The following is a 115,343-nucleotide window of genomic DNA, read 5'->3' on the forward strand; positions in this document are numbered from 1 at the left end:
GGTATGACAGAATTAAAAAATATACTATTTGCATAGATTAGGACTGAAAAAACTAAAATATAAAGAAACTTTACCTTCATTTGATAACCCCTGCTCTGATTAAATATGAGACAATATAGAAAGATATCAATCCCATTAATGCACTTTCGGCAAACATTCCAACTGATACTCCAGTCCAGATATATAATGAAGTTATTATAGGTGCAGGGACTTTCACCATGTAAAGAGCAAGTAAAGTACTTAATATCCCCTCTAGACCTCCCGCAATTGTAGTATAAGTTATTACTGCCTTCAAAGACCTATATCCCATGACTCTTGTTATGCCCTCTACAATTAGTGCTATAATAGTTAAAGGTATTGCAATAAATGGTAAGAAGCTAATTGCATACAATCCAGCGTTAATTAACCCTATAAAAATAGGACCTAACTTTCTATTAATAACTTGTATGCCAATGGAAAGAAGTATTAGAGGAACAGTGAGATTCAATATTGGATCCGCAAATATATTTACAGCAAAAAGACTAGTAGATAGTGCTAATCCCGCAGCAACAACATATGATGCCACTGAGAAAACTGCTGCATAAACTAAGGCCTTCTTAACTGAAATTTGATCTGAAGACTTATCGTTCATATTTTAAACTTCAGAATAAGACAAAATAAAATTTTAGTCTTAATAAGTACTTTACCTTTATATTAAATTCTTGAAACTACAACTGACTCGAAATTAGGATCTATCTTTACATTTACGATTTTCTTATCTGCAGATTTTAAAGCCTCCTCTAACTCAGTTAGCGTTTCAACAGTTACACCACCTAGGGTTCTTTTTACAATCTCATTGAAATTAACGTTGATACTAGTTTGTGATCTAGTAATGGTCGGTAAATCAGAGCTTGAAACTTCAATATAATTTGCACCACCATCGTTTAACACAATTATTTTTCCCTTAATCTTATCCACTTTGTATTCTAGTAATGACAAATATGGTAATATTCCTTCTAGGTCAGTAATTCCATATGCAACGTATTTAGAAGCTATAGCACCACCCACTGCAATACCCCTCTCAAGCAAAGATTCTGCAGTATACCAGCTCTTCTTAGCGTTTATTGGTAATCTAACGAAATCTATTGTGGTAGCTGACATATCTACATACACTTTTTCAAAACCACCTACTGTGCTTAGCATTTTCACTACGTCAATTGGCCATAATCCGCTATAAGATTTAACTGAATGTACTTCACGCTGATTCTTATAAATAATGTCACTAGCTCCTCTATTTACTTTCTCCTTTATCTTAGCTTTCAATTGTGTTAAGAGCTCCCTTAAGAATAGCCCAGTATCAGCTACTACTGGAACATGAGGCATGAAGACCTTGCCTATGTCTTCACCATCAACATTATTATGTGCTAATATGCCCTTGTACTTTAATGACCAGCCAGCCGTACTTAACTGAGTAAACCTAGTGCCTAAAGCTAATATTACGTCAGCATTCTCTATCAAATAATTTGCAGCATCAGTACCAAAGGCGCCTAATCCTTCTCCAGCAAATAATTTATGGTTAGATGGTATTGAACCTTTCGCCTTAAATGTAGTAACCACCGGCGAATCTAATAACTCAGCCAATTCAACTAACATGTCTTCTGCATCGCTTAAAACTATCCCATATCCCGCGATTATAACTGGTAATTTAGCATTAGTCAGAAGTTCAGCCACTTTAGCCACAGTATTTTTATCTGGAGTCCTCTTCTCGGGCTTTTGACCCGCAGTGGATAACGGATAAGCTTTTGCCCTAAATAAGTCTTCAGATATTTCAACATAAGAAGGCCTTGGTCTATTACTAACCGCTTCCTTGTAGGCTTTCTCTATTGTAACAGTTATTTCTTCTATACTGATAACTCTTTCTTTTGTCTTGGTTATTGGAGATAAAATATTTGATAAGTCATCAATCGTTCTAAATTCGCCAATTCTAGCCCTTCCCGTATCCCTATGTGATCTTACGCTAGATATAATAAGAAGAGGAACCGATTCCATATATGCTTGAGCTATGACATTTACCGCATCAGTTAGCTTAGAACCAGGTATCTGAATTATAGTTCCGACTGAGTTATTTTCCATTGCATAAGCGTATGCCAACCAACTTGCGTCTTTTACTGCCATAGAAAATTCTACTTCAATATTATACTTCTTTAGCATTTCCTTAACCATATTCGGTAGGAAGTAAGTCGAAAACACTTTGGTTATCCCAATGTCATTAAGAACATATGCAAGTGCTTCCTCACCTTTCATTTCTACGCCTACAGTCTCCTCTTTCCTTTTGGGCTGACTCATACTAACATTATAATTAAGACTACTTTTTAAATCTTCTAAAAGCCGGGGGCGGGATTTGAACCCGCGAAATAACGGGTGTCAACTAATACCACTGCGGCCCCTAGCGCTACCGATGGGCTGGTAGTGCCGCCTTAGACCGCTCGGCCACCCCGGCAACAATAATAACTTATTAAAAGCTACTTAAAAACTATATGGGTGCATATGCTTGATACCTTTTAGCAAGGTAGGAGAAGTTCTTCATGAATTACAAGATCTTACAAAATTCATAATAATTGGAGATACAATAGTCGATATTTCTCTAAAGAGAAAAGGAACTGAGAGTGATGTGGACTTGTTTGCTCTAGATATAAGCGTCTTAGTAGATGACGATAAAATCAGAAACTTCGCATATGAGAGAGGATGGGATTATGGTAGAACTCCAATTGATACTCCAAGATTATTAGCTCCAGTTGATGATGACCAACTCCAAGTAGATTTGTATGAAAATATACAAGATTTCTTTGTTCCTAAAGAAATTCTAGATAGTGCAGTTAATATAAAAATAGGAGCTTATGAGTTTAAAAGCATAAGATTAGAAGATTACATTTTGCTCAAAGCCAACGCGTTTAGAGAGGAAGACGAAGATGAACTAAAAACACTAGTGTACTTACTTGGAGAAGGTAAGATCAGTATCGATAAGGAATATTTGAAAACGCATGTGAACGCATTTGAGGAAAATAGTGAAAGTATAAAGGAACGTTTATCAGCAATTGGAATAAAAATTTAGTTAAGTAAAAAAATGTTAGCCTTTCTTAGTTGGTAATTCCTTCTTCTTCAATCTTAAGTTTGTACTATGACATCGCCTACATTTGGTTGCCCTTATAGGATTAAGAGCTCCGCATTTTCTGCATACCTTTTTCAAAAATACCCTTTGTTGCACTATCTGTAATTTCGCGGGATCGGTTAGCGGCATTTATTTATCCCGGCTATAATTATTTTATCTCGCATTCATAAGTATTGCGGTAAACGGAGTGAATGAAGATGAAGATCCCCCTAGATTATGTTTGCGTTAGAAGTGGACTTCTGTGCAATAGATGCCAGTCTCTTATAGATAGTGGTGAGGTATTTGAATATGAAGTTGAAATAATAAAAGTACTATTAGATTTAGAGGAAACGCAGTTCAAAGAGCTTAAGGATTCCATATATCATAAGGCCTACAAAGTGGACGATCTACTAATATTATTAGTTACAAGTGGACCCGAGATGACTCAACAGAAGTGGATCAAAATAGCAAGAATCTTGCAAGATAAATTGAACATGAAAGTTAGAGTCTTAGAAAAAACTAATAGCATAAAGAATAGTGCAGTACAATTACTCTCGCCTGCTAGAGTACTTGGTGTAAATACTGTATGGATGCCGGATGGTTCTGTGCAATATGTAATTCGTGTGTCTAGATCAGAAAGAAGATTATTACCAGCTGAAGCACAACTTTTAGAGTCAGCATTAACTAAAATACATTCAACGCCAGTAAGAATAAGGGTCGAGTAAGTTGTTTAGGACACATCTAGTTTCAGAATTAAATCCTAAATTAGATGGAGCAGAAGTAAAAGTAGCTGGATGGGTTCATAATATAAGGAATCTAGGTGGAAAGGTATTTATTTTATTAAGAGATAAGAGTGGAATAGGACAGATAGTAGTTGAGAAAGGTAATAGTGCTTATGATAAAATCATGAATATAGGATTAGAATCAACGCTAGTTGTAAATGGCATAGTGAAGGCTGATCCGAGAGCTCCTAATGGTATTGAAGTACACGCAAAAGACGTAGAAATACTCTCATATGCGAAGTCTCCATTGCCGTTAGACGTAACGGGCAAGGTTAAAGCTGATATAGATACTAGACTTAGAGAAAGATTACTAGATTTAAGAAGATTGGAAATGCAAGCAGTATTGAAAATCCAGTCAGTAGCGGTAAAATCGTTTAGGGAAACATTATATAAATACGGATTTGTAGAAGTCTTTACTCCAAAAATAATTGCTAGTGCGACAGAGGGAGGAGCCCAATTATTTCCAGTATTATACTTTGGAAAAGAAGCATTTCTAGCTCAGAGCCCACAATTATACAAAGAATTATTAGCTGGTGCTATAGAAAGAGTATTTGAGATAGCTCCTGCATGGAGAGCAGAAGAGTCAGATACACCGTATCATCTCTCAGAGTTCATTAGTATGGATGTAGAAATGGCCTTTGCAGATTATAACGATATAATGGCTCTAATCGAACAAATAATCTATAACATGATAAATGATGTAAGGAGAGAATGTGAAAATGAATTAAAAATTTTAAATTATACTCCACCAGATGTTAAAATACCTATGAAGAAAATTTCCTATTCAGAGGCAATAGAGATTCTGAAAAGTAAGGGCGTAAATATTAAATTTGGCGATGATGTAGGAACACCTGAACTGAGAGTATTATATAGTGAATTAAAAGAAGATCTTTACTTCGTAACTGATTGGCCTTGGCTAAGTAGACCATTTTATACAAAGCAGAAAAAGGACAATCCGCAGCTGAGTGAAAGCTTCGATTTAATTTTCAGATGGTTGGAGATTGTTTCTGGAAGTTCGAGAAATCATGTGAAAGAAGTCCTAGAGAATTCACTTAAAGTAAGAGGATTAAATCCAGAAAGTTTTGAGTTCTTCCTAAAATGGTTTGATTATGGGATGCCACCACACGCTGGTTTTGGCATGGGATTAGCAAGAGTAATGTTAATGTTAACTGGACTTCAGAGCGTAAAGGAAGTAGTACCATTCCCTAGAGATAAGAAGAGACTAACACCATAAAAGTTAAGTGAATTTTCTTGGATCTCCTCTTAAAATTTCCCTAAGTAATACTGTAGCGTACATCCCCCTATCTAATACAAAAGATATTGTTCTTGTTTCCTCGTTAATTTTTAAATTTCTTATATTCATAAATGCCTTTCTATTGAGGCTTTTTAGTGAAATTTTAAATTCTGGTAATTTAAAAAAATTCTTTTCTATTTCTTCATTCAGATAAATCTCCTTGCAAATATCATCACAGTCATTAAAATAGATAGGAATTCTTATAAATAAATTATCCTTATCATCTGAGTTCTTATACTTGTCTAACCTTCTGGATAAATACATGTTAAATAAATAACTTTGATATGCATCTAAATATAACGAGATTGGAATGAAACTATTTTTAAGAGCTAGGTAATAAGAATTAAATTTCATGTAGTTTTTCAATAATAGTTTCTCTTGTTTAAACTTAGACGGAATCAATCTAACTGCTTCATTAAAATCACCTTTTATTATTAGCTTTCTAATTTCAATAATCTCTTTTGATTCAGAAAGAAAAGGATACGTCAAAATCAAATAGAATGCTTTTTCCCAGTCTCTTTTCAATAGATATTTACCTATTAAATGTGTGACAGGCCTACGAGTACCAAAACGTTGATAACCTATAAAAGCGGGGAGATATGGATTTTTCTCAATTTGTCTCACTCTTTCTACGACTAAATCGAAATTTGACGTTGACAAAGATATTTCAAATATATTCCCGGTATGATTAAACTTCATTGAAGAATATCCAAGAAACTTTAGAATAAAACTATTAGATTTATACTCATTAATCAATTCTTGTTTTTTGGTTAACGTTATATACACTAACTGAGAGGTTATGGCGCTAGCATCCTTAATACCCATATAATTCACTTTCGAATGTAGTACTTTCTGAATTTCAGATAAAACGGAAAAATGATCTATTCCCCATTTTGTGAGCAAGTAAACTGCATATTTACCTTTTTCCTCACCTTTCCACTCGTGAGCTGGCTTAAAGTCAATCTCTTCTACAACTTTAAATCCATTTGGTCTTTCGATTGTTCCGTCTATCTCGTTCCAATCTTCATAGTAATATCTTTCCATACCTAACGCAATGTCTATTTCATGAGGGATCACAGTAATTTTAGATCACCCGTGATAGGATCTATCAAATTCTCTGGAGCTGGTCCAATACCTAGACAAGTTATGGTTCCAGGCTCTAATTGGGTCTTTCCTGCATCTTCAATAATGGAGAAAGGTAAGTTCATTGTTTCAGCCTTTTTAGATCGTAAAATAATTTCATCTAATGAGTTTGCCTTGACGACTATTTTTGGTTGTCCTTGCTGTAACCACTCATTTAACCACTCCTTCCAACGTGAGTTATTAGAATTAATAATACTTATTACTAAAGTTACGGCAGCGTGTGCAACCTGAGCAGCCATCTTACCTTTACCCATTTTAATATCACTTCTTACAACAATAACCATCTTAACCATAATGTAACTAGGAAAACAACAAATACTTTTAAACTTTTATTGAGGTTAAATAAAGGGGAAGATAGATATGTCAGTTAAGCTAAGTATTAGGGAAGAAGTAGAACCACCAATATGTTCAAGTTGTGGGAAAATAATACATCCAAGAGAGAAGGGAGTGGAATTTTACTGTCCCAACTGCGGTGAAGTGATAATAAGAAGAGATCACATGTGTAGAAAACAAGGAGTAGAATATATTTGTCCGAACTGCGGATTTAAGGGACCTTAAGAGGTAGCTTAAAATGACAGACGTGTTAGTAGTCCTTAAAGTATTTCCGGACAGTGATGAAGTTAATTTAGATAATTTGTACACAGATATAAGCAATAAATTACCTAAAGAATATAGAATTATTAGAAAGGAAACCGAACCTATAGCTTTTGGCCTAAATGCATTGATTCTATATGTTCAAATGCCTGAGCAGACTGAAGGAGGGACAGACAATTTAGAAGAAGTAGTAAATAATATACAAGGAGTTAGTCATGCCGAAGTAGTAGGGATAACAAGATTAGGATTCTAATAAACTCTTTGGTACGTTAGTTCTTATATATCCTTTATACGCTAAAATATTTTGGAGATAAAAATTGAGCGCTAGTTCTGGTGAGGAACAGAAACCGCAAAGAAAGGAGTTAACACTTAGAGTAATGGAAGCTAGACAGAAAGATGTCGGAAGAGGAAAAGTGCGAATTGATATTGATTTACTATCGCAAATTGATGTAAGCCCAGGTGACGTTGTTGAAATTGAAGGAACCAGAAAGACTGCTGCACTTGCATGGCCTTTATCGCCTGAGGATACAACAACTGGAGAAAAGGATATAATAAGAATGGATGGAATAACCAGGAAAAACGCTGGAGTCTCAATTGGAGATAAGGTTATAGTAAGAAAAGCAGTTGTAAAGCCAGCTAGCACAGTAAAATTAGCACCATCTAACTTCTCAATTACTGTAGACCCAGGGTTCATTAGTTATGTTAAGAAACGATTAAAAGAATTCCCCCTAGTTGAAGGAGATACGGTATTGATTCCTGTCCTAGGGCAAGCCATACCGTTTACTGTAGTCCAAGTCAAACCAGCAGGTATAGTTCTAGTGAATGACGATACGATAATAAGCATATCTGATAAGCCAGTAGAACCTTCCAGATATCCTAGAGTCACATATGAGGATATAGGTGGAATGAAAAATATTATAGAAAAAGTCAGAGAGTTAGTTGAATTGCCTTTAAGACATCCAGAACTATTTAAGAGATTAGGAATAGAACCACCTAAGGGTATATTATTATATGGTCCTCCTGGAGTGGGAAAGACGTTACTAGCGAAAGCAATAGCTAATGAAACTGATGCATACTTTACTTCAATTAATGGACCGGAAATAATGAGCAAATTCTACGGAGAGAGTGAGCAAAGATTAAGGGAAATATTTGAAGACGCTAAAAAACATGCTCCTGCAATTATTTTCGTAGATGAAATAGACGCAATAGCACCGAAAAGAGACGAAGTGATAGGAGAAGTAGAAAGAAGAGTTGTCGCACAGTTACTCACTCTAATGGATGGTCTTGAAAATAGAGGAAACGTAATAGTAATAGCTGCAACCAATAGACCAAGTGCTGTTGATCCAGCCCTGAGAAGGCCAGGGAGATTTGATAGAGAGATAGAAATACCGTTACCAGATAAACAAGGAAGATTGGAAATATTACAAATCCATACAAGGAATATGCCTTTATCTAAAGATGTTGACCTAGAGAAGCTTGCAGATATGACACATGGATATACTGGTGCTGACTTATCTGCATTAGTAAGAGAAGCTGCAATGAATTCCTTAAGAAGATACTTGCCAAAGATAGATTTGAATCAAGATAAGATACCTCCAGAAATATTAGAGTCTATGGAAGTTAAGATGGAAGATTTCATAAACGCATTCAAAGAAATAGTACCAAGTGGCTTAAGAGAAATTTACATAGAAGTTCCAGAGGTTAAATGGACAGATATAGGTGGCCTCGAAGAAATAAAAGAGGAGTTAAAAGAAGTAGTTGAATATCCTCTGAAATACTCGGAGCTATACCAAAATTCTGGTATAGAACCACCTAAGGGTATATTATTATTTGGTCCACCAGGAACTGGAAAGACGATGCTTGCAAAGGCTGTTGCAACTGAAAGCGGAGCAAACTTCATAGCAGTGAGAGGACCAGAAATATTATCCAAATGGGTAGGTGAAAGTGAAAAAGCAGTTAGGGAAATATTTAGAAAAGCTAGAATGTACGCGCCGGCTGTAATATTCTTTGACGAAATAGATTCAATAGCTCCAATAAGAGGAATCTCTTACGATTCTGGAGTAACGGAGAGAATAGTAAATCAACTATTAGCGGAAATGGATGGAATTGAAAAATTAGAAAACGTAGTAGTAATAGCTGCAACCAATAGACCAGATATCTTAGATCCAGCACTATTAAGACCAGGAAGGTTTGAGAAATTAATTTACGTACCTCCACCAGACAAGAGAGCAAGAATAGAAATATTAAAGGTTCATACTAGGAACATAGTGTTAGGGGAGGACATCAGCTTAGAGGATGTAGCTGAAAAGACTGAAGGTTATACCGGAGCTGATTTAGCTGCACTGGTAAGAGAAGCTACAATGAGAGCTATAAGGGAGAGTATGAAAATATGTATAGAGAAAACCAACGAGAGTTGTAAATCCACTGACACTGAGTGCAAAGATAAAACTATGAAAGAGTGTATGAAGGTTAACGGGGTTAAGGTTTCCTTGAGACATTTCGAAGAAGCTATGAGGAAAGTTAAGCCATCAGTTACGCAAGATATGCTGCAATTCTATCAAAATTGGGTAGAAAAAGCTAGGCAGCAATTGCCCAAAACTACCGTTAAACCAAGTACATATGCGTGAAATCAATGTGGAGAAGCGTACCATTATATAATATTATTTTGGATAAAATAAGGAATAATAATAATATAAGAGATGATGATCTTTTTAAAGAAGTGAAAAATTCAACAAATTATGAGGTATCTTATGATGATTTCTTAAAAGCGTTAATGGCATTGGAGATTAGAGGTTATATATCGGTTTCACTAATTAAAGAAAATGTAAGAATGATAACATACTTAGGTGATAAGGAATAGGAGTAGATTTAGCAGATCTAGTAAAAGACGTAAAAAGAGAACTTTCATTTTCTGAGCTTAAAGGGAAGAAGGTAAGTATTGACGGATATAATGCATTATATCAATTTTTAGCAGCGATAAGACAACCAGATGGAACTCCCTTAATGGATTCCCATGGAAGGATAACCAGCCACCTAAGTGGATTATTTTATAGAACGATAAATATCCTAGAAGAGGGTGTTATACCGATCTACGTCTTTGACGGCAAACCACCAGAGCAAAAAAGTGAAGAGTTAGAAAGAAGGAGAAAAATAAAAGAAGAAGCTGAGAGAAAGCTAGAGAGAGCTAAGAGTGAAGGGAAAATAGAAGAGCTAAGGAAATATTCGCAAGCTATACTTAGACTATCCAATATGATGGTAGAGGAAAGTAAAAACTTGTTGAGAGCTATGGGAATACCTATAGTTCAAGCACCTTCCGAAGGAGAAGCTGAGGCTGCATATTTAAATATATTAGGATTTAGCTGGGCAGCGGCGAGTCAAGATTACGATTCGATTCTTTTTGGAGCTAAGAGATTAGTAAGAAATTTGACAATCACTGGTAAAAGAAAACTTCCTAACAAGGACGTATATATAGATATAAAACCAGAATTAATAGAAACTGAATTATTACTTAAGAAATTAGGAATAACAAGAGAACAATTAATTGATATAAGTATATTAATTGGGACTGATTATAATCCTGATGGAATTAAGGGAATAGGGCCAGAAAGAGCACTAAAGATAATTAAAAAATACGGCAAGATAGAGAAGGCAATAGAATATGGAGAAATTTCAAAAAGAGATATTACTTTCAATATTGATGAGATAAGAAGTTTATTTTTGAAACCACAAATAGTGAAACCAGAAGAAACCTTGGATTTAAATGAACCCAATGAGAAGGATATAGTTAACATATTAGTAAATGAACATAACTTCAGTGAGGAAAGAGTTAAGAATGGAATTGAAAGATTAATTAAAGCAATAAGAGAAGCTAAAGGAGCTTCTAGACAAACCGGATTAGATAGGTGGTTTTAGAAGTTTAAAGTTAAACTTAAAGTTATCTATTTATATCTATTACCTTGTGGTCAAAAAGGAGTATTATCCAATTTTTATTGATCTTTCTAATTTTCGTGTACTTGTAATCGGTGGAGGCAAAGTAGGTACAAAAAGAGCACTAGCTTTTAAGAAATATGGGGCTAATGTATGCGTCATAAGTTTAGATTTCTCCCAAGATCTTCTCAACTCAGATATAAGACTAATTAAGGAAGATGCAAATAAAATAGATGGTAGTATAATAGAAAAATACGATATAATTTTGACTTGTACGAATAACTTTGAGCTCAATGAGAAACTTTGTAATATAGCTAAAAATTTAAGAAAACTTTGTAATAATCCCACTAATCCTGAAAACTCCAACTTTATAGTGCCAATATTCTATTCTGACGATGATATGGAAATAGCTATAACTACTAAAGGAAAATCTAGTATCGTAGCTAAAGAAATCTTGTCGAAAACAATTAGTATTGCTAATAGTCCAGAAATGAGAAATTTATTGAGTGCAATGTATGATGTAAAAACTCTATTAAAGAAAAAAGTAGCTGATCCATCTGTTAGATATTCCTTTTATCATAAAATATATAATGATGAAAAATTCAAATATTATGCTACTAATGGATTAATAGAAAAAGCCTTACATAGAGCGGAGGAGATAATTAATGACCAGTAATGAGGAGTTACTACAAAACTATTGTTCGATTTTATTTACATACAAAACTATAGGGATAAGTAATCTTCACTTATATTATTTTAGAGAAACGGAAATAAAGTCCTTAAGGCAATTAATCAATGCTGAATTTGCTATTCTACAAACATGTAATAGAGTTGAGATATACTTATATTCAAATACAAATACAATAAGTGAGATAAATAAGATGATCCAATATTTAAATAATGTGCATAATGAACCAATTGGAAATCAAGCTAGAGTGATCTGCGGTAAAGATAGTATAAAACATCTATTTCTAGTAGCCAGTGGCGCTGATTCTCTGTCTATTGGAGAGTATGAAATCTTATCTCAAATTAGATCAACTATTGATATGTTTAAAAAATTAGGATTTAGTGGAAAGTATCTACAAATACTCTTTGAAAGAGCAATTAAAGTAGGTAGAAAAGTTAGAGAAGAGACTAGTATTTCCAAGGGGAAAGTTGGTATATATTCCCTTGCTATTGATGAGGCTAAAAGGCAATTTAATAACTTCTATGATAGAAAAATTGTAATAGTAGGCGCTGGCGAAATGGGACAGAAAATAGCTAATATGTTATACAATGAAGGAGTCAAGAATGTTACCATTATGAATAGAACAGTAGAAAAGGCAAAACAACTTGCCCTAAAATTTGGCTACAATTACGAGAAATTAGATTTAGACAAGTTAGGTAGCTTCGATATTGCTTTTATATCAATTTCTCATGAGAATCTTAGACTGGAAAACAAATGGAACACACTAATTGTTGATATAACTGTCCCTCCCTTATTTACTGGGAATAATGTAATTACCCTAGAAGAATTAGAAAAAATATCAAAACTTAACTTTAAAGCTAGAGAAGAGGAGTTAGTTAAAATTAATAAATTAGTAGAAGATGGAATAGACGAATTGATATATGATTACAAAAAAGAAATTTATAGTGAATTTATGTCAAAGATAATGAAACGTGTAGAAACTATAAGGGAAAATGAAATAGTAAGAGCCTATAAAGAACTTGAAAAACTTGGAATAAACAATCAACAAGTTAAGGAAATATTAGATTTGATGACAAGATCAATAATAAAAAAATCGTTTCAACCCCTTTTTGACAATGTAAGATCTCTAGTATTTGACGGGGAAAATTCAATCAACTACATTAACTTTCTAATCGATATTTTTAAAGATGGTAACATTCCCATTTTTGAGACCAAGAAGATTAAGAAAAAACAAATTAGTAAGAGATCTAGTAGCTGAAACGACTCTTTTTCAAGACGATTTAGTACTTCCAATATTTATAAAGGAAAGTATAAATGAGCCAGAACAAATTACTTCAATGCCAGGAGTGTACAGATATCCACCAAATGATAAGTTAGTCAATTATGTACAAGATAGCTATGAAAATGGTATTCGAAGTATTATATTGTTTGGAATTCCATCTTATAAAGACGAGATAGCATCATCAGCCTACGATAAAAATGGTGTAATACAGAGGGCAGTTAAAATAATAAAAGATAGTTTTAAGGATAAGATTATAGTAATCACAGACGAGTGTACTGATGAGTATACGTCTCATGGTCATTGCGGTCTTGTGAACTATAATAACGGATGTTATGTAATAGATAATGATGAAAGCCTAAAGATTCATGCAAAGATTGCATTAAGCCAAGCTGAAGCTGGAGCAGATATTATAGCCCCATCAAGCATGATGGACGGTGTTGTTAAGGCTATAAGAGATGCGCTAGATGGAGCTGGTTACAATGATACATTGATAATGTCATACAGTGTAAAGTACGCTTCAATAATGTATGGTCCTTTTAGGGATGCGGCTTACTCTAAACCAGCGTTTGGAGATAGGAGAGGGTATCAGATGGATCCTAGGAACGCATTTGAAGCATTAAAAGAAGCTAGATTAGATATAGAGGAAGGAGCTGATATTTTGATGGTCAAACCTGCCCATACATATTTAGATGTAATAAGATTAGTAAAAGATCACTTCCCAGAATATCCCCTAGCGGCATATCATGTCAGTGGTGAATATAGCATGATAAAAGCAGCAGCAATTAATGGATGGATAGATGAAAGGACTGCCGTATTGGAAATTACTACCGCAATAAAAAGAGCAGGGGCTGATTTAATTATTACTTATTATGCTAACGATATTGTAAGATGGATAAAGGAAGGTGTACCATTTTGAATAGCGAGGAACTATGGGCTCAAGCTAGGCAATTATTTGCGGGAGGAGTAAATAGCCCAGTTAGAGCAGCAGTAAAACCATTCCCATTTTATGTAGAAAGGGGAAAAGGAGCTTATATTTACACGGTCGAGGGTAACAAGTTCATTGACTATGTATTGGGTTACGGACCTCTAATTTTAGGTCACTCTCCAGAATCCGTAAAGAGAAAAATAATTGAGCAATTAGAAAAAGGTTGGCTTTTCGGAACTCCTAGCAAATTAGAAATAGAATTAGCTAAAAAAATTAGTTCACATATACCATCAGCCCAGAAAATAAGATTTGTAAATAGTGGAACTGAGGCTACAATGGCTGCTATAAGATTAGCCAGAGGCTATTCAAAAAGGAGTAAAATACTGAAGTTTAGCGGAAATTATCATGGAGCTCACGATTACACACTTGTGGAAGCTGGAAGTGCTGCTACAGAATATAACGTTACAACTTCTGATGGTATCCCAATGGAAATAATGAAAACGGTAGAAATATGCGAATTTAATGATCTTGATTGTGTAGATAAAAAATTAAGAAATGAGGACATCGCTGCAGCACTCTTAGAACCTATTATGGGAAATGCTGGTGTAATCTTACCTGAAAAGGGCTTCTTATCTGGATTAAGGGAACTTACAAAGTCCTACAATTCATTATTAATCTTCGATGAAGTTATAACTGGTTTTAGAATCGATATAGGTGGAGCGCAATCTTACTATCAAATTTATCCAGACATAACAACACTAGGTAAAATCATAGGTGGTGGTTTCCCTATAGGCGCAGTAGCAGGTAAAGCAGAAATTATTGATAACTTTACTCCCGCTGGTAGAGTATTTAATGCTGGCACATTTAACGCTAACCCCATATCTATGATAGCTGGAATTGCTACAATAGAAGAACTTGAAAAAGAATACCCATATAATATTGCAAACAAAGCCTCTAAGACTCTTGTAGAGGAATTAGAAAGGTTGCTAAAAATAAAACATACAATAAATCATATTGGGAGTATGTTCCAAGTATTTTTCGGAATAGACAAGGTTAGAAACTATTCAGATGCCAAAAGGGCTAATAAAGAATATTACATAAAATTTCATGAAAGGCTATTAAAAGAGAGAGTCTTCATTCCGCCAAGTCAATATGAGACAATTTTCACTTCAGCTGCGCATGAAGATGATGTAGTTAACGATACTATAGATAAACTTGCAAAAGTAATAGGCGAATTAAGTTGAAAATCCGAATAGCTGCAAGAGGAAGTAAACTAAGTAGAATACAAGTTGATATGTTAGGAGAAAAATTAAAGAAAATTGGAATAGAGTACGAAATAATAGATATAAAGACAAAAGCTGACTTATTTTCAACTGAACCATTAAGTAAATTAGGAAAAGGAGTTTTTGAAAAAGAAGTTAATGAGGCTGTATTAGAGGGAAAAGCTGATATTGCAGTGCACAGTATGAAAGATATCTTATCAGAAATAAATCCTAGCCTTGAAATATTTGCGGTACTGAAAAGAGATCCTCCCTATGATATATTAATTGCAGAGAAGAATCTAGATAAGTTGGATTCAAATATCACTATAGGTACTAGTAGCATAAGAAGGAAAAACTTTCTTAAATACATCAAGCCAGAAATAAATACGAAAGATATTAGAGGCAACGTAGATACTAGAATAAGAAAATATCTCTCAAAAGAATATCAAGGCTTAATTTTAGCTGAGGCCTCCTTAAAAAGGCTCAATATGACTATGAACTATCATAGACTTAATGTTTATGATTTTACTCCAGAAGCAAATCAAGGTATTATAGTAGCCTTGGGAAGAAAAAAAGATGAGAAGATAAAAGAGATATTCAAAGAAATTAATCATAAAGACACATTAGATGAGGCGTTAGCAGAAAGAGCAGTAATCAGTTTAGTTGGAGGAGGTTGTCATTCTCCAATTGGGGTGTTATTTAAAAAAGAAGGAAAAGAGTTCTATGGTATTGCAAGTTATAGTGATGGAAAGAAAAAAATTACTGTATCCATTAGCAAGCCAGGGGACCCATATACTATAGGATCTGAATTAGGCTTGTTACTAAAGAAGGAGATGAAGAATGAGGATATTATTCCTTAGGCCCGATAACGAAGACACGGAGCTCAATGAAAAGCTTATGCTCCTTCAGAAAAATGGAATTGAGGTTCTAAACATACCCATTTTTAAAATAAAATGTATCCCGTATTCATTACCGAACTATGATTATGAGGCCCTTGCATTTACAAGTAGAAATTCAGTTATTTGTTTTAAAGAACATTTCCTCATTAAAAATCGTAAGATATACGCCATAGGAGAAGAAACTTCAGAGTTACTAATGAGAATGTACAATACAAATCCAATAACTCCAGAGAAATTTACAAGCGTAGAACTAGCTAGAAGAATCTTGGAAGATAAGGTAAATAGTGTGCTCAGCATAAGGAGTAAAAAAGCTTCTGAAGATATGAAAAATCTTCTTAATGGCAAAATTAAATATGATGAGATCTATGTATATGATTCGGAAATAATTGGAGATAATATAAATAAAGTGTCAAAAATCCTAGCTAAATGTGAAGTCGATGCCATAGCATTTACTAGCTCATTGATGGCAAGGCTAATTGGCCCTTATATTAGTAGAAAGTGTAAGATTATAGTATATAGCATAGGTCCGATTACGACGGAAACTTTGAAACGGGTTAATAATGAGGTAAAAATAATAGAAAGTAAGACACATTCTATCAAAGGCATTATAGAAACTATTTTGGTGGAGATGAAACGAAATGGATGAAATTAAAGATTTGACGCTTAAAGTTCTTAAAAAGATTGATAATACAATAGTTGATAGTAGTCTTCAAATTAAGTATTATCAAGGCTTTAAAGATAGATACGATGTGTTCGGTGAATATGAAAATCAAATAGGTATTTATGAATTCGCGATAAGTTTTGATAAAAAGGGTAATTTAAAAAGATCTCATATTAATATGATTTCTCCAAAAAATATAAGAAAAGACCTAGAAAAGAAAATATACAAAGAATAGGTGCGTGATTTGAAGACATTACTAATAGTCATTGATGGGGTTAGTTATTCTGTTTTTAACCAATTTAGATATAATTTAGATACTATGAATAATCTTGTTGAAAATGGGAGCTTTGGTAAACTAGAGAGTGTTTTCCCCACAATAACCCCAGTAGCTTTGGCATCTTTATTCACGGGATACTTACCAGCAAGTCATGGAATAACTTCCACAAAGATCTTCATAAAAGGCTATAGTCTAAGTAAACCTCTATCAGCACATAGTAGTATACCATTAAAGGTTGATCCAATATGGTACCTCTTAGCGAAAAAAGAATATAAAGTAATAGTAACCTCAGCACCGCAAGCCTTACCGGATAAATGGAAACTAAAAAATCTTATCTTGTTTGATCCCTATAAATCCAAAATTAAAGAGTGTAGCGAGGGAGCTTTTCTTAAGATTGGCAATACAACTATAAATGAAGTTAATTTTAGTATCGAGAGTAATAATGAGGAGTATACTATAAAAATAACTGATATCGAGAATAATACGTTGTCATTAAATTTGAAGCAAAATGAATGGACAGCTCCACTTGAGGTAATTATGAGATGTAAAGGAAAGGAAATGAAAGGAACGTTTAGATTAAAGGGCCTAAGTAATGGGATTTATCTCACACCAATATCGTTTCTAATTCCTAGTTGGTCAAATAATCAAGAGTTACAAAACGAAGTATGGGAGAACGTTGTTAAGAAATACGGAATGATACTAGATGGTGATTACGTTTCTCTAAAGTCTAATATAATCGGTTTTAATGAATATTATGAAACTTTAAAATTTGCATATGACTTTTTCTATAACTATTCGTTATTTCTGCTTAAACGTGAAGAATGGGATTTCGCAATAACATACTTACCGATAGTAGATAATATACAACACCTACTTTATGGTATAGACGATTCAAGATCATTAGATTATATTTTCCAAGTATATAGGATGGCAGATAACTTTGTGAAAGCCCATGTCGAATTAGCTGATAATATTATTATTTGTTCAGATCATGGAATAAATAAGGTAAAAAAGAGGCTGTATCTTAATAAATTTTTAGAAAAGCTTAATGTACTAAAAATAGTCGATGATAAGAAAATAGATTGGAAGAGAACTAAGGCGTATTATGGTGGTGGAGGAATTATTAGAATTAACCTAAAAGAGAGGGAGAAATTTGGAATAGTGAGCAAAAAGGAATTTAATAAATTAATTAAATATTTGACTATTAACTTAGAAAGATTAGAAGATCCCGAAACTGGAGAAAGGATATTTACCGTGATTTATTCTAATGAGACACCAGCAAGTGATAGACAAGGCGATATAATAATCAATGGCGTTAATCCAAAATACTCCATCTCAAGCAATATAGAAAAAAATACAATATTTGAAAACGTCATCCCTTATAATACAACTACTGCGGATCATGGGTATTATAGAAATGATGATATTAATGGGATTGTAATATTATATGGCAAAAATTTCACTAAGAAACGAATAGACATGAAAATAGTTGACGTTACGCCTACAATATTGAAATTGTATGGAATAAATTATAAATCTGATGGTAAAATTATAAATGAGGTCCTTAAAAATGGATATGCCGATAATACTAAGCAAAAGGCATAGAAGACCTAGAAGCATGAAAGATTGTGAGCCAGGCTTACCATATAACGAGATAATAGAGAACGGAAAAAGAATTGACTTATGCCATGATACACAGACTAAAAAATATGTGAAGAAAATTGAGATACCAATTGATACCAGTATCCTACATAGCAAATTATTACGAATATTTCCAAGCCTAGTAAAAACTTACTCTAAACACCTCATTAATTTACCAGATTCAATAACAAGCAATAATGACCAAAAAGAGTTGGAATTCCTTGAAGTACAGAATATAATTATAGGAGGAGGGACTTCTGGGTTAGGAGTCTTATCAGAAATAAATAAGGAAGAGAAAACGATCTTAATATCATCTGATATCGAATGGAACACTCATATACCCTATCCATTACCACAAACTAATAAAGATGAGTTCTCTAAGTTATTAAAGGATATCATTAACGAAAATAAGGATAAAATTCTAGAGGGAGTTTTATTAGGTAAATTTGATGAAGGAATAGGATTTCTTACGAAGAGTAAGATATTAATGATAAAGACTAAAAGAATCTTTTTAGCAAGTGGCGGAAGATATATTCCACCAATTTTCGATGGAAATGACGTACCCGGTGTAATATCAAAGAATCTTTACTTAAGATACGGAAATCAACTTACGAACGTAATTGCTTTAGGGAATACTGATGACATAGTAAAAGTGCTATTTAAAGTTGAAAAGAGAATTGTAATCAATAACGGTATACTGTTCCTGTCAAAATATTATAGGGAACTAATAGATGAGCTAGGTGTTGAAATAATAAATAGTAATAACTTGCAAGTAAAAAGGGAAAAAGGTGGGATGTTAAAGATAACAACTGACGAAAGAACATTTAGTTCAAATATTTTAGTTTATGCAATAATTAAGCAACCAAAAATAGATCACTCGTATAATATTGGGATCCCATATGATTTTAATGAGTATTTCCATGTTTATATGCCAATACACTCTATGGATGGAAAGGCTTATGAAAACGTTTACATAGTTGGAGGAATGCGTGGAATTTCAGACGAGTATACCTCATTTCTGAGTGGTAAAACAGCTGTTAATGAGAAATACTTGGATGAATTCATAAATAATTTAAAAGATTATACATATATTTATAATTATTATCAACAAAAAAATCCCAAAAGAAATACCTCTCCATACATTTATGGAAGTAAAGGATATGTGTGTGAATGCGAGGATATTACCCTAAGCGAAGTTAAGATACAAGTAAGTAGAGGATTTAGCAAAGTAGAAGAAATAAAACGAACTACAGGTTTGGGTACAGGAGATTGCCAAGGAAAATTATGTACATATTCCCTAGGAAGTTTTCTAGGCGATAGGCAACTTATAACGTTTAGAACTCCTCTGTATAGAATGGTGATCTGAATGATAATTATTGTTGGAGCTGGTTCTCACGGTTTAAGTTTAGCATACCATCTAGTAAAAAAGGGCTATGATAAAAAAGATCTAACACTAATAGAGTGGAAAAGAATTGGTTATGGATCGAGCAGTAGGAACGCATCTAGATATAGATATCATTTTTACAGTAAGGAAAACGTAGAGTATGCCATTAATGCGATAAATTATTTAAAGAAACAATCAAAGGAACTTGAGTATAATTCGTTACTATTGAGAACTGGATATCTATGGATAATTAACGAAGAAAAAGAGTATAGTTCATTCAAAAAACTAGATAGTTTTTGGAGCTCATATAATATAGGAGGGAAATTTACAGAATGTAAAGATCGGTATTCTTACATAAAATTTGAAGGACAATGTTACTTGGCACCTCAAGATGGCGCGTTTCATCATGATTACATATTGTACAGCTACTATTATTCAATCAAGGATAGGGTTTCAATGATTTATGATAAAGTGGTCTCGCTAATAAAAGATGATAACAAGATAAAAGGCGTAAAACTAAGTAGTGGAAAAGAGTTGTATGGCGATAAGGTTATAGTTACTGCAGGGGCGTGGAGTAGTGAAATACTATCCAGTATCGGAATAAAAATACCTATATTTCCAGAGAAAAAAGAGATATATATAACAGAACCATTAAGATATTTTATCGAACCATTAATTATAAACTCTAAGCTTCAAATCTATTTCTCACAGACATTAAAAGGAGAGATCATAGGTGGAATAGAAGATAAAAGGGAATATAAATTTGAGGAGTTCACAATATCAATATCTAACACCATAAAATTTCTCAAAGGTATAAGACAATTAATAAAGGGAATAGAGGGTATAGGAGTATTGAGAGGATGGTCAGGTTATTATGAGATGACTCCAGACAGTTCTCAAATTATGGGGTATTCTGATGATTGGCCAGAAGGTCTATTTATTGACGCAGGCTATAGTGGCCACGGCATGATGTTCGCTCCTTACTCTGGAAAAATAATGGCTGATCTAATCGCAGATAACTACAAGAATAAATTTATAGATATTTTCTCGCCTTCCAGATTTAAGTTAAATAAGTTAATTAACGAGACACTTGTAATTTGATCTACGGCATACTAACCGCTACTTTACCTAATTTTTTGGAAATGTATTCAGCTAGCTCTTTACCATAGCTTCTCCTTCCGCCATCAGTTATGATATACTTAGCAGAAGTTCTTTCCACGTAATATATGAGATCGTCGAAATCAGCATGGTCGCTAAAGGATACTGCATACGACTTTTCATCAATCTTTTTCACCACATCCTTAAATTCCCACCCACTTAACAAGAAATTAAAATATTTACCATTTCTTCGTTTGAATTCATTATAATGAGAAAAAGAAATATACCAGTCGTCACGCATTATTTCTCTAGCCTCACTTTGACTCTCATCAAAAACTTGGCTTATGTTATAGCCGTACTTTATTGCAATATTGGTCATCTTGGAAATTTTGCCACCTACTATAAAAGGAGCGTCAATACCCATTTTTCTCAAGCTAAGCATTATCTCTTGTAATTTCCCATGATAACCGTAGATTCTCACTGGACTATTCATAAGCGCGTCTCTAACGTAATCTGCAAATAAACTCTCCACATCATCTTTAAATGGCCTTCTGAAATCCGGTTTGCCATATGTAGCTTCAATTATTAAAATATCTGGATGGAGTATAGGAGTACCTTTATCTGGATTCTTAAAATCACCAGTATACCCTATTTCTAAACCGTTTTTAAGTGTAATAAGAACTTGCGCAGAACCTATTACATGATCTGACTTCTTTAGCACAATAGTCTCGTCATCAAAAGTCATTTTTATATCGTAATTTAAACCAAACGCCTTTCTTGGTGGTATGGCATAATCTAGCTTTAATATGTCTAACGTAATGGGTGTTGCAATTATACTATCACAGATGGAAATACTTTTCTCAAGACCCATTATATGATCAGCATGAAAATGCGTCACAACCCTGAATGGACGTTCATAATGTCCATCAATAGTAAATTTTTCACCGATTAAAATAGCCCCATTAGGAAGTATCTTTACAAGATTCTGCACATTAGTACCATATGTAGAGCCCCGATATATTTTAAACGCTCTCGTCTATAGGTGGTGATTCGATCTTCTTCTTAGGCTGCTTGTTGTACATTTCAAGTATCTCATCAGTGGTTGTAGCATCTTCTGGACTTTTATCATCTCTCCATCTTATAAATCGAGGAAATCTTATAGATAAACCAGCATCCTTCTCTACGACGTCTTGACAACAAGTATGTAAAGGAGATATTGTTATCTCCGCTCCAATTATTTCCGCTACATAAACTGGCTCTACCCATATATCTGGTTCCATCTTAGAATTAACTCTAGGATGTTTTATATCCCTCTTTATTTCCATTAACTTCTTCTGTAACTCATCAAGTTGCTCATCTGAGAAGCCACTAGCCACCTTGCAAACAGATTCGAAAGTATCAGTCTTAGGATTATATGCGGCCATTAATAGTGAGCTTATCTTGCCGCCTCTTTTACCCTTCCCATAGAAACCACCAACAACTACTAAGTCTACTGTATCAGCCATCTCGCTTTGATAATCACGTTTAAGCTTTATCCATAACCAACCCCTAGCACCAGCTTGATATATTGCATCTTTTCCAATTGCCTTCACCATTACTCCCTCTCCACCCTCAGATATTGCTCGATAGAAGAACGATTTAAGATCCTCTACATTATTAACTTGAATATGATGAGCTATTTTTACATAGTCGTTTGGTTTTACAATACTTTCTAACAATTTTCTCCTAACTTCTAATGGCTTTGTAGTATAATCTACATCTTCATAATACATTAAATCAAAGAGAAATACGTTTACTGGGTACTCTTTAATTGCTTCGTAAATATCTGACTTCCTCTTTCTGTGCATTAATTCTTGAAATGATCTTATCTCACCGCTTTCTGGATCTACAGCCACTATTTCTCCTTCTATAATGAACTCTTTGCCTTCAGTGTATTTACTAATATACTCTACTACATCTGGATACTGAGAAGTAATGTTCTCTAATCTTCGAGAAAATATAAAAATTTTGTCATCTTTTTTGTGTATTTGGGCCCTCTCTCCATCGTATTTATAATCGACTAATGCACTTCCACCTACTTTCTTTAATATTTCTTCAGGATTTGATAACCTTTCAGCTAGCATCGGTCTAATTGGTATTCCAACTTCAGGTTTTAGAGTCTTTAAGGCTTCAATTCCCTTCTCTACTATAATTTTTGCAATGTTTCCTAGATCCGCCCTAAGATTATAAGCTCTTTCAACTATTTCTGATGCTGATTGCCCCCCGCCAAAAGCTATTGCCATAGCATCTAAAACTGTCGCATCTCCTATACCAACTCTAAGTCGACCTTCAACAAACCTAACTAGGAACTTGGCCTCTAACGGATCTGCCTTTTTTAACAATCCTGCCAGTAATCTTATCTTTAAATCTCTACTACCCTCTCCCGTAGTTAATGCCACCTTAGATAACGTAGAGTAAACTTTATCCACTTTTAAGCTCTCTTTACTTGATGTACCCAAAAAACCTAAAATTCCTGTACTTTGTTGCTTACTTTTCAACCTTCGAGCTACTTCTCCAAGATCACCTATTGACTTATAGAGATTTTCTACTGAATTTTCATCTGTGTTCGTAGCTATACTAATTGCTTTTATTAAGAATTTCTCTCCAATTCCAAGCTCTGGATAACCTAGAAAATCAGGCCATAATTTGCCTTGTATAATATAAACTACCTTATCTATAATTGCCTTATCACTTTTGCTTAAAAGATCAGCCAGTAAAGCTGTAAGCTGGAGCCTTGAAGATATCTTCTCTAATTTATCAAAGTATTCGGCAATAACTTTAAACTCCATAGATTAATTTATATTATCTGCAGTTATTTATAATCATTTCATGGATGATGAATACTCGGCAATTACCGACTTCAGATGAAGAGTCAGAGTTACTCTGAACACCTATGCAATATGAATATAGGAAGGTACTGGTTTTTAACCCTTTATAACTACAATATTTTTAATATGATTCTATCTGATAGGGATTTGAAGTATTATTTAGAGAAGAGCTGGATAAAAATCCAGCCCTTAAGGGAGGATACAGTAAGAGAAAACGGAGTTGACCTAAGAGTAGGTAATGAAATAGCTAGATTCAAAAAAACTGATAAAGTGTTTGATCCAGATAATCCCGATCCTTCATTCTTCCAAACGGAGAAAGGAGAGGAATTTATAATCCAGCCCTACGAACATGTGCTGTTAACAACTGAAGAGTATATAGAATTGAATAATGATGTTATGGCTTTCGTAAATCTAAGGTCAACGTTCGCTAGATTAGGTCTATTTATCCCACCTACAATAGTTGATGCAGGATTTAAAGGACAAGTTACAATAGAAGTTGTAGGCTCATCTTTTCCTGTAAAATTAAAGAGAAGTACAAGATTTATCCACTTGATCTTTGCCAGAACGCTTACGCCAGTGGAATACCCATATCAAGGAAAATACCAAGGACAAAAAGGAGTTACATTACCTAGATTTAACTCACAAATTTCCAGCTTTTACTATCAGCATCAAAGTATATAACACTATATTGTCTAAGTTTTTGGAACAACTTGTATTCTTGTTTTGTCAAATATTTTTGAACTTCTATCTCATCTGAAGTAGAAATACTAGCTATTTTCTTCTTAAATTCCTCATAGAAATTAGAATCTATAGCTATCCTCTCGGGGTCAGTTGTTATTACTATTGCTCCTTGAGTTTCTAATTTATCAAAAAATGCATCTGGGTTATTTAACTTTAATTCAGATTCATATATCACACCTTGGTCTCTTAGTATATCTATTGCAGTCTTCTTATGCTGAGGTTCAGATTTTATGTTAACAGATTTAGATTCAAAACTCTTTTTTGGTTTTTTATTCATATCTTTCGTAGTGTCCTTAATTTCACCTAATTTTTCCTCTAATATCTCTATTCTTTCCGTTAATATTGCTATTTTTTGTTTAAGTTCATCAATCTGAGAAGTAAAAGGATTGATCATGTCTTGCATCTTTTTTTCTATTCTTGATACAACTTGCGTATTATCTACTTGAGAATCATGAGAATAAGATGAAGTAGAGAAAATAAGTGATTTAACGAAATCGCTTAATAAAACGAAACCTTCTTTTCTAGCTCGTTCTTCTAACTCCTTATACTCCTCCTCTGTTAGCTTTATTGAAATCATCCTCATTACTCTCTACTATACTATTTAATAGATACTGTGATAAAAGAGTTTTAGCTTATCTTTTGCTTTTCTAAAATTGCATTGATAAAGTTCTCTTCGTATGGTACTCCTATAAATTCTACAGATTCATTTATAGCTATAGATGGTACTGACATTACTTGATATTTCTCAGCAATATCTTGATTTTCATAAGCTTCTACTACATCAGATACAACATTACACTTCCCTGCTCTGCAAGCCTCAAAAGCAACCATATGTGCCATTAACGCTGCATATGGACAATATGGACAAGATGGCGTGACAACAGTTTCTATCTTTACTTTACCGTTCAGTTTAGATTTTATAGCTTCTACAGTTTCTTGACTTAAACCGCTCTCGCCTTGTGAAAGCCTTACTATAGTCTCAACTAATGCTCTTATTTCCTCACCTAACGGAGCTCCTGTCCATCTAATATATCCATTATAAAATGCCACAGTAGGAACTCTCTCCACGTTGAACTCTTCGAAAATCTTTCTGTCATTTTGATTTACTCTATCAACTATATGAACCTTTAATAAACTACCATTACCATCTTTTGGTGCTGCACTAGCTATAAATTCCAGAAATTTAGTAGTGACACTACAATATTGGCAATTGGAGTCTTCACTGTCTACGAATACATAAACATCTACGGGATTTCTCATATCTTTTAATGCGTCTTGTAATGCGTTTTTAACTTCATCACTAAATAGTTCGGCATATTCTTGTTCCATTCTTTAACACCGTATATACAACATCTCATTACTGGCATAAAAAAGTATTTCTGAGCTTTTTATCTAAATCTCGTTCGTCCTACTTTATAATTATTATATTTTTTAAGTATTTATTCGAGAAGAAAGAGTTTTATTCTCGAGGATTATTGTATAAGTCATAATCGAAGTTCATCTTCTTAGCTTATAATATCCTCAAAAATTATTTAGTAACTCGTTCAATTTACATTTAATATCACTTGGTTTTACTACTATAATATCACTTCCATCTGGTCTAGTCTCTCTAAATATTATTCCATGGAATCTTTTAATTCTGACCGAATTATCTAACCAACAATCTGGTTCTAAAGAAGCTTTAATACAAGTTTCTGCCAAGAATGTTTCTTCATCCCAACAATATTCCATGGGAACCTGAGGTAGTAAAAGGCCACTATGGAGAATACCTTTTTCAACTATTAAACCATCCTCTCCAACTTTTATGATCTTAGGTAAATCCCACCTATCTTTTACCTTTATCTCTTCGGGTTTTGTTAACACTGTAACCTCAATAATAATTTCTGATAATTCATCCTTTTGTAGAGGATTAAATCTTGGATCTGAAAAAGCAGCAGCTTTAGCTGCAGATGCTACTATCTGTTTTAAAGGAGCAACTGCTTCAACATAACCTATGCAACCTCTTAAGGAACTCGTGTTATACGTAATTTTCTCCAAAGTTACAAAGGCTAGGCCTTTTTTGTCTAAAATGGGATTATTATAGTTACTCAAATCTAACTTGTCTAACTTGAATTCTTCTTTAATGGCTTTTCTAGCTATTTCTATTAGAAACCGTCCTATCTCGTTGTTTAACTCTTGTATCTGTACTAGATCCCCTTGAATCATTTTTAGCTTCCAATTTTATTAGCTCAGAATTAGCTTTAATTATTACCTCTTCAATTGTTTTCCAATGCCTACCTTTCCAATACTCTTTCTTACATTTAGGGCAAGTCCACCTACTTTCTGACAACTTACTCAAAACTGAATTGCACTGAGGACATCTAGTGGCGTTTATATTTACAGATAAATCAATTTTAGATCTAAATGCAATAAAAGCCAAATCTTGTATTATATCGGAATCCGGTGAAAGTAGAATACAATTTAATCCCCTTTTGAGAGAACGGTTATAAATACCCCTATCTCTAGTTACAATAATTCTTTTTTGTGTCTCAGCAATTTTCAGAATCTTCCAATCTTCAAGATCATTACTGTATAGTGTATCATAACCCATAATTCTTAGCCATCTTGCAATTTTACCAAGCATACTATCTACAACGAATTTTTGCGTTAGCATGATCCTCATCTCAATGAGAGATTGTAAATTAATAGTAAACTTACAAACCATGAAGAAAGATATATTCCGATACCTTTGCCAAAGACATTTCTTGCCTTTTTTTCCCTAAATAAGAAAAGTGAAAGCATCGCTGAGAAGACATAAAAGGAGATTACTACTACAAGTATATAAATCGATGAATAAAATATTGTTGAGATACCTCCGGCTACGATTCCTAAAATGCCTCGCATAATTAATATTTTATCTTCTATTTCCACATGTCTAATGAATGAGCTCTCAGAATATAAAATTACAGAGAAAAAACAGTATGACATACTTCGATTTAATAGCATGGATTACAGAAAATAGAAAAGCGGTAGAAGGATGTATAATAGATAATGTTTTCTTAGTACAAAATACTGAAAATACATATATTCTGAAATTATATTGTGGTGGAAGAGACCAAGAATTAATTATAGAGCCAAGTAAAAGAATAAACATAACGAAATATAATTATCCAAAAATTTCTTCAACGAAAATAACTACACTAAGAGGATTAATTAGGGGAGATATAATTACAAATATACATATATTAAATCAAGAAAGGATATTAATTCTAGAACTTAAAAGGGGTGAGAAAAAGATAATAGTAGAACTACTACCTAGAGGAGTTTTGGTAATATTAGATAAAAATGATAAAATATTATTTGCAAATGAATATAAAGAATTCAAAGATAGGCTCATAAGAATAGGGGAAACATATAAACCTCCACCTACGGTCGAACCTAATAAAGAGGAATTAGAAAAGTTAATTAAGAAAGGGAGCATAGCAAAAGCCTTAGGAATCCCACAAGAAGTAGTAAACTATCTTAGTTTGCAAAGCACTACACCAGATATTAACTTGATAAGAGAAAAAATAAAAAACTTAGAGATTTCACTCATTAATGGAGAAATAAAACCATGTCTTATAGAAGATACAACTGTAGTTCCTTTTCCTCTTGATGGGTGCAAGGAATACCAAAGATTCAATGATGCAATAGACGATTATTTCTATACCATATCTCAAAAGGAGTTATCTGAAAAATCCTCCAGAAAAATCTTAGAAGAGAAGCAGAAGATCATAACCACAATTAAACAAATAGAGGACAGTATAAAAGAATATGAAAACAAAGAAAAAAGTTATAGACAATTAGGCAATATTATACTTTCCAAAGCATACGAAATAGATCAGTTATTATTAGACAATAGACCAAAAAGTAAAAAGATAAAACTTAATCTAGATGGAGTTGAAATTGAATTAGATACTTTACTTTCAGCTACTAAAAACGCAATGAGATTTTTTGACGAAGCTAAGGAATATAAAAGAAAAATTGAAAGGGCTCTTGAAAGTTTAGATGAATTAAAAGAAAAATTAAAGAAAATCGAGAAGCAAGAAATAGAAAAGCAAAATGAGATAAAACTGGTGCTAAGGAAAAAGGAATGGTATGAAAAATACAGATGGAGCATTTCAAGAAACGGATATTTAATAATTGCAGGAAAAGATGCAAGTCAAAATGAAAGTATAGTTAAAAAATACCTAAGGGATAAGGATATATTTCTCCATGCGGATATCGCAGGTGCTCCAGCGACAATTATCATAGCACAAGAAAATAATACAATCCTTGAAGATGATATCTATGATGCAGCAGTAATTGCTGCAAGTTACTCAAAAGCATGGAAAGTAGGTTTAGCCTCTGTTGATGTATTCTGGGTTCTAGGTAATCAAGTCTCTAAATCACCGCCAAGTGGAGAATATCTGAATAAAGGTTCATTCATGATTTATGGAAAAAAGAATTTCGTAAAGAACGTTAAACTACAATTGGCAATAGGCCTTATACTAAGTGAAAACAGTGTATCAGTGATAGTGGGAAGCGAAGAAACCGTTTCAGCTAAGACTAAATACTATGCTATCATAGCTCCAGGTGATGACGATAAAGAGAGAATAGCACAAAAGATTATAAAAGTATTTAGTAGGGCTTTACCAGACATAAAAGGGCTAAATGCATTAAAAACAGATATTGAAGATAAAATTCCAGGTAAGAGTAAGATAGTTAAGACAAGTATAACATATAATAGTTAAAAACTAATATAAAATAGGAATGAGACTTTCACTGGCGGAGAAAGCATCACTAGTGGGACCCTTTGATTATATATTGTTAAAAACAATATATAGTCTTAGAGATAAAAATGAATTTGTTAGTTTCAATTCCTTAAAAAGGAGATTAGATATTAAAGACGATGAAGAACTTAAAGTATCTTTAATGAAATTATCTGAGCTTAGACTTATTTTCAAAAATCCAACAGACTTATCTTTTAGGTTAACCTTTTCTGGCTTAGATATTTTGGGAATAAAACTGTTATTTGTGGATAAAATCTTGAATAGATTAGCAGAGATAGTAGGAATAGGAAAAGAAAGCGTAGTATATTATGGGTATGATTTTAATGATAATAAAATAATAGTTAAGTTTCATCGAGTTGGTACGGATAGTTATAAGAAAGTTACGTTTAGAAAAAGCCTGAAAAAGAAAAGTTGGCTTTCAATTACCGTGGAAAATGCTAAAAGGGAGTATGAAGCTCTTACATGTTTAAGTAATGAAGGGGGCTATGTCCCTAAGCCATTAGGAGCAGAGTATAACGCAGTGACAATGGAATATATCGATGGAATAGAGCTTTACAAAGTACCTGTTAATAATCTAGATCTAAACTTAGATGAGATCCTTGAAAAGATTTTACAAACCATGAGGATAGCTTACACTATTTGCAACATAACACATGGAGATCTAAGCCCGTATAATGTACTTATAGACAAAAATGGAAATCCGTATCTTATTGATTGGCCACAAGCAACAAAATCTGAGGAAAGATTAGAAAAAGATCTATCAAATCTTATAATATTTTTTAGAAAATATGGAATAAATGTAGATATCCGTAAGATTTTCGATTATGTAAGAGGGGTATCATGAAAATTATGGGAATTGACATAGAGGCGATGGAAAGCCCTTCCTCTAAGTCACAGCCACTATACTCAGTTATTATTGTTAACGAGAACGAGAAAATAGTCTATAAAGCAGAAAACGTAAGTTTAAGTAGAGTTATTAGATTATGTTGGGAATACAACGTTGATATATTAGCGACTGACAATATTTACGAATTAGGAGAAAGTGATAAAGAGATCATTAATATCGTGAAACTATTACCCCAAAATACTAACATCGTTCAGGTCACATATCATAATGGAGAATTTAAACAAATAAAGGAATTAGCTAGGGAAATGGGGTACGAAGTGCAAGGAAAATTATCACCACAAAAAACTGCATATTTAGATGCGTTATTAGCTTTAAAAGGATATGGAACTAGTATAAAAATTGAAGAGAAACGTACTAAAATAGTAGTGTCAAGGGGAAGAGCATTAGGCCCAGGAGGAATGAGCCAAAATAGATATAAAAGATATATAAGAGGAACCCTTCTTCGAGTAGCTAAGGAGATAAAGGAAAAACTTGACATGAAAGGATTTGATTACGATATGATAGTGAGGAGGTCTAGGGCTGGAATTGAGGGAGCAGTATTCATAGTTTATACTCCTAGAGAGAGACTCTATGGAATTATAAGAAAAATGAAAGGCCATGACGTAGTAGTAGATATTAAACCAATATATAAAAATAAGATTGAATTTAAAGACAAAAGAACTGAAAGAAGATTAATTGTTGGAATAGATCCTGGTACAGAAGTTGGCCTATCAATAATTGATATTTATGGCAGACCAATTCTATTAATATCAAGAAGAAACATCGACAGAGATGAAATCGTCTCCTTAATCTCTAAAGAGGGAAAAGCAATAATAGTAGCGACTGATGTCAATCCATTGCCAGACACTGTAAAAAAGATCGCTAGTAAATTTAACGCTAAAATATTTATCCCGGAAAAAAGTCTAAGCATAGATGAAAAACAAAGACTTATTGACGAGTACTCTAAGCTACATAAGCTAAAAATAGATAATCCTCATATTAGGGACTCATTAGCTGCTGCTTTAAAGGCATATAATGAGATAGAAAGCAAATTAAGGCAAATTGAGAGTTTCATCAGTAGATTAGATATTGACGTAATAGACGAAAATCGTATTTATGATTGCGTAATATTTGGTACTACGGTATCTGAATGTATAGAAAAGGAAATTGAAAAAATTATCAGAAAAGATGATAATGGTAAAATAGAGGAGAAACAAAAAGAAAAAGATACTACTCAAAATGTAAATAAATTAACTAAATTAGAAGAGGAAAATAAAAGGCTAAAGTCGGAACTAATGCATTATAAGAGGATAATTTATAATCTCATTAATGAAAGGGATTCATTAATAAGAAAGATTGATGAGATTAAACTGCATATTAATAAAGAAGTAGAGAGGGACAGGAAGATTTACGAGCTAAATCTAAACCTACAGAATGCATACAAGGTGATAAATGAACTTGAGAATAAATTACGTTATGACGAGAAACAAATTGAGAAACTAAAGGAAGTGCTATATAATCTATTAAATGGAAAAGTAATAGTCGTTAAGGGGAATAGTAAAGTTAATGATATAACCTTTGATGGAAATAACATTTACATTGGGAAGGAAAAAGTTAACAATGAGATAGCAGAATATGTAGATAAGGAGATTATAATATTAGATAAACAAGTCTTAAATGATCTGGAAGTATTACGGAAAGAACTACAAATAGAAAGATCTAAGGATATTGATATAAAAAGAATAATTGATGAATATAGAAATAGAAGGTTAAAAGAGAGTAGCTTTTCCTTCTAATATTAGTTCAGTTAACTTATTAAATGAACTTAACATTTCGTCTACAATTCCGCTTATTTCATTTTTAGTCTCATCATTAAGTTTTCCGTCATAAGTAATTACATCAACATTAGCTATTAAAGGATCGTCTATTGGTCTTCCTATTTGTCCAAGAACTTGAACTTGCGAGAATTTCACATCCTTTACTTCTTGAGCTATTTTATTAGCTATAAGATTAGCTAAAACGTTATACAATTTACCAACATGATTAACGGGATTCTTTCCAGCAGTAGCTTCTAATGACATAGGCCTCATTGGTGTTATTAACCCAACACCTCTATTTCCTCTTCCTGTCATTCCGTCGTCACCATGTTCAGCAGAAGTACCAGTCACTGTTAAATAAAGTATATTCTTATCTATCTTATCCCCAGTGTTAACATAAATTCTTACATCATAGTCTGGTGCTATCTTTGATGCTAGATCTAGGATTTTATTCTTTGCTTGTTCTTTTACATTAATATAATGATTAACGTCTTCTATTAGTTCACTAATTGTTGCCATTGCTATCGTAAGGTCAACTTCATTCCCTCTCCTTAACCCCATGACCTTTATGTCCTCTCCTACCTCAGGTAATTTTGCTTTAAATTGTTTTGAGTTCAAATGTCTCTCCGTTTCATAGACTAGTTTTTCTAATTTAGTGAATGGAGCGAAACCTACTCCAAAACTCGTATCATTGGATAGCGGAACTCTCTTGCCAGCTTCAAATATGCCTACTAAATCAGTTGACCCTTTACCTATCTTATAGTCAACTATGAGGTGTTTTTCTGCATCAAGATATCTAAAGTTATTTCTTATCCACTCTTTTACGCTCTCTATAATGATAGTACCTACAGGTATTTGCTCTATCCCACTTTCCGTTTTTACCTCTGTTGTAGCTCTACCTGCTACTACAATATATATTGGCTGTATTACATCCCCACCTTTAAAACGAGGCGTAGCTTGTCCTCCAACTACTAATGTTTTATCCAGATTATGATGTAAAATTACACCATATTTTTTGAGATAATACAATGAAAGCTTTCTGCTAGCCTCTTCAGCAACCGCATCTGCAATATAATCTGGATGTCCTAGTCCTTTTCTCTCTACTAATTCTACTTGAAGTTTCTCTATATCTGAGAGGGGATTTAACTGGACATTTATGTTTCTCATTATAGGTTCCTCAAATAAGTATACTAATTTAAATCTTATTTCTCACTATTCATAACTGTCTCATAGTCAACACTAATGAATAATATATTGCTACCCCTTATAAGTACCCTACCATATTTTGCTACTGGTTCAGAAGTGCCTTCTCTAATTTCAGTACAATCTCTTAATACTAAATTCATAGTTCCGTCAGTTTGTTCTAGTTTTCCAATGTACTCTGAGCCATCTTTAAGTTTTACCAGCACGATCCTATTTATTGCCGTTCTTAAACTCTTCAACGGATTTTCTACTTTTGCTTGCACAATAACATCCCTCTATTTTCTAATTTAAATTTTATCTTGTAAGCTTTAACTTGCTTGCATATATGCATTATTGTTTATTAAAGTTAGCAATTAGAAGCTAATATTTATGGAGCTAGTAATCGATGATCCAGAGAAAATCTACGAAATTTCTAAGGCGTTATCTACAATGACTAGAATAAATATACTGCAACTAGTTTCAATAATGCCAATGAGCATATCAGAGCTCACTGAAAAACTTAATATGAGTAAGGGAAACATAAGCTCACATATTTCTGAACTTGAAAATCTAGGTCTAGTTGAAGTCGAGTATCAGAATGGAATAAAAGGAATAAAAAAGATTATAAAAGCTAAATATGATAAAATTGTAATAGTTTTAAAGACTAGCAACAGCCCTAATGAACCCTAAATATATAGGAGATGGATTTGTTGGTCTGCTCTTGAATTCTGGATGAGCTTGAGTGGCCACAAAGAACTTATTAGAAGGTAGCTCTATAATTTCGACCAAGCCGTTTTCACTAATACCAGAAACTACTAATCCTGCATCTTCTAGTAAATCGACATATTTAGGATTCACTTCATATCTATGTCTATGCCTTTCATATACAACCTTTTTACCATATAATTGATAGGCAATTGTTCCTTCTTTTATTATAATCTTTTGTGATCCTAATCTCATAGTCCCCCCAAGTTGAGTTACATTTTTTTGTTCATCCAGTAAAGTAATAACTGGATCCTTAGTATTTGGATTAATTTCAGTCGAATTAGCATCATTGAGACCTAAAACATTCCTAGCGAATTCTACAATAGATAATTGAAAACCAAAGCATATACCCAAGAACGGTACATTATGTTCTCTAGCATATTTAATAGCCTTAATCTTACCTTCAGCTCCTCTACTTCCAAATCCAGGCAAAACTATGATTCCATTTACATTCCCTAATACCTCATCTAAATTCTTGGAATCCTTTTCCAAATCAGTTGATTCTATCCATATAAGATTAGGCCTTACTCCTAAGTAAGCTGAAGCGTGATAAATCGCTTCCTTGATACTTATGTAACTATCCTTTAGCTTTGTGTACTTTCCAACTAGTGCAATATTAATGGTCTTTTTACTATTTATTCCTTTTATGTTATTAACGAAGCTTATCCAATCTGTCAAATCTACTTGCCTATCCTCTAATTTAAGCCTAGTAAGTATCTTAGAAACTAATTTCTGGTTTTCTAGGATAATGGGTACTTCGTAGGATGTTTCTACATCATAGCTAGAGACTATATGATCTACCTTAACGTTAGTGAACAGAGCAATTTTGCGCCTAGTTTCATCATCTAAGGCTAATGTAGCTCTGCCAACAATAAAATCTGGTTGTATTCCAATTCTTCTTAATTCTTGCACACTATGCTGCAATGGTTTAGTTTTCAGTTCTCCAGTTACAGATAAATATTCTACTAAAGCTATATGCACAAAAACAACATTATCTTCGCCTTCTTCTAGTTTGAGTTGTCTAGCTGCTTCTAGAAATGGTAGACTTTCTATGTCGCCTACAGTGCCACCTATTTCCACTAAGGTAATCTCGGCGTTATTTATCTTACTTGCATATCTTATCATATCCTTTATCTGATCAGTAACGTGGGGGATAATTTGAACGGTTTGACCTAGATATTTGCCTTCTCTTTCCTTCTTTATAACCTCAAAATATACCTTACCTGCTGTTATATTATTATACTTTGTCATATTAATATCCATAAATCTCTCATAATGACCTAAATCTAAATCTGTCTCTGCACCGTCCTCAGTTACAAATACTTCACCATGCATATAAGGATTCATTGTACCCGCATCAACATTAATATATGGATCTACTTTTACTGCAGTTACATTATATCCTCTTCTTTTAAGTAGCATACCAATAGAGGCAACTAACGTACCTTTACCAACACTTGATAAAACTCCACCTGTAACGATTATGTACTTGTTGGACACTAATATCCACAGTAATTTGCATTCACTGCTATAAAATAAAAAGTCACTGTCAATTACTTTAAGTACTTTTAAAGCACATATTTACCTTAAATGAGAGAGGTACTACTTGAAAAACTTCGTACTGAAAAATTTTTACAGATAGCCCTAGATTTTATAGATATCAATAATGCAATAAAAGTAGTTAATGAAGTTAAAGATCTAGAAAATGAAATCATTGAAATAGGAACACCATTACTAAAATCATTCGGGATAGAAGGAATAAGAAAAATAAAATCAATAGTTCCAGATAAAATAATTGTGGCTGATACTAAAACTGCAGATGCAGGAGACGTTGAAGTTGAAATAGCTAAACTAGGCGGAGCTAACATAATGACAGTTTTAGGAATAATGGACGATTCCACTATTCATTCAGCGGTAATAAAGGCTAGAGAATTAGATATACTAGTCCAAGCTGATTTAATCAACGTTAAAAACGTATATGAAAGAGCAAAAGAGCTTAAGCAATTAGGAGTAGATATCATAGGTTTCCATGTAGGTTTGGATGTACAAAAGAGTAGAGGCATAAGTGTAGCAGATTTAAAGAGTGAAATCAGAAAGGTATCTGAGCTAGACTTATTAATATCAATAGCTGGAGGCTTAAATAAAGATAGAATTTTAGAACTCATAGATCTACCGGTAAGCATATATGTAGTAGGAGGAGCCATAACTCGAAGTAAGGAACCTAAGAACGTATCTAAAGAGATAGTTAACATATTAAAGGGGAGATAATAAGTATATATGGGGGTTTAAATTTGTCACAACCAGGACAACAAAAGTCTAAAGACGTAAAGATGGTATCTAAACAAGTTATAAGTACCAATATAATAAATGAGGATAAAAGAAAATTACAGTTATTATATATAATAAGACAAATAGGTAAATTGACTGAAAAATCTATAATAATGTTGCTATATGAATTGAAGCAGAAAGGTGTTGATATAGGATATCAATTCAATGTAATAGGAAACAATGTATTTAGTTTAATGGCAAAAGAGGATTTAACTTCGCTCTTATATCTAGGGCTAATAGAAAATGATCCAGTATCTAAGAAAATAGGTATCTCGAACAATGGTATAGAAATATTAGATAAAACTCAAATAGAAGAGGACTTCAAAAATAAAGTAGCTCAAGCTCTAAACGAAATAAAAACAAAAATACTCGCATATGATGAGGAGTATAACCTAAAGATAAAAAATGAGATGAAATTAAGAAGGAGATAATTAAAAATTTTTAAATCGTAGATAATGGACCTCTTCTTTCTCTTTCTGGATGTTCTTCAGTTATTGGTCTAGTCCATATTAATGGATCCAATTTGCCTTCTTTGCTCATTTTCGAGATCATTTCTCTAAATTGGCTCGTATGTCTAATATCTAACTCTAATAATCTCTGAAGCAACTCCCAACTGGTATTCTTTACATCCTCCAACATTTCTCTAGGCATATGTTTTATAACCATTGGATCTTGTAACCATTGATCAAAGGCCTTTAACGTTCTCATCATATGCTGAAATGCAGTTCTAGACGCTAATATCAAGTCTAATCTATCCATATCCTCAGTTTTCTCCTTTTTCTCCATATCTTTTAAAGTACTCAATAAATTCTTCTGCAATTTTATCCATTCATCTAAATTTCCTATAAATGAACTTTCCATCACTTACACCATATTATACACTCACCAAACAAATTAATAAGCTCATTTTAAACGAAAAGGAACACCGTTACTTAGTATGGTCTTCGGAATCTTGTCTTTATGTTTCTCCAAAAATTTGATATCCTCTTCTTCTTTTCTCAGTTTATCTGGTAACATTCTTGGAATTTCATCAATTATTGGATACCATCTATTACAAGATTCACAATAAAGCACCCCTTCTACTATTTCGTTTCTAATACACTCCTCACAAGGAGGCAGAGAGTTTAAATCCTTAATAAAGGCGGATTTATATGCACAATATAATTCGCACAACGGTTTTTTATCTTCTTGACTTAATTTTCTGTCTATTTCCTTTTCTGAGAAAACAAAAAGTTTTAATGGAAAATGTTTGCACATAGGGCACGCGAGTAAATCCATTAACCTATATTTCACGCTAACTCACTCACCAACTTTTCTAACTCTTTAGCTAATTCTTTTGATTTATTCTCATCTTTTGCCTCGACTAATATTCTTATTATTGGCTCTGTACCACTCTTCCTAACTAGGAGCCAGAAATCGTTGCTAATAATCTTAACACCATCTATTGTAACTATATTCCCGTACTTTCCGTACTTATCTATTATTTCGTCATAAATCTTATTTATATTACTCTTTTCCGTAATTCTTACTTTTGTTTTCACTAAATAATAAACAGGGAGTCTATTAAATAGTTCAGTAGAGTTTTCATTCTCAGATGCCATCATTTCCAGCATTAAAGCGAATGACATTGCACCGTCTCTTACTGCTTGATGAGGAGGATACATAAATCCACCATTTTCCTCAAATCCCGCTACTCCTTTTTCCTTAAATAGCGTATGTGCAATGTCTACACTACCTACCTTAGTCCACTTAACCTCTATATTGTACTGTTTTAGATATTCTTCAACTAAGCTAGAGCTAGAAACTGCAGTAAATATACGCTTAGGTAGATTTGGAGCTTTTATCGAAGCCCAATATGACAATAAAGTACCGCTTCTATCACCCCATTGAACTCTCCCCATGGAGTCTATGAAAATTGCCCTATCCGCGTCACCATCATGAGCTACTGCCAAATCCACGCCTAGTTGTTTAGCAACTTTTGCAGTCTCACTAAGACTCTCAAATGTGGGTTCTGGTGTTCTAGCTGAAAATAGAGGATCTAAATTCCCATTGATAGTAAAAACTTTACATCCCAACTCCCTCGCAACAATTGGTGTTGCCAATGTACCTACACTATTAGCAGGGTCTATGAGAACCTTATACTTTTTACTCCTAATTTTATCAGCATCAACATGAGAGAGTATCCCTTGCACGTAAGTTTCAATAACTTTATCTTCTCTTTTTACATCATTTACTAAACCATTCCATTCCACTACATGAAATTTATTATTAAAGTATATATCTTCTATTTTATCCTCGTCTTCCCTAGCTATCTCAATACCATGTGGAGAAAGGACTTTGATACCATTATATTCAGCTGGATTATGACTAGCGGTTATTATAATACCACCGTCATATCCTAAAGTTTTCACACCGTACTGGAAAGCTGGAGTAGGAGCCATCCCAGCTTCATAGACCAATACGCCACTACTTAACAATCCACTCTCAACGGCTTTAAGTAACATATCTCCTCCAGCTCTTACATCCCTGCCTATTAGAATTCTAGCACCTTTACCGAAATATGTTCCTATAGCTTTTCCTAATTTTAACGCAAATTCTGGTTGCAATTCAGTATTAGTAACTCCTCTTATTCCATCCGTCCCAAATAACTTACCCATATACTACTATATAATTCCATGAAATATAAAAATAAGCCTAGATAAGTCAATATAGTTAATGGAAGGGCTCGGGCCGGGATTTGAACCCGGGACTTCCGGGTCCACAGTACTCAGATATATAACAAAAACGGATGCTAATTGTTATATAACAACGATATCCCGAACTGAATTCAGATAACTAAATTAGAAAATGTTTAAGATGAAGTAACGGCTAGCGTTTCAAAACGTTAAACTCCCCAGTTTACCACCATTCATTATATTCTGAAAACACCTTAATAAGATACATAATCATGACACCTAGTACCGATAATATCAGCCCCCAGACAAACCCATTGATAAAGTTTAACCCAGTTATTAAGCTTATTAAAACCATGCCTATGAAGAAAGAACCTAAGAAGAATTTTGCAGGGCTTTCTATTTCTCCTTTTTCCGTTATAACTATAGTCATGGATAGGAATCCTATAAACCAACCTATGAAGAAAAAGATTCCTATTGAATTTAAGATTGATTCGAACGGATACGGTAGATTTAGGGCACTGTAAGCTGGTTGGAATATGACATACGGTACTCCAAAAAACATATACGCTAACCCTAGTGCTACAATTCCTAAAAAAATTGAGAAAAATTGAACTAAGACCCCATCTATGAGGTCTGAGTCCCATGAGGATAAGTCCAAGTCCATTTTATCACCTACATTAAGTTAAGCTCCTCCAAAATCTTCGTTTTGATACAATATTTCCTATATTTCTTTCCAGCTATATGCCCCCACCCCCTGGAAATCTTGCCTTCTTTCGCTAACTTACTTAAATATACCTTTAACTCTTCCTTCTTTATCTTAGTATACTGCTCTAACTCCTCAATACTACAGCAGTGCTTCTTACTCAAAACTAGTAGGATTTTCGTTTCATTTGTAATTTTACCAACGTAACCCACATGTTAATTTTTCGTAAGTAGGGTTAAAAAGTCTTTAACTACCTTAAAGCGCTAAAAGAATTAGTTTTCTAACTCATACCCCGCAGGGTTAAAATTTCTTTAACCTTATTTTCATTATCGCATTACCTTGCTCTCACAGCTAAAAAATGCGGGATCCAGGCAGGATTAATTACCTTGAATTTTTACTAGGTAAACTGGGGAGTTTTTACAATTTTTCTAACGAGAGTAGAAAGCTTGGATCCAAAGATAAGTGCTTATACTGCTTACTTAACAATTTTCCAAAATTCAATAAGAGAATTAGATTAGCATATCGTTTTAATAACCTCTTTGCGGAGTTTATACATATGAAGACTGGTAAGGATGGAGAATATTATTATGCGGAGTTAAGTAAAGATGAAGTAATTAAGCTTAAGGAGATTGTGGAAAAGAAAGCTAAGGAGAGAACTAACGTCCGTAAACCTTCTTATGAGACCCGATCTCCCAAATGAAAACTATACAATTTTTCGGATCAACGCTATAAAGTATCCTTATATCTCCAGTTACTTCTATGGAGAACATTGAATTGCCATGCTTATCCTTTCCTAACTTTTCCCTGGAATATTTGAAGGGATTATCTAGCAATAATAAAACCTTATCTAAGATAAGCATAACTAACTTATCACTTGCAAAACTATCTAGAAGGTAATCAGCTAACTCATCAAGGTTACTTATCCTCTTACTGAACATTATCCTTAATTTCCATTCCTTACAAACCACATTAAAAGATTTAGGAAACGGATTTAAAAATTTTCTCTTTTCGTATATTAGCTTAAATATAAGCTAAATACTAAGCTAATATATAAGCAAAAATATTAAGCAACCCTAGACCGGAGAGCGTAGAGCTTGGGGTTGAATTTTTTGCGGTAAACTGGGGAGTTAATTCAATAAGAGGTTTTTAAATAAATTTATAATATTATGAGTAAGAAAACTCTTCTCATCATTTCTTTTATTTTAACAAGTATTATGATAACTATTTCTGCAATAATTACGCACACTTATATTTGTGTTATACAAATTTGCCTAATTATAAAGATGCTTAATTCAATTCGAATAAATTATCATATTTCAGTTTATTATAACGAATGCATAGTGTACTTATGTTGCATTATATCACTCCTCAGCTGTATTTATTGTACATTATTAGCTAATAATACAAAATTAGATGAGATTAAGAAATTAGAAGAAAGAATTTTTGTAAAGTAAGCTAGGGAGTTTATTCAGTTTTTGCATGGCGTAAGTTTAACGTTAGGATCCAACCTCATTCTTTGCTCAATTTTTCAAAATTCAATGAGAGTAATCAGCATATCCTTTTTTAATGCCTAGTAGCAAATATACACATATGAGAATTGAAGATAAGGATGAAAAGGGAGAAGGTTACTTAGTAATTGAAAGTAAGGAGGACTTAGAAGAGTTTAGGAAGATGTTGATTGAGGCTTATTATGAGCTTAATCCCGACTGTAAACGTCCTTGTGAGACCCGATCTCCCAAATGAAAACTATACAGTTTTTTGAGTCCACACTGTAAAGTATCCTTATATCTCCAGTTACTTCTATGGAAAACATTGGATTACCGTATACATCTTTTCCTAATTTCTCTCTGGAGTATTTAACAGGATTTTCTTTTAACAATTCAAGTTTATCGACAATTAACATGAGATATTCCAAATTGGAAAATTCTCTGGCAACAAATCTAGCCAAATCTCTAGCTTCCTTAACTTTCTTCATCATGAACTTCAATTCCCACTTCTCACAAACCACATTAAAAGATATAGAAAACTTATTTAAAAATTTTTCTCTTTTCGTATATTATCCCATTAGGAATAATAGTTGTAATAATGATAGTAATGAATGCCGTGAATTGATGCTAAGAGCATGAATATCCCAGCCAGCGTTGCTAGTCCGTTAGCGAAGGGATCGTTATATCTGAAGTGAGCTAATGCATATCTCCTCCACTTCCCTCCTTTTTTCACGTATACCCCTGCCTCAGTGAACATATCTAAGAACATGTGGGAAGGACTAACCAAGACTGAAGTCATAGCCAACCACCACAAGTAGTACCCTAAAAAGTAACCCAACAGCAGAAAAGGTATTGAAGGTAGTAATCCCCATACCACTCGGTAGACCCAAAATCATATTACAAATATAAATTCAACATTAAACCTCATATTTTTTCTTAATAAATAAAAGAATATATTTTATTATACTCATAATCAAGAGCATTAAGAATAATGTATTAAATAATCAATGTAAATAAAACAGATTCTATCATATACATCTTTATCATTTTCTAATATTATAATAATATTCCTCAGTTAATTGTGTGGAAATATAAAAAATCTAATATGGTACTTGGAAATTTATAAAAATTATCATATAATTATCTAACTAATTACATTAAATCGTTACGAACTACTAATAATGAATAAAAATTATTTTTACTAATTAGATTTTGGGTCTACCGACCAGGAAGGACCACATTCTTGGCATAACTGTAAAAAACAACTACCTTATCGTGGCATATGATAACGGAGACACCTCTAAGATCCAGATCCTCTCCTGAAACCCTCCACGTGTTCCGGGAGTATGTAGTAGGTCGCCTTCCTCTTGTCTGGGTCCTTAACTTTCACTACTTTCTTTTCCCTGAACAGCTTGGATAGCGCAAAGCTGAACACAGCTACGGCGTCCTCTTTACTCTCCTCGTAAAACTTCGCCAACCTCTCATCGTAACCAAAAACTAACTCCTGCAACTTGTTCCTCCTTATGGGCTTAACGTAGTTCTTCACGTATTCATCGATTATCTTCGGTACCACTCGTTTTATGTGGATATGTATTGGTTCGTTTTCATCCTCTACCGTAAGGTACAACACGTTCTCATCCTTCTTAATACGCTTCGACTTTTCTCTACTTTTCTTCATGTCACTGGATTTGCTTTCATTATTTCTGTTGTTTATTGATCCGTATGGATTAGTGCTAGTGTTTATCGGGCTGTCTTGATTTATATCATTACTATTTGGAGTATATTGATCTGAAGACATACCTCTTCAAATATATCAGTATTTAAAAACCCCCATCCATACATATGCGTTCTATCAGACAAGAAACAGTAGGTATGTTATAATATCGATACGATTTCATACGATACAGATTTATTATAAGCATAATATTAGCGAAAGATAGGCGTAAAATAAGCGTTAAATAAGTGAAGCCTAAGCGTTGATGCGTACGGATTTCATCTCTATACCCCCTTCTCTAATTTTTTTCAAACTTCTTAAACAAATTTCTATACCCCAAATTTCGGGCCCCTGCCCGCCCCTTTTCTAGCTTTCTTTTACTGCTTTAACTATCAAACTCTTTTTTACTACTCTCTTCTTCTCTTTCTTTGCTTCTTTCTAACTTTTGCAGCTTTGCTATTCTCTCTGCTTTTCTAACTAACACTTCTTTTCTACTTTTGATGCTTTGCTTTCTGCTTTTACTCTTAATCTGCAGCTTTGCTCACTTTACTAATTCTCTCTGCTTCTGCTTTGCTTATAACAAACACTTCTACTACTCTTTTTTGCTCTGCAAATCTTACTATTCTCTCTTCTTCTCTTTTTGCTAAATCTACACTGCTTATTACTTACTCTCTTTCTGCTTCTACTATTCTTCTAAAGCAGCTTTTCATTCTCTTTTTTGCTTCTTACTAAGCAGCTCTCTTCTTTTAGCCCAAGGTACTAATACTAAATATTCTAACTAACTCTTCTAACCATTTTACATAGTCTAGCTATTATAACCTGCCTTCTAACCTAGGATCCTATAGCCTTACTATTCTTTCTCTACATCATAAATAATAGTACATAAACACTACAAAAATACAACTGCGCTAATCCTTATTACTCCTCTCTTTAGTCTCTACTCTTCTCTTTTTTAAGAATTTACATAGAACATTTTTCATTAGAGTTCTACTTTTGACTATAAAATTAGTATAAGGGGTGCTTACGGGGAAAAGGCGGATATAAGCAAGGCTTTGAAAGTATTGATAAGGTCACTTACTGAAGACCAGCTCAAGGTAATTAAAGGGTTGAAGGTAGAGGGTAAGGAAGTTGAGGTAAGCAGTGAAGTTATTGAGGAGATGAAGAAGAAAGGGATAAATGAGGAGGATATTCCGAAAATAGTTAGGGTAGCTATCGATAGTGACCTTCTTCTGGAAAGGCCTCCAGAGTTGTTAGAGCTTCTGGGGCTACTGGGTATAGTTGTGTAAGAAAATATGTAAGCAGAAGGTTAAAAGTCTTCATCAAGACTCACCTGGAACCTTGAAGCGTGGAGTTGTTTGAGATGATATGAGTAATGCCTTATCACCGACATGGGCCTGAACTTCCAACGCGAATTACTTTCATGGATCGAAACGTAGAGATAGACCTCCAAGGAGCGAAGAGAGGGAAAGTAACCTCCGAGCTCCTCCTCGAACCTAGCCAGGGTCGAGTTGAAACTCTCCGACGTGTTATTAGTGTAGAGGTAGTGTCTAATCTCCCTGGGGAAGTTGAGAAAGGAACAATACTTGTCAGCAGCGTCAAGAAGCCTCTTGGCTCGGGCTGGAGAAAAGGGTTGGACAAGTTGGCTGAGGGACAATATAGCCTTCCTTCCCTCCTCCACGTTCCTGGAGGACTTTAGATCCCTAACTCTAATCATTAGTTCCTCCTTCTCCTTGTCTGGGAGGACCCTCATGAGGTTCCTAACCATGTGTGTTATACAGAGCTGGTGTTGAGAGGAGGGAAAGAGCGTGGACACGACGCGATCGAGTCCAGAGAAGTCATCGCTCACGATTACGTCAACCCTGCTGACTCCCCTGCTTACGAGTCCGCTCAAGAAGGACTTCCAACCGTCCAAGTCCTCCCTATCCCTAACTTCGTAGTCCAAGACGAACTTATTCCCTTCTAAGTCAACTCCTATGGCAATGTAAATGGCTCTCTCCATGATCGACTCGCTGATTCTGACCTTTACGATCTTCACATCGATGTAAAGGGCTAGGAGATCGTGAGGTAGTTCGCGGCTCTTGTATTCCTTGAGTTTGTTGGATATTCTCTCGGCAACCCGATTCATTACGATCTCACTATACGGTATTCCCTTGGCTGCTAACACGGCCTTGACTTGACTTGGAGTCATGCCTGATAGAACGAGCTGCTGGAGGAAGTCCTCGTAATCTGGGCTGGTCCTCTCGTACTTCTCCGGAAGGATCTTAGGTCTGAAGCCACCCTTTCTGGTTCTCGGTACTCTGAGTCTTAAGAGAGTGTCCAGAATGCAAATAATTCAATAAATATAATGTGATAGAAAAACAATATTATAACTAGTTGAGAATAGAAGTCAATTATATCTTTCAATATGAGGGAAGATTAATATTTTATTGTAATATAAAATAACTTATAGTTGAGAAAAAATGAATTTCAAACATACCCCATATTATTCTAGTTAACCCTAGCCTAGGGTTAACTAGAGAGTTTGACAAATTCCTCTTGCGGAACTTTTGCTAACACGGAAGTGTAAATCAAGGAATTGTAAATTATTCCAATAACGTAAACAAAAACCTCAACCATATCCTTGTTAATAGCGTAAGGTCTCCAATACCTCTTCAAGAAAATACCAAAGAATTCAACATAACGTCTAAAACTAGAAAAACCAATTATCCAAGTTGAGGGCATTCCCAAGAAACCCCTATCAACAACCTTATAACCACTCATACCAAAACCAACCTTATTATCGGGAAAGTTTGCAAACTCAACTTGAATTGCGTGAAGAATCATGGTTGGGGAAATAGCATATAAAACCTTGAAGCCGAAGAAACTCCTACCCCTCTTCTTCGCAAACTCACCCTTAAATCTACGATGAATCTTAGCCCTCATATAGTAGTAAATTAAGTTTGCTGCTTCCCTAAACTTTCCTTGTCTCAAGTTGAGTTCTAGCTTTTTCTTTAATGTCTCCTTGTTTCTCTTTCCGAAGGGTACTTCGATTATGTTGGAATCTATTGCCCAGAGTTTGTTAACTTTGCCGTATAAGGCACTACTTGGCAAGTAGTTTTCTAGTTTGCTTAGCTTTTCCTCAAGTTCTTTTGCGTATTCCTTGAATGCTTTCTTTATTTCTCCCCTAAGTTTCTTTGCCCTTCTGTGGTTTTCGGATTTTGACTTGCGTTCTCCTAGAAACCATCTTACTACAATGTCCGTGTAATAGTATGCTTCTACATCTCTGTAGGAGCATTGCCATATCATCATGACGATGAGTACTCTAAGTATGTATAGGTCTAGTGATGATAGTGCTTTTGAGGTGATTAGTATGTAGTGCATTTTCAAAAGAGTTTTATGCCTTGATGATAGTTTATCATAGGGGACCGGGAGATTGTAGTATTCTATCCAAGGTTTCATATCTCCCAATCCTTGTACTACGTCTTCCCGGTCCCCTTTAAGTATTACTCAAGATTTTACTCCAAGTGAAAATTCAAAATTTCTCAAGAGTTTATGCTTTCTTTTGAGTTATTATCTATAAACTTATACATAGATTTATTGAATTATTTACACTTGGGATGCTCTCTTAATACTCCGTCTCCGGTTCCCAGATATCTGAAGTAGGTCCCGTTCTTGTGGTCGTCCTCAACTTCTAGGTAGGCTTCCCTCTCTTCCATCATGGCCTCTTGCAAGATTATCTCCTCTATTTCCCTTAGGCTAACTCCTTCTTTGATTGCCTTTCTTATCTTTTCTCTTATTTCTTCCATTACCTTCATGGTATTACTCTCCCTTATGGTATTACCCCTTCCGGGGTTATTTTTACTTTTTGTCATTATTTTTCACCTTTTGCTACCACAACTATAACTGGTAGCCCCGAGCTTCTAAAGAAGAAGATGACCAGGGAGGAAGTTATTGATTTTTATAAGAAATACGGATATACGGAGAAGGCAGTAAATAAGATGGTTGATAAGGCTATAGAGAAGGGTGATGTTGAAGAGGTTATTGAGTTTGTAAAGGATAAAGACGTTGGAGGAAAGGCTGGTGAAATACTTAGGGTAATTAAGGATCACGGAAAAATAGGTAGGAAGGAATTAAGAGAGATGATAGGAGAAGAAGGTTTAAGCGGTTTATTAAATTACCTAAAGAAAGAGGGAACAATTAAGATTTATCTTAACAAGGGGTTCAAAGGGGGCGGAAGACTCCATCCGTAAGGGTGGAGATGGATAGGCTCCACATGCTTTGCCTCTAACATGGCTAGGCGATAGCTTGAAGAGCCGAAGGAGTCCACAAGAGGAAGAAACAGTGACGTTAGGTTAAAATGATAAAAAAAGTAAGTAGCAATTTCTTATTAATAATGAATAGTAGCATTAACTGGAAAAACGTATGCATCAAGACTAGGTAACCACAAGTATTATTGCATATGTAGAGAAAGTAGATCACTCTAATTTATGCACTATATCCTTAACTTATGATTAATATACCTACTGACTTTCGAATATTGTATGTACAAACTCGTTTAATGTGCTTCTATATTTTTCATAAATTTTAGGAAATATTCTATACACCTTAATATTTTCATTATAAGTAATTTTATTCTCTCTAATCAATTTATCTATTTCACTTTTGTTTAATATATAATATTCTGATGTCATAGGATTAGTAATTCGCAAAATTATAAAATAATCAAAACCATCTAGTTCATGTAAGATTGCAGTTTTATTATCTAATACCATTCCTTGAATAACTACTTTTACTTATTACCAGCTTTTGTATTATTATAATATAAGCTATAATACATAGAATAATATAATTTAAAAATAATAAAGTTCTACTCCTTAGAGCTATAATCTTTTTCTTATCCTACGTAAAATAGAGCCTGCGATGAAAGACGACTAGTGAAATAGAATGGCCAATAGTGCTAACTTAAAGTACGCTGACTGCAACAGTAATATTTACCATTTTTCCCATAAATGGACTAATACTTCAAGTAAGTTTTTGTCTCATTATTTCCATTTATACTGTCAAAATGAATAAGAACTTTATGAGACTATTAATATACACTATTTCTAAAAGCTACTAAGTTATAATTCATTTTAGTTTGTGCAACCCATGATGACTTTCTTTCCCTTAAATAATTTTAGGTGGTAAATATAAATAGTCACTCTTAGTTTCTATTAGATTTAGTATCCATTTCAGGTTTACAGGGTAAAATTTTGTTACGTCAACGCCAACATTAATTGTCTTTATTTTAGAGTTAATGAATGGGTACTTTCTCAGTCTGTTATTATGCACATGACCATGGATTAGCCACGCATTATAAGAATTCAAATTAGTTGGATAGTGTGAGAGTATGAATTTATAATTGTTTAGTTGTAGTTCTAATTGCTTTACTCCTATCGCTGGAGGATCATGATTACCTTGTATAAAGATCTTTTTCCCATTTAGGAAATTAACGTAATTTTTAAAATCTCTTCTAGCAAAATCCCCTACTATATAAACTATATCGTCATTAGATATCATCTCATTCCACTTATTTTTTATGTGTTCGTTCATTGTAGTAACGTCTACGAAAGGCCTTGCAGAATATTTAATTATATTTTTATGTCCAAAGTGTGTGTCAGCTATGAACCATATTTTATCTAAACTTTTAGGATTTACTTCTATTTTTAGGTACTTTTCCCTATATTTCTCATATGTTTTCTCTAGTTCAACTAATGATAAGGCCTCTGCTCTATTGAGAATTTTCTTATTTAATATATCGTACTCATAGACTATTTTACCCGTATTTACGAGTGTTATCCTTAATACCTTAGCTTCATACAAAAAACGAGATAAAATTTGGAGCATTTCTTTATTGTTTGAAATATTTTTTACTACTTTACATGATAAATGAAAAGAAATGCCAGCATGAAACCAGAAGTTCTCGTTATAGAATTTAGCGTCAGACCTTTCTTTTATATAATTTTTTAGGCTCTTATAAAGGTCTTCCCTAAATTGAAGAAGTTCATTATTAGGCCTTATACCTAAGGCTATCGTATATCCTTCTTTCCCATTTTTTATCTCGTATTTATCGTAATAAAATTCTAAATTGCCATATCTATTAGATACTTCTTTAATAACTTCCATTATTTTAAGCGGAGCTACTAATGGTCGGAAATTATATACGAGAGTAATATGAGGTACTCTATGTACTTTCAAATAACTTATAGATCTAATCTTTCGCATTATTTGTTTTAATTTATATTTCTCTAGAATTGGTCTTATTTCTATGATATAGCTATTTCTCATTATATTTTTATATTTCTCCTATTATTATAGTCTTTTTCATAATAGCTGCAACGGGGGCTAAAAGGGAGTTAAATCTAGTGTTAGTAATGGGAGCTGTTGGGCTGAGTGTGCTAAGGACCTTAAAAAGGGAGATAAGGAAGCTAATTAGCAAGAAGCCCAAGAACCTAAACGAGACAAAAGCTAGGGCAATACTACTACACTCGGAACGAATGAAAATTAGCGAAATAGCAAAAATACTACAAGTTCACAAGAGCACAGTATATAGATGGATCAACGAATTCGAAAAGGAGGGAGAAAAATGCCTATTCCACAAGCAAAGAGAAGGAAGAAAAAAGAAGGTAAACGAGAGGGAAATAAAGGTAGAAGAAATACAAGGAAAAACCATATGGAAAGCAAAAACATAGAGGAGAAGTTCAACGTAAAAATAAGTTACAGCTTGGAGAATAGCGAGAAAAAGACTGAAAATTCCCTACATAAAACCCTACAAGATCGACAAGCCAATAGATGCCGACTTAGGGAGAGGTTGAAGGGCGTTATTAAGAAGGGCGTAAAAGTGTTTTTCATGGACGAGTCTGGTATTCGTCATGATCCCTCTAGGGTTAGGAGGTTGGGTTTGTATGTTGTTAGGGTTGATTATCCAAGTGTTAAGGTTAATATTCTAGCTTGTATTCCCTTGTTTGATGGTAAGCCTTGTTTTATGCTCACAATGTTGATTCTAGGGTTTTCGCTAATTTTCTTTACTTGCTTAGGGTTAGGAATTCTGGTAATGTCGTGTTGATTCTTGATAATGCTAAGTTTCACAAGTCTTCTTATGTTTTCGCTACTGCTTCTAGGCTTAACATTACTTTGCTTTTCTTGCCTCCCTATTCTCCGGATTTAAACCCAATTGAGTTGGTTTGGAAGGATTTGAAGCGTTGGGTTAATACTTATTATTACTCGTGTTATGCTCTAGAATTGAGGATGAGTTCTATTATTTGGTTTCTAAGGGTAATTATACTAGGTATTGGATTAATAAGTTTCGTGACGTGCTTGGGGATCTTGAGGAAGGTATAAGTATGGGAAAATTTTTCTCATATTTGATTTATTATCTGTTAACAAGTTTTATCAAGTTTTATCTCACAATAATACAAGCTTTTCTCAATGTTTTTCTATATTTTGTATTGAGAGAAGTTAAAAGCCTGTTGCAACTATTATGAAAAAGACTATATAACTCTTACTGTAGGGCTCATTTGGCTAGGTTGGCTAGGGACACTAGGGCTGTCAATAGGAGTCAGAGAATGGTTGATTATAGTCTTGCCTTACTTAATGTCATGTATCCAGTAATTTATTCAAGGGAGAAGACTCCCTTGAACGAGGCTTACTTGAGAGGAGTGCAGAATATTAGAGAAAATCTGATATAATTTTACTATTCAATATCGAATAAGATGACTGCATGAGAACACTCCCCTACCTCTACTCCTTTGTGTAAAGCCTCAAAGAACTTTTCTGAGAATTTCTTATCAGTTCTCTCATTAGGATAAAAACATTTAGCATCGTCTCTCATTACCAATACTAATAACTTAGCGTTGTATCCTTTTTCCTTAAGTTTTATTAATTCTTCTAGATGTCTTCTCCCCCTTTCAGTTGGAGCGTCTGGAAACATTGCCACACCGTTTTCCACAAGACTGCATCCCTTAACTTCAATGAAAGTGTTTCCGTCTTGAAAGTCAATTCTACTGTTCCCTACTTTAACCTCAGCTTTGGCGTTAGGTAGGAATTTCCTTGTAATATCATTATGAATACTTGAATCAACAATTACCCACAAACCGTTCCATGCTGCAGTAACTTGATAAGAAGTTTTCCTCTTATTACCGTCTACTTCTCTAACTAAAATCTTGTTCCCTGGATAAATTAACTCCTTCAATCTGCCTGGATCATGATGATGGCAAAGTTTTCCTGATTGAGTTGAAACCATAAATCTGTTTAATCTTTCTTTAACTGTCTCTTCCTCTAATTTGGGAAATTGATAGACTATCATAGTAGTGTGATGTTTTTATTTTAAAATAAGTCTTTATATTATCCTTTTGATTTTATATTTTTAATGAGTAAAGGATTTTTATGAAATTATTATACTTCCTTACACTCTAGAAGCCAAGGAAACGACTTACTATGATTGATGCAGATTATTAACCAATTATGGAACCATGCACTTTAAGGTCTAAGAAAGTATGACAACTATAAATAGCTCACTCTTTATCTGAGGAATAGTATACTAACAGTAGAAATTATTGCCCTTTACTATTCCTAGATCTAAGATTTTCTATTATTTCTCTTTGATATTCCCTGAATTTTCGTAGAATTTTATCGTCAGTGGTTCCAAGAGACTTTTCCAAGACTAATAAGAATTTTTCACTAATAGTATCTGGTGTATCGTTGGGTTCTATTAACTCCTTAAGAAGACTTAATGCTAACTTTATACTAGCAGTCGAAATATTATATTCATACTGCGATTTTTTCTGCTTATCTGAACAGCCGAACTTCTCTCTTAGGTATTTAACTTCACTGATAATTACCTCCTTAAATGGAATAGTAGAATCGTTCAAGAACATTTTTACATCTTCAGTACCACACGTATAATCTAAATGAAAAATTAGAAATCTTCTCGTTAGAGCCTCACCAATTGGAAATAAATTATTAGAGTCAATTAAATTCATAGTTCCCACGAACCTTATTTTCTTCAGGACTTCGTCTTTTTTATCTCCTAGTCTTTTTAGATTGGCAAGAAATTCCTTGGCTTCATTATCAATTTCGCTAAACTTCTCTATTTCTTTCTCTATCTCCTCTAAGATCTTTTTCCCTACAGAACTACTACCTACGTCGGACATTAAAGTTAGGATTTCACCAAAGGCCTTATCCACGTCTGCTCTATTTATCTCATCTATTATAACGTAATAATTCCCATTATTAATCTTCACAGCGCTATTATATGCTCTTATAAGTAAACCGCTATTCCATATAATACTTCCTTTCTCCATACTTTCACCACCAATTAAGTCCCTTCTGAACCAAAGAGAGTTTGCTGTAGTGACTTCGTAACAATTGGTATTTTCTCCAGTTAGTTTATCTATAACACTTACTGCCAAACTGGTTTTGCCAGTACCTGGAGGGCCTACTAAGAGAACATTATAGATCTTAAGACTAGCTCCTAGCATTTTAAAGAATTCTTCAACGTTGGGAACTTCAACGTAAAATCTATTTGTCAAACTCATTACATCGGAAATATTTCCTTTACCACAATCAATTTCGATGTTGGAAACCTCAACCCTATTACTATCATCTCTTTGTAGAGATCCAGTAAATAAGGAGTCCCATTTCTCTAAGAATTCGTCTTTATCTCTTCCATCTTCATACATGAGATAACCTAGTACTTTTTTACCATTTATCAAGCTATCCTTCTTTTCAATCCAATAGGAAGTTATTCTGCCATTACGTTCTACTATATTATTTTTTACAAATTCTAACGGTAAAACATAAGCTTTAGGAGAATCCGTATCAGCGTACGTTACTGCTATTAAAAAGTCACATAAAACATAGTTAGGAATAGCGCCTATTGGATTTCTGCCCTTGACACCAGAAACACGAATATAGACTTTACTTCCATTCGGCTTCTGTAATACTAAATGAGGTTTACAACTTAATAATTTCTGATCATCTTTAGGTGGTTTAAAATCTTCGGGTATTTGTGATATTTTATACCCTGAATATTTTGAATTTATCAGTTCATTAATTTTACTTAAAGTATATTTCATGGCTCTTTCATGAACTTCTTTCTTTGGATCACTATTTTTCATGTATATTACTAAAGAATCTTAAATTTATATATTCTCTTCATTCTCATCTGGTCGACATTATAATTTAAATTTTCTAAGATATTTGTTATGTTGATATTCTTAGCATAGTTTATTACCATTGTAATCCCAAATAAAGTAAATGAAAGACTATAGACTAACTGTTAGAGACTTACAATTAATTAAAAAGGTAGGAAAATATTACTTACAATATATACGTGTTATAGATATGGATACTCTTTTAAAGAAAATGAAAAGGAATTCAGAGTATGAGAACACAATAGCATTACGAAATGCACTAAACGGAATTTATTATTACGTTCTTTACATACTTACAATAGACGTAGTTAAGTCTGCGAAAGAGGCTTATAAAGATAAACTCGTGAGAAAAGAATTTAGCAATGAATTTGCGTCAGAAATCCATGGAGCATTAGATATCCCTAGATCTTTAATGACTTATCCTTCAAAGATATATTCATATTATACGTATCAAAGAGGAGCAGACTCTTCAACATTCGCAGTTTTAGGGGCACTCCTAAGGGAAATATACAGAAATATATTTAAATTAAAAAACGAATTAGAGAAATATTATGAAGAATCTCACGTTATTAATTACTTTCAATTAAATGATTTTAATGATTACGTTAATTTGCTATATGAATATAAGGATAGATTCAGAAAAGGTAAGATTAGAGCGCCTATAGAAAAAGATCCATCATGGTTAAAGCGTGCTTTTAAGATATATATTACATTGGAAAAAATGATAGGAAATGAAATATCTTTAGGAAACGAAAACTCTATACTCCCTAAAGATAAGGATATAATAAAAATGTTATTATGGAAACTTTATGAACTTTACGTATTTTACTTATTAATTAAGTATTTCGAGAAAAAAGGGTACAAAGTTAAGGTATCTAAAAAAGATAAGTTTGACGTAGTTATGGAAAAAGATGGAAAAAAGAAATTTATAACACTGAATTCATCACTTGATTTTTCCTCACTATTTAGCATAGATAACTCTCAAAAAATAGAGGATTTTATGGGAAGACCAGATATCGCTTTAATTAACGAAAAGAAAATTATATTCGAATGTAAATATTCAACGTCGGCTTCTTACATTTCACAAGGAAGGTTCAAGGTTATGGCCTATATGTATGAATACGATCCTAATATAGCTATTCTTATTTATCCTGGAATTGAGAGGATAAATAAATTGAATTCTGATAATATATTGAGTGAGAAAATAGATGAGAGTATAAGAAACAAAGAGAAAGATAAAAAGTATGTAAAGCTCATATTTAAGTCTAGAAATAATAAACCTAGACAAATGTATATAGTAACTATTGATCCATTAACGGAAGAAAATAAACAGGTCATGGAAAGCATAATGAATGAAATATTCGTTTAATATTTTTAACTATAAGCTAATATGGAATTATCGCTTAATGGCCTCTATACTAATGTCGAGAAAGGCTGGTATGATTTTACAGTTTTTGTTAGTACTCTCAGAAAGTTCTTAGCCAAAGAGTACAAATGAGAGATAATAATTACAAAGACTTAATGGAACTATCAGTACTGAACAATCTTTACAGTTAGCATTAAAGGCGACGCTCCTTGAGAATAAGGGTAATTATCCTTTTACTCATGAAATTGATGAACTAATAAGTTCTTTAAAAAATATGAAACCTGAACTGGTTGAATTAGAAAATAAGAATAAAGAATTGATAGCATTGTTAAAACTATCCTATACAGGGTCAAGATACTTTCCTAGTTCTTACGATAAAGATACTGCTAATAAGTTAATTAGTTTGGTAAAACAATTTTTAGAGGTAATAGACTTATGGCAGAAAGAATAGAGTATTTTAATAATTGGAGAAAATACGCTTATGAGATCTGTGCTTCGCTAAAGAAGGTCTTACAAGATGTAATGGTAGTAGTCTTCGGTAGCGTAGTTAGCGGGAATTATGTGCCTTCTTTAAGTGATATAGATATTCTAATTGTAAGTGATAAGGTTGGCGATATTTTATGGCAGGCTAAGATAAACCTTTACATATTATCTGAACTTAAGAGTGATATAACTCCTTTTGAATTTCATTATTCAAATTGGAAGGATTATGAGGAATTCTATAAGGAATTTTTCAATCCTAGGGTTGAAATTAGATGCTAATTTGTGAAATTCTTCAGTTTTTCTCAATAGAAACGTATAGCTAACTTTTAACTCAACAGAAGATTTAGAATCTATTTTACTTCTAGCTTAAGGCCTAAAAAATTCAATCAACAAGACAGATGTTAATTAAAAAATTACATATGTTCTTGTTTCTTTCTCATAGTCTATATGATCTCGTGGACCTACTCCTTCAATTCTTATATTATAGCCTCCAAATTTAGACGTTGAACGCTTTGTGTTAATCGATATCCGTGCTGCCCGTGCAAATACATATACCGAATATGTAATATAAGGATTCAAATACTCAATTAGCTCATAAGCAGAAATTATCTCCTCTTTATCGTTTTTAGCCTCTATTACTAAAAACTGTTTACCTAATGCTTCAATAGATACTAACCTTATTATAGTGAAGACATGGTGCATTTTAGCACTCAAATCTAGAAAGTATTTATATGCTGGTATTTCCGTAAATTCGTTATTTATGAATTTATTGCGAACTTCTACTACTTTGTCCAAGAAATCATCTTTGTCTGAATTAAGAGTACTAACATATGTGCAATTCGGTGCTAATTTTTCACATGGACACAATGCAATTATAGGCACTCTATACTATGGATAAAAACTGCATATATATTTGTTTCCTAAAAATTTATGCTTAAAATGCTAATATTTTTATGACTATTATCCCAAATCATTTATAGAATTAATTTATATTTTTCATGACTTTAAAGAGCTAGGGAATTTCCTTCAAGAAGTCCACTGTTAATCATCTAATAAGGTAATCCAATCTCTTTACAATCAAATTCTAAAACCTCTTAGCGTTTTTAGATCATTAAAATTAACGTAAAAATGGAGTATTATCTAATCCGCCAACTGCTTGAGTGCTATATCATTAATATAAAAACATCATTTTCTTAGCTACGTTGTGGATCGCTTCAGAATTATACAAAAATTTTTAAGTAATTATGCAGAGTATTACCCATGAAAAAGAAGAACACTAGGGATTGGAGTACGATGAGAACGTGGTAACTAGATACAAGCTAATGTTCCCCTTCTACGTCTTCGAACACTGGTGGGAATTACTCCAGGAAGAGAACAGGTATGCTAAGACCAAGTACAAGGCACCAAAGGAGTTCAACGACTTCCTAGCATTCCTACACTTATTCTTACCTTACAGAGCAATAGAAGGAGTACTAAGCACACTAGCAGAAATGAAGATAATACCGACAAGCCTAGATTATTCAACAATATGGGAAAGGGTAAGAAACATGAATATTAATTTCCCTGAAGCGAGTGACGAACTTGAAGTAATAGCTGATGGTACTGGAATAAGCACAACAAGAGGAGGACAGTAGTAGCAAAGTGGGGCAAAAGGAGGGATTCAAAATTCCTTAAGATTGAAGTAGTTATGGAGAAAGACGAGTTCAAGATAGTAAGCGCTGAGGTGACGAGTAATGAGGCCGAATCTGCTTCAAATACTGTAAAGGACTTGAAGGAAAAGGGTAAGGAAGTTAAGAGGTTCTAGGTAAGGCTTATGATGGCTAGATTTATAATCTTGGTGTTATTGTTGTTGTTACTCCTAGGCAGTTTCCTGAGAAGTTTATTCCAAAGGCCATTATTAGAACTTTGCTCGGTTTGCACGTTCCCGTTTACGGTGACGGGAAGGCAGAGAGAGATTGGATATTCGTAGAAGATACTGCGAGGATAATAGCTGACTTACTAGATAGGGCTGAGTGGAAGGGGGAAGTTTATAATATTCCTGGGAAACAGAGGGTTACCAATCTTGATTTGCTTAAATTGTTAGAGGAAGTCATGGGTAAGGAGATTAAAATAAAGTTTGTTTCCGATAGGCCGGGGCATGATAGGAGGTATTGTATGAATACTAGGCTTTCTTACGAAACGACTCCTCTGAAGGATGGATTGAGGAAGACTTATGAGTGGTACTTGGAGAATGAGTGGTGGTGGAGGCCACTAATTGCAGATAAGTTCTTTAAGGAAGATGAGCCGTGGAAGTGAATTACTTTTTATGAAAGACTAATAATATAATAGATTAACGCCTTTTATAAGATCCTTTTTAAATCCTAAGATCTTCACAATATTAGATCACAAAAAGTATCTACATGTCTGTGTTAATCATATTAGTGAAAATTATATAACACTATGTATTTTAACAAGATACTTTGGCACTGTAGAGATAAGAAATTGGACTTCATAAAGGGCGATGTGAGTATCGCAATATATTCTGCTATAGAAGATCTCATGCGTAATAACAATATTAGCAGGAGTCTAGCAGTATTAACGTACCACTTAATAACTTCTCATCCTTTCGTTGACGGCAATAAGAGAACTGCTTTAGGGTTGTTATTACATATTTTACATGAGTTATTTAATGATAAAATATCAATATTGCCAGATTTACTAGATTTACTTATAAAGACATTGACTGATGTTGCTGACAACCCGCCAGAAGAAGACGAGCATGCAATAAACAAGATAAGAGGAATTATACAACGGATTATTGGAGATTGAGATATTTATCCTCGTTTTCTTTTTCATTCTCATATTTCCTTACATAGAGGACTTTTCCGTGAATTTTCAATACTCCAGTTCTGTCAAATTCAGCTAACGCGTCAAAGTATTCTCTATAGGTCTCGAGAGAGTGTCCCAAGCGCAAATAATTGAATAAATATAGTATGATAGAAAAACAATTTTATAATTAATTAAGAATAAAATATAATTATATCTTTCAGTATAACGAGAGATTAAGCTTATATTGTAATGGAAAATAATCACGTATAGAGAAAAACAGAATTTCCAACATAGTCCACACTACCTTGATCAACTCTCGCGGTATAAGTTAGTGGGCGAGTTGACTCTCCGGAACACGCGATAACACAGAAGTGTAGATGTAGGAGTTGTAAATCAACGCGATAACGTAGACAAAGAGCTCGACCATACCCTTTTCAGTAGCGTAAGGCCTCCAATACCTCCTCAAGAAGATCCCAAAGAACTCCACATACCTCCTGAAACTAGAGAAACCTATCAACCAGGTCGAGGACTTCCCCACGAAGCCCCTATCCACTACCTTATAACCGCTGCGAGAGAAGCCAACCTTATTGTCCAGAAAATTGGCCAGCTCCACCTGAATCTCGTGAACTATCATTGTAGGCGACATGAGGTTGAAGACCTTGAAGCCGAAGTAACTCCTGTTCCTCTTCTTTGTAAACTCTCCCTTGAACCTCCTCCTCACTTTGCACTTAATGTAAAAGAAGAGCGTGTTAGCCGCCTCCCTGTACTTCCTCTGCCTTAGGTCTAGCTCAAACTTCTTCTTCAATGTTTCCTTGTTCCTCTTCCCGAAGGGTACCTCGATTAGGAAGGAATCCACGATCCACAGCTTTCCAACCTTTCCGTATAACGCACTGCTAGGTAAGTAGTCAGCGGGGCTACTCATCTTCTCCTCCAACTCCTTGGCGTACTCCTTGAACAGAGTCTTTACCTCTCCCCTAACTGGGGCTACTGGGTATAGTTGTGTGAGAAAATATGTAAGCAGAAGGTTAAAAGTCTTCATCAAGACTCACCTGGAACCTTGAAGCGTGGAGTTGTTTGAGATGATATGAGTAATGCCTTATCACCGACATGGGCCTGAACTTCCAACGCGAATTACTTTCATGGATCGAAACGTAGAGATAGACCTCCAAGGAGCGAAGAGAGGGAAAGTAACCTCCGAGCTCCTCCTCGAACCTAGCCAGGATCGAGTTGAAACTCTCCGACGTGTTATTAGTGTAGAGGTAGTGTCTAATCTCCCTGGGGAAGTTGAGAAAGGAACAATACTTGTCAGCAGCGTCAAGAAGCCTCTTGGCTCGGGCTGGAGAAAAGGGTTGGACAAGTTGGCTGAGGGACAATATAGCCTTCCTTCCCTCCTCCACCTTCCTGGAGGACTTTAGATCCCTAACTCTAATCATTAGTTCCTCCTTGTCTGGGAGGACCCTCATGAGGTTCCTAACCATGTGTGTTATACAGAGCTGGTGTTGAGAGGAGGGAAAGAGCGTGGACACGACGCGATCGAGTCCAGAGAAGTCATCGCTCACGATTACGTCAACCCTGCTGACTCCCCTGCTTACGAGTCCGCTCAAGAAGGACTTCCAACCGTCCAAGTCCTCCCTATCCCTAACTTCGTAGTCCAAGACGAACTTATTCCCTTCTAAGTCAACTCCTATGGCAATGTAAATGGCTCTCTCCATGATCGACTCGCTGATTCTGACCTTTACGATCTTCACATCGATGTAAAGGGCTAGGAGATCGTGAGGTAGTTCGCGGCTCTTGTATTCCTTGAGTTTGTTGGATATTCTCTCGGCAACCCGATTCATTACGATCTCACTATACGGTATTCCCTTGGCTGCTAACACGGCCTTGACTTGACTTGGAGTCATGCCTGATAGAACGAGCTGCTGGAGGAAGTCCTCGTAATCTGGGCTGGTCCTCTCGTACTTCTCCGGAAGGATCTTGGGTCTGAAGCCACCCTTTCTGGTTCTCGGTACTCTGAGTCTTAATACTCCGTCTCCGGTTCCCAGATATCTGAAGTAGGTCCCGTTCTTGTGGTCGTCCTCAACTTGCAAGTAGGCTTCCCTCTCTTCCATCATGGCCTCTTGCAAGATTATCTCCTCTATTTCCCTTAGGCTAACTCCTTCTTTGATTGCCTTTCTTATCTTTTCTCTTATTTCTTCCATTACCTTCATGGTATTACTCTCCCTTATGGTATTACCCCTTCCGGGGTTATTTTTACTTTTTGTCATTATTTTTCACCTTTTGCTACCACAACTATAACTGGTAGCCCCACTAACTCTTCTAAATTCCTTTGAGTTTGCAGTACCTCACTCATAGTCCTTCACCTCTAAATAATGCTGGATTAAGTACTGGACTAGAGAATTCCTAGCTTACTCCAGCTTATCTAAAATTTCCGAATTAGCCCTCCATAATCTTCATAGCCTCGTTGATGTGGTATAAAGCCTCCAAAAGCTCCAATAACTTATCACCCTGGACTTGCGTGGCTCATCCCCGTGAAGCGATATCTTCTTCTATTTGCATCATTTCCCGCCTTACTTTCTCTATCTCATTCCTTAGTTCAGTACTAGCTAACTGCTTCAGTGTTTCGATATGACAGCACTTTCCTCTGAAAGTAAACCCTTTCACAATCGCAGGAAGCCTTAGTGATTTTTAGGCTGACTGGGTCTAGCGCTAGCATTGTATAATGTACTAGGTTAGCCCTGGACTTTCATCGTATATACGCTGAAACGATTATGCCTTCAGATAATACGTAAAAAACATCTAACCTTTAATCGGATTTTTGGGGATTTGTGTGGAAATCATGTTTGCTCTATATGATATTTCATATCACAAGACCTATAATATAGCATATGTACGTGGTATATATGGCATAAATATATTATAAGTAGTTCAACAGTATAGTTAATAGGGAATTCAAAATGGTGATAACGCATAAATTAACCGATGAGCAGAAAAAGATTTTAGAAAGAATGCATAGCAGAGTAGATTATATTTTCGAGAGAATGTCCCAAGCGGAAATAATTGAATAAATCTATGTATAAGTTTGTGGATAATTATTCAAAAGAAAAATGAATTACTGACAAATTTTGAATTTTCTCTTCAACTTAAAGGTGGAGTAATACTTAAAGGGAACCGGGACGATGTAGTACCGATTCACATGAAGCCTTGGATAGAATACTACAACGGCCCGGTCCCCTATGAACATTTATCAGCAAGGCATAAAACACTTGTGAAAATGAACTACATGCTGATCACATCTGAAGTGCTGTCGCGTCTCTCTGACCTCTTCATACTGAGAGCGTTAATAGTTATGATTGTGTGGACGTGCTCCTACAGGGACGTGCGGAGCTACTACGAGTCAGACGTGGTGGTAAGGTGGTTCCTAGGCGAGTACAAGTCTAAGTCGGAGATCCATAGGAGGGCAAAGAAATTTAGGGGGCTACCAGTTATAGTTGTGGTAGCAAAAGGTGAAAAATAATGACAAAAAGTAAAAATAACCCCGGAAGGGGTAATACCATAAGGGAGAGTAATACCATGAAGGTAATGGAAGAAATAAGAGAAAAGATAAGAAAGGCAATCAAAGAAGGAGTTAGCCTAAGGGAAATAGAGGAGATAATCTTGCAAGAGGCCATGATGGAAGAGAGGGAAGCCTACTTGCAAGTTGAGGACGACCACAAGAACGGGACCTACTTCAGATATCTGGGAACCGGAGACGGAGTATTAAGACTCAGAGTACCGAGAACCAGAAAGGGTGGCTTCAGACCCAAGATCCTTCCGGAGAAGTACGAGAGGACCAGCCCAGATTACGAGGACTTCCTCCAGCAGCTCGTTCTATCAGGCATGACTCCAAGTCAAGTCAAGGCCGTGTTAGCAGCCAAGGGAATACCGTATAGTGAGATCGTAATGAATCGGGTTGCCGAGAGAATATCCAACAAACTCAAGGAATACAAGAGCCGCGAACTACCTCACGATCTCCTAGCCCTTTACATCGATGTGAAGATCGTAAAGGTCAGAATCAGCGAGTCGATCATGGAGAGAGCCATTTACATTGCCATAGGAGTTGACTTAGAAGGGAATAAGTTCGTCTTGGACTACGAAGTTAGGGATAGGGAGGACTTGGACGGTTGGAAGTCCTTCTTGAGCGGACTCGTAAGCAGGGGAGTCAGCAGGGTTGACGTAATCGTGAGCGATGACTTCTCTGGACTCGATCGCGTCGTGTCCACGCTCTTTCCCTCCTCTCAACACCAGCTCTGTATAACACACATGGTTAGGAACCTCATGAGGGTCCTCCCAGACAAGGAGGAACTAATGATTAGAGTTAGGGATCTAAAGTCCTCCAGGAAGGTGGAGGAGGGAAGGAAGGCTATATTGTCCCTCAGCCAACTTGTCCAACCCTTTTCTCCAGCCCGAGCCAAGAGGCTTCTTGACGCTGCTGACAAGTATTGTTCCTTTCTCAACTTCCCCAGGGAGATTAGACACTACCTCTACACTAATAACACGTCGGAGAGTTTCAACTCGATCCTGGCTAGGTTCGAGGAGGAGCTCGGAGGTTACTTTCCCTCTCTTCGCTCCTTGGAGGTCTATCTCTACGTTTCGATCCATGAAAGTAATTCGCGTTGGAAGTTCAGGCCCATGTCGGTGATAAGGCATTACTCATATCATCTCAAACAACTCCACGCTTCAAGGTTCCAGGTGAGTCTTGATGAAGACTTTTAACCTTCTGCTTACATATTTTCTCACACAACTATACCCAGTAGCCCCGAGTTAGTAAAACTGCTGAGGGTATACTTCCAGCTAGATGAAGTGCTTAGCTTCGCTACTTTTGAACTCCAAGATGACGGGATAGTTGCGGAAATTTCTCAATTTAAGGACAGAGTTAGAAAAGTGATTGAGAAGTTGATAAGCTGAATTTTTCTTCAGTAAACTGGGGAGTTTATTCTATCTCAGCAATCACTAAAACTTTCTTGCCTGCTAACTTTTCTCCAATCTCTTTAGGGATGACGGCACTATAGTAAGGAACTTTCTCTTCACCCTTCTTATAATACTCCATAGAAAACAGCTTAACATTATTTAACTCCAATTTATCCTCATCAGTTATTATCATTAAACTCTTCAACTCCTTATTTTCAAAGTCTTTAGAATATTCTATAGGAAAAGTTATAAAATAAAATCCTTAATTCCGTCTATTATACCGTTATCCCCAAAGGAGATAGTTAAGATATACCTCGTTAACGAATGATCTATAAAATCTTAACTTGCCGAAACCTAGGCTAGCTCCCCTTTCCTCGTTTATTCTAAAGTTCACGATTTCCATATCATTTCTCATCTTCATTGAAAGGTAAACGTCTTCATAACCGTTTATGAAAGTCTCGTCGAAAACTTTACCGTTTATCGCCCTTCTATTCAAAACCATGAAGCTTCCTCCGTTAACGAATGAGTCTTTCACCTCTCCAGCAAAGTTCCTCATTAATCCTATCATTGAGTCTATTATAGTAAGAGTTGTAACTCCCAGCTTTGCACCATATTTCATCTGAAGGTAACTGTAAACTTCTGCAGGAGGTATTTTCATAAACTTTCCAATGAAGTTCATTCCCTTCAGAAAGTAGGGTTTCACCTTAATCAAAGAAACCTTATAGGAGTGGTATCTAGAAGGTTTAGCTAGAACCATTCCCTTGCTTGATGTTGAAAGTTCGTCTTTCAACTTCTTTAAGTTGTCTATACCATGAACGTCATCGTTAGAGATCACGACCCAACGAGGTGAACTTTCTAACGCAACAGACAACCCCTTGTTAACGCTCCTAGCGTAATTAAAGAATCTCCCTTTACTTTCAACCATCACGATCTTAGCTCCTGAGAATATTCTCATCACTTCCTTGGCGCGTGCACTTTCCACGTCAGCCGTGGGTATCACCACAGCTATATCATCGTTACCCGTTTGCCACACTTTCATTTGTGCTGTATCTCTTTTTCTCATCCATTCTATTATAGTATTCCTATCCAGAGAGTATATTTTCTCCACAATTGAAGGGTCTTCACTTGAAAACATGTCCTCAATCATGCGGAATTCCATACCTTTACACCTTTTCTATAAAACACAGTATAGAAATTCATCATCGAAAAGGAGTATATTGCGTCCTCAATTGGAATTGTGAATATTCTAACCCCAAGAATTGAATGAGGACCATAAACAACCACCGGCAACGACGTCAGGAAATAGTCAAAGACCAAAAAAGGAATATATGTTAATCCAAGGAATATCCAATAGTTCCTGGATCTGAACATTTCAGGATCGAGGAACTCAACAAGCAGAATTGAGGATGATAAATAAATCAATACTATGAAGGTATATGAGTACTCCGTCAAAAATACATCTATTGCGAGAAGAAACAAAGCTATTAATATCATCAATTCTCTTGTAATCCAATTCACTTCCCTGTCACTTACCTTAGTTCTTACAAAATCGTATATTAAGAGGGTAGCAAAAGGCGTAACAATGAAGAAAAATACCTCCTCTATGGGAAGATCAACAATTCGAATACCTAAGATCCACTTAGGATTGAAACTCCAAGAGTCCTTAAGAGTAGCTAAGAAGTCCCATATTACGTAAAGAGGGGCAACTATCCCTATAGAGAATGCTAATGACTTATAATATCTTCTGACCTTGAAAAGGATTGATATTAGCAAGGTAGGGAAAAATATCATTGAATCAATTTCGACATAGGCTAAATGCGGTGGAAAGATATTAAATTCCAAATAGGTACACCCAAGAAATTATATAAACCTTGAGCTAGCACTCTTCTCCTTTTAGGTTTTACCTTCATTCTATTGACCACACAAGGATCGGCCATTATCCTCCTTGCGGTCCACTTATACATATCGCCAGCAGTTTTTACTGCAATCAAATATCTACTAGGTATCATATGATATCCCCTTTCGGCTTCCTTTTGAAAGAAGAAATACCTTTTGAGGTTAAATCTCATGAATTCCTTGAAAGCTTCGTTGCACTCTAGCAGACTTGAAACCTTGAATTCCTTCATTTCGTTAACAGGCAAATATTGTCTTCCCATTTCCATGTCTTCTCTTACATCTCTAATGAAGTTTAGATATTGCATTGCTCTACCTAACATTCTAGCGTAGTATGCAGCTTCATCCCTTAAGTTAAGTATTTTCATCATCATAAGACCCACTACCTCTGCAGATCCCCACATGTAGCCTAAGGTCTCGTCTATTGTATAGTATACTTTCTTCTTTAAGTCACTCTCCATAGAGTTTAAGAATGCCTCAACCCATTCCTCTTTAAATCCTCTTCTCCTCATCATCTCAACGAAATTTGATAATACTACGTCTCCGCTAGAACCGTTATCAAGTTCCTTATAATATAATTCTCTGAGTGAGTAAAATTCTTTAACCTTTTGCGGAACGGAGTCAACTAGATCATCAAAAACTCGAACGAAAGCATAAAGTTTTGTCACATCTCTCCTAATCTCTCGAGGGAAAAGTAACGTGCTGTTATAGTAAGTTATGCTGCTCTTCTTGAAAATGCTGTTAAGCTGATCCTTCATAACTAAGAGTTTATTAAACATCCAGCAAAAATAATTGTGTAAAAAATTTCTTAACACTTGTTTTAAAGGGAAATTAAAATTCAACTAATAGAAAACCTTTTATGTCGTCTTTCACCTTTTATCCTATGTTAGAAACGTTAGAGCTCACTGCAATCGGAATCCTCTCCTTCTTCGGAATGGAATTCTTAGCCAGATTTCTTCATAAGTATGTAATGCACGGAGCTCTTTGGTTCCTACACGAGGATCATCATAGAAAGAAACAAGCTGAACTTGAAAAGAACGATGCATTTGGAATAATTTTCGCGGGCATTGCAATACTCTTGATTGCTGAGTGGTTAAGAACTGGAAATCCGCTTCCTTTTGCAGTGGCTGTAGGAATGACAGCTTACGGTGCTGCTTACGCTTTTGTGCACGATATGATAATACACGACAGGCATTTACATTTACGTTCTTGGGGTTTAAGACACCAACCCTTTAGGGAGTTAATACTTGTTCATGACGTACATCATCGTGATGGGAGAGGAAATTGGGGTTTCCTTCTGGTAATAAGAGGAATAGATAAGATACCGGAGGAAGCGAGGCAAAAGGCATGAAAGTAGTAATAGTAGGAGCTGGAATAGGGGGACTTTCAACTGCCCTTTATTTAAGAAAGAAGGGAGAGGAAGTAACTGTAATAGAAAAGTTGGATCAGCCAGGTGGAAGGGCTCGAAGCTTCTCACATGAGGAATTCTCATTTGACATGGGACCATCATGGTACTTGATGCCTGAAGTCTTCGAAAAATTCTTCCATGAGGTAGGAGAGGAACCCCCTCAAATAATGAAAGTTAACCCTTTATTTTCCTTATATACGGGAAAGTTAAACGTTCTAGAGAGAAGCGAGGAATTTAATCATGACCTTTCTCAGTTTAAGGACTTTGAAAGCTACTTGGAAGACACTCAATTCATGTATTCTCTGGCTATGGAGAAATTCCTATTTAAAGAGATGAAATTTTCGGATTTCCTCGATCCAGCAATAATAAGGAACTTAAAAAGGTTTCCAATATTTACCAGCTTGGATTCATTTAACAGGAGATATTTCTCCGACGATTTTCTATTGAAGGCTTTAGGTTTCTCCTCAGTTTTTCTTGGAGGTTCTCCTTTCAACACCCCAGCAGTTTATGCAATAGTAAATTATGCAATATACGGAAAGGGAGTTTACTACCCCAAAGGAGGATTTGCAGGATACGTAACTAAACTATTTGAAGCTTGTAAGAAGTCCGGAGTTCAATTCAAGTTCAATCATGAGGTAGATAAGATAGACGTAGATAACGATAAGGTCATTTCTGTTAGATCAGGTGAAGACGTGGAAAGAGGAGACGTGTTCATATTTAACATGGATTATCATTACGCTGATACTCTGCTCCCTATGGAATACACAATGAGGGGAGAATCCTACTGGGAGAGAAGAAAACTTTCTCCATCTGCAGTCTTAGCTTATGTTGGAGTTGAAGGAGAAGTTAATGCTCCACATCACGGAATCTTCATCAACGGAAATTGGAAATTACACTTTGATTCAATTTCTAAGGGAAATGAACCTGACCCTGAAAATATGTCTTACTACGTAAGTTATAGGAAAGCTACTGACAGCTCTTTGAAGGGAAAGGACTTGGTATTTCTTATACCAGTTTCTCCTGGACTTTTACTTCCAAATTATCAAGATTATGTCAGAAAAGTAATTGATGATTTCAAAGCAAAAACTAGAAGTAGCTTCCATATAAAATACGAAAAGATATATAGACCCGTGAACTTCGAAGAGGATTATAACGCATATAAGGGGTCTGCCTTCGGATTATCTCATGCTTTAGATCAGACAGGTCCATTTAGACTTCCTATGAAAAACAGAAAACTATCTAATTTGTTCTATGTTGGTCAATACACCCAGCCTGGAATAGGAGTTCCTATGGTAACTATATCTGCCATGATCGTAGGAGATAAAATATTAAACTGGTCTAAAAAATAGAAAATATAATCTTTTAATTTACTATTAATTTTACATCATTTTCTTTTATGTTTTCCATTAATTATAAAAAATTTTTAGAAGTCACTCTGGAGGTATTTCCTTATATGCTAAGTCTATATCGACTCCTCTTTTCTTATTATAGAACTTAGATGCAAGAAATATCAATGCTCCTATTACGAAGGAAAGGATTACGAAAGCTAAGGTAATGGGATTTGGAGTTCCATTGGAATTTACGAAGCCAAATGTTGGATTCGTTACTGCTTCATATGTTAAGAACAGGAAGTAAGCAATTTCAATAACGGAAGCAACCATCAGAGCTGGGGCTTTATTCTTAGAACCGTATAGGAGTGCAGCTATACTTACCACCATAAAATATACCATTCCAATTACTATTGCACCGTAAAGTGAAGTGGCGCCTGATATTGAAACTACGGGGAACACTAATAATCCCAGGGTGAGAGCAAGATCAAAAGCATGAGTATAAACCGGAGATCCTCCTTTGTTTAACCTTGTAAATATCTCTGGGAACACTCTATCGAAGGCCATTGCAAATATGTATCTGGCGAAGACAACTACACCGTAAGCTAGAATTGAGAACTCCCACATTAACAAGCCTATTCCCATGAAAAGCTGAAGCGGTAAACTGTTTGTGAGCCCCATAGCTACGGTCCAGAAGGTATAGGTGAATCTGTTATTTATGAACTTATAATTTGTGAATGCGTATCCTCCAGCTTGATACATCAAGAAGAAGCCTAGAGTCACTAGAGCACCAGTTATTAAGAGAGGAACGAAGACTCCGTACTTTACAAACTTCACCTTTTTCACTTCGGCGGCGACAGCAGGAGTTGCCTGCATCCATGGATATGTGAATATTGCAATGATGGGAAGAATTCCAATTGTAGCAACTAAGCTAAACGGAGCCACAGAGGATGCATAGTTTGAAGGAGGAGTAATTCCCTCAACTGAGATGAACTTAGATATTGCAGTATGAAAGTCTCCTAAATTCATAGCTAAAACTACCATTGCTACTATTGTAGCTGCCATTGCTATCAAACCACTTACTGTCACTAAAGCATAACCCCACTTTGCCTTCAGTATGTTGAAGCCTATCGCTATTCCAAATATCATTGCACCTAACAAGTAAGAATACACAGGCGCGCTAAGTGTATTTGATATCGATACCAGAGAAGTTATTCCATCCATCATTCCTATAGTGCTTAGAACTGAACCTATTGCCTGAGAGAAAAAGAAGGCTATAAGAGCGAAGTATGCCGTAGATTCAATCATAAGAGCAAATGCCATTGTAGTTCCCAAAAAACCGTTAAAGGTTCTGGAAAACCAAACGTAGTCTCCACCCGTTCTAGCGATCTTACCACTAAGATAGCTGTAAATGTAAGCTTGAGGTAGAGTTAGGATCAAACCTATAATTGCTGCAATCCAAATGATTCCTCCTTGAGGAATATAAGGGCTTATGCTAGTGTATAGTGCAACCCCAGCTGATATATTTCCAAGATTTAGTATAACTGTATCTATACCGTTTACGTCCTTTATGAGACCGGAAGATTCACGCGTGAAAACTGAATTTTCTCCCATGAATTTTCGTGGGTATATATGTTATGTGGTTTTAAGTCTTCTCTTTGATAAGCTGAAAGTCTTTTAGCGAAAAGGGATATCAGATCCCGTGATTAATTTATATTACTTAAAATATTGCCATGATTTTTAAAGAGAAAAATGTTGATACGCCCATTTTTCTTATAATAATACCTTTGTCAACGGTTTAGCGATATTATTAGGAGTTATAATGCTGTTTGCCGCAATGCATTTCATTCACTACTATGATTATCACTATTATCATTATTACAATTATTATTCCTAATGAAATAATATACGAAAAGAGAAAAATTTTTAAATAAGTTTTCTATATCTTTTAATGTGGTTTGCGAGAAGTGGGAATTGAAATTCTTGTTTAGGAAGAGGATAACTAATCTTGAAGAATTATCGGAATTTTTAGCTAAGGAATTTCCTCATGAAGAAGTTATAATGTTAATCTTTGATAAATTGTATTTGCTCAGAGAAGACCCCAAAAAGTATGCCAGGGAGAAATTAAAGAACCAAACTGATAAGGACGGAAGGCCTTTATTCTCTATAGAAGTTACTGGAGATATAAGGATAGTCTATAGTTTTGAGCCAAAAAATTGTACTGTATTCATTTGGAGGATTGGGAACCATAAGAAAGCTTACCGTTTCTAGCCCTAACTTTCTTAAGCGTTAATTCCTTTAACTTCTCTAATTCTTCATCACTTTCAATTGTGACGAAGTAATATTCTCCGTCTTTTCCGCTCCTCATATGTATAAACTCTGCAAAGAGGTTATTAAAATAATGTGCTAATCGAATTCTCTTATTGAATTTTGAAAAATTGTTAAGTAAGTAGTATAAGCGCTTATCTTTGGATCCGGCTTTCTATTCTCGTTAGAAAAATTGTAAAAACTCCCCGATAGTGTCGTCGTTAAGCTACAAATTCTGGGATTAACCTTCTCTCCCATAAGACTAGGGCTATGGAGTACATCATGGTGCGAATGCTCCTATTTACTGCCTTCGTTGTTCTCTTGAATCTAATTAGCCTATCCCTTAATGAGGAATGAAAGGACTCGTTCGGGTTAACTGGCGAGACAACCGTGTGGTCTTTCAACCAGAAGTACAAGTTATAATCATCGCTCACCCATCTACCCTCGTCAGGCAAATACTTTTTGACCTCAAGGAAAGTACTCTCATCCCTATCCCCCACAGAGTAAATGAGGTAAACTCCCAGCTTCGTGTACACGTAACAAGTGAAAACCCACTTGTAAAAAGCCCTAGCATTCTTGTACAAGTAAGTCCACATCTCATCAACAACCTTAGCAACAACCTTACCCTTGACCAGCTCCTTAGCCCTACCCCACAACTCAACCAACTTCTCATGCTTTTTCCTACCATAACGCTTAATCCAAGTGAAAACAGTACCAAGAGGTACGTTAAGCACCCTAGAAATAGCCCTCATACTCATACCATTAGCATACATTCTCAAAGCCTCCTCCCTCAACTTCCTAGAATGATGATGATAACTAGCATCACCCAAGAAGTACTTACCACAATCCCTACACAAAAACTTCTGCCTACCCAAAGGCCTACCACACTTAACAACATGATGACTACCACAAGAGGGACAAGAAACGTCTTGCCTAAATACAGGCTTCCTACCCATAAGTAATACTCGTTATACAAATATAAATAACTTAACGACGACACTACCAAACTCCCCAGTTTACTGAAGGAAAATCTTAAACTACAATGTCATTATTACTTCTTATTCTTAGCCTTGAAATATTGCTTGTAAACTAATTCTTTAATCAAGGCAATCTTTTGTTTTTCCATTCTTTGATGGGCATTTTTTGGTGTATGACCTCTTGCCATTTTGTTTCATTATATGGTATAGATAAAGTAGAATAAAAATTCTCAATATCCCTCAATAGATATAAGTTATACAACTATATACTATTACTCTACCATTAATCCTGCTAGGATCTCTGATTTTTTTGTTGAATTACCTAGCTCTTACGTTAACGGGAACAGTATTAACAAATCTGTTAATCCTGATGGGTAAGAATTAGAAAGATGCTTTTTGCAGCGCTGTAAGGCTATTTACATACTTCTTAATCCTACTTAAGGTTTATTAAGGAGATTTTACACGTTAAAATATTGTGCAAAAACTCCAGAATACTGAGAAAATACTGATAATTTTATCTCACGGCTGTGCAACTTTAGAGAGCCTTGAAGAGAAAACTAGAATACCGCGTGATGAGTTACTAGTATACTTAACGAGACTGTACAAGAGGGGGTTAATTTATCGTAAGTGGCAGAAATATGGAGGTAAAAAGTTCAGGGAATACTGTTTAAAATATCGTGATGAGTTAGGGTAAACTGGGGAGTTTATTCTAAAATTTTAGGTGCATATTTTTCATAATACTGTTGAAGCTCTATGTCGCTTATAACAAAATAATGATCCTGTAAAATTCGGAACTGTTGTGGTGGAACTCTACCTTGTAATAGGTTCACAATCATAGGACTTGCTCCCTGCTTAATCATGTAAGACGCGAAGAAGCTACGTAAATCGTAAAGACGGAACTCTTTTCCCAGAACTTTTTTCATTGCCTCTTTAATTTCGGCTCTTAAGATGTCTTCCCTAAATGGGAATAGTTTGAGTTTCCATTCCTCTATATTAATTCCTTGCTCGGGGTTTGCCGCTGCTAATTTCCTTATAGAATCTTCATATTTCCTTACGAATTCCTCACGGTATGGTAGATATTGTTCCTTAACCCATCTAGCCGTACTTTGGTGTAAGAACGATATATACGCCCTCTTAGTCTCGGACTCCTTCATAATTTTGATAATTCTGTGTTCCAGGTCTATCTGGTCTACCTTAAGGCCTAGAACTTCCCCTACTCTCAAGCCAGTTTCTATCAGTAATAGAAATAAAGCTCTAGCCCCCAAATCATTAATATTATTGAAAATTTTCTTCAGAGTATCTAATGATAAAGGAGGAGGCTTGTAAATAAACTTCCTTTTAGGTAGTTTAAATGAATCGTAAAGTTCCTTAGCCACCCTGGAGTTCTTTGGCTTTATTATTTCCTTAATAAATAGTTTGAGAGTCGTTGCGTAATGCCTGGCCCTATTTAAGTTCTCACTCTGTAGATCCAGCATATATTCCTTAATCCTTTCAGGAATAAGCTCATAGTTTAGGTCAGCTAATATTCTCCTTATATTTTGAATATGCTCATCTGCAGTCTTCTTAGCCCTATTTTCTCTAACAAATTTTTCAAATAATTCTATATCGTCTTTCGTAACGATATAAGTATTTGACGCAGACTTCAGATAATCGCCTAAATACTGCCATATTAAACTTATGAAAAAGTTACGGAATCCTTCATCTCTTACTGCTTTAATGATAACACTTAAAGCAGTAGTAGGATCTATTTCCACTATCCTAAATCCGTAAATTATGTCTGAGAGCTCCTCAATTGTAAGTAGTTCTGCAGCTTTCTCAATAATATCGTTAGGAATCCTCTGAATCTTTCCATTAATGTACCTATTTAAAGTACTCCATTCCTAATTTCTTCGCAGTATAAGATAGACCCTCTTTTTCTACAGCTTTCTTTAAAATTTGGATTTTTTTACTATCATCTATGTTTTCTACGTTAATTTTTGGCATAAAATGTATATCCCCTCTGTGTATTCTACGTAGTTGCAAATTTAACGCAGACTGTTGCATGAAGGTAAAATTTCTCTAAAAGAAGAACGTAAAATAAGGGCTCGGGCCGGGATTTGAACCCGGGACTTCCGGGTCCACAGCCCGGCGCTCTTCCAGGCTGAGCTACCCGAGCCAGCCGCTATTCTATATCATTATCTAATTCATTTTAAACTCTTCTTTTATCATCTCTTTAACTGCTCCTTTACTATATCCAATATCTTTCTCGCTACCACCGTCTTAAAATTCTTTTCTATCTTCCTTACATTACCAGCCTTATCTATAACTATAACTTCATTATATTCAGATGAAAATCCTATATCCTTCCTCCTAACATTATTCGCCACAATTAAATCAAATCCGCGTCTTCTCATCTTAATTTTGGCTTTCTCAATCAACTCCTCATCAGAATTTACAGTCTCTGCGGAAAAACCTACTAATAATATATTGTACTTCCTTATATATTCAGAAATTTTTGGTGTTCTTTCTAATTCAACTTTTGGTATTTCTGTATGGCTGTCTATCTTAGTATCAGATCTATTTTTAAACTTATAATCAGCAGGAGCTCCCGCTAAAATTACAACACTAAACTTGTCATTTTCTATACTTTTTACAACTTCATTAAGCATCTCCTCAGTTGTCTCTATACGCACTATATCCCTAACGTAAGGTTCTAGCTTAGAACTTATAGGACCAGAAATAACTCTAACATTAGCTCCTCTAAAATAAGCTTCATTCGCAATAGATATCCCCATGGTTCCGCTACTGGGATTTGATATAAATCTGACAGAGTCTAAATACTCACGTGTAGGTCCAGCAGTAACTAGTATATTAAGTCCAGATAAGTCTTTTCCCCTCAAAATAAATGAGGTTATTCTGCCGGTTAAGTATTCTAATTCCGGATAGTGCGCTAAATCTCCTATTATATTTGGTTCTATTATCTCTACTCCTATCCCCTTTAACCTATTTACAGCATCTGCGACTTGAGGCGAAATATACATTTGTAAATGCATTGAAGGAACTATAATTAAGGGCTTTTTCATCCCAACGAAATTCAACGCAGTAGCAGTTATTGGTGTATCAGCTATTCCATAAGCTATCTTTACTATAGTATTTGAAGTTGAGGGAGCTACAATCATTGCATCATTATCTTCTGCCAACGAAACGTGTTCTAGGTCACCAGTAAGTTTAGTAAATACCTCATTCCCAGTAGCCCACTTAAACATCTCTGGAGAAATTAGTTTCGCTGCATCTTTACTCATGATAACGCTCACTTCTGCACCATTCCTCATTAAGCTTCTGGCCAAATCCAATGATTTATATATCGCTACACTTCCAGTTACTGCTAATAATACCTTTCTATCAACTAGATCCTTACTTACACTCCCGATTATCTTCTTTGAAGGATGCGTCATGTATGTGTGCATATATATTAACTACATTATATAAAGATATTGATATGGAGCTCGCTGAAAAAGATAAAGGAAGAGATTTCACACTAAGAAATGCAAGAATGGATGATATAGACCAAATAATAAAAATAAATAGACTAACACTACCAGAAAATTACCCATATTATTTTTTCATTGAACATTTAAAGGAATACGGCCTAGCATTTTTCGTAGCCGCAGTTGATGATAAAGTAGTAGGATATATAATGCCTAGAATAGAATGGGGATTTAGCAACATTAAGCAGCTACCCTCATTAGTTAGAAAAGGACATGTGGTTTCAATAGCGGTATTAGAAGAGTATAGAAGAAAAGGAATAGCTACTGCGTTATTAGAAGCCTCAATGAAAAGCATGAAAAATGACTATAATGCTGAGGAAATATATTTAGAAGTAAGAGTTACCAACTATCCTGCAATTGCTCTATATGAGAAACTGAACTTCAAGAAAGTTAAGGTGCTAAAAGGTTACTATGCTGATGGAGAAGATGCCTATCTTATGGCAAGACAACTCTAGCCAGTTTTACCTCACCTTTTTCAGAATCATATTTAGCATAATATCCCTTACTGAAATTACCGATAGATATAACCTTTGTGTTATTTATATAATACTCCTCTTGAACCTCAGAATGAGCATGAAAAAGAATCTTAGGTTGATTAGACAATACCTTAGCCATAACCTCTTGAGAACCAACTTTAACACCACTTATAATCCCAGTGATTGAGCCTTTAGGGGGATAATGTGAAATCACAATATTTGTTGAGAAATCTGAGGAGATATTGAAATACTTTTCGAGATATTTATCAGTATTTCTTAAATATTTTAACACTGAAACATCCTCCATATCCCCAATTATGCCTATAAAATTTCTTATAAACTGAGGGCACTCAATATCCCCTAATCCAATAAAAAGATCAGCATCGAACTCATTTACCAAATTTATAAGATCTAAATTACACGGAAATCCCGCTATGAGGATTATCTTTCTTGCTATACCATTCATCTAGATAATATATAGCTAATGAGGATGCTATAAGATCAGCTGTTGACCCTGGATTAAAATTGTTTCCAATCAAATACCCATTAAGCCACTCTAACTCATTAGAAGATGGACAATCGTTAGAGGAAACAACTCTGGCAACCTTAGACACTTCTAATGCAGCATAAGCTCCATATTTTTTATAAATTAAAGTATCTGGATAATTTGAGAGTATATACAAAAACGCTCTTTGCACATCTCTTTCAAATCCACACAGTCCTTCCTTTATAACGTTATATGCATCAAAGGTTATGGAATAATCATTGACCATATTTAATGCTACTATATCATATTTAGATGAAAACTCCATAAGCGTAAAAAAGTCCACATTTTCTATCTCCCTATAATCCATTGAACTTAATCTACCTAAATATTTCAAATTTACCTCTTTTAATGCATCGAGAAACCATTTAGCCTCTAGAACTCCAAAACTCCTTATAAGTTTAGCAACTTTTTTCCTCAATTCAAAAACGTTATCACTCTTAGCAGCCTCGTATGCAAAGGGCGCAATTAAAAGATAGGTACCAAATAACTGATATTCAAATCCAAATTTCCTAGAATGATTTATCAATTCAACTAACGTATCATAAAGCCTCCTAATCCCCTTAAATCCCCTTACGCACAACTCTTTATAATACGTAGAAGAAATTAACGCACTTTTCACTATATCAATATATTTCACATTAGCAAGATCTTGAAATCTACTTGCATTACCTGGTTTAAAAATATAGGATTCTACAAGCGAAGCTTGAGATAAAATATAAGAGACATCATTACAGTGGTCTAATAAACCCTCTGACATCCCTATCACCAACAATCACAACGTTCTCCTTCTCACACCTCATTAATAAACCCTCAATCTCAGCTTGTCTCTCTCCAAATAAAACTGATGAAAAAATACCCTCATAACTTATTATTTTAGAAACGTTATATTCGTTATTACCTAAAACATACGCAATAGAAGGGTAAATTAAAGCTTCATAATCACCTGAAATATGAGCTCTAAATCTCACCTTACCTACTTTTTTACAAACATCATTACAGTATCTCCAAGGTTTATCATCAGCGAAGAGTACAGAAATCTTCATACCCTTGTATATCCCTCGTCTCCTATTATCATATAATAAATTTGCGAAATCTATACCATAATTCTCATTAGCCTCAATAATCCACTCATAATCTTTTTCAAATCCGTCAAAAGATTCAATGAAATCTAAGGCGCCCTTGCGCCCATATATTATTATATCGATATCAGAATTGTTGTGATAATTATCTAGTAAAATAGATCCAGTAACACCTACATTATTTACTCTTACGTATTCTTCTATAAAATTAATAAGAGTATAGATTATATTATCCCTAGCACTTTTCTTTAGTATCTCTTGTAATCTTTCTTCAGGTTTTAAATGTCTAGAAATATTAGATAGAAGAACTATAGGAAAGGATGCATCATAACAACTCTCAAAACTAAACATTTGATTAATCTTAATAAGATTATGGACACCATATTTCTTAAATATCCTCTCATATCCTTTCCAAAGACCTTTACCGGTATAAACATATTTCAAATAAGCAAAAACATAACCGGGGGGATTATAGTTAGTTAAAATGGTATATACATTGCCCTCTTTATCGATTATAATGTCTCTATCAAAGAAATAATCTCTTCCCATTCTTTCAACCTCACAAACGAGATTGGAGTCCCACTGCTATCCAACATGTTAATATAATGACGTAAAATTCCACCAAAGTATGCATTAGCAATAAACGCTGCACCGACTGCAGCCTCTTTAAACTTAAATTCATATTTCTCACCAATCTCTAAAGAATTCTTATTATATCCAGATACTATAATTGGTAACTTATACTTCTTACTATGCCATTCCACTACAATCCTAACAAGCTCTAAATTCCTACCAACACTATAAACAGTTGACTTATCAATCCTAGAATATTTATGAAGAAGATAAGCTATCTCTCCATCTAAGCCAGATAAATATGTCCCACCATAGCCATCAACAATTTTACCGTTAATAACGATAACAATTGCTGCAAATCTTCTTCCCATTTCAACTAGAATAAAATCATCTAGTTTAAGATAAACCCTATAGAAAAACGCAGAAGCAACTTTGTCTGCAGTACCCTTATCTATGACGTTTATCTTCCTTTCATGAGGTACACTGTCTAGCTCAATTACTGAGGGAATCGTAAAAGAATTGTATAAAGGCAAATATTGCTTTGAAGCTAATAGAAAATCCCTTAAAGGACCGTGAGATAATGGATCTTTTAGCGTAAGAAGAAATATTTCTCTATTGTCAATTTTTCTAATGTTATAAAAAGGTAAACCATGACCAGAAGGTAAAGCCACTGCTTTAGGTCTATAATCCGCTATCAATTTAGCTAAAATTATAGCGTTTTTCTCTACAAGATCTGTAGGTATCTCAAAATATTTAACCAAATTCCCCATCTCATCAACAAAGGCAAAAGCGTAACTTTCACTACCTGGATCAATACCGATATAAATCATCAGTGGCTGCCTCGCCATATCATTATTTCAAAACGGCTTTTCATCATCATCAAAATCAAGATAGTGCAACACAAATATATAAAGCATAGTATTCTGACACCTTACCTAAGGCTTTATATCACCTTGATATATAAACTAAGAATCTTCAACGCGCCGCGGCCGGGATTTGAACCCGGGTCAGGGGCTCGACAGGCCCCCATCCTAGACCACTAGACTACCGCGGCAATTTCACGTATGCATGAGTATCTACTAATAACTTACTTAAAAAGCCTTCGCTCGTTGAAATCCTCAGATAATATATAATAAATTAAATGAAATGGTAGCGGGGCCTGGATTTGAACCAGGGACCTCGGGGTTTCCCAACGCGTGCTTTAAAGAGTATATGAGCCCCGCGGCCTTACCAGGCTAGCCCACCCCGCTATTCTACCCCGCTATTTTAAGATATAATTTGTAGTACCTTTAAAGTTATTGTTATCCTTTCCGCTAGAATAACTTACTCAAACTTAATTCTTGAGCTATTCGTGTCTTCATTATAAATTCATAGCTATCTAAATAATAAGATAGAGTTACTTATGCACCAAATAAAAATATGCTACAACTATCAAGAAGATAGCGAAAAGAGGGCCACGTTTAATCCTCACGAAAATATTTATTAAATAAAAATGTCATTACATTTTTAGCTCATGAGTTATTAAGCAGTTATGAAGGAGTAATTGTTAGTTTATCGCCAGAAAGAGTGCCAACAGTCTTAAGAGGAATGATACCAGCTATAATGATAGGAAGGGCTAAAGCGTTATCTATTTAATAAACAGGGACCAAATACGATGCGTACAAAACACTTTCAAAAATTGGTAAAAAGAAGGCCTTATTAGAAAAAGTTCAACTTAATGTCACTCCAGAAAATGAGACTATAAGACTAGCAGTATCTGTTGGGAAATTAGTTATTAATAATCAGACTAAAGCCAAGATTTGTTAGGACATGATTTACTAGTAACAACTAAAGATGATTACGTCATTTACGCTGGTAGAGTCAATCCTAATTAGACTAGAGTAGTTGTAGGGCAAGGAGGCTATGCTGCTACTAAAATACATAGGCAAAAAGTTCTACACAAGAATTCAGGGAATACTTAGAAACACATTAAATACTATAGCTCCGTTCCTTCTTTTTTATTACTTAGAAATTTATTTAGAAATTTATCACTATATTATCTATTAAATTTCTCTTTGCAATTTTATTCTATCGAGTCCAGTTTTCTCACTATATAAGTAGATAATTAAGAATGCTCTTTTTCCAGTTACAAGGTAAATATTGACATACAAGAAAAGCACCATAAGTTGTACTTAAACTAGATCGTAGGATGATCTAGGGATTCTCTACATCGAGTCTATTTAACTGAGGAGTTTAAGGGCTTAAGGAATCACTTTAACTTTTTCGTCGAGGTTCATGAAATAACTCATAATATTAAGGATCTTTTTACGTCTAATCATATGCCTCTTCGGATGAACTAAATCATGCTCTAAAATCAAGAATAACATATAAAGAAATCTTTCTACGATGAGATTTAAATAGTGGAAAATACAATAGGGATTTTGGCCTTAGACTGAATAGAAGCAATTAACACTTTGTTACAGTTATACTAATTGGAAATATAATCAAAATAATAGAAATTTATAAGCGCCGGGGACGGGATTTGAACCCGTGCGGGGAAACCCCCACTGGCTCTCCAGGCCAGCCCCTTAGTCCGCTCGGGCACCCCGGCACTCTATATATTATATAGAAGGGTAAAAAGGTTTATATTAATTGTATCTCGATGTAAACATCTTCTGGTACTCTGACTCTCATTAATTGTCTCATTACACGTTCGTCTGCTGCAATATCTATTAATCTTTTATGTACTCTCATCTCCCATTTTTCCCACTTTTTCCTTCCTTCTCCATGAGGAAGTCTCATTATTGGAACTTCCAGTTTGCTAGTTGGTAATGGTATCGGACCCCTCATTTCTATTCCTGTTTTCTCAACGATACCCCTTATTTGTGTTATAACATAGTTTAAATTCTCCACGTTAGTACTCCATAAGCGAATTCTAGCTTTTGTAGGCATAAAACCACCAATAAAAAATTAAATTATTATTTGATTTCTACTTTGGCTGGTTTTACATCAACAATTATACCGACTCCAACAGTCTTACCCATATCTCTCATTGCGAATCTGCCTAGTGGTGGAAACTCATTATACTTCTCTACACATAATGGTTTGATTGGTTTAAATTTGACTATTGCTACATCTCCTTGTTTTAGGAACTGTGGGTTCTTTTCTGCCTCTTGACCAGTTCTCGGATCTAATTTAGACACTAATTCTGAAACCCTACATGCTACACTTGCAGTATGAACGTGAAGTACTGGTGTATAACCATTTGCCAATGCCGTAGGATGCCATACTACTATTATTCTTGCAGTGAATTCATCAGCAACAGTAGGTGGATTATTTGGATGACCTACAACATCTCCTCTCTTTATATCTTTCTTTTCAACACCTCTAACGTTAAATCCAATATTGTCACCTGGTTCCGCTTTATCCATCTTAGTATGATGAGTCTCTATGGATCTAACTTCACCTACTTTGCCCGCTGGCATAAATACGATCTTATCACCGACCTTTAACACTCCACTTTCTACTCTACCTACTGGTACAGTACCTACTCCGGATATAGAGTAGACGTCTTGAATTGGAATTCTTAATGGTTTGTCTACTGGTTTTGGTGGTAACTCTAGCTGATCTAAATACTCTTCCAAGGTAGGACCGTTATACCACTTCATATTTTCTGATTTATGAGTTATATTATCGCCACTGGGTGCAACTACTGGTACAAATCTAACCTTATTTGTATTAAAACCATAACTTCTCATAAATTTGCTGACTTGATCAACAATCTCCTTATAACGTTTTTCATCATACGGTGGTTCTGTTAAGTCCATTTTGTTTACTGCCACAATTAATTGATCTAGACCCATGGTCTTGGCTAGAATTATATGCTCTCTTGTTTGCCCTTCTACGCTCATTCCAGCTTCATATTCACCTTTCTTAGCAGAAACTACTAGAATTGCAGCATCTGCTTGGCTTGCACCAGTTATCATGTTCTTTACGAAGTCTCTATGGCCAGGAGCATCAATTATTGTAAAGAAGTATTTCTTAGTTTCAAATCTCATGAACGTTAGATTTATTGTTACACCTCTTTCTCTTTCCTCTTTTAATCTATCTAGTAGGAATGCAAACTTCTCAGATTCTTTACCTAACTTTTTGGCAGCCTCTTCTGCTTCCTTTACTGTTTTTTCGTCTATGAAACCTCTATCCATTAGTAGCCTTCCCACTAATGTACTTTTACCGTGATCGATGTGACCTATTACTATTAAATTAAGGTGAGGCTTTTGAGACATTTATAACACTCTCTTAACCGATATAGTGATAGAGTTAATAAAAGTTTACCTTGAGCTTAAGGCTATTCTTTCTATCTCTTCTTTTCTTTTAATTGCAAAACTCTTGGGGTCATTATTTGCTGCAGCGATTATTTCTTCCGCTAATACTTCTTCAATAGGTTTTGGATTATTGAATGATGAATCCTTGGCACCAGTAGCAATATGCCTTAAGGCTAAGTCTATTCTTCTTTGTGGAGCTACGTCTACTGCAACATAATACACTATACCACCATACATTATTCTCGTAACTTCTTCTCTAGGTGCACTATTTTCTATGGCTCTAACTAATACTTGTATTGGATTTTGACCAGTTTTTAAATAAATTATGTCAAATGCCAATTTTACAATATTATACGCTAAATGTTTCTTTCCTTTATTTCTACCGGGTCTCATTATTTGATTTATTAACCTCTCAACTATTGGAACCTTAGCCTTACCAAATCTTCTATGTTCATGCCTACCTCCGGTATGAGGTAAATAAACTGGCATTAGAGAAATGTACTTCTTTAGGCTAGGGTCTCTGATTTCAACTTTAGTATCCCACTTACTAAATACTTTGATATCTAATTGTAAGTTCTCTAAGGACATCTATTTGTTACCTCTTAATGGTATCTATGATTTGGATATTTAAATTTATGATACATAAGTATATGCAGTGTATACGTGATGAGTCTTCAGCCAATTAAGGACGAGGATTATATAAAAGTTAATTCCGTTGATGCGTTCTTTATGCCTCTTCATGGTATACCAACTATAGTATGCTATTTAGAAGATGGAAGACAATTTTATCTATTTAGTGTACCCGCAGAAATCGTTATAGCAATAAATAAAACAAAAGGAAATAAAGAGGAGGAGTTTGGCGATAAAAGAGAAAATATATATGATATTATCTCATTTATCCCTGAAATTATGGAAGAGTTTTCTAAGCATATAGAAAAAGTTGTAATAGATGATATGATAAGAGATACGGGAGTTTATGTTGCTACAGTTGAGTTTAAATTTGATGGTGTGATAATTCAGAAAAGAATGATACCAAGTCATGCAATATTTCTTGCTATAATTTCGAATAAACCAATTTTTGTCAAGAAAGGGTTAGTTGATGAACAAGAAAAAGAAAGTAGAGAAGGTCAACAAAAATTTTAAAATTACCCATCTTACTTTTTATATTTATAAATAGATAGTAGCCTATTATCTATAAAATCTATTTATAAAATATTTATCTAACTGGCTTTTGCTTCTTGCCTTTATATAACGCGTCTAAAGATACACCATTTACCATTATAACTTTGTATCTCACTCCAGGCAAGTCACCCATCGATCTACCTAATGTACCTCCAATTCCGGTAATTACGACTTCATCATGTTCATCAATGAAATTAACACCACCGTCCCCGGGTACGAATGCAGTAACAACTCTACCATTTCTCACTAACTGAACTCTTACACACTTTCTAACCGCTGAATTTGGCTGCCTTGATTCTATTCCTACTTTTTCTAAAACTATTCCTCTCGCCATTGGCGCTCCTCCTAAAGGATCGTATTTTTCCTTTAACTTTAGTATCTTGGTCTTATACTTTCTTTGACTCCTTCTGAATTTTAACCTTTTTAGCCTTAATTTCCTAGCCGCGTATATTCCCTTAGGTGATTTACTCTTACTCACTTTCTCCAACCCCTTAAACTATTACTACATTATCAATATCCATATACCTCTTTAAAATTAGCTTTGCTCTTGCAACATTCCTTCCATTCTTACCTATTGCCAATCCTTTATCTTGAGGATCTATACTAATATATACTGACTTTTTAGAACTAGTATTTACTACTTTTACGCTTCTAACTCTAGCTGGACTCATCAAATTTTTTACTAGTTCTTCTAAATTATCACTATAGGCCACTAATTCTATATCTTTACCTATGATTTTCCTTAACTTCTTAACATTAATACCGCTTTTACCTATTGCAACTCCCATATCTTTTGAATCGACTAGAAATATTATCCTATTATTTTCATTATCGATTATACAATCCCTTACGTTGGCTCTCGTTACTTCTTGAAACAGAGAAATATAACGTATTTCCTCTGGAGTTAATTTAATTTCTGGCAGAAAAAATCACCTCTCCTTTATAATATCCAAAATTTTGGAATTTCCCTCATCAATAATGCTTATTGTGGAAATCATAAATGGTTTGCCACATAGTGTTCCAAGATCCCAACCACTACCTTTATACTCATATACGGGTACGTTAGATAGCTTTGCATAATGCAATATATCTTGCTTAAGATCTCCTCTTAATGTTGATGCGACAATTACCATCTTCACTTTACTTAATTTTATGTATTTTATAGCTCTCTTGGCACCAAAAATAACTTTACCCGTCTTTAAAAGAGATTTCAACTCTCCTTCAAATGAAACTTGTTGTTCTGACACTTTTTATCACCTTAATATCGGCCTCATTGTTAATTCAACCATTCCGGTACCTAGTTTAATCGGATGGCCAATTATAATGTTTTCTACTACACCTTTAAATTCTTCTACATCTCCTCTAGCTGCAGCATCCAAAAGGTGTTTTACAGTAACCTCAAATGCGGCTCTTGCCAACACACTATTCTTCTCCCCAGTTACACCATGCCTACCTATCTGTCTTACGACACCTGTTCTAGTCATCACATCCGCAACCAGCAATATGTGTCTCATGTCAACATCCAAACCTTGTTCTGCTAATACTTTACTAATTTCTCTAATTATAATTTCCCTTGCAGCCTCTATTCCAAATACCTCCTCGATCTCACGAATATTATTAGTTTCTACTTTGGCAATATCAACTCCTTTCACACTTAGAACACCAGATAGATTTGAACCATCTGTTAGAATAATATATTCATCGCCTTTTTTCTGAACTATTGCACGTTTTATTCCCTTTATTCCCTTTATTTTAGTATTAAGTATCTTATCCCTTAATTTAAACAGTGCAGCTATACTATCTATATTAGCGAAACTTATATTTAATGTATTACCCTCAGATTCATCTATCACAAATTCTCCTAATTTCAATCTATTTATAGCTTTTTTAACGTCGTCTACAGTAACGCCTTTGTCTTTAAGCATTTCATTATCAAGTTGGAGAATAATCGACATTGAAGCTATATCAATACTTGTTGAACTAACTACATTCTCTATTTTTGTATACTCTAATTTTCTAGCAACTTCTAACGCTTTTTCCTTATCGTGTTTGTATTCATCAGTCAAATAAATGGTCATCATTGGAGTTGATGGAACTTTTTTTGCGTCTACAATTTCTATTAGTCTTGGAAGGCCTAACGTTACGTTCAACTCTCTTATACCCGCAAAATGAAAAGTCCTTAATGTCATTTGTGTACCTGGCTCTCCTACTGATTGTGCGGCGACAATTCCAATAGCCTCTCCTGGAGCTATTAGTCCTTCACTATACTCTTTAATAGCCAAATCGAAGATTTTGTCAATTTCATCTCTAGTAACCAGTACTTCCTTGTTAGATATCAAATTTTTCAAATCTTCCACAATTTTTTGAGGAAGAATGTTGGAAGCCTGTTTCACTTTCTCTTCTAAATAAGATTTATCCTTTTCATCAATCACGTTTTCCACCCCACGACTCTTTCAAATATCCTGTTTACATCTACCGTTTTACCATGAGCTGAATACATGGGAAATACACCATCATCGCCATACGCTACTTGAATAACTTCGCCATATAAACTTCTTACAGTCCCATCATATTCAGCCCTTAAGTCCGATAAGGCGTTTATTAATCTTCTTTGCATATAACCGCTCTGTGAAGTTCGCACTGCAGTATCCACTAGACCTTCCCTGCCTCCAGCAGCATGGAAGAATAATTCAGTTGGCTTAAGACCTGTTCTAAATGAGGAATATATAAAACCTCTAGCTTCTGGTGAGATGTCATAAGGTTTAAAGTGAGGCAAAGTCCTTGTCATATACCCTCTTTTTATCCTTTCACCTCTAACTGATTGCTGACCTAACATAGCAGCCATCTGTGTTATATTTAATACGCTACCTCTGGCTCCAGTCCTTGCCATTACGTAAGCGAAATTAAATGGATCTAGATATTTACTTGCTATATCGCCAGCAGTGCTTCTTAATTTATCTAATGTATCAAGAATATAGTTCTCTAAACTTTCCTCTAAAGTTCTCCCGGGTATTGGTTCTAACTCTCCATTTTTATACTTTTGTATTAGATTATTAACTTCCACCTTAGCCCTATCTATTTCATTGTAAATTTCTTTCTTTACATCGTCTCCTAGAGATACATCTTCAAGTCTCATTGTAAACCCTTGTAATTCAACAAATCTAATAAATACTCTAAATAGATTATCCATCAACCACTTACCATATTCATCTGAATATTCTTTAATTAACCAATGGAGAATACTTTCTGGTTGCTGGTTGCCTATAGCCTTTTTATCAAACACGCCTTCTAATAATATTCCGTTCTTAATTACTACATACGAATCGTGTGGACAATCCTCATTCTTACATAATCTAGGGCCACTGCTAACGTTAGCTTGGCCGTGGAAATTAAAATCTTTAGGTAGGAAAGCACTTACTATTTGTTTCCCAGTATAATACTCTCTAGGTGCTAAAATTGCGGGTTCTCCAAGATCAATTTTAACATCTGCTACACCTAATATTTGCTGGGCTTCTTCTTTAGTTAGTAATGTAGTTTTTACTGTTAGTAGATATGCACCACTTATATAATCTTGAGCAGCTCCTATAATTGGACCACCATATCTTGGGGTTATTATGTTTTTATGTACAAGCATTATTTCCTTGGCTTCCGCTATTGCCTCTTCTGACTGTGGAACGTGTAAGTTCATTTCGTCTCCATCGAAATCGGCATTATATGGAGGACATACAAGCAAGTTTAACCTAAATGTTAACCCTTTTAGTACTCTAACTCTATGAGCCATCATTGAAATTCTGTGAAGAGAAGGTTGCCTATTGAACAAAACCACATCTCCATCAGTTAAATGACGCTCTACTACATATCCGGGAGCCAAAGTTGATGCAAGTTCCTTTCTATCTTTAACATATCTTAAATCGATTCTTCTACCATCTGGTCTAATCACGTAATTAGCACCAGGCCATTTATCGGGGCCATTAATAACAAATTGTCTTAGTTTTTCTATATTCCATGGGGTTATTCTTTCTGGAACTGTAAGCGTTCTAGCTATAATCTCTGGGACTCCTACTTCATCAATACTAATATTAGGATCTGGAGATATCACCGTTCTGGATGAGAAATCAACTCTTTTACCAGATAAATTACCTCTAAATCTACCTTCTTTCCCCTTTAATCTCTGTGCAAGTGTTCTTAATGGCCTTCCTGATCTATGCTTAGAAGGAGGTAATCCCGGGATCTCATTATCAAAGTAAGTTGCAACATGATACTGTAAAAGATCCCACAGATCTTCTATTATTAGCTGTGGAGCTCCGGCATCTATGCTCTCTTTCAATCGTTCATTAATCCTAACTATATCGACTAGCTTATGAGTTAGGTCGTCCTCGGCTCTTATTCCACTCTCTATCATGATAGAAGGTCTAATTGTAATTGGAGGAACTGGAAGAACAGTTAATATCATCCACTCTGGCCTACTGGTTGTAGGATCGTAGCCCAATATTTCGACATCGGATTCTGGTACTTTCTCCAATCTTTCTCGTATATCGGAAGGTGTTAGTTTTGCTACACCTTCTTTCCTCTCTTCATAGAAATTATACGGTTTCTCTAACTTTATCTTGAACTGCTTTTCGCCACAATGTGGACAAACTTGAGCTTTCATTGCAGTCTTCTTTACGTATTCAGTTAACCTCCTGGCTGCAGATGGCCATCTTTTCTTTATTGCATTATATATTCTAGAATATTTCTCTATTTCGTCTTCAGAAATTTTAACTCGACCACACCTTCTACATGTAGCCTTTAGAAACTCATATACATGTTTTACAAAGCCTACATGAATTACTGGTCTAACTAATTCTATATGCCCGAAGTGTCCAGGGCAGTTACCTAAAGTATTACCACAAGTAGGACATTTCTGCCCAGGTTCTATAACACCTAACCTAGGGTCCATTACACTACCTTCTATCGGAGTCCCATCTTCATCGTAAACGTCTGGAGTTATTATTGCGGTCACTGACATCTTTCTTATTTCGTCAGGAGAAAGTATTCCAAATTTTATTCCTTTTATATTCTTTTCACCCATTTCCTTTACCCCCACTCAATCCAACCCTATCCTCTAAAATTAATCTAGGTGAGATAATCATACTCATTAATTCTTGAATTAAAAGCTTAAATGCATAAGATACAGTAACTGGGAACAGGTTACTCTTATCACCATGTATTGGACATATATATTTATTCTTATTCTTATCGTACCAACCTATATAACCGCATTGATCGCAAACGTAAATTGTTGTCCTATCAGAGTTATCTAATAACCTATCCTTAAGGAGCATTGCAGTACCAAAACCAATTAAACAATCTCTTTCCATTTCTCCAAATCTCAAACCACCCTCTCTCGCTCTTCCTTCAGTTGGCTGTCTTGTTAAAATTTGGACTGGACCCCTAGCTCTGGCGTGAATCTTATCTGCTACCATGTGATGCAATTTCTGATAGTACACTACTCCAAAGTATATTCTAGATTTAATTTTCTGTCCACTACGACCATCATACGTTACTTCGGTAGCGTCTGGTAAATACCCATATTTCAAAATCTCATTTTGTAATTGTTCTATAGGTGTCTTGTAGAAAGGCGTAGCATCTACAATATTCCCAGATAATGCAGCATATTTACCAGCTATTCCTTCCATAATTTGGCCTAATGTCATTCTAGATGGCAATGCGTGAGGATTTAATATTACATCAGGCACTACACCTTTAACAGTATATGGCATATCAACCTGTGGTATAAGCATACCAATAACACCTTTTTGTCCATGTCTACTGGCGAATTTATCACCTATTGAAGGTACTCTAAGATCTCTTACTCTTACCTTAACTAGCTTATTGCCCTCCGCAGTTTCAGTAATTAAAACTAAATCTACGATACCCATTTCACCATGTCTAGTAACTATTGAGGTATCACGCTTAGCTTGCTCTGGAGATAATTCTTTAAATTCTTGTAAGAATCTCGGAGGACTAACTTTACCTATCAATACATCTCCTCCTTTCACTTCGACCTCAGGTGAGACTACTCCGTTGTCCTCTAGAAGTCTATAGTATTCTTTGCCTTTATATCCTCTAACACCTGGTTCCGGCATTACTATTTTGTCTTCTTGACCTCCAGGATATTTTACCTCCTCCGTTGAGTAAAGTCTAAAGAATGTAGACCTATACATTCCTCTCTCAACGGAGGATCTATTCATAATTATCGAATCTTCCATATTGTATCCAGTAAATGATATTACAGCTAGGATAGCGTTATTTCCGGCTGGTCTGTTCGTATAGCCTATAATATCTAATGCCCTAGTTTGAACTAAAGGTCTTTGTGGGTAATGGAGTAAATGCGCTCTTGTATCCGTACGTAACTGATAATTCGCTGCATATAGACCTAAAGCTTGTTTCGCCATAGCTGACTGATATGTATTTCTAGGAGATTGATTATGCTCTGGGTAAGGTATTATAGACGCTGTTATGCCCAAAATAGCTGGAGACCATATCTCTAAATGAGTATGCTCTGGAGTTAAGTCACTAGGTTCTAAAGCAACATAAGCGTTCTCCTCTTCTTCCGCATCTAGATACTCTATCTTCCCTTGTCTAACAAGATCGTCAAAGGTAATAGAACCAGAGTCTAACTTTTCAATATCTTCTCTAGTTACCAACGGGTTACCGTTAGAAACAATTATAAGTGGCCTTCTAACTCTTCCAGAATCACAATTTACATGAACTTCATTAATGAAATCTGTAACTATATGACCTACATTTACCTCATCGCTAATTTCTCCATTTCTCCTTCTTTCCCTGATCTTCTTGGCTAATTCTTCCCCATCTCGATAATAGCCTACTAATCTTCCGTTAAGTATAACTTTAGACCATTTTAGATATTCATTCTGATCCTCTCCGCCTTCCGTTACTCTTCTTATAACCTCCTCCACCGGAACTACTCCCATTTCGTATAGTGTTTTTTCCACAATCCTCTCATTTATTCCTACTGCAATTTGAGCCATTAACGCTAAATTCTTAACTAGTCCACTATTTGGACCTTCTGGTGTTTCAAAGGGACACATCCTACCCCATTGCGTACCATGTAAGTCTCTAGCCTCGAAATTAGGTTGACCCCTTGCTAATGAGGATATTACTCTCCTCAGATGGCTTAACATAGAAAGCCAGTTAGTTCTATCAAGTAATTGACTAACTCCAGTTCTTCCCCCAACCCAGTTCCCAGTAGCTAATGCGTGCCTTATTCTTTCTGTTACGATATCTGGTCTAACTAATGCTTTTAAAGCTAGCTTCCTACCTCTTACCTTAGATTTTTCTAATTGGTACGTTAAATCTTTTACGAAAGCTTTGAAAGCTACTCTAAATAATGACGCGAATAAATCTCCGGCTAATCTTAATCTTTTATTAGCGTAATGATCTTTATCATCAGGTTCCCTTCTACCTAGATATAGTTCAATAACTTTTGATATAGCATAAGCTAAATAATATGCTTTCTTTCTTCTATCGTCTGCCGAAGTTCCTAAATGAGGTAGGAAGTATTTATCAATTATTTGTTGCGCTTTTTCTATCCTATTCTCTCTCTTTTGACCTATTGCTACTCTACTACCTATAAAATCTAGCGCATCATCAACATTAGCTATAGAACTTGCTTGTTCTAAAGAGGGAAATAATTCGTTCTGAATCTCAGGATCTAATGATACTGCGTATACTATGTCCCTGTCAGTTAATATACCAAGTGCTCTCATTAGAATAACAAACGGAATTTTACCTGGAACTGCTGGAAATGATACGTGAAATGTGCCATCTTTTAGTCTTTCTATCGTAACAGGTACTCTGTAGCCTGCGGTACTCGAGATAATTTTCGCTGTATGCGTGATATTTGATCCCGTCTTTCCTGTATCTACAAGAACTCTATTTGGAGCTAAATCTTCTTGAGTTACTATAACCCTTTCGGACCCATTTACTATGAAGTAACCTCCAGGGTCTTTAGGATCCTCACCTATCTCAATTAGCTTATCTAGAGTATACTGTGATATTGGATCTATTGCTGATTTAAGCATTATAGGTAAGTCTCCTATATAAACCTCCTCTGGTTCTGCTTCAATATTGTTTTCAACTGGAATCATTGTAAGCCATAGTGGAGCAGCATAAGTCAAGTTCCTTAATCTAGCCTCCATTGGACTGATCTCCCTTTCTCCCCTATCTGATTCCCTAACTCTTGGTTTTCCTATTCTTATCTTGCCTAATCTAACTTTCAAACCTGGAATTTCTGTCGGTATTTCTCCTTGCTCATCAATGATCTCTTGAAGCTTGTTTCTAACAAAGTCATTGTATGAATCCAGATGTTGTCTAACTAAGCCCTTGGATTTAAAGTAGGCTTCGATAACTTTCCATTTTTCATCAATGCTTAAATTAGATGACAACTCATTCACCCACTAATTACATACCTATACGAGACAACTTCTCCATATAATTGACTCTTCCTTATAATTCTAATTATATCCCCTGGTTTCGCATTTATACTTCTAGCAACGGGATCTGAGGCCCTTATCCAAGGCAATTGTTCTGGCCTAATTCCTAATTCTTTTAGAATTTTATACGCTTCATCGATACTAAGTACCTCATGCTTAGGTACAAGATAATGAATTCTTGGATCAATTTTCCTATTAGATGATCCTCTCATTATTAACCATTATTCACATACTACATTTGGTTAATAAGAGTTTTACTCTGACTTACTTAATAGGCTATATAATATTCAATGCGCTAGCTTTTAAGTACTTTGTAATTTTATTCATAAATACATATATAAAACTTAAATCCAGTTTTAGAATCATTTATTCCTAATCTACAAGAAATTACTTAAATCTTAATAGTATTGAAGCGACCTATTGGTTAAAATATTCATCCACAATATATTAATTATTTTTAAATATATAGAAGTAAGTTTTACATTAATATCTAAACTATAGGCATAAACAATACTATTAAAAGAAAATTCTGTCTTCCACGCAATTTCATGGCAAACTAATTTATTCTAATAATGCATTAAGGTCATATAGGTGAATGAAAATTAGTAACTCTGAGAAAAAGCTTAGGCAACCAATAGTAGTAGTATTAGGCCATGTAGATCACGGAAAAACTACATTACTTGATAAAATAAGGGGCACAACAGTGGTTAAAAAGGAACCTGGAGAAATGACACAAGAGGTAGGAGCTAGTTTTGTTCCGAGTTATATAATTGAAAAATTAGCAGAACCTCTTAAAAAGGTAATACCTATAAAACTCCAGATACCAGGATTATTATTTATTGATACACCCGGTCATGAGTATTTTTCGAACTTGAGAAGAAGAGGTGGAAGCGTAGCGGATATTGCAATCCTAGTTGTTGATATAACTGAAGGTCTACAGAAGCAATCAATAGAGTCAATACAAATACTAAGAGAAAGAAAAGTTCCATTTCTCATAGCTGCTAATAAAATAGATAAAATACCAGGGTGGAAATCAACTAATGACATACCGTTTTTAGCGTCAATCGAGAAACAACGAAACGATGTTAAAGTTTATTTAGACAACTTAGTCTATAATTTAGTTTCTCAACTGGCAAACTTAGGCTTTAGCGCTGAACGTTATGATAGAATAAAGGATTTCACTAAAACAGTAGCAATAGTTCCCGTTTCTGCGAAGACTGGTGAAGGCATTGCAGACCTTTTAGCATTACTTGCTGGACTAACCCAAAGGTACTTAGAGACTAGATTAAAGTTTGCAGAGGGCCCGGCAAAGGGAGTTATATTAGAAGTAAAAGAAGATCCTGGGTTAGGACATACCATAGATGTTATAATTTACGATGGAGTTCTTAAGAAAAATGATACTATAATATTAGGAGGTATTAACGGCATTATTATAACTAAAGTTAGGGGAATATTTGTACCTAGACCATTACAAGATATGAAATTAAGCAAATATGATTTAACGCCGATAGATGAAGTATATGCGGCAGCTGGAGTGAAGATATCTGCACCTAATTTAGAGGAAGCCTTAGCTGGATCGCCACTTTATGTGATAGAAGACGAGTCTAAAGTTGAGCAATATAAACAGCAGATAGAAGAGGAAATTAAGGAAGTTAGACTCTACAGTGATATTAATGGAATAGTACTCAAGGCGGATAGTTTAGGAACATTAGAGGCCTTAATTAGCGCTTTACAGCGTGAAGGGATACCAATAAGGCTAGCAGATATAGGACCAATTTCGAAAAGAGACGTTATAGAAGCGAGTATAGTAGCTCAAAGATCAAAGGAATATGGAATTATCGCTGCTTTTAGAGTAAAATTGTTACAAGGAATTGATACTAGTGGAGTAAAAATATTATATAACGAAATAATTTATCAATTAATTGAAGATATCAAGAAGCATATAAATGAAATAAGAGAAGCAGAGAAAAGGCGTACATTTGACACTTTGATATTACCAGGTAAAATAAAGATCTTACCGGGTTATGTATTTAGACGTAGTGATCCAGTAGTAGTAGGTATTGAAGTGATAGGAGGTGTCATAAGACCCAAGTATCCTTTAATTAAGGAAGATGGAAGGAGAGTTGGTGAGGTACTACAAATCCAAGATAATAAGAAGAGTCTCGAAAGGGCTACTAAAGGAATGGAAGTTGCAATATCAATTAAAGGCAATGTAATGATAGGAAGACATATAAATGAGGGAGACATTTTATACACAGACGTGCCTAAAGAAGACCTTGAGATATTGACCAATAAGTATCCAAGTTCTATTACAGATGATATGAGGGAAGTAATAAAAGAAATAATAAGAATAAAGAGAAAAGAAGATCCTTTATATGGATTAGGATTACAGATCTGATTTATCGAAAAATAACGACATCTCCCGCTGAGCTTTTTCGATAGAATCAGACGCATGAATGACGTTTTCTGACTTAGATAACGCGTAATCCCCTCTTATAGTGCCAGGAGGAGCTTCTTTAGGATCCGTATTACCAATCATTCGCCTTATCACTTGTACTACATCATCACCTTCTATCACCATACATACTACTGGACCGGAGGTCACATAATTTACAAGTTCTTCAAAGAAACTTTTTCCTTTGTGCTCATCATATAATTTTTCAGCTATGTCCCTTGACATTTTCACCATTTTAAGAGATACAATTTTTAATCCTCTTTTCTCAAATCTACTAATTATTTCCCCTATTAATCCTCTCTTAACTCCATCCGGCTTTATCATTACAAATGTCCTTTGCATAACCATTTTTCATCGAACCTTCATGTATCTAGTAGTCCATTTATACTTCTTTGGATCTCTATGATACTTTAACATTGATTTCCTACACTTACTTGAACAAAACCATAAGATTGTACCATCATTCCTTACATACATTAATCCAGTTCCTGGAGGTATTTCGTGACCACAGAAACTACATTGCCTAGTAGTAGGCATTTAAACCACAAATAAACAATATGGGTGAAGTATTTAAGTGAATTGTTCATAGTAATAGCTGGTGGAAAAATGAGTGAAAAAACCCAGCAATCACAAAGTTCATCTATAATAGAAGAATTTGGATTTCCCGCGGAAGTTATCCAAATTTTAGATAGGACTGGTGTAACTGGAGAAGTTACCCAAGTAAGAGTAAGGGTATTAGAGGGTAGGGATAAAGGGAGAATACTTACCAGAAACGTAAAGGGACCAGTAAGAGTAGGTGATATTCTAATATTAAGAGAGACAGAGAGGGAAGCTAGAAAAATAACAACTAAGAGGTAACAAAAACTAATGCCATTATACGTAATCGATAAACCTTTAACATTACATATATTAACGCAACTTAGAGATAAAAATACCGATCAAATTAACTTTAGGAAAAATCTGGTAAGATTAGGGAGAATACTGGGGTACGAAATAGCAAATACATTAGATTACGAAATAGTTGAAGTTGAAACGCCATTAGGTGCTAGAACTAAAGGGATAGATATAACAGACCTAAACAACATAGTCATTATAAACATATTAAGAGCCGCAGTACCCTTAGTTGAGGGTTTACTTAAGGCATTTCCTAAAGCGAGACAAGGTGTGATAGGGGCAAGTAGAGTAGAAGTCGATGGGAAAGAAGTACCAAAAGATATGGACGTTTACATATACTACAAAAAAATACCAAATATAAGAGCTAAAGTTGATAACGTAATAATTGCAGATCCCATGATTGCAACAGCAAGTACTATGTTAAAAGTACTTGAAGAAGTTGTGAGAGCCAATCCTAAAAGAATATATATTGTGTCAATAATTTCTTCAGAATATGGAGCCAACAAAATTCTCTCTAAATATCCATTTATTTACCTTTTCACAGTTACAATTGACCCTGAACTTAATAATAAAGGCTATATTTTGCCTGGTCTCGGAGACGCTGGAGATAGAGCATTTGGGTGATGAGATGTGGATGATGATGTAAAAATAGGATTGGAAGTTCATGTTCACATAACCGCGTTGAAAACTAAACTGTTCTGTTCATGTCCATCGGATTATACTGGAAAAGATCCAAACACAGTAACTTGTCCCGTATGTTTAGGATTACCTGGGGCTATTCCAGTATTGAATGAAAATGCAGTAAAATATGGCATCTTAACTGCATTAGCCCTTAACTGCCAAATTGCTGAGAAATTAATTTTTGATAGGAAACATTATTTTTATCCAGATATGTCTAAAAATTATCAAATATCTCAATATGATGGACCAGGTAGTATGGCCATAGCAAAAGACGGTTATATCAAATTAAACGATAAAATCATAAGAATTAGAAGAATAAATATAGAAGAAGATCCAGCAAAGATAGTCTACCCTACTGGTTCTATACTAACTAGCAAATATACGTTACTAGATTATAATAGATCAGGCACACCATTGTTAGAAATTGTGACAGAACCAGATCTAAGATCTGCTAAGGAAGCCAGATTCTTCTTAGAAAAATTAAGATCAATTCTAGAACATTTAGGTATATGTGATTGTAGTATTGAAGCTGCAATGAAAGCTGATGTAAATATATCAGTAAAAGGAGGAGAGAGAGTTGAGGTTAAGAATGTAGGTTCTCCTAAAGACGTGGAGGATGCTATAAATTATGAAATCGCAAGACAGAGAGCCAGTGTACTACAAGGTATCAACATAAAAAGAGAGACCAGACATTGGGATAACGAAAGAAGAGTTACAGTACCTTTACGAACTAAAGAAACAGAGGAGGATTATAGATACTTTCCAGATCCAGATTTACCACCATATTCAATAACACCAGAGCTTATCGAGAAATTTAAACGTGAAATGCCAGAGTTACCAGACCAGAGAGCAGAGAGATTTGTAAAACAATACAATATTACCCCGTATCAAGCTCAAGTTTTGGTTAATGAAAAAGCGTTAGCGGATTTATTTGAAGAAATTACAAACAAGTATAAAAACTATACTAAAGTTGCAAATCTACTAATTAACGATTACATGAGATGGCTTAATGAGAATAATATCACGGTAACCCAAAGTAAAGCTAAAGCTAATCATATTATCGAACTATTTGAATACTTAGATTCTGGCTTAATATCAATAAAAATAATAAAAGAGCTATTACCTGAAATGATCTTAACTGGAAAAACTCCGGGGCAACTGATTAAGGAAAAGGGCATGACAAACATTAAAGATGAAAATTACTTAGAAAAGATCATAGATGAAGTATTAAACGAAGAGAAAGAGGCTGTAGAGAAGGCTAAGAGAGATCCGAAAGTTGTGAATTATTTAGTAGGAATGGTAATGAAGAAAACGGGAAAAAGAGCAGATCCTCAAATGACAGTTGAAATGATAAAACAGAAGCTAGGTTTAGCTTAGCATGGAGATTTTTATGATGCAGGATAGTCAAATAAAGGAAAAAGAATTACGGCTTAGGCTATTTAGTGTTGATATCTTAAAAGAATTGAAAAATATTTATACTTATAAAGAATTATCTAATTTCTTCAATATTCAAGAAAGTTTGATATGTAGATACGTTAATGGGAGAACAATACCTAGCGAGAGACAAGCTTTAGAAATCGTTACAAGGATAAAGAATAAGGAGTTTCTATATAATTTCTTTATAAGAAAAATAAGAGTTTATGAAGATGATTTCATAGATGTATCTAACCTACTATTTTATCCTAACTTGCTAAGAACATTTCTGGAATTATATTTAATTAAGTTAAATAAAGTTAATGATATAACAAAAGTAGTAGGTATTGCATCAAACGGAATCCCATTTGCTACAATAGTAGCTTCAATATTAGAAAAACCTCTCATAATATCGAAAAAACATAAGGACTCTACTCAGATACAATATATTGAGGAAAATATCAGAGAAAGCAATGGCGTAATTTCAACAATTTACTTAAGAGGAGATTACATTTCAAAAAAAGATAAAATACTTATAGTCGATGATGTAATTAGAAGTGGAAAAACACTGCTTTCACTTTATAATTTAATAGGTAAAGCAAATGCAAATGTAGTAGGTGCTCTTATAATAGCAACTAATACTGATATTTGGAAGTATAAATTCGCAAACAAAGATATAAATCTTATGGTGCTTTTTAAAGTATGAGTATAGCTAAAATTCAAAGAAACGTTTACGCCATAGGTGGTAGATTAATAGATGATAATGATGCCAATGCGTATCTAGTTTATGACGACGAAAAAAAATATTATACGCTTATTGACACTACAACTGGTGTTAACATTCGATATGTAATAGAGAGTCTTTTAGAAATCTTAAAAGGAAAGGACAAACTAAAATACGTCATATTAACAAGCTGTAAATTCGAAAATAGTGGTGGATTATACTATATTTATAATTTATTTAAACCAATTACAATAGCCCATTTTCCAGACTCTATAATGATCAGAAAAGGTGAGTGTGGAAATAGAACATACACTCCATCCCCAATATCGTTAGAAATTAAGCAAAAACAGTATATTTTGGATAATTTTTTAATACTTCTAAGTAAAAGTATCACTAATGGAAATATAATAGTAAAATATAATGATGTTTTGTTTTCTGGAAGTAATACAAAGATCACTCAATATACTAAACACATAAAATATATTTGCGATGTAAACAAATGTAGATCAGTGAGTGATTAGAATGGTCTTCGAGGAAAATTGTCAATCTTGTGGAAAAATAAAGGAAACAAAGTATTGTTCAATACTCAAAATTAATGTTTGTTATGAGTGCTGCACATTGTGTAAAAGACGAAGTGATTGCAATCTAAGAGTTTGGTTCAAAGATTTAATTCCAAATAAAAAACAGCTGTTTAGAAAACAAGAAAAAACTTCATTAGAAAAATATTTTTAATTAAATTAAGTTACATTTGTTGGAAGGATTTATAAGTATTCTTATAGATCTCGGAATTCTCTAAGGTTGAGGCCATACGTTTATACTTTATAGCATCACCTAATGAGTTCTCCCCATGCTCCTTAGTCCATTTATCAAGAGGTATTTGATATTCTCTCAGTACTTTATCTCTATACAAATCATTTAATACATTATAGGTACAGAATGGGATTACTCTACCATCTGGAACAACATAGTGAATATCACATCTCATCACTCTTTGTACATCGTAGTTATATAAGTCCATGAAGTGCATAGTTCCTAAGAATAATGTTCTGTAGTGCCACTCTCCAAGTGCTTCGTAGTTATGATGAATTATTATGTTATAGAGCATCTTATATACATCAAAGTCCTTAGGTCCTTGTTCTTTATCTATGAACTTCCTTATACTATACAATACTTTACTTGCAACCCATACTTTGTTAGCACCTTCCCTTAACTCTTCTTCTTTCTCTTTAAGATATTCTAGCAAACCTTCTAAGTCAATAAACTTCGAAATTGGTATGAAGTGAGGTTCATGATTTCTCCATTCTACATACACATACGTTCCAGCTCCACAAGAAGGATGATTAGCCATTTCGAATTGCTCCTTACCAGTTAATGCTTCAACTAGCCTTGAGAAGACAACAGAAGTACCTATCGGATACCAACTATCCTTAGTTATCTCACCATCAGTTTGTTGTTCTATATTCTTTATAACTTCGGGTATCGTGATTCTGAATTTAGCTCTCATATTCCTTTTCATCATTCCTGTTAAACTCACTGGCTGGAAGTTTACTGACCTAACAACATCCATATTGTATGCTGCGAACTTAACTATATTACCTAGATCATTATCATTAACTGTCTTAATTACAGTAGGAACTAATACAACACTTGTCATTCCCGCTCTTCTAAATACTTCTAACGTGTATGGAATTTCCCAATGATTCTTGGGATTAGTTTTTCTAGTAGTACCGTCAAAACTCATATAAACAGTATTCACTCCAGCTTCTCTAAGAGCTCTAGCGTATTTAATCGCCTTATCGGGATCTTCTAAATACAGCTTGGCAAAAGTACCTCCCCAACTATTTAATTGAATATGTTTTACACCGTTCTCTCTAAGCATCTTTACTATTTCTATTATATCCTCCCTTAATGTAGGCTCTCCTCCAGTAACTTGGATAACCAGCGTAATATCTTGTTTCTTTAATTGATCTACCATAAACTTGATTTGCTCTAACGTAGGTTCATAAACATATCCTGCCTTTTCAGCATAGAAGAAACAATACCAACAAGATAAGTCACATCTATTTGTTATTACTAAATTAACCAATGCTGAATGTTGATGATGCATCGGACATAATCCACAGTTATAAGGACAAGGAGATTTCAAGTCGACATAGGGGACTTTAGGTCCTTTTCCTTCATACTCCCAGTAGTCGAACTTATAGTATAAACTAGAATCTCCGTAATATAAGTCCTCAAATTCTCCATGTTCTGGGCATATTTTTCTTATGAATAATTTTCCTTCCTTTTCAAATATAGTAGCTGGCAAAAGCCTATAGCACGCTGGACACAGTGAATGAGTTACCCTAACTAACTTCTCATATTTAGCTAATGTTGGTAAGGGTCCTCCTATCTTAATTTCTTTATCTCCAAATTTGACTACTCCTTCCTCGAAACTTGACGGTGCAGGCAAAAGTCTCGAATGCCTTTCAGTGTTTACTGTCTGAGCCATTGAAAGTATGATTGCCGATCTTTATATATAAAGATATTCTCTTTGACTTACGTACATTCAGTTAATACCAACCTATAAAATTATCCCATCCAGTATTTTTAATGAATGTATTTTTATATATGACTACTTTCTTTTCATGGATAACTTGCCCGATAATTAACGGATTAAATGCTAGATATTGAAGTTCATTTAACATTTCTTTTACCGGCGAATTTTTGTCTATAATTAGCAAGGGCAAAAACTCCTCTCCGGCATGCTTTAAAATATCGAGTTCAGTTAAATTTAAACGAAGCTTTAGCGTATTGAACACGTTTTTATCAATTGGAATTTCGGTAATATTTATCCCTAAATCGAAATTATCGATTATTTTGTATAAAGATACCATAAGACCATCACTAATGTCCGTAGAATACTTAATGAACTTACAATATTTTTTCATAAAAAATAGTAATGACTTTCTAACAATAGGATGTTTTACTTTAAGTAATGATTCTGGCAAGATCTGTATATTAAAATTGTTTATATAGGAAATAAAAACATTCGTGGTATAACCAATATAATCGCCAACTACTAAAAGATCGCCATCATCAATATCTTTATTGCTAATATCACATAAAACTTCTCCTTCTACAAAAACATCAACCCAACCACTAGAATCAGAATCATTTAAATCACCTCCTATATACCTTCCTCCATAATAATGGATAGCATCAGATATACCTTTAATAAGTTCTTCTGCTTTATTCACATCAAAATCTGGTGGTAAACCCAATGAAATTAAATAAAATTCCGGTTTGACTCCCTTCGCTATAATGTCACTGGTAGAGGCTGAAATCGCTTTCCATCCAATATCGTAGAGTGACATAAACGGAAAAGTATAGGATAGCTTGAATCCATCCACCTTATATCCTCTTTTTTCATGAATGAATACATCGTCTAATAGTTTAATATCCACGTAATTCTTAATATATCTCTTGATGAACTCGTGCTCGCCTATATCTTTAAGTTTCACAAAGTATTAGTTACTTATCAAAGTCTTATTTAATTTCTCAAAAATAATGCTTTAAAGCCGCCGGCGGGATTCGAACCCGCGACCGCCGGCTATCTCACTTTGGGTACGAGGCCGGCGCTCTAACCAGGCTGAGCTACGGCGGCATCATTTTACTATATATTTAGTGGATTATTTAAAGCTTAAAATATGAACTTTGCTTCATCTATTCTGAGCTTCTCATATTTCTGAACCTTTAATTATTGCTTTTGCATAGCCTATAGCTCTCTCTATTAACTTATCATAAGATCCTAGGTAGTTTTTAGGGTTAAATACGTTCTCAAGTTCTTGCTTAGAGAAATAACTTAGAATCAAATTATCCTCTAGACAAACCTCTAATAACGTTTTTCCAGTTTGCCTTACTTTTGACGTTAGTTTGCTAACGTACTGATGAGCCTCGTGCCTTTTCATGCCTTTTAAGGTTAAGTTTATCATCAGACTTTCTGCCATTATTTGTCCTTTAGTCAAGTTCAAATTCTTTTCAATATTCTCGAAGTTAACTCTTAGATTCCTTAAAAGATTTGTCATACTATCCAATATTTCGTCGATAATTAGAAATTCGTGTGATATTACTATTCTCTCTGACGAACTGTTAGTCAGATCTCTTTCGTGCCATAATGGAATATTTTCTAATGACGCTACAACAAGAGAGCGTAAAACCTTAGCTAAACCCCCAATCTTTTCTGACGTAACTGGATTTTCCTTCTGAGGCATAGTACTACTTCCTACACGACCTTCTACGCCTTCACTTATTTCATTTATTTCCGGTCTCATCAATTCTCTAACTTCTAATGCGAATCTATCACATTGAGATGCTAAAATTGCAAGATCAGAAGTTAATTCTGCAAACGCGTCTCGTGGAGCAACTTGAGTTGAAATCTCATGAGGTCTTAATTCTAAAAGTTTCATAATATTTTCTTCGATTTCTAACCCTATATTGCCCCAAGCAGCCATCGTGCCAACTGCACCTGCTATTTTACCTTTTACTATTCTTTTCTCAACCTCATTTAATCTCTCTAACGACCTAGAAAATTCATAGATGTAATTAGCAATTTTAAAGCCTAAGGTTATAGGTAATGCGTGCTGTCCATGAGTTCTCCCTACCATTACTAAATCTTTGTACTTAATTGCTAAACTAATCATTATTTCCAATATTTCCATTATTTTTCTCTTTACCAATCTTATTGCGTCTCTAAATATTAACGCGTAAGCTGTGTCTACAATATCATAACTTGTTGCTCCAAAATGGACATATCTCCCTGAGTCTCCACTCCTTTCTGCCATTAGCACTACCATAGCCATTACGTCATGACCGATTTTTGATTCAAGTTCATCAACTTCTTCTGGTCTTATTGTTAATGAAGCTTTCTCAACTTTTTGGATATCTTCCTCTTTTACTAAACCATATTTGCTTAATGCTTTTAGTAACGCTATTTCTACTTGAATTCTCCTCTTCAAGATTTCTCCTCTACTGAAAAGCTTTCTCATCTCATTACTACCGTATCTCCATTCTAAAGGACATATACCATCTTCCATGGCTAATTGTAAAGTATGTTCAACATTTATTAACTTATACTGTAATCTCACAACAATGATAATTGCTACAATCGGTAGTCATTCTGCATTACAAATCTTGCATGGGGCTAAAAAGGAAGGTTTTCAAACTATGATAATAACAGATAATAAAAGAGAAGGATTCTATAAAAATTTTAGTTTCATTAATAGTGTTTCTGCGTATACTAGTCTAGATGAAGCAGTATCTATGATTAATGAGATTAAGGATAATGGAATATTGATCCCACATGGAAGTTTAGTAGAATATTTAGGCAAGGAAAGAGTGGATAGAATTGAGACAAAAATTTTCGGGAATAGGAAAATATTCGAATGGGAGGCTAATCAGAAAAAGAAAATGAAACTACTTAAAAAGTCAAACATAAAGATTCCAGAGATCTTTGAAAGACCAGAGGATGTGGATAGATTAGTAATTGTAAAGCTTAACGGAGCTAAAGGGGGTAAGGGATACTTCTTAGCCAAGAACAAAAGTGAAGTGAAAGAGGGAATTCAAAAGCTCATTGAGAGTAAAATGATAAGAGATGAAGCTGAAGTAATTATCCAAGAATATGTTATAGGAGTTCCAATGTATTTTCAGTTTTTCTATAGTAATATTATAAATAGAACAGAAATCTTCGGAATAGATATAAGATATGAGACTAACATAGATGGGCTTAGAAGACTTACTTATGAGTATATGAAAGAACTTGAAATAGACCCTACGTTTGTAGTTGTTGGTAATATTCCAGCTGTGGCCAGAGAAAGCCTACTACCAGTTGCTTTAGAATACGCCAATAACTTCGTTAGAACTACTAAGGAATTAGTATCTCCAGGAATGATAGGACCATTTTGTTTAGAGTCAATAGTGACTGATAATTCAGATATAGTGGTTTTCGAGTTCTCTGGAAGAATAGTTGCCGGAACTAACTTATACATAAATGGAAGCCCATATAGTTGGCTTTACTGGGATGAGCCCATGAGTATGGGAAGAAGGATCGCAAGAGAAATCAGAGTTGCAAACGAAAAAGATAAGTTAAGTCTTGTGGTGAGTTAAATGAATGTCAAGATAGCTGCACTAGCTAGCCATTCTGCACTTGACGTTTTCGATGGAGCTAAAGATGAAGGTTTTCAAACAATAGGGCTGTGTAAAAAAGGAAGAGAAAGGCCTTATTTGGAATTTAAAGCAATCATGGATAAATGTATGATCTTGGATGATTTTAAAGAAATAATCTCGGATAAGGTGCAAGATAGTTTACTCAGCGAAAATGCAATAATTGTTCCTAATAGGAGCTTAGCGGTTTATGTAGGTTATGATGGAATAGAAAACATGAAAACAAAAGTCTTTGGCAACAGATATATGTTACGATGGGAAGAAAGAGTAGGCGAAAAGAATTATTATAAAATACTAAATGAGGCGAAAATCTCTATACCCAAATTATTCAAACCAGAAGAGATCGATAGACCAGTAATAGTTAAACTACCTGAGGCTAAAAGGAAAGTTGAAAGAGGATTCTTTTTTGCTGTAAACAAGGAAGATTTTGAAGTTAAACTTAACGAATTATTAAGAAATAACGTAATAGATAATAAAGGTTTAAAAAATATGGTAATAGAGGAATTCGTGTTCGGAGCTCACTTTAATCTTAACTACTTCTACAGCCCAATATTTAATAGACTAGAACTAATAAGCGTGGATAGAAGAATTCAAAGTGATTGGGATAGCTTATATAGATTGCCTGCTGACATACAAATAAAATTAGGTAGGATACCAAGACTGATAGAGGTTGGCCATGAGCCAGTAACAATAAGAGAAAGTCTATTAGAAAAAGTCTTTGAGATAGGATATAGATTTGTAGAGGCCACACAAAAACTTGAACCTCCCGGAATAATAGGACCCTTTACTCTACAAGTTATGGTGACTCCAGATTTAGATCTTGTCGTATACGATGTCGCTCCAAGAATTGGGGGTGGTACAAATGCATATATGGGAATTGGGAGTCAATACTCTAAATTTTACTTCGGAAAGCCAATAAGTTTAGGAAGAAGAATAGCATTAGAGATAAAGCACGCTATAATAAATAATCTTACTGAAAAAATACTAACTTAATATGTCATTATGATTTTTACGTTAATTAAAGAGATACTACGAAAGTGTCTAGATTTCTATAATGATAAATAACGCATAGATATGTTTAAATAAGATAAAGTAGAGGTATACAAAACGGTGTTTGATGCTAGAATTAATTGTTGGAGGATTTTTTGGTGATGAAGGAAAGGGAAAAGTAGCAGCTTATTTAGGTATTAAAGATAAACCAAAATTAAGTGTGAGAACAGGGTCTATTAATGCTGGCCATACAGTTACGTATTCAGGAAAGATATGGAAGCTAAGGATTATCCCATCTGCATTTGTAAATAAATCCACTGAATTAGCTCTAGCTCCCGGGGCACTTACGTCATTAGACGTCCTATTTAAAGAGATGAGGGAAACTGAAACTTATGATAGATTATATATTGATTCACATGTTGGAATTATAACTGAAGATGAGGTAAGAGAGGAGAAAAACGATCCGTATCTTATGAATGTAATTGGGAGCACTGGCCAAGGCGTCGGATATGCGGAGAGTAAAAGAATATTAAGAAAGTTAAAGTTAGCAAAGGATTATAAAGAACTTGAAAAGTTCGTCATAGATGTTCCTAGTAAAATATTGGATTATTTAGAGAATGGTTACAATATCCTTATAGAAGGAACTCAAGGACATTATCTAAGTCTATACCACGGCGAATATCCATATGTAACTAGTAGAAATACTACTGCATCAGGAATATTAAGCGAGGCCGGAATAGGACCAAAATATGTGGATCACATAATAATTACCTTCAAGAGCTACGTTACCAGAGTAGGAAAAGGCCCACTAGAGGGTGAGTTAACAGAAGAAGAGGCAAAAAAACTTGGTTTGGCAGAATATGGTACAGTAACTGGGAGATTGAGGAGAGTTGCACCATTTAATACTAAACTTGCAAGAGAAGCCATTAGAATAAATTCAGCTACAATAGTCGCCATAACCAAATTAGACGCCCTATTTAAGGATGCGTATAGAGTCAGAGAATATGAAAAACTACCCACTGAAGCCAAGAAATGGTTAGATGAACTAGAAGAAGAACTAAAAACACCTATTGGACTTATTGGCACTGGAGAAGATGCATACGACATGATAGATCTTAGAGAGGAGGTGAAGTAAATGAGCTCTTATGATGTTGTAATAATTGGAGGAGGTCCAGCTGGACTATTCGCTGCATATGAACTAGCGAATTTGGCTAAAGACAATGTTTCCAACTACAAGATACTATTAGTCGATAGGGGAGCCAGAGCAAGTAAAAGAACTTGCCCACTTTTGTCCCCGAAGGAGAAATGTACATTTTGTGATCCATGCCATATTATGTATGGTTTTGGAGGAGCGGGAACGTTCAGTAGTGGAATAATAAACCTTAGGCCAGATATTGGAGGAGAATTGCATGAAATAACGAGAAGTTGGGATAAGGCACAAGAATTAATAAACTATGTTGATGATATTTTCGTAAAATTTGGAGCTCCAAAGGACAGGGTATTTGAACCAAATATGGAAAAAGTCAAAGAAATACAAAGAAGAGCTGCAAAGGTAGGTGCTGAGTTTGTTCCAATTAGACAAAGACATATGGGGACCGATAAAACACCATTAATAATAGAGAATATTGTAAACTACGTTGAGAAGAAGGGAATTAAAATCGGTGAACTAACGGAGGTCATAGATATAGAGAAGAAGGGTAATAAATTCTTACTTAAAACTTCAAGAGGTGAAATAGAGTCTAGAATAGTCATTGCAGCTCCTGGTAGAGCTGGTGCTAAATGGTTCTATGAGCAAGCTAAAAAATTAGGAGTTGATACCATACCAGGGCCATTGGATATAGGAGTAAGAGTAGAAACTGAGTCTTTTGTATTTGATGAACTTACAGAAGCTGTATGGGATCCCAAGGTAATATTATACTCTAAGAGGTACGATGATAAAGTAAGGACGTTCTGTGTTAATCCAAGAGGATATATTATGAAAGAGGTTTACGATGACGGAACTATTGGAGTTAATGGAGAAACTTATGTCGATAAAAAGAGCAATAATACTAATTTTGCGTTCTTAACTACGATTAAACTTTCAGATCCACTTGAGGATACTATAGAATATGGCAAGAGCATAGCTAGATTAATGACTAGACTAGGTGGTGGGAAACCAATATTACAAAGGCTAATAGATTTTCAAAAAGGAAGAAGGAGCACGTGGGAGAGAATAAATAGGTCTACCGTAAAACCAACCTTAAGAGATGTGACACCAGGAGACATAAGTATGGGACTTCCTTACAGAGTAGTAGATAATTTAATAGATGGTTTAGAAAGGCTAGATAGTATAGCACCAGGTATATTCTCTTCAAATACGCTGCTATATGCACCAGAAATAAAATACTATAGCGTAAGAGCTGTAGTGGATAATAATATGGAAACTGTAGTTGATAATTTATTCGCAGCTGGTGATGGAACTGGACTTTCTAGAGGAATAAACGTAGCTGCCGCAACTGGTATATTAGCTGCAAGAGGAATTGCTATTAAGTTAGGGTTAGATTAATATATCACGTTAACGCCTTTTTAATTATGGATTTATCCGAAATTTCAGATATTGATAAGGAAATATTAATGAAACTAGAATACAACTTTCCCTTTGACCCTCAACCTTTTAAAATTATTAGTGAAGAATTAAAAATTTCTGAGGAAGAATTATTAAATAGAATTAAAAAATTGCTAGAAGATGGTATAGTTAAAAGAATAGGAATGTATGTTAGTTTTAGAGCAAAAGGAATGGATGGAGCTTTAATTGCAGCACGTATACCTCAAGATAAGATAGAAAAGTTTAGAAAGATTGCGCTAGGAATTAAAGAACTAACCCACAATTATGTTAGAGATCATCCAAAGTATAACATATGGTTTGTTTTAAAGGCAAGCGATAGAGATACGCTTAACAAGAATGTTAAAGAATTACTAAGCCAGGTGGATTGTAATGATTATGTCATATTATATTCTAAAAGAACATTGAAATTAAGTGTAAAATATGATGTCATAAGAGGTGTATCATGGAGTCCTAACAATACCATAAAAAGTCTTAATAAAGTTCCTACTGCGGAAGAACTAGGGATAGACAAACAGCTATTAACAGAGTTATCTTATCCATTAAAAATCTCACAAAGACCATTTAAAGAAATAGCGGAAAAACATAAAATGAAAGAAGATGAGCTAATCGAATTAGTTAGAGAATTATATGATAAAAATGTAATTAAAGATTATGGGGCAACCCTTAATGGAGAGAAAATAGGAATAGTTGAAAACGGGATGGTTCTGCTAGATACTAGTAATATAGAAAAAACTTGTGAAAAACTAGCTTTAAACATTCCAGAGGCTACACATGTAGTACTTAGAGAATCTAACGATGAAGGCTGGAAATATTTGTGTTATAGTATGATACATGCAAGTAGGAAAGAAACTATAAGAAATGTAGCAAATGAGATCTCGAAAGAAACAGATTCAAGAAGTTACATGATATTGTTCAGCCTAGAGAACCTAAAACCTGGGATCGTTATTTAGTTTAGAGAAAGCTCCTTTTATTTTTAACACAGATGTAGATTTAACAAGTTTTTCAATAAACTCATGATTTGAGATGTTACCTTCGTACTCTAAATAAAAGTAGTATTGCCAAGGTATCGATTTCAGTGGCCTAGAATAGATCATCAAAATATTTATGTTGTAGTCATAAAATACTTGAAGAACTTTATAAAGAGCACCAGGTTTATGAGGAACAGTAAATAATATCATGGACTTATTTCCATTGGAGCTCATTTCTTTAGATAGAACTATGAATCTAGTATAGTTATTATGTGAATTAATCGTAAGGAGAACTTTTAAATTGTAAAGCTTGGCCGCAAAAGTAGAGCAAATAGCTGCAGCCTCTGAATCTTGAGATACGATTTGTGCTGCTTTTGAAGTGCTTTCTACTGGTATGTATTCATTAAAGCCTAACTCCTTTAACTTTTCTCTAGCCTCATTAAAAGCATGGGGATGTGAGTATATTCTCTTGATCTGACTTAAATCATTACTTCTGGTTGCCAGAGCTAATTCTATCTTTCTCTCAATTTCACCTATGACATATATATTATCATAGTTGTAGAGATTATCAAGGGTTTCATTTACTGGTCCTTCTAGGCTATTTTCTATGGGAACTACACCTATGGAACCTTCTCTTTCATCGACTTTCTTAAATACTAAAGATATTATTGATTCACTCTTCAAATTTCCTTTATTAAGCAGAGTAGCTGCTTCATGTGTAAAACTTCCCTCTGGACCTAAATAATAAATTCCATCCGCATCTACCACCTAAAATCTCTACATAAGAGACTTATAAACTATTCTACAATTTTAACATCTATACCTTCATTTGCCAGATTCGTCAAAAGTAAGCTAAGAGCTTCTGAAGATTGAAGCTCGAAAGTTATATATATTTTAGTATATCCCGGTAGTACATCGCTACTATGCCTATCATGAACTATATCAATTATATTACCTCGGATCTTAACCACATAACTTAATACTTTATTTAGTTGCCCTGGCTTATCTGGAACTATTACTCTTACTTTGACAACTCTTTTTTGTCTATATAAAAACTTCTCAGTGAGAGTAGACAATAAAGATAGGTCAATATTCCCTCCACTTACTAGTGAAATTACTTTTTTGTCTATTCCATTCACTTTGACCTTTCCTGAAATTAGTGACGCAAGTGCAGCAGCCCCTGCTCCTTCTGCTAATGTTTTACTTCTTTCCAGTAGTAAAACTATTGCTTCAGCTATTTCTTCATCATCTACTAATACTATATCATCTACTAACTCATTAATGATACCAAAGGTTAATTCAGAAGGATACTTAACCAGTATGCCGTCAGCTATAGAATAGCCGGGCTCTATTTCTACAAGCCTTCCTAGATCTTTAGAAACCTTCATAGAAGGAGAAGAGGAAGACTGAACGCCTATTATCTTGACATTTGGGAATCTATACTTTAAAGCTATACTTATACCAGAAATTAGTCCTCCACCTCCTATTGGAATAATCACGTAATCTGGTTCAACATCGTATAATTCTAATCCTATAGTACCCTGCCCTACTATCACGTCTAAATCGCCATAAGGATGAACAAATATTAAACCAGTGTTTTGAATCAATTCTTCAGCTTTCTTCATACTCTCATGCAAGTACTTACCATATAGTACCACATCTGCCCCATAGGATCTTGTAGCTAAATACTTAGAAGCTGGAGCTGTTTCTGGCATCACTATAGTTGATCTAATATTCAACGTTGAAGCAGCATATGCAACTCCTTGAGCGTGATTACCTGCTGAGACAGCAATAACGCCTTTCTTTTTTTCTTCCTCCTTCAGAGATAACAGTTTATTGAAGGCACCTCTAACTTTAAATGATCCCGTTTTCTGTAAGTTTTCTAATTTAAGATAAACTTTTGCGTTTGTAATCCTAGAAAATGTTGTGGAATAGTCTATTGGAGTAGTATGTACATATTTTTCTATTTTCTCTTTTGCTAGTCTAATTCTATCAAAATATTCTAAATAATTCATCCGTAAAACCCTGCCTTCATCAATTACTCAGATTTCGAGGGCTTCTTCATAATCTCATTAATTTTTGCATTTAATTTTTTAAACGTATCTCCAAGCGTCTCTGGCATAACCTTAGTGTTAAAAATAACTGGCATAAAATTGGAATCACCATTCCATCTTGGCACGATGTGAACGTGAACGTGAGCTTCTATACCTGCTCCAGCTACTCTACCTATATTTACACCTATATTAAAACCGTCTGGGGTATAAATTTCTCTTATAGCCTTTATTGCAACACTAATTAAATTAAATATATCTAATGCCTCATCATTACTTAAAAGCTCAATTGAAGGGACATGCTTGTAAGGGACAACCATTACATGAGCAGTATTATAAGGGAATGCATTAAGTATTATGAAAGCATATTTTCCCCTATATACTACGTAATTTTGCTCATCATTTTCTTCTTTTATTACTCTACAAAATAGGCATTCATCTTGTTTTAGCTTGCTAGTTTCAGAAATATACTTAGCTCTCCATGGTGCCCATAAAATATCCATAAGTAAGATATACTTCAATGACACATAAAATATTAACTTTTACTCTTCCGCGTCCCTTATTCCTTCTTCAGTTAACGCAAACACTACTTCTCCTTCTGGTAAATGTGGTGCATCAACAACTCTAGCTATTCTTCTATTTCCTCTACTCTTTTTAAGCTGAATTCTTATCCCTGGTACGTGATAAAGAGTATGACCACCTACTGCTACGGTAGGATCTCCATAAAACATATCTGGCCTAGCCATTACTTGATTAGTTATAATCACTGCAATATCATAAACCTCTGCAAGTCTGGTTAATTGATGCAAGTGTTTGTTTAACTTCTGTTGCCTTACGGCTAAATTTTCTCTTCCAGGATATTCTGCCCTGAAATGTGAAGTTACAGAATCTACAACAATTAATTTAATTGAAGGATCTTTGCTAACTAACTCTTGTAAATCATCAACAATAGCTATTTGGTGATCTGTATTTATCGCTCTTATATAATATATATTGTTCATGACATTATCGATATCTAATCCTAGAGCTTTAGCCATATTTTCAATTCTTTCCCACCTAAAAGTACCTTCTGTATCTATATAAACTGCTTTACCAGATAAGCCACCCTTCTCGGGTGGTAATTGTACATTAACACTTAGCTGGTGACATAGCTGAGTCTTACCAGACCCAAACTCACCGAAGAATTCCGTCATAGTCCTAGTTTCTATACCACCAGCTAAAAGACCGTCTAATGCTTGACTACCAGTAGATATTTTCTTAACATTCATTCGCTCCTTTTTGACCTCTAAAGCTGTCTTAAACCTTATATCTAATGCGTCTCTCGCTTCTTTAATTATCTTTTGCGCAGTAGATAACGGAATACCAGCTGCTACACTCAGATCTTGTGGAGATGCAACTGCTAAGGTTTCAAGAGAAGAGTAACCAGCTTCTATTAGCTTATTAATTACAGTCTGGCTAATTCCAGGCAAATCATTAATCGTTTTTATACTCTTTTTCTGCTCAACTTCATTTGACATCTATTATCACCAGACACTTATACTAGACAAATACCTCTACTTTCTAATTTTTATATTTATCCACCGCGCCTTAAATACCATCCTATATCTTTAACTGGTATTACCTCGTATACTCCTCTCTTCCTATTTTCGACCTTTGCATACGCTATAAAATTGTTCATTTTATCCACAATTATCACATCATTATAATTATACGCAGAACTAATATATATAGGCTTTTTATATATAATCTTATATATCAAATTGTAATCTGATATTACTAACTTATTCTCGCACATTTCAGCTAAATACCTTCCGAAAGCCAAAGTAGGCAAGATCTCAGATCTATCATAAATAATTATTGGTGTACCAACGGAGTATGGATGAAAACCTTTACTCAATAGTCCACTTAGGAACTCCAGTAAACGGTCATTATTTACACTATTATTAGCTAACATAAACAACTGATTATATTTGCCTTTAAGCTCATAGAATGACTTGTTAGTTATAAATGTACTTAACTTATTTACACAACCATATCTTGAGAAAATAACCTCAAGTTTGGGTTTAACTTCATCTATTCCAACCTTACTAAAACTCATCTTTATTCCTTCTTTAAAAGGCATAGGAAAAACCCCTCAGTACCTTGTGTATGAGGGAAAAATCTTAAACAATTCTTCACATCGATATTAAATTTAGTATTATAATATTCTACGTATCCGTTAGAAGCAGGATATCCTTCTACACTCATGGTTTTCATACCTAATTCTTCGATAGCGAAATTAACAATTAATTCATTCTCTTCTGGTGCAACGCTACATGTTGAATAAACGATATAACCGCCCTCTTTCAATAGCTCATATGCTATCTCGATTAGAGATAGCTGTGAATATGCAAAATCCCTTAAGTCATCAATTGTGGTTTTATATCGCCTAGTAGGATCCTTTTGTATTAATCCTTCACCGCTACAAGGTGCGTCTAATAAGATTCTATCGAATTGAAATTTATTTATTCTTCTTAAATTTAATACATCGGTTTTGACTAATACAACATTCTCTGCCCCTAACCTATTAACATTACTGAGAAGAGCTCTAATCCTACTACGCTTTTTCTCAACTGCTACTACCAAACCTTTATTCTGCATTATTTGAGATACTTGTGTAGTTTTTCCACCAGGTGCCGCAGCCATATCCAAAACAAAATCATCTTGTGAAGGATTTAGGACATACGCGGGTACCATAGAAGCTAGCCCTTGAATATGATAATATCCCATGAGATACTCAAGTGTAGAACCTAGAGACGGCATAGGTGGAGTTCTTTTAATTATATAACCATGCTGAAGCCATTTGACCTTTTCCAAAATGAATCCTTTCTCTGACATCATTTCTTCCAATTTTTTGCAGTCAGTTCTCAACGTATTACATCTAATACTCTTTTTTAATGGAAAACTACAAGAATTTAGATATTCTTCTAATTCTTCTTTACTACTAAACATATTCAAATATCGTTCTATCATATAATCTAAAAATCCATACTTAGAGGCTAATCTTTTAGCCTTATAACTAGGAGAAATATGAAACAAATTGGCATTTTCACTTAAATACCTCGCTATGCGATTTTCCATCAGAGAATAATGATCGAAAAAGAGGTTAAAATAGTAGTTGAGTACCCATCATTAGACGAGTTAAGAGAATCGTTGGAGAAAGAACTAAAATTATTGGATATAGAAAAACAAGAAGATATTTACTTTAATTATGTTTATCGAAATTTCAAAATAACTGATGAAGCAGTTAGAATAAGGGTTAACAATAAGAGAATAGAGCTTACGTATAAAGGGCCTAAATTACATTCCTCATTAAAGGCTCGAGAAGAAATATCTATAGTTGTAAATGACCTTAATAAAACAATCGAACTTTTGAGGAAAATAGGGTTTTATCCCGTTATAACTATCAAAAAGACTAGAATAAATTACTTAGATAAATCATTTATTATATCATTAGATTTAGTCGAGAACTTAGGTCAATTTATAGAAATAGAGGCCATTAGTGAAATTAGTGATCAAGAGATCCATAACTATACTTCCAGCTTCATTAGAAAATATAAGATAAAAGGAAAGTTAACGACAAAATCTTATCTAGAGTTATTAATTGATAAATATGAAGCGAATCCCAAGTCAAATAGCAATACTTACTGACTTTGGGGTTAACGATAACTATAACGGGGTAATGGAGGCAGTAATAAGGAAAATAAACCCAGAGGCCAAAATCACCTATATAACTGGAAATAGCAAACCTTTTAACTTGATTGCTGGTGCATATCTATTATATACCTCTTATAAATATTTTCCTAGAAATACGATATTTCTTGTAGTTATAGATCCAGGAGTGGGTACTAGTAGAAGGCCCTTAATAGTAAAAACAAAAAATTATGTATTTATAGGTCCAAATAATGGCGTACTATACCCAGCTATAACTTCTGAGGAAATAATAAAAATTGTAGAAATAAAAAACGAGAAGGTATATTTAGCTAAAACAATTTCGAATACTTTCCACGGTAGAGATATCTTCTCCGTAGCTGCTGCTCTTATCTCAATTGGAGTAGAGCTTGATACATTCGGAAACCAAGTAAGATACGAAGATCTTACAAAATTAGATTTTACCTATAAATCGTCAAGGAATGAAATTTGCGGAAAGGTTCTTTACGTAGACCATTTTGGAAATGTAGCAACTAGTATACCTAAAGAAGCTTTGTTAAACAACTTCAAATATGGTGAAAACGTAGAGATAAAAGTAAATAATTCCAAACATAAGTGTAGATTCGTGAAAACATTCGGTTACGGAATGGAAAACGAGTTGTTGATTTACTTCAACGGTTATTTTCTGGTCGAGATAGGAATTAATAAAGGGAGTGCAAAAGATAAATTAAACGTTAGAGAAGGTGATGAGATCTGTCTAGAGGGTTATATCCAGGAAGATTTCAGCCATTCCATCTAGGTCATCTAAATGTAATTAAGTGGAGCTTAGAGAGAGTTGATGAGTTGATAATTTTAGTAGGTAGTTCACAAGAAAGCCACACTGTAACCAACCCCTTTACCGCAGGAGAGAGAGTAGAAATGATAAGAAATTCTCTTAAGTATAGCGGGATAGATTTGTCTAGAATATTTATAATACCGATGCCAGATATTTTAATGAACAACATTTGGGCACATTATGTGAGCACTTATACCCCTAAATTTGAAGTTGTATTCGCCAGAAATCCATTAGTAGTTAGAATATTCAAGGAAGCCGGATATAAAGTAGAGATTCCTCCAGCTTTTAATAGAGAAAAATATAACTCAACTTATATTAGACGTCTTATAATCCTAAACGATAATTGGAGTGAACTAGTTCCAGAACCTGTATATAAGTACATCCTACATATCCATGGAGATCAAAGATTAAGAGAGATAGTAGGTACAGATAAGTAAAAATTTTTTATACTGTTTTCTTATAACGAGCTAAAAACCTTCCCAAGCTACTTGCGATTACATGAGCACTCTTTAACACCTCTGGTATTTTTGAGTAAATTTGATATTTCTCTATAATTGACTTAGCTAAACTTAATTCGACTGTAGAGTAAAGAAAGACGTTTCCCCTCTTTGTGGGAATTTGTTTAAGATTATTTAAAACATAGAGTATCTCTCTTACTCTTTCCGTATCAGCTTGGAAGTGTTTCATAAGAGCGTTTTTGATCAGATCTACCTTCGGCATCTTAGAATAAAAGAAAATCATGTTATCAGAATAAGGTACAATATAGTTGAAACCAGCAAATATTACGCCATCTAAAATAACAATATCACCTTTTCTCAACTGCTTTAAAACATCAGTAGCATCATTTCCATCAACAGTTATGAGACCCCAATCTAAATCAATCATCTCGTAATCGTAAAAAGTAACTACAACTAATGCAGTTTTACCTTTTCCTCCCTTATATGATAATGGAAAATAACCATCATCAACCCCAGAGATCGGCAAACCTACTATCGCTTTCTATTAAAGATTTAACAATTATA

General features: G+C 34.6%; 120 protein-coding genes, 6 tRNA genes and 10 pseudogenes (2 of these 136 only partly in view). 59 read left to right on the forward strand and 77 right to left on the reverse strand.

All coding sequences use genetic code 11. The annotated features are described in order from the left end of the window. The 4 genes from YN1551_RS04005 to YN1551_RS16515 form a co-directional block, all read right to left on the reverse strand. Nucleotides 1–80 carry the start of a hypothetical protein gene (locus tag YN1551_RS04005; RefSeq protein WP_012716470.1) on the reverse strand. The gene continues 502 nt to the left of window position 1, outside the view, so 80 of the gene's 582 nt are visible here — the first part of the coding sequence; the start codon lies at nucleotides 78–80; its stop codon lies beyond the left edge, outside the window. Next, nucleotides 77–631 carry a hypothetical protein gene (locus tag YN1551_RS04010; protein WP_012714108.1) on the reverse strand — a complete coding sequence of 185 codons (555 nt, stop codon included), beginning with the start codon at nucleotides 629–631 and terminating at the stop codon, nucleotides 77–79. The genes YN1551_RS04005 and YN1551_RS04010 overlap by 4 nt, the downstream gene beginning before the upstream one ends. Before the next feature lie 62 nt (nucleotides 632–693). After that, on the reverse strand, nucleotides 694–2,325 hold the full coding sequence (locus YN1551_RS04015; RefSeq protein WP_012717234.1) for a thiamine pyrophosphate-binding protein: 1,632 nt from the start codon (nucleotides 2,323–2,325) through the stop codon (nucleotides 694–696). A 40-nt stretch (nucleotides 2,326–2,365) separates the two neighbouring features. Beyond that, nucleotides 2,366–2,479: transfer RNA gene (locus tag YN1551_RS16515), tRNA-Cys, on the reverse strand. Between the two features lie 51 nt (nucleotides 2,480–2,530). Between YN1551_RS16515 and YN1551_RS04020 the strand changes: the two genes are divergently transcribed. Continuing rightward, on the forward strand, nucleotides 2,531–3,091 hold the full coding sequence (locus YN1551_RS04020; protein WP_012711937.1) for a nucleotidyltransferase: 561 nt from the start codon (nucleotides 2,531–2,533) through the stop codon (nucleotides 3,089–3,091). Nucleotides 3,092–3,106: 15 nt separating this feature from the next. Here YN1551_RS04020 and YN1551_RS15755 read toward each other — a convergent pair whose 3' ends face one another. Continuing rightward, complete coding sequence (locus tag YN1551_RS15755) at nucleotides 3,107–3,277, reverse strand: 50S ribosomal protein L40e (RefSeq protein WP_009990396.1); 171 nt, start codon at nucleotides 3,275–3,277, stop codon at nucleotides 3,107–3,109. A 62-nt stretch (nucleotides 3,278–3,339) separates the two neighbouring features. Here YN1551_RS15755 and YN1551_RS04025 point away from each other — a divergent pair, with 62 nt between their 5' ends. Both YN1551_RS04025 and aspS read left to right on the forward strand, forming a co-directional pair. Further along, a complete protein-coding gene (locus YN1551_RS04025; protein WP_012711936.1) occupies nucleotides 3,340–3,852 on the forward strand; it encodes a transcription elongation factor NusA in 513 nt (170 codons plus the stop codon). A gap of 1 nt (nucleotide 3,853) precedes the next feature. Next, nucleotides 3,854–5,143: an aspartate--tRNA(Asn) ligase gene (aspS, locus tag YN1551_RS04030; protein WP_012717235.1), complete on the forward strand. Its 1,290-nt coding sequence runs from the start codon at nucleotides 3,854–3,856 to the stop codon at nucleotides 5,141–5,143. A gap of 3 nt (nucleotides 5,144–5,146) precedes the next feature. On the opposite strand, the gene truD is transcribed toward aspS, so the two are convergent. Both truD and pth2 read right to left on the reverse strand, forming a co-directional pair. Further along, nucleotides 5,147–6,280 carry a tRNA pseudouridine(13) synthase TruD gene (gene truD, locus YN1551_RS04035; protein WP_012711934.1) on the reverse strand — a complete coding sequence of 378 codons (1,134 nt, stop codon included), beginning with the start codon at nucleotides 6,278–6,280 and terminating at the stop codon, nucleotides 5,147–5,149. Further along, entirely contained in the window at nucleotides 6,277–6,639 is a 363-nt protein-coding gene (pth2, locus tag YN1551_RS04040; protein WP_012711933.1) for a peptidyl-tRNA hydrolase Pth2, read from the reverse strand. The genes truD and pth2 overlap by 4 nt, the downstream gene beginning before the upstream one ends. A gap of 67 nt (nucleotides 6,640–6,706) precedes the next feature. Between pth2 and YN1551_RS04045 the strand changes: the two genes are divergently transcribed. From YN1551_RS04045 to YN1551_RS04115, 15 genes are all read left to right on the forward strand, one after another. Then, the gene (locus YN1551_RS04045; RefSeq protein ID WP_012711932.1) at nucleotides 6,707–6,904 is read left to right on the forward strand and encodes a zinc finger domain-containing protein; all 198 of its coding nucleotides are present in this window, start codon (nucleotides 6,707–6,709) and stop codon (nucleotides 6,902–6,904) included. A 13-nt stretch (nucleotides 6,905–6,917) separates the two neighbouring features. After that, entirely contained in the window at nucleotides 6,918–7,193 is a 276-nt protein-coding gene (locus tag YN1551_RS04050; protein ID WP_012711931.1) for an elongation factor 1-beta, read from the forward strand. A gap of 64 nt (nucleotides 7,194–7,257) precedes the next feature. After that, entirely contained in the window at nucleotides 7,258–9,567 is a 2,310-nt protein-coding gene (locus tag YN1551_RS04055; protein WP_012717236.1) for a CDC48 family AAA ATPase, read from the forward strand. 5 nt (nucleotides 9,568–9,572) lie between these two features. Further along, nucleotides 9,573–9,800: a hypothetical protein gene (locus tag YN1551_RS04060; RefSeq protein WP_048052284.1), complete on the forward strand. Its 228-nt coding sequence runs from the start codon at nucleotides 9,573–9,575 to the stop codon at nucleotides 9,798–9,800. Continuing rightward, complete coding sequence (gene fen / locus YN1551_RS04065; RefSeq protein WP_080513566.1) at nucleotides 9,797–10,852, forward strand: flap endonuclease-1; 1,056 nt, start codon at nucleotides 9,797–9,799, stop codon at nucleotides 10,850–10,852. The genes YN1551_RS04060 and fen overlap by 4 nt, the downstream gene beginning before the upstream one ends. 46 nt (nucleotides 10,853–10,898) lie before the next feature. Continuing rightward, nucleotides 10,899–11,543, forward strand: a complete 645-nt coding sequence (locus tag YN1551_RS04070) for a precorrin-2 dehydrogenase/sirohydrochlorin ferrochelatase family protein (protein ID WP_012717239.1) — start codon at nucleotides 10,899–10,901, stop codon at nucleotides 11,541–11,543. Continuing rightward, entirely contained in the window at nucleotides 11,533–12,813 is a 1,281-nt protein-coding gene (locus YN1551_RS04075; protein WP_012711926.1) for a glutamyl-tRNA reductase, read from the forward strand. The genes YN1551_RS04070 and YN1551_RS04075 overlap by 11 nt, the downstream gene beginning before the upstream one ends. Continuing rightward, nucleotides 12,743–13,753 (forward strand): porphobilinogen synthase, encoded by a 1,011-nt coding sequence (hemB, locus tag YN1551_RS04080; protein ID WP_012714103.1) that lies wholly within the window; start codon nucleotides 12,743–12,745, stop codon nucleotides 13,751–13,753. The genes YN1551_RS04075 and hemB overlap by 71 nt, the downstream gene beginning before the upstream one ends. After that, nucleotides 13,726–15,006 carry a glutamate-1-semialdehyde 2,1-aminomutase gene (gene hemL / locus YN1551_RS04085; protein ID WP_012714102.1) on the forward strand — a complete coding sequence of 427 codons (1,281 nt, stop codon included), beginning with the start codon at nucleotides 13,726–13,728 and terminating at the stop codon, nucleotides 15,004–15,006. Before hemB ends, hemL begins: the two co-directional genes overlap by 28 nt. Then, a complete protein-coding gene (gene hemC / locus YN1551_RS04090; protein WP_012717240.1) occupies nucleotides 15,003–15,884 on the forward strand; it encodes a hydroxymethylbilane synthase in 882 nt (293 codons plus the stop codon). Before hemL ends, hemC begins: the two co-directional genes overlap by 4 nt. Beyond that, entirely contained in the window at nucleotides 15,865–16,569 is a 705-nt protein-coding gene (locus tag YN1551_RS04095) for a uroporphyrinogen-III synthase (RefSeq protein WP_012714100.1), read from the forward strand. The genes hemC and YN1551_RS04095 overlap by 20 nt, the downstream gene beginning before the upstream one ends. After that, a complete protein-coding gene (locus YN1551_RS04100; RefSeq protein ID WP_012711921.1) occupies nucleotides 16,562–16,819 on the forward strand; it encodes a hypothetical protein in 258 nt (85 codons plus the stop codon). The genes YN1551_RS04095 and YN1551_RS04100 overlap by 8 nt, the downstream gene beginning before the upstream one ends. After that, nucleotides 16,820–18,466, forward strand: coding sequence for an alkaline phosphatase family protein (locus YN1551_RS04105; RefSeq protein WP_012716465.1), 1,647 nt, complete (start codon nucleotides 16,820–16,822; stop codon nucleotides 18,464–18,466). It begins immediately after the preceding gene. Beyond that, the gene (locus YN1551_RS04110; RefSeq protein WP_012716464.1) at nucleotides 18,432–19,868 is read left to right on the forward strand and encodes a (2Fe-2S)-binding protein; all 1,437 of its coding nucleotides are present in this window, start codon (nucleotides 18,432–18,434) and stop codon (nucleotides 19,866–19,868) included. The genes YN1551_RS04105 and YN1551_RS04110 overlap by 35 nt, the downstream gene beginning before the upstream one ends. Beyond that, nucleotides 19,869–20,987 carry an NAD(P)/FAD-dependent oxidoreductase gene (locus tag YN1551_RS04115; protein ID WP_012714097.1) on the forward strand — a complete coding sequence of 373 codons (1,119 nt, stop codon included), beginning with the start codon at nucleotides 19,869–19,871 and terminating at the stop codon, nucleotides 20,985–20,987. A 1-nt stretch (nucleotide 20,988) separates the two neighbouring features. Here YN1551_RS04115 and YN1551_RS04120 read toward each other — a convergent pair whose 3' ends face one another. Together YN1551_RS04120 and YN1551_RS04125 are read right to left on the reverse strand one after the other, a co-directional pair. Next, the gene (locus YN1551_RS04120) at nucleotides 20,989–21,975 is read right to left on the reverse strand and encodes an MBL fold metallo-hydrolase (protein WP_012717241.1); all 987 of its coding nucleotides are present in this window, start codon (nucleotides 21,973–21,975) and stop codon (nucleotides 20,989–20,991) included. A 31-nt stretch (nucleotides 21,976–22,006) separates the two neighbouring features. Continuing rightward, nucleotides 22,007–23,812, reverse strand: a complete 1,806-nt coding sequence (locus YN1551_RS04125) for an ATP-dependent DNA ligase (protein WP_012717242.1) — start codon at nucleotides 23,810–23,812, stop codon at nucleotides 22,007–22,009. 165 nt (nucleotides 23,813–23,977) lie between these two features. Between YN1551_RS04125 and dcd the strand changes: the two genes are divergently transcribed. Further along, nucleotides 23,978–24,532 (forward strand): dCTP deaminase, encoded by a 555-nt coding sequence (gene dcd, locus YN1551_RS04130; RefSeq protein ID WP_016730934.1) that lies wholly within the window; start codon nucleotides 23,978–23,980, stop codon nucleotides 24,530–24,532. Here dcd and YN1551_RS04135 read toward each other — a convergent pair. The 5 genes from YN1551_RS04135 to YN1551_RS04155 form a co-directional block, all read right to left on the reverse strand. Further along, nucleotides 24,486–25,175, reverse strand: coding sequence for a hypothetical protein (locus tag YN1551_RS04135; protein WP_012717243.1), 690 nt, complete (start codon nucleotides 25,173–25,175; stop codon nucleotides 24,486–24,488). The genes dcd and YN1551_RS04135 overlap by 47 nt on opposite strands. Before the next feature lie 44 nt (nucleotides 25,176–25,219). Then, nucleotides 25,220–25,921, reverse strand: coding sequence for a protein disulfide oxidoreductase (gene pdo, locus YN1551_RS04140; RefSeq protein WP_012711913.1), 702 nt, complete (start codon nucleotides 25,919–25,921; stop codon nucleotides 25,220–25,222). A 192-nt stretch (nucleotides 25,922–26,113) separates the two neighbouring features. Next, nucleotides 26,114–26,797, reverse strand: a complete 684-nt coding sequence (gene amrA, locus YN1551_RS04145) for an AmmeMemoRadiSam system protein A (protein WP_012711912.1) — start codon at nucleotides 26,795–26,797, stop codon at nucleotides 26,114–26,116. Further along, a complete protein-coding gene (locus tag YN1551_RS04150; protein WP_016731356.1) occupies nucleotides 26,724–27,254 on the reverse strand; it encodes a Mut7-C RNAse domain-containing protein in 531 nt (176 codons plus the stop codon). Before YN1551_RS04150 ends, amrA begins: the two co-directional genes overlap by 74 nt. Further along, a complete protein-coding gene (locus YN1551_RS04155) occupies nucleotides 27,251–27,502 on the reverse strand; it encodes a hypothetical protein (protein WP_012714094.1) in 252 nt (83 codons plus the stop codon). The genes YN1551_RS04150 and YN1551_RS04155 overlap by 4 nt, the downstream gene beginning before the upstream one ends. A gap of 11 nt (nucleotides 27,503–27,513) precedes the next feature. Here YN1551_RS04155 and rqcH point away from each other — a divergent pair, with 11 nt between their 5' ends. From rqcH to YN1551_RS04170, 3 genes are read left to right on the forward strand one after another with little or no spacing between them, the layout of a single operon-like run. Further along, complete coding sequence (gene rqcH / locus YN1551_RS04160; RefSeq protein WP_012717244.1) at nucleotides 27,514–29,343, forward strand: ribosome rescue protein RqcH; 1,830 nt, start codon at nucleotides 27,514–27,516, stop codon at nucleotides 29,341–29,343. A 19-nt stretch (nucleotides 29,344–29,362) separates the two neighbouring features. After that, nucleotides 29,363–30,226 (forward strand): RIO1 family regulatory kinase/ATPase domain-containing protein, encoded by an 864-nt coding sequence (locus YN1551_RS04165; protein WP_012717245.1) that lies wholly within the window; start codon nucleotides 29,363–29,365, stop codon nucleotides 30,224–30,226. Next, entirely contained in the window at nucleotides 30,223–32,064 is a 1,842-nt protein-coding gene (locus tag YN1551_RS04170) for a DUF460 domain-containing protein (protein ID WP_012717246.1), read from the forward strand. The genes YN1551_RS04165 and YN1551_RS04170 overlap by 4 nt, the downstream gene beginning before the upstream one ends. Here YN1551_RS04170 and YN1551_RS04175 read toward each other — a convergent pair. Both YN1551_RS04175 and YN1551_RS04180 read right to left on the reverse strand, forming a co-directional pair. Then, a complete protein-coding gene (locus YN1551_RS04175) occupies nucleotides 32,038–33,252 on the reverse strand; it encodes a methionine adenosyltransferase (protein WP_012717247.1) in 1,215 nt (404 codons plus the stop codon). The genes YN1551_RS04170 and YN1551_RS04175 overlap by 27 nt on opposite strands. A 35-nt stretch (nucleotides 33,253–33,287) precedes the next feature. After that, the gene (locus YN1551_RS04180) at nucleotides 33,288–33,551 is read right to left on the reverse strand and encodes a U6 snRNA-associated Sm-like protein LSm6 (RefSeq protein ID WP_009990440.1); all 264 of its coding nucleotides are present in this window, start codon (nucleotides 33,549–33,551) and stop codon (nucleotides 33,288–33,290) included. A 106-nt stretch (nucleotides 33,552–33,657) separates the two neighbouring features. On the opposite strand from YN1551_RS04180, the gene YN1551_RS04185 reads away from it, so the two are divergent. Beyond that, nucleotides 33,658–33,957: an ArsR/SmtB family transcription factor gene (locus tag YN1551_RS04185; protein WP_012711905.1), complete on the forward strand. Its 300-nt coding sequence runs from the start codon at nucleotides 33,658–33,660 to the stop codon at nucleotides 33,955–33,957. On the opposite strand, the gene YN1551_RS04190 is transcribed toward YN1551_RS04185, so the two are convergent. After that, on the reverse strand, nucleotides 33,925–35,532 hold the full coding sequence (locus YN1551_RS04190; protein WP_012717248.1) for a CTP synthase: 1,608 nt from the start codon (nucleotides 35,530–35,532) through the stop codon (nucleotides 33,925–33,927). The two genes, YN1551_RS04185 and YN1551_RS04190, sit on opposite strands and share 33 nt — an antisense overlap. A 90-nt stretch (nucleotides 35,533–35,622) precedes the next feature. On the opposite strand from YN1551_RS04190, the gene YN1551_RS04195 reads away from it, so the two are divergent. Together YN1551_RS04195 and YN1551_RS04200 are read left to right on the forward strand one after the other, a co-directional pair. Then, the gene (locus tag YN1551_RS04195; protein WP_012717249.1) at nucleotides 35,623–36,300 is read left to right on the forward strand and encodes an orotidine 5'-phosphate decarboxylase / HUMPS family protein; all 678 of its coding nucleotides are present in this window, start codon (nucleotides 35,623–35,625) and stop codon (nucleotides 36,298–36,300) included. 23 nt (nucleotides 36,301–36,323) lie between these two features. Then, entirely contained in the window at nucleotides 36,324–36,791 is a 468-nt protein-coding gene (locus YN1551_RS04200) for a DUF1411 domain-containing protein (RefSeq protein WP_012716459.1), read from the forward strand. 10 nt (nucleotides 36,792–36,801) lie between these two features. On the opposite strand, the gene YN1551_RS04205 is transcribed toward YN1551_RS04200, so the two are convergent. From YN1551_RS04205 to YN1551_RS04245, 9 genes are all read right to left on the reverse strand, one after another. Then, a complete protein-coding gene (locus tag YN1551_RS04205) occupies nucleotides 36,802–37,221 on the reverse strand; it encodes a DUF2153 domain-containing protein (RefSeq protein ID WP_012711901.1) in 420 nt (139 codons plus the stop codon). Nucleotides 37,222–37,263: 42 nt separating this feature from the next. Continuing rightward, entirely contained in the window at nucleotides 37,264–37,653 is a 390-nt protein-coding gene (locus YN1551_RS04210) for a Trm112 family protein (protein WP_012711900.1), read from the reverse strand. Beyond that, entirely contained in the window at nucleotides 37,650–39,017 is a 1,368-nt protein-coding gene (glmM, locus tag YN1551_RS04215; protein ID WP_012714087.1) for a phosphoglucosamine mutase, read from the reverse strand. Before glmM ends, YN1551_RS04210 begins: the two co-directional genes overlap by 4 nt. Before the next feature lie 241 nt (nucleotides 39,018–39,258). Continuing rightward, nucleotides 39,259–39,699 (reverse strand): hypothetical protein, encoded by a 441-nt coding sequence (locus YN1551_RS04220; protein ID WP_012717250.1) that lies wholly within the window; start codon nucleotides 39,697–39,699, stop codon nucleotides 39,259–39,261. An 8-nt stretch (nucleotides 39,700–39,707) separates the two neighbouring features. Further along, nucleotides 39,708–39,950: a transcriptional regulator gene (locus tag YN1551_RS04225; RefSeq protein WP_012717251.1), complete on the reverse strand. Its 243-nt coding sequence runs from the start codon at nucleotides 39,948–39,950 to the stop codon at nucleotides 39,708–39,710. 444 nt (nucleotides 39,951–40,394) lie between these two features. Next, the gene (locus tag YN1551_RS04230) at nucleotides 40,395–40,706 is read right to left on the reverse strand and encodes a type II toxin-antitoxin system RelE family toxin (RefSeq protein ID WP_012717253.1); all 312 of its coding nucleotides are present in this window, start codon (nucleotides 40,704–40,706) and stop codon (nucleotides 40,395–40,397) included. 728 nt (nucleotides 40,707–41,434) lie between these two features. Continuing rightward, on the reverse strand, nucleotides 41,435–41,716 hold the full coding sequence (locus YN1551_RS04235; RefSeq protein ID WP_012717256.1) for a type II toxin-antitoxin system RelE family toxin: 282 nt from the start codon (nucleotides 41,714–41,716) through the stop codon (nucleotides 41,435–41,437). An 86-nt stretch (nucleotides 41,717–41,802) separates the two neighbouring features. Further along, nucleotides 41,803–42,102 carry a hypothetical protein gene (locus YN1551_RS16995; RefSeq protein ID WP_052292738.1) on the reverse strand — a complete coding sequence of 100 codons (300 nt, stop codon included), beginning with the start codon at nucleotides 42,100–42,102 and terminating at the stop codon, nucleotides 41,803–41,805. 423 nt (nucleotides 42,103–42,525) lie between these two features. Continuing rightward, nucleotides 42,526–43,023 (reverse strand): hypothetical protein, encoded by a 498-nt coding sequence (locus YN1551_RS04245; RefSeq protein WP_012716451.1) that lies wholly within the window; start codon nucleotides 43,021–43,023, stop codon nucleotides 42,526–42,528. Between the two features lie 968 nt (nucleotides 43,024–43,991). On the opposite strand from YN1551_RS04245, the gene YN1551_RS17000 reads away from it, so the two are divergent. Beyond that, the gene (locus YN1551_RS17000; RefSeq protein ID WP_048052286.1) at nucleotides 43,992–44,225 is read left to right on the forward strand and encodes a hypothetical protein; all 234 of its coding nucleotides are present in this window, start codon (nucleotides 43,992–43,994) and stop codon (nucleotides 44,223–44,225) included. A 20-nt stretch (nucleotides 44,226–44,245) separates the two neighbouring features. Here YN1551_RS17000 and YN1551_RS04255 read toward each other — a convergent pair. The 3 genes and pseudogenes from YN1551_RS04255 to YN1551_RS04265 all read right to left on the reverse strand — a co-directional run. Continuing rightward, nucleotides 44,246–45,256 (reverse strand): annotated as a pseudogene (locus YN1551_RS04255) (IS256-like element ISC1332 family transposase); the annotation flags it as partial. A gap of 191 nt (nucleotides 45,257–45,447) precedes the next feature. Next, nucleotides 45,448–46,377, reverse strand: coding sequence for a transposase (locus tag YN1551_RS04260; RefSeq protein WP_012715708.1), 930 nt, complete (start codon nucleotides 46,375–46,377; stop codon nucleotides 45,448–45,450). A 164-nt stretch (nucleotides 46,378–46,541) separates the two neighbouring features. Beyond that, a pseudogene (locus tag YN1551_RS04265) lies at nucleotides 46,542–46,790 on the reverse strand (IS256 family transposase); the annotation flags it as partial. 60 nt (nucleotides 46,791–46,850) lie between these two features. Here YN1551_RS04265 and YN1551_RS04270 point away from each other — a divergent pair. Further along, nucleotides 46,851–47,168 (forward strand): hypothetical protein, encoded by a 318-nt coding sequence (locus tag YN1551_RS04270; RefSeq protein WP_012717258.1) that lies wholly within the window; start codon nucleotides 46,851–46,853, stop codon nucleotides 47,166–47,168. A gap of 916 nt (nucleotides 47,169–48,084) precedes the next feature. On the opposite strand, the gene YN1551_RS04280 is transcribed toward YN1551_RS04270, so the two are convergent. Then, the gene (locus YN1551_RS04280; RefSeq protein ID WP_012716448.1) at nucleotides 48,085–49,245 is read right to left on the reverse strand and encodes a 2'-5' RNA ligase family protein; all 1,161 of its coding nucleotides are present in this window, start codon (nucleotides 49,243–49,245) and stop codon (nucleotides 48,085–48,087) included. A gap of 101 nt (nucleotides 49,246–49,346) precedes the next feature. Between YN1551_RS04280 and YN1551_RS15765 the strand changes: the two are divergent. Together YN1551_RS15765 and YN1551_RS04300 are read left to right on the forward strand one after the other, a co-directional pair. Beyond that, a pseudogene (locus YN1551_RS15765) lies at nucleotides 49,347–50,226 on the forward strand (IS630 family transposase); the annotation flags it as partial. 224 nt (nucleotides 50,227–50,450) lie between these two features. Continuing rightward, nucleotides 50,451–50,645 (forward strand): annotated as a pseudogene (locus YN1551_RS04300) (IS1 family transposase); the annotation flags it as partial. 5 nt (nucleotides 50,646–50,650) lie between these two features. Here the strand turns inward: YN1551_RS04300 and sfsA are convergent. Together sfsA and YN1551_RS04310 are read right to left on the reverse strand one after the other, a co-directional pair. Continuing rightward, nucleotides 50,651–51,262 (reverse strand): DNA/RNA nuclease SfsA, encoded by a 612-nt coding sequence (gene sfsA, locus YN1551_RS04305; protein ID WP_012717261.1) that lies wholly within the window; start codon nucleotides 51,260–51,262, stop codon nucleotides 50,651–50,653. Between the two features lie 247 nt (nucleotides 51,263–51,509). Continuing rightward, nucleotides 51,510–53,075 (reverse strand): AAA family ATPase, encoded by a 1,566-nt coding sequence (locus YN1551_RS04310; RefSeq protein ID WP_012717262.1) that lies wholly within the window; start codon nucleotides 53,073–53,075, stop codon nucleotides 51,510–51,512. A gap of 139 nt (nucleotides 53,076–53,214) precedes the next feature. On the opposite strand from YN1551_RS04310, the gene YN1551_RS04315 reads away from it, so the two are divergent. The 3 genes from YN1551_RS04315 to YN1551_RS04320 all read left to right on the forward strand — a co-directional run bounded on the left by YN1551_RS04315 (nucleotide 53,215) and on the right by YN1551_RS04320 (nucleotide 55,239). Next, nucleotides 53,215–54,480: a hypothetical protein gene (locus YN1551_RS04315; RefSeq protein ID WP_012717264.1), complete on the forward strand. Its 1,266-nt coding sequence runs from the start codon at nucleotides 53,215–53,217 to the stop codon at nucleotides 54,478–54,480. A 160-nt stretch (nucleotides 54,481–54,640) separates the two neighbouring features. Further along, nucleotides 54,641–54,928 carry a HEPN domain-containing protein gene (locus YN1551_RS15770; protein WP_080513567.1) on the forward strand — a complete coding sequence of 96 codons (288 nt, stop codon included), beginning with the start codon at nucleotides 54,641–54,643 and terminating at the stop codon, nucleotides 54,926–54,928. After that, nucleotides 54,913–55,239 carry a nucleotidyltransferase domain-containing protein gene (locus YN1551_RS04320; RefSeq protein ID WP_012717265.1) on the forward strand — a complete coding sequence of 109 codons (327 nt, stop codon included), beginning with the start codon at nucleotides 54,913–54,915 and terminating at the stop codon, nucleotides 55,237–55,239. Before YN1551_RS15770 ends, YN1551_RS04320 begins: the two co-directional genes overlap by 16 nt. A gap of 126 nt (nucleotides 55,240–55,365) precedes the next feature. Here the strand turns inward: YN1551_RS04320 and YN1551_RS04325 are convergent, their stop codons facing one another. Further along, complete coding sequence (locus YN1551_RS04325; RefSeq protein ID WP_012717266.1) at nucleotides 55,366–55,842, reverse strand: hypothetical protein; 477 nt, start codon at nucleotides 55,840–55,842, stop codon at nucleotides 55,366–55,368. Between the two features lie 401 nt (nucleotides 55,843–56,243). Between YN1551_RS04325 and YN1551_RS15500 the strand changes: the two are divergent. From YN1551_RS15500 to YN1551_RS04340, 3 genes and pseudogenes are all read left to right on the forward strand, one after another. Further along, a pseudogene (locus YN1551_RS15500) lies at nucleotides 56,244–56,761 on the forward strand (transposase); the annotation flags it as partial. A 53-nt stretch (nucleotides 56,762–56,814) separates the two neighbouring features. After that, nucleotides 56,815–57,255 (forward strand): annotated as a pseudogene (locus YN1551_RS04335) (NAD-dependent epimerase/dehydratase family protein); the annotation flags it as partial. A 144-nt stretch (nucleotides 57,256–57,399) separates the two neighbouring features. After that, on the forward strand, nucleotides 57,400–57,768 hold the full coding sequence (locus YN1551_RS04340) for a type II toxin-antitoxin system death-on-curing family toxin (protein ID WP_012717267.1): 369 nt from the start codon (nucleotides 57,400–57,402) through the stop codon (nucleotides 57,766–57,768). Here the strand turns inward: YN1551_RS04340 and YN1551_RS04345 are convergent. From YN1551_RS04345 to YN1551_RS04355, 3 genes and pseudogenes are all read right to left on the reverse strand, one after another. After that, entirely contained in the window at nucleotides 57,755–57,907 is a 153-nt protein-coding gene (locus YN1551_RS04345) for a hypothetical protein (RefSeq protein WP_238527872.1), read from the reverse strand. The two genes, YN1551_RS04340 and YN1551_RS04345, sit on opposite strands and share 14 nt — an antisense overlap. Nucleotides 57,908–58,096: 189 nt before the next feature. Further along, nucleotides 58,097–58,744, reverse strand: a pseudogene (locus YN1551_RS04350) (IS5/IS1182 family transposase); the annotation flags it as partial. A 49-nt stretch (nucleotides 58,745–58,793) separates the two neighbouring features. Continuing rightward, the gene (locus tag YN1551_RS04355) at nucleotides 58,794–60,032 is read right to left on the reverse strand and encodes an IS256-like element ISC1332 family transposase (RefSeq protein WP_012717268.1); all 1,239 of its coding nucleotides are present in this window, start codon (nucleotides 60,030–60,032) and stop codon (nucleotides 58,794–58,796) included. Between the two features lie 929 nt (nucleotides 60,033–60,961). On the opposite strand from YN1551_RS04355, the pseudogene YN1551_RS16520 reads away from it, so the two are divergent. From YN1551_RS16520 to YN1551_RS17405, 3 genes and pseudogenes are all read left to right on the forward strand, one after another. Next, nucleotides 60,962–61,243, forward strand: a pseudogene (locus YN1551_RS16520) (IS5/IS1182 family transposase); the annotation flags it as partial. Between the two features lie 38 nt (nucleotides 61,244–61,281). After that, nucleotides 61,282–62,520, forward strand: coding sequence for an IS256-like element ISC1332 family transposase (locus YN1551_RS04365; RefSeq protein ID WP_012717268.1), 1,239 nt, complete (start codon nucleotides 61,282–61,284; stop codon nucleotides 62,518–62,520). A 12-nt stretch (nucleotides 62,521–62,532) separates the two neighbouring features. Next, nucleotides 62,533–62,712, forward strand: a complete 180-nt coding sequence (locus tag YN1551_RS17405) for a hypothetical protein (RefSeq protein WP_080513568.1) — start codon at nucleotides 62,533–62,535, stop codon at nucleotides 62,710–62,712. A 25-nt stretch (nucleotides 62,713–62,737) separates the two neighbouring features. On the opposite strand, the gene YN1551_RS17005 is transcribed toward YN1551_RS17405, so the two are convergent. The 4 genes from YN1551_RS17005 to YN1551_RS04380 all read right to left on the reverse strand — a co-directional run bounded on the left by YN1551_RS17005 (nucleotide 62,738) and on the right by YN1551_RS04380 (nucleotide 65,366). After that, nucleotides 62,738–62,908, reverse strand: a complete 171-nt coding sequence (locus YN1551_RS17005) for a hypothetical protein (RefSeq protein WP_012716298.1) — start codon at nucleotides 62,906–62,908, stop codon at nucleotides 62,738–62,740. Nucleotides 62,909–62,998: 90 nt separating this feature from the next. Next, complete coding sequence (locus tag YN1551_RS04370; protein ID WP_012717270.1) at nucleotides 62,999–63,874, reverse strand: hypothetical protein; 876 nt, start codon at nucleotides 63,872–63,874, stop codon at nucleotides 62,999–63,001. Further along, a complete protein-coding gene (locus tag YN1551_RS04375; RefSeq protein ID WP_012717271.1) occupies nucleotides 63,859–64,557 on the reverse strand; it encodes a lycopene cyclase domain-containing protein in 699 nt (232 codons plus the stop codon). The genes YN1551_RS04370 and YN1551_RS04375 overlap by 16 nt, the downstream gene beginning before the upstream one ends. After that, nucleotides 64,527–65,366, reverse strand: a complete 840-nt coding sequence (locus tag YN1551_RS04380; protein WP_048052435.1) for a phytoene/squalene synthase family protein — start codon at nucleotides 65,364–65,366, stop codon at nucleotides 64,527–64,529. The genes YN1551_RS04375 and YN1551_RS04380 overlap by 31 nt, the downstream gene beginning before the upstream one ends. Nucleotides 65,367–65,491: 125 nt before the next feature. Here YN1551_RS04380 and YN1551_RS04385 point away from each other — a divergent pair, with 125 nt between their 5' ends. Both YN1551_RS04385 and YN1551_RS04390 read left to right on the forward strand, forming a co-directional pair. Next, nucleotides 65,492–65,959, forward strand: a complete 468-nt coding sequence (locus tag YN1551_RS04385; protein ID WP_048052111.1) for a sterol desaturase family protein — start codon at nucleotides 65,492–65,494, stop codon at nucleotides 65,957–65,959. Then, complete coding sequence (locus tag YN1551_RS04390; RefSeq protein WP_012717273.1) at nucleotides 65,956–67,365, forward strand: phytoene desaturase family protein; 1,410 nt, start codon at nucleotides 65,956–65,958, stop codon at nucleotides 67,363–67,365. The genes YN1551_RS04385 and YN1551_RS04390 overlap by 4 nt, the downstream gene beginning before the upstream one ends. Nucleotides 67,366–67,446: 81 nt before the next feature. Here the strand turns inward: YN1551_RS04390 and YN1551_RS04395 are convergent, their stop codons facing one another. Next, complete coding sequence (locus YN1551_RS04395) at nucleotides 67,447–68,958, reverse strand: APC family permease (RefSeq protein WP_012717274.1); 1,512 nt, start codon at nucleotides 68,956–68,958, stop codon at nucleotides 67,447–67,449. 148 nt (nucleotides 68,959–69,106) lie between these two features. Here YN1551_RS04395 and YN1551_RS18145 point away from each other — a divergent pair. Further along, nucleotides 69,107–69,241: pseudogene (locus YN1551_RS18145) on the forward strand (DUF1286 domain-containing protein); the annotation flags it as partial. A 56-nt stretch (nucleotides 69,242–69,297) separates the two neighbouring features. Beyond that, nucleotides 69,298–69,615: a type II toxin-antitoxin system RelE family toxin gene (locus tag YN1551_RS04400; RefSeq protein WP_012717275.1), complete on the forward strand. Its 318-nt coding sequence runs from the start codon at nucleotides 69,298–69,300 to the stop codon at nucleotides 69,613–69,615. On the opposite strand, the gene YN1551_RS17410 is transcribed toward YN1551_RS04400, so the two are convergent. Next, on the reverse strand, nucleotides 69,572–69,712 hold the full coding sequence (locus YN1551_RS17410; RefSeq protein ID WP_238527873.1) for a hypothetical protein: 141 nt from the start codon (nucleotides 69,710–69,712) through the stop codon (nucleotides 69,572–69,574). The two genes, YN1551_RS04400 and YN1551_RS17410, sit on opposite strands and share 44 nt — an antisense overlap. Before the next feature lie 160 nt (nucleotides 69,713–69,872). Further along, the gene (locus YN1551_RS04405; protein WP_012717276.1) at nucleotides 69,873–70,607 is read right to left on the reverse strand and encodes an IS1-like element ISC796 family transposase; all 735 of its coding nucleotides are present in this window, start codon (nucleotides 70,605–70,607) and stop codon (nucleotides 69,873–69,875) included. A 496-nt stretch (nucleotides 70,608–71,103) separates the two neighbouring features. Here YN1551_RS04405 and YN1551_RS04410 point away from each other — a divergent pair, with 496 nt between their 5' ends. Continuing rightward, entirely contained in the window at nucleotides 71,104–71,322 is a 219-nt protein-coding gene (locus tag YN1551_RS04410) for a DNA-binding protein (protein ID WP_012717277.1), read from the forward strand. 10 nt (nucleotides 71,323–71,332) lie between these two features. Here YN1551_RS04410 and YN1551_RS04415 read toward each other — a convergent pair. The 3 genes and pseudogenes from YN1551_RS04415 to coaBC form a co-directional block, all read right to left on the reverse strand. Next, nucleotides 71,333–72,611: pseudogene (locus YN1551_RS04415) on the reverse strand (tyrosine-type recombinase/integrase). Between the two features lie 98 nt (nucleotides 72,612–72,709). Then, nucleotides 72,710–72,783: transfer RNA gene (locus YN1551_RS04420), tRNA-His, on the reverse strand. A gap of 49 nt (nucleotides 72,784–72,832) precedes the next feature. Next, a complete protein-coding gene (coaBC, locus tag YN1551_RS04425; protein WP_012717278.1) occupies nucleotides 72,833–74,074 on the reverse strand; it encodes a bifunctional phosphopantothenoylcysteine decarboxylase/phosphopantothenate--cysteine ligase CoaBC in 1,242 nt (413 codons plus the stop codon). A 32-nt stretch (nucleotides 74,075–74,106) separates the two neighbouring features. Here coaBC and rimI point away from each other — a divergent pair, with 32 nt between their 5' ends. Further along, on the forward strand, nucleotides 74,107–74,610 hold the full coding sequence (rimI, locus tag YN1551_RS04430; protein WP_187146887.1) for a ribosomal protein S18-alanine N-acetyltransferase: 504 nt from the start codon (nucleotides 74,107–74,109) through the stop codon (nucleotides 74,608–74,610). On the opposite strand, the gene YN1551_RS04435 is transcribed toward rimI, so the two are convergent. The 10 genes from YN1551_RS04435 to YN1551_RS04480 all read right to left on the reverse strand — a co-directional run bounded on the left by YN1551_RS04435 (nucleotide 74,591) and on the right by YN1551_RS04480 (nucleotide 81,722). Continuing rightward, nucleotides 74,591–75,097 carry a metallophosphoesterase family protein gene (locus YN1551_RS04435; RefSeq protein WP_012714033.1) on the reverse strand — a complete coding sequence of 169 codons (507 nt, stop codon included), beginning with the start codon at nucleotides 75,095–75,097 and terminating at the stop codon, nucleotides 74,591–74,593. The genes rimI and YN1551_RS04435 overlap by 20 nt on opposite strands. Beyond that, entirely contained in the window at nucleotides 75,048–75,935 is an 888-nt protein-coding gene (locus YN1551_RS04440; RefSeq protein WP_012716416.1) for a triphosphoribosyl-dephospho-CoA synthase, read from the reverse strand. Before YN1551_RS04440 ends, YN1551_RS04435 begins: the two co-directional genes overlap by 50 nt. Then, complete coding sequence (locus YN1551_RS04445; RefSeq protein WP_012714031.1) at nucleotides 75,907–76,806, reverse strand: nucleotidyltransferase; 900 nt, start codon at nucleotides 76,804–76,806, stop codon at nucleotides 75,907–75,909. The genes YN1551_RS04440 and YN1551_RS04445 overlap by 29 nt, the downstream gene beginning before the upstream one ends. Next, nucleotides 76,770–77,660: a DUF1464 family protein gene (locus YN1551_RS04450; RefSeq protein ID WP_048052123.1), complete on the reverse strand. Its 891-nt coding sequence runs from the start codon at nucleotides 77,658–77,660 to the stop codon at nucleotides 76,770–76,772. Before YN1551_RS04450 ends, YN1551_RS04445 begins: the two co-directional genes overlap by 37 nt. Before the next feature lie 151 nt (nucleotides 77,661–77,811). Further along, nucleotides 77,812–77,884, reverse strand: a tRNA-Asp gene (locus YN1551_RS04455). A 93-nt stretch (nucleotides 77,885–77,977) separates the two neighbouring features. Further along, a tRNA-Met gene (locus YN1551_RS04460) sits at nucleotides 77,978–78,080 on the reverse strand. Nucleotides 78,081–79,336: 1,256 nt separating this feature from the next. Next, nucleotides 79,337–79,420 (reverse strand) — tRNA-Ser (locus tag YN1551_RS04465). Between the two features lie 32 nt (nucleotides 79,421–79,452). Continuing rightward, complete coding sequence (gene rpsJ, locus YN1551_RS04470; protein ID WP_009990464.1) at nucleotides 79,453–79,761, reverse strand: 30S ribosomal protein S10; 309 nt, start codon at nucleotides 79,759–79,761, stop codon at nucleotides 79,453–79,455. 26 nt (nucleotides 79,762–79,787) lie between these two features. Continuing rightward, nucleotides 79,788–81,095, reverse strand: coding sequence for a translation elongation factor EF-1 subunit alpha (gene tuf, locus YN1551_RS04475; RefSeq protein ID WP_012711891.1), 1,308 nt, complete (start codon nucleotides 81,093–81,095; stop codon nucleotides 79,788–79,790). A 45-nt stretch (nucleotides 81,096–81,140) separates the two neighbouring features. Then, nucleotides 81,141–81,722 carry a 30S ribosomal protein S7 gene (locus YN1551_RS04480; RefSeq protein WP_012711890.1) on the reverse strand — a complete coding sequence of 194 codons (582 nt, stop codon included), beginning with the start codon at nucleotides 81,720–81,722 and terminating at the stop codon, nucleotides 81,141–81,143. A gap of 78 nt (nucleotides 81,723–81,800) precedes the next feature. Here YN1551_RS04480 and YN1551_RS04485 point away from each other — a divergent pair, with 78 nt between their 5' ends. Next, nucleotides 81,801–82,277: a bifunctional nuclease family protein gene (locus YN1551_RS04485; protein ID WP_012711889.1), complete on the forward strand. Its 477-nt coding sequence runs from the start codon at nucleotides 81,801–81,803 to the stop codon at nucleotides 82,275–82,277. A gap of 73 nt (nucleotides 82,278–82,350) precedes the next feature. Here YN1551_RS04485 and YN1551_RS04490 read toward each other — a convergent pair whose 3' ends face one another. Genes YN1551_RS04490 through YN1551_RS04520 form a run of 7 tightly spaced genes read right to left on the reverse strand, consistent with a single transcriptional unit; the run spans nucleotide 82,351 to nucleotide 91,026 of the window. Next, nucleotides 82,351–82,794 carry a 30S ribosomal protein S12 gene (locus tag YN1551_RS04490; RefSeq protein WP_048052222.1) on the reverse strand — a complete coding sequence of 148 codons (444 nt, stop codon included), beginning with the start codon at nucleotides 82,792–82,794 and terminating at the stop codon, nucleotides 82,351–82,353. 13 nt (nucleotides 82,795–82,807) lie between these two features. Then, the gene (locus tag YN1551_RS04495; RefSeq protein ID WP_029163862.1) at nucleotides 82,808–83,239 is read right to left on the reverse strand and encodes a NusA-like transcription termination signal-binding factor; all 432 of its coding nucleotides are present in this window, start codon (nucleotides 83,237–83,239) and stop codon (nucleotides 82,808–82,810) included. A 6-nt stretch (nucleotides 83,240–83,245) separates the two neighbouring features. Next, nucleotides 83,246–83,563: a 50S ribosomal protein L30e gene (locus YN1551_RS04500; RefSeq protein WP_012711887.1), complete on the reverse strand. Its 318-nt coding sequence runs from the start codon at nucleotides 83,561–83,563 to the stop codon at nucleotides 83,246–83,248. Between the two features lie 6 nt (nucleotides 83,564–83,569). Further along, nucleotides 83,570–84,748 carry a DNA-directed RNA polymerase subunit A'' gene (rpoA2, locus tag YN1551_RS04505; protein WP_012711886.1) on the reverse strand — a complete coding sequence of 393 codons (1,179 nt, stop codon included), beginning with the start codon at nucleotides 84,746–84,748 and terminating at the stop codon, nucleotides 83,570–83,572. Next, on the reverse strand, nucleotides 84,745–87,387 hold the full coding sequence (gene rpoA1 / locus YN1551_RS04510) for a DNA-directed RNA polymerase subunit A' (RefSeq protein ID WP_012714029.1): 2,643 nt from the start codon (nucleotides 87,385–87,387) through the stop codon (nucleotides 84,745–84,747). The genes rpoA2 and rpoA1 overlap by 4 nt, the downstream gene beginning before the upstream one ends. Further along, nucleotides 87,380–90,775: a DNA-directed RNA polymerase subunit B gene (locus YN1551_RS04515; protein ID WP_012716411.1), complete on the reverse strand. Its 3,396-nt coding sequence runs from the start codon at nucleotides 90,773–90,775 to the stop codon at nucleotides 87,380–87,382. Before YN1551_RS04515 ends, rpoA1 begins: the two co-directional genes overlap by 8 nt. Beyond that, the gene (locus YN1551_RS04520) at nucleotides 90,772–91,026 is read right to left on the reverse strand and encodes a DNA-directed RNA polymerase subunit H (RefSeq protein ID WP_012711883.1); all 255 of its coding nucleotides are present in this window, start codon (nucleotides 91,024–91,026) and stop codon (nucleotides 90,772–90,774) included. The genes YN1551_RS04515 and YN1551_RS04520 overlap by 4 nt, the downstream gene beginning before the upstream one ends. Before the next feature lie 383 nt (nucleotides 91,027–91,409). Between YN1551_RS04520 and infB the strand changes: the two genes are divergently transcribed. Beyond that, a complete protein-coding gene (gene infB / locus YN1551_RS04525) occupies nucleotides 91,410–93,212 on the forward strand; it encodes a translation initiation factor IF-2 (protein WP_012717280.1) in 1,803 nt (600 codons plus the stop codon). Here the strand turns inward: infB and ndk are convergent. Both ndk and YN1551_RS04535 read right to left on the reverse strand, forming a co-directional pair. After that, a complete protein-coding gene (gene ndk / locus YN1551_RS04530) occupies nucleotides 93,201–93,617 on the reverse strand; it encodes a nucleoside-diphosphate kinase (protein WP_012711881.1) in 417 nt (138 codons plus the stop codon). The two genes, infB and ndk, sit on opposite strands and share 12 nt — an antisense overlap. A 3-nt stretch (nucleotides 93,618–93,620) precedes the next feature. Continuing rightward, complete coding sequence (locus tag YN1551_RS04535; RefSeq protein WP_009990483.1) at nucleotides 93,621–93,806, reverse strand: 50S ribosomal protein L24e; 186 nt, start codon at nucleotides 93,804–93,806, stop codon at nucleotides 93,621–93,623. Between the two features lie 69 nt (nucleotides 93,807–93,875). On the opposite strand from YN1551_RS04535, the gene YN1551_RS04540 reads away from it, so the two are divergent. Genes YN1551_RS04540 through YN1551_RS04560 form a run of 5 tightly spaced genes read left to right on the forward strand, consistent with a single transcriptional unit; the run spans nucleotide 93,876 to nucleotide 97,502 of the window. Next, complete coding sequence (locus YN1551_RS04540; RefSeq protein WP_039698603.1) at nucleotides 93,876–94,127, forward strand: 30S ribosomal protein S28e; 252 nt, start codon at nucleotides 93,876–93,878, stop codon at nucleotides 94,125–94,127. A 9-nt stretch (nucleotides 94,128–94,136) separates the two neighbouring features. Further along, a complete protein-coding gene (upp, locus tag YN1551_RS04545) occupies nucleotides 94,137–94,787 on the forward strand; it encodes a uracil phosphoribosyltransferase (protein ID WP_012711878.1) in 651 nt (216 codons plus the stop codon). A gap of 6 nt (nucleotides 94,788–94,793) precedes the next feature. Further along, nucleotides 94,794–96,221 carry an Asp-tRNA(Asn)/Glu-tRNA(Gln) amidotransferase subunit GatB gene (gatB, locus tag YN1551_RS04550; RefSeq protein ID WP_012714026.1) on the forward strand — a complete coding sequence of 476 codons (1,428 nt, stop codon included), beginning with the start codon at nucleotides 94,794–94,796 and terminating at the stop codon, nucleotides 96,219–96,221. Between the two features lies 1 nt (nucleotide 96,222). Next, nucleotides 96,223–96,963, forward strand: a complete 741-nt coding sequence (locus YN1551_RS04555) for a phosphoribosyltransferase family protein (protein WP_012711876.1) — start codon at nucleotides 96,223–96,225, stop codon at nucleotides 96,961–96,963. Continuing rightward, the gene (locus YN1551_RS04560; RefSeq protein ID WP_012711875.1) at nucleotides 96,960–97,502 is read left to right on the forward strand and encodes an MBL fold metallo-hydrolase; all 543 of its coding nucleotides are present in this window, start codon (nucleotides 96,960–96,962) and stop codon (nucleotides 97,500–97,502) included. Before YN1551_RS04555 ends, YN1551_RS04560 begins: the two co-directional genes overlap by 4 nt. Before the next feature lie 221 nt (nucleotides 97,503–97,723). On the opposite strand, the gene tes is transcribed toward YN1551_RS04560, so the two are convergent. From tes to purB, 4 genes are all read right to left on the reverse strand, one after another. After that, complete coding sequence (gene tes / locus YN1551_RS04565) at nucleotides 97,724–99,472, reverse strand: tetraether lipid synthase Tes (protein ID WP_012714025.1); 1,749 nt, start codon at nucleotides 99,470–99,472, stop codon at nucleotides 97,724–97,726. A gap of 61 nt (nucleotides 99,473–99,533) precedes the next feature. Further along, the gene (locus YN1551_RS04570; protein WP_012714024.1) at nucleotides 99,534–100,484 is read right to left on the reverse strand and encodes a thiamine-phosphate kinase; all 951 of its coding nucleotides are present in this window, start codon (nucleotides 100,482–100,484) and stop codon (nucleotides 99,534–99,536) included. A 55-nt stretch (nucleotides 100,485–100,539) separates the two neighbouring features. Then, a tRNA-Thr gene (locus YN1551_RS04575) sits at nucleotides 100,540–100,627 on the reverse strand. Nucleotides 100,628–100,700: 73 nt separating this feature from the next. Then, complete coding sequence (purB, locus tag YN1551_RS04580) at nucleotides 100,701–102,056, reverse strand: adenylosuccinate lyase (protein WP_457852656.1); 1,356 nt, start codon at nucleotides 102,054–102,056, stop codon at nucleotides 100,701–100,703. Between the two features lie 55 nt (nucleotides 102,057–102,111). Between purB and YN1551_RS04585 the strand changes: the two genes are divergently transcribed. The 5 genes from YN1551_RS04585 (at nucleotide 102,112) to YN1551_RS04605 (ending at nucleotide 107,727) form a co-directional block, all read left to right on the forward strand. Further along, nucleotides 102,112–103,125 (forward strand): formate--phosphoribosylaminoimidazolecarboxamide ligase, encoded by a 1,014-nt coding sequence (locus tag YN1551_RS04585; RefSeq protein WP_048052291.1) that lies wholly within the window; start codon nucleotides 102,112–102,114, stop codon nucleotides 103,123–103,125. Next, on the forward strand, nucleotides 103,126–104,175 hold the full coding sequence (locus YN1551_RS04590; protein WP_012711870.1) for a formate--phosphoribosylaminoimidazolecarboxamide ligase family protein: 1,050 nt from the start codon (nucleotides 103,126–103,128) through the stop codon (nucleotides 104,173–104,175). A 124-nt stretch (nucleotides 104,176–104,299) separates the two neighbouring features. Beyond that, entirely contained in the window at nucleotides 104,300–105,307 is a 1,008-nt protein-coding gene (locus YN1551_RS04595; RefSeq protein WP_012714022.1) for an adenylosuccinate synthetase, read from the forward strand. After that, on the forward strand, nucleotides 105,308–106,717 hold the full coding sequence (locus YN1551_RS04600) for an NAD(P)/FAD-dependent oxidoreductase (RefSeq protein ID WP_012714021.1): 1,410 nt from the start codon (nucleotides 105,308–105,310) through the stop codon (nucleotides 106,715–106,717). 26 nt (nucleotides 106,718–106,743) lie between these two features. Next, nucleotides 106,744–107,727 carry an Lrp/AsnC family transcriptional regulator gene (locus tag YN1551_RS04605; protein WP_012711867.1) on the forward strand — a complete coding sequence of 328 codons (984 nt, stop codon included), beginning with the start codon at nucleotides 106,744–106,746 and terminating at the stop codon, nucleotides 107,725–107,727. On the opposite strand, the gene YN1551_RS04610 is transcribed toward YN1551_RS04605, so the two are convergent. The 6 genes from YN1551_RS04610 to YN1551_RS04635 are packed head-to-tail and all read right to left on the reverse strand — an operon-like array spanning nucleotide 107,704 to nucleotide 112,916. Further along, nucleotides 107,704–108,513, reverse strand: a complete 810-nt coding sequence (locus YN1551_RS04610; RefSeq protein ID WP_012717283.1) for a prephenate dehydratase — start codon at nucleotides 108,511–108,513, stop codon at nucleotides 107,704–107,706. The genes YN1551_RS04605 and YN1551_RS04610 overlap by 24 nt on opposite strands. 29 nt (nucleotides 108,514–108,542) lie before the next feature. Continuing rightward, nucleotides 108,543–109,760, reverse strand: coding sequence for a threonine ammonia-lyase (gene ilvA / locus YN1551_RS04615; protein WP_012711865.1), 1,218 nt, complete (start codon nucleotides 109,758–109,760; stop codon nucleotides 108,543–108,545). Between the two features lie 23 nt (nucleotides 109,761–109,783). Beyond that, the gene (locus tag YN1551_RS04620; protein WP_012711864.1) at nucleotides 109,784–110,299 is read right to left on the reverse strand and encodes an HIT family protein; all 516 of its coding nucleotides are present in this window, start codon (nucleotides 110,297–110,299) and stop codon (nucleotides 109,784–109,786) included. Nucleotides 110,300–110,338: 39 nt separating this feature from the next. Continuing rightward, nucleotides 110,339–111,313 (reverse strand): DNA repair and recombination protein RadA, encoded by a 975-nt coding sequence (gene radA / locus YN1551_RS04625; protein WP_012711863.1) that lies wholly within the window; start codon nucleotides 111,311–111,313, stop codon nucleotides 110,339–110,341. A gap of 56 nt (nucleotides 111,314–111,369) precedes the next feature. After that, a complete protein-coding gene (locus YN1551_RS04630; RefSeq protein ID WP_012711862.1) occupies nucleotides 111,370–111,918 on the reverse strand; it encodes a hypothetical protein in 549 nt (182 codons plus the stop codon). Continuing rightward, nucleotides 111,897–112,916 (reverse strand): RsmB/NOP family class I SAM-dependent RNA methyltransferase, encoded by a 1,020-nt coding sequence (locus YN1551_RS04635; protein ID WP_012717284.1) that lies wholly within the window; start codon nucleotides 112,914–112,916, stop codon nucleotides 111,897–111,899. The genes YN1551_RS04630 and YN1551_RS04635 overlap by 22 nt, the downstream gene beginning before the upstream one ends. 9 nt (nucleotides 112,917–112,925) lie before the next feature. On the opposite strand from YN1551_RS04635, the gene cyaB reads away from it, so the two are divergent. From cyaB to YN1551_RS04650, 3 genes are read left to right on the forward strand one after another with little or no spacing between them, the layout of a single operon-like run. After that, entirely contained in the window at nucleotides 112,926–113,486 is a 561-nt protein-coding gene (cyaB, locus tag YN1551_RS04640) for a class IV adenylate cyclase (RefSeq protein WP_012714018.1), read from the forward strand. Further along, entirely contained in the window at nucleotides 113,449–114,285 is an 837-nt protein-coding gene (locus tag YN1551_RS04645) for an SAM hydrolase/SAM-dependent halogenase family protein (protein WP_012717285.1), read from the forward strand. Before cyaB ends, YN1551_RS04645 begins: the two co-directional genes overlap by 38 nt. After that, complete coding sequence (locus YN1551_RS04650; protein WP_029163861.1) at nucleotides 114,240–114,758, forward strand: nicotinamide-nucleotide adenylyltransferase; 519 nt, start codon at nucleotides 114,240–114,242, stop codon at nucleotides 114,756–114,758. The genes YN1551_RS04645 and YN1551_RS04650 overlap by 46 nt, the downstream gene beginning before the upstream one ends. Nucleotides 114,759–114,765: 7 nt before the next feature. Here YN1551_RS04650 and YN1551_RS04655 read toward each other — a convergent pair whose 3' ends face one another. Next, nucleotides 114,766–115,305 (reverse strand): endonuclease dU, encoded by a 540-nt coding sequence (locus YN1551_RS04655; protein ID WP_012714017.1) that lies wholly within the window; start codon nucleotides 115,303–115,305, stop codon nucleotides 114,766–114,768. Next, on the reverse strand, nucleotides 115,286–115,343 hold the end of the coding sequence (locus tag YN1551_RS04660; RefSeq protein WP_012714016.1) for a Cdc6/Cdc18 family protein. 1,136 nt of this gene lie beyond the right edge of the window; only the last 58 of its 1,194 coding nucleotides appear in the window; its start codon lies off the right edge, out of view; the stop codon is at nucleotides 115,286–115,288. Before YN1551_RS04660 ends, YN1551_RS04655 begins: the two co-directional genes overlap by 20 nt.

Source organism: Sulfolobus islandicus Y.N.15.51, assembly GCF_000022485.1.
In the GTDB taxonomy this organism is placed as follows: Archaea; Thermoproteota; Thermoprotei_A; order Sulfolobales; family Sulfolobaceae; genus Saccharolobus; species Saccharolobus islandicus.

What these genes read in the sequence shown, in the direction of transcription:
- YN1551_RS04010 (WP_012714108.1), bottom strand. Translation starts at nt 631, where the DNA reads ATGAACGATAAGTCTTCAGATCAAATTTCAGTTAAGAAGGCCTTAGTT.
- YN1551_RS04015 (WP_012717234.1), bottom strand. Translation starts at nt 2,325, where the DNA reads ATGAGTCAGCCCAAAAGGAAAGAGGAGACTGTAGGCGTAGAAATGAAA.
- YN1551_RS15755 (WP_009990396.1), bottom strand. Translation starts at nt 3,277, where the DNA reads ATGCCGCTAACCGATCCCGCGAAATTACAGATAGTGCAACAAAGGGTA.
- YN1551_RS04025 (WP_012711936.1), top strand. Translation starts at nt 3,340, where the DNA reads ATGAAGATGAAGATCCCCCTAGATTATGTTTGCGTTAGAAGTGGACTT.
- pth2 (WP_012711933.1), bottom strand. Translation starts at nt 6,639, where the DNA reads ATGGTTAAGATGGTTATTGTTGTAAGAAGTGATATTAAAATGGGTAAA.
- YN1551_RS04045 (WP_012711932.1), top strand. Translation starts at nt 6,707, where the DNA reads ATGTCAGTTAAGCTAAGTATTAGGGAAGAAGTAGAACCACCAATATGT.
- YN1551_RS04050 (WP_012711931.1), top strand. Translation starts at nt 6,918, where the DNA reads ATGACAGACGTGTTAGTAGTCCTTAAAGTATTTCCGGACAGTGATGAA.
- YN1551_RS04060 (WP_048052284.1), top strand. Translation starts at nt 9,573, where the DNA reads ATGTGGAGAAGCGTACCATTATATAATATTATTTTGGATAAAATAAGG.
- YN1551_RS04075 (WP_012711926.1), top strand. Translation starts at nt 11,533, where the DNA reads ATGACCAGTAATGAGGAGTTACTACAAAACTATTGTTCGATTTTATTT.
- hemB (WP_012714103.1), top strand. Translation starts at nt 12,743, where the DNA reads ATGGTAACATTCCCATTTTTGAGACCAAGAAGATTAAGAAAAAACAAA.
- hemL (WP_012714102.1), top strand. Translation starts at nt 13,726, where the DNA reads ATGGATAAAGGAAGGTGTACCATTTTGAATAGCGAGGAACTATGGGCT.
- YN1551_RS04095 (WP_012714100.1), top strand. Translation starts at nt 15,865, where the DNA reads ATGAGGATATTATTCCTTAGGCCCGATAACGAAGACACGGAGCTCAAT.
- YN1551_RS04100 (WP_012711921.1), top strand. Translation starts at nt 16,562, where the DNA reads ATGGATGAAATTAAAGATTTGACGCTTAAAGTTCTTAAAAAGATTGAT.
- YN1551_RS04110 (WP_012716464.1), top strand. Translation starts at nt 18,432, where the DNA reads ATGGATATGCCGATAATACTAAGCAAAAGGCATAGAAGACCTAGAAGC.
- YN1551_RS04115 (WP_012714097.1), top strand. Translation starts at nt 19,869, where the DNA reads ATGATAATTATTGTTGGAGCTGGTTCTCACGGTTTAAGTTTAGCATAC.
- YN1551_RS04125 (WP_012717242.1), bottom strand. Translation starts at nt 23,812, where the DNA reads ATGGAGTTTAAAGTTATTGCCGAATACTTTGATAAATTAGAGAAGATA.
- dcd (WP_016730934.1), top strand. Translation starts at nt 23,978, where the DNA reads ATGATTCTATCTGATAGGGATTTGAAGTATTATTTAGAGAAGAGCTGG.
- YN1551_RS04135 (WP_012717243.1), bottom strand. Translation starts at nt 25,175, where the DNA reads ATGAGGATGATTTCAATAAAGCTAACAGAGGAGGAGTATAAGGAGTTA.
- pdo (WP_012711913.1), bottom strand. Translation starts at nt 25,921, where the DNA reads ATGGAACAAGAATATGCCGAACTATTTAGTGATGAAGTTAAAAACGCA.
- amrA (WP_012711912.1), bottom strand. Translation starts at nt 26,797, where the DNA reads ATGATTCAAGGGGATCTAGTACAGATACAAGAGTTAAACAACGAGATA.
- YN1551_RS04150 (WP_016731356.1), bottom strand. Translation starts at nt 27,254, where the DNA reads ATGAGGATCATGCTAACGCAAAAATTCGTTGTAGATAGTATGCTTGGT.
- rqcH (WP_012717244.1), top strand. Translation starts at nt 27,514, where the DNA reads ATGAGCTCTCAGAATATAAAATTACAGAGAAAAAACAGTATGACATAC.
- YN1551_RS04165 (WP_012717245.1), top strand. Translation starts at nt 29,363, where the DNA reads ATGAGACTTTCACTGGCGGAGAAAGCATCACTAGTGGGACCCTTTGAT.
- YN1551_RS04170 (WP_012717246.1), top strand. Translation starts at nt 30,223, where the DNA reads ATGAAAATTATGGGAATTGACATAGAGGCGATGGAAAGCCCTTCCTCT.
- YN1551_RS04175 (WP_012717247.1), bottom strand. Translation starts at nt 33,252, where the DNA reads ATGAGAAACATAAATGTCCAGTTAAATCCCCTCTCAGATATAGAGAAA.
- YN1551_RS04185 (WP_012711905.1), top strand. Translation starts at nt 33,658, where the DNA reads ATGGAGCTAGTAATCGATGATCCAGAGAAAATCTACGAAATTTCTAAG.
- YN1551_RS04195 (WP_012717249.1), top strand. Translation starts at nt 35,623, where the DNA reads ATGAGAGAGGTACTACTTGAAAAACTTCGTACTGAAAAATTTTTACAG.
- YN1551_RS04205 (WP_012711901.1), bottom strand. Translation starts at nt 37,221, where the DNA reads ATGGAAAGTTCATTTATAGGAAATTTAGATGAATGGATAAAATTGCAG.
- glmM (WP_012714087.1), bottom strand. Translation starts at nt 39,017, where the DNA reads ATGGGTAAGTTATTTGGGACGGATGGAATAAGAGGAGTTACTAATACT.
- YN1551_RS04220 (WP_012717250.1), bottom strand. Translation starts at nt 39,699, where the DNA reads ATGGACTTGGACTTATCCTCATGGGACTCAGACCTCATAGATGGGGTC.
- YN1551_RS04235 (WP_012717256.1), bottom strand. Translation starts at nt 41,716, where the DNA reads ATGATGAAGAAAGTTAAGGAAGCTAGAGATTTGGCTAGATTTGTTGCC.
- YN1551_RS04245 (WP_012716451.1), bottom strand. Translation starts at nt 43,023, where the DNA reads ATGTCTTCAGATCAATATACTCCAAATAGTAATGATATAAATCAAGAC.
- YN1551_RS04260 (WP_012715708.1), bottom strand. Translation starts at nt 46,377, where the DNA reads ATGAAACCTTGGATAGAATACTACAATCTCCCGGTCCCCTATGATAAA.
- YN1551_RS04270 (WP_012717258.1), top strand. Translation starts at nt 46,851, where the DNA reads ATGACCAGGGAGGAAGTTATTGATTTTTATAAGAAATACGGATATACG.
- YN1551_RS04280 (WP_012716448.1), bottom strand. Translation starts at nt 49,245, where the DNA reads ATGAGAAATAGCTATATCATAGAAATAAGACCAATTCTAGAGAAATAT.
- sfsA (WP_012717261.1), bottom strand. Translation starts at nt 51,262, where the DNA reads ATGATAGTCTATCAATTTCCCAAATTAGAGGAAGAGACAGTTAAAGAA.
- YN1551_RS04310 (WP_012717262.1), bottom strand. Translation starts at nt 53,075, where the DNA reads ATGAAAAATAGTGATCCAAAGAAAGAAGTTCATGAAAGAGCCATGAAA.
- YN1551_RS04315 (WP_012717264.1), top strand. Translation starts at nt 53,215, where the DNA reads ATGAAAGACTATAGACTAACTGTTAGAGACTTACAATTAATTAAAAAG.
- YN1551_RS04320 (WP_012717265.1), top strand. Translation starts at nt 54,913, where the DNA reads ATGGCAGAAAGAATAGAGTATTTTAATAATTGGAGAAAATACGCTTAT.
- YN1551_RS04340 (WP_012717267.1), top strand. Translation starts at nt 57,400, where the DNA reads ATGTATTTTAACAAGATACTTTGGCACTGTAGAGATAAGAAATTGGAC.
- YN1551_RS04355 (WP_012717268.1), bottom strand. Translation starts at nt 60,032, where the DNA reads ATGACAAAAAGTAAAAATAACCCCGGAAGGGGTAATACCATAAGGGAG.
- YN1551_RS04365 (WP_012717268.1), top strand. Translation starts at nt 61,282, where the DNA reads ATGACAAAAAGTAAAAATAACCCCGGAAGGGGTAATACCATAAGGGAG.
- YN1551_RS17005 (WP_012716298.1), bottom strand. Translation starts at nt 62,908, where the DNA reads ATGATAATAACTGATGAGGATAAATTGGAGTTAAATAATGTTAAGCTG.
- YN1551_RS04370 (WP_012717270.1), bottom strand. Translation starts at nt 63,874, where the DNA reads ATGGAATTCCGCATGATTGAGGACATGTTTTCAAGTGAAGACCCTTCA.
- YN1551_RS04380 (WP_048052435.1), bottom strand. Translation starts at nt 65,366, where the DNA reads ATGAAGGATCAGCTTAACAGCATTTTCAAGAAGAGCAGCATAACTTAC.
- YN1551_RS04385 (WP_048052111.1), top strand. Translation starts at nt 65,492, where the DNA reads ATGTTAGAAACGTTAGAGCTCACTGCAATCGGAATCCTCTCCTTCTTC.
- YN1551_RS04390 (WP_012717273.1), top strand. Translation starts at nt 65,956, where the DNA reads ATGAAAGTAGTAATAGTAGGAGCTGGAATAGGGGGACTTTCAACTGCC.
- YN1551_RS04395 (WP_012717274.1), bottom strand. Translation starts at nt 68,958, where the DNA reads ATGGGAGAAAATTCAGTTTTCACGCGTGAATCTTCCGGTCTCATAAAG.
- YN1551_RS17410 (WP_238527873.1), bottom strand. Translation starts at nt 69,712, where the DNA reads ATGAGGAGCGGAAAAGACGGAGAATATTACTTCGTCACAATTGAAAGT.
- YN1551_RS04405 (WP_012717276.1), bottom strand. Translation starts at nt 70,607, where the DNA reads ATGGGTAGGAAGCCTGTATTTAGGCAAGACGTTTCTTGTCCCTCTTGT.
- coaBC (WP_012717278.1), bottom strand. Translation starts at nt 74,074, where the DNA reads ATGCACACATACATGACGCATCCTTCAAAGAAGATAATCGGGAGTGTA.
- rimI (WP_187146887.1), top strand. Translation starts at nt 74,107, where the DNA reads ATGGAGCTCGCTGAAAAAGATAAAGGAAGAGATTTCACACTAAGAAAT.
- YN1551_RS04435 (WP_012714033.1), bottom strand. Translation starts at nt 75,097, where the DNA reads ATGAATGGTATAGCAAGAAAGATAATCCTCATAGCGGGATTTCCGTGT.
- YN1551_RS04440 (WP_012716416.1), bottom strand. Translation starts at nt 75,935, where the DNA reads ATGTCAGAGGGTTTATTAGACCACTGTAATGATGTCTCTTATATTTTA.
- YN1551_RS04445 (WP_012714031.1), bottom strand. Translation starts at nt 76,806, where the DNA reads ATGGGAAGAGATTATTTCTTTGATAGAGACATTATAATCGATAAAGAG.
- YN1551_RS04450 (WP_048052123.1), bottom strand. Translation starts at nt 77,660, where the DNA reads ATGATTTATATCGGTATTGATCCAGGTAGTGAAAGTTACGCTTTTGCC.
- rpsJ (WP_009990464.1), bottom strand. Translation starts at nt 79,761, where the DNA reads ATGCCTACAAAAGCTAGAATTCGCTTATGGAGTACTAACGTGGAGAAT.
- tuf (WP_012711891.1), bottom strand. Translation starts at nt 81,095, where the DNA reads ATGTCTCAAAAGCCTCACCTTAATTTAATAGTAATAGGTCACATCGAT.
- YN1551_RS04480 (WP_012711890.1), bottom strand. Translation starts at nt 81,722, where the DNA reads ATGTCCTTAGAGAACTTACAATTAGATATCAAAGTATTTAGTAAGTGG.
- YN1551_RS04485 (WP_012711889.1), top strand. Translation starts at nt 81,801, where the DNA reads ATGAGTCTTCAGCCAATTAAGGACGAGGATTATATAAAAGTTAATTCC.
- rpoA1 (WP_012714029.1), bottom strand. Translation starts at nt 87,387, where the DNA reads ATGGGTGAAAAGAATATAAAAGGAATAAAATTTGGAATACTTTCTCCT.
- YN1551_RS04520 (WP_012711883.1), bottom strand. Translation starts at nt 91,026, where the DNA reads ATGAGAGGATCATCTAATAGGAAAATTGATCCAAGAATTCATTATCTT.
- infB (WP_012717280.1), top strand. Translation starts at nt 91,410, where the DNA reads ATGAAAATTAGTAACTCTGAGAAAAAGCTTAGGCAACCAATAGTAGTA.
- ndk (WP_012711881.1), bottom strand. Translation starts at nt 93,617, where the DNA reads ATGGTTATGCAAAGGACATTTGTAATGATAAAGCCGGATGGAGTTAAG.
- YN1551_RS04535 (WP_009990483.1), bottom strand. Translation starts at nt 93,806, where the DNA reads ATGCCTACTACTAGGCAATGTAGTTTCTGTGGTCACGAAATACCTCCA.
- YN1551_RS04540 (WP_039698603.1), top strand. Translation starts at nt 93,876, where the DNA reads ATGAGTGAAAAAACCCAGCAATCACAAAGTTCATCTATAATAGAAGAA.
- upp (WP_012711878.1), top strand. Translation starts at nt 94,137, where the DNA reads ATGCCATTATACGTAATCGATAAACCTTTAACATTACATATATTAACG.
- YN1551_RS04555 (WP_012711876.1), top strand. Translation starts at nt 96,223, where the DNA reads ATGGAGATTTTTATGATGCAGGATAGTCAAATAAAGGAAAAAGAATTA.
- YN1551_RS04560 (WP_012711875.1), top strand. Translation starts at nt 96,960, where the DNA reads ATGAGTATAGCTAAAATTCAAAGAAACGTTTACGCCATAGGTGGTAGA.
- tes (WP_012714025.1), bottom strand. Translation starts at nt 99,472, where the DNA reads ATGGCTCAGACAGTAAACACTGAAAGGCATTCGAGACTTTTGCCTGCA.
- purB (WP_457852656.1), bottom strand. Translation starts at nt 102,056, where the DNA reads ATGGAAGATGGTATATGTCCTTTAGAATGGAGATACGGTAGTAATGAG.
- YN1551_RS04585 (WP_048052291.1), top strand. Translation starts at nt 102,112, where the DNA reads ATGATAATTGCTACAATCGGTAGTCATTCTGCATTACAAATCTTGCAT.
- YN1551_RS04590 (WP_012711870.1), top strand. Translation starts at nt 103,126, where the DNA reads ATGAATGTCAAGATAGCTGCACTAGCTAGCCATTCTGCACTTGACGTT.
- YN1551_RS04595 (WP_012714022.1), top strand. Translation starts at nt 104,300, where the DNA reads ATGCTAGAATTAATTGTTGGAGGATTTTTTGGTGATGAAGGAAAGGGA.
- YN1551_RS04600 (WP_012714021.1), top strand. Translation starts at nt 105,308, where the DNA reads ATGAGCTCTTATGATGTTGTAATAATTGGAGGAGGTCCAGCTGGACTA.
- YN1551_RS04605 (WP_012711867.1), top strand. Translation starts at nt 106,744, where the DNA reads ATGGATTTATCCGAAATTTCAGATATTGATAAGGAAATATTAATGAAA.
- ilvA (WP_012711865.1), bottom strand. Translation starts at nt 109,760, where the DNA reads ATGAATTATTTAGAATATTTTGATAGAATTAGACTAGCAAAAGAGAAA.
- YN1551_RS04620 (WP_012711864.1), bottom strand. Translation starts at nt 110,299, where the DNA reads ATGGATATTTTATGGGCACCATGGAGAGCTAAGTATATTTCTGAAACT.
- radA (WP_012711863.1), bottom strand. Translation starts at nt 111,313, where the DNA reads ATGTCAAATGAAGTTGAGCAGAAAAAGAGTATAAAAACGATTAATGAT.
- YN1551_RS04630 (WP_012711862.1), bottom strand. Translation starts at nt 111,918, where the DNA reads ATGCCTTTTAAAGAAGGAATAAAGATGAGTTTTAGTAAGGTTGGAATA.
- YN1551_RS04635 (WP_012717284.1), bottom strand. Translation starts at nt 112,916, where the DNA reads ATGGAAAATCGCATAGCGAGGTATTTAAGTGAAAATGCCAATTTGTTT.
- cyaB (WP_012714018.1), top strand. Translation starts at nt 112,926, where the DNA reads ATGATCGAAAAAGAGGTTAAAATAGTAGTTGAGTACCCATCATTAGAC.
- YN1551_RS04645 (WP_012717285.1), top strand. Translation starts at nt 113,449, where the DNA reads ATGAAGCGAATCCCAAGTCAAATAGCAATACTTACTGACTTTGGGGTT.